88 protein-coding genes and 5 pseudogenes are annotated in these 100,711 nt (G+C 66.1%); 63 read left to right on the top strand and 30 right to left on the bottom strand.

Annotated elements, in window-relative coordinates; translation table 11 throughout:
* A partial coding sequence (locus AC1RWI_RS13980; RefSeq protein WP_492867000.1) for an isochorismatase family protein occupies positions 1-347 on the bottom strand: 347 nt, incomplete at its 3' end.
* 522 nt (positions 348-869) lie between these two features.
* Between AC1RWI_RS13980 and AC1RWI_RS13975 the strand changes: the two genes are divergently transcribed.
* Positions 870-1,472, top strand: coding sequence for a response regulator transcription factor (locus AC1RWI_RS13975; protein WP_492867010.1), 603 nt, complete (start codon positions 870-872; stop codon positions 1,470-1,472).
* Positions 1,473-1,506: 34 nt separating this feature from the next.
* Here AC1RWI_RS13975 and AC1RWI_RS13970 read toward each other — a convergent pair whose 3' ends face one another.
* Together AC1RWI_RS13970 and AC1RWI_RS13965 are read right to left on the bottom strand one after the other, a co-directional pair.
* The gene (locus AC1RWI_RS13970) at positions 1,507-7,005 is read right to left on the bottom strand and encodes a trifunctional serine/threonine-protein kinase/ATP-binding protein/sensor histidine kinase (protein ID WP_492867008.1); all 5,499 of its coding nucleotides are present in this window, start codon (positions 7,003-7,005) and stop codon (positions 1,507-1,509) included.
* A gap of 199 nt (positions 7,006-7,204) precedes the next feature.
* Positions 7,205-7,364 (bottom strand): annotated as a pseudogene (locus AC1RWI_RS13965) (integrase); the annotation flags it as partial.
* Between the two features lie 115 nt (positions 7,365-7,479).
* Here AC1RWI_RS13965 and AC1RWI_RS13960 point away from each other — a divergent pair.
* From AC1RWI_RS13960 to AC1RWI_RS13945, 4 genes and pseudogenes are all read left to right on the top strand, one after another.
* A complete protein-coding gene (locus AC1RWI_RS13960; protein WP_492866998.1) occupies positions 7,480-8,937 on the top strand; it encodes a patatin-like phospholipase family protein in 1,458 nt (485 codons plus the stop codon).
* A gap of 385 nt (positions 8,938-9,322) precedes the next feature.
* A pseudogene (locus AC1RWI_RS13955) lies at positions 9,323-9,508 on the top strand (IS5/IS1182 family transposase); the annotation flags it as partial.
* An 813-nt stretch (positions 9,509-10,321) separates the two neighbouring features.
* Entirely contained in the window at positions 10,322-10,507 is a 186-nt protein-coding gene (locus tag AC1RWI_RS13950) for a hypothetical protein (RefSeq protein ID WP_043355757.1), read from the top strand.
* Positions 10,508-10,894: 387 nt separating this feature from the next.
* Positions 10,895-11,774 (top strand): annotated as a pseudogene (locus tag AC1RWI_RS13945) (EamA family transporter).
* A gap of 56 nt (positions 11,775-11,830) precedes the next feature.
* Here AC1RWI_RS13945 and AC1RWI_RS13940 read toward each other — a convergent pair.
* Positions 11,831-12,523 carry a GntR family transcriptional regulator gene (locus AC1RWI_RS13940; RefSeq protein WP_043355756.1) on the bottom strand — a complete coding sequence of 231 codons (693 nt, stop codon included), beginning with the start codon at positions 12,521-12,523 and terminating at the stop codon, positions 11,831-11,833.
* A gap of 371 nt (positions 12,524-12,894) precedes the next feature.
* Between AC1RWI_RS13940 and AC1RWI_RS13935 the strand changes: the two genes are divergently transcribed.
* The gene (locus tag AC1RWI_RS13935; protein ID WP_043355755.1) at positions 12,895-13,869 is read left to right on the top strand and encodes a 2-dehydropantoate 2-reductase; all 975 of its coding nucleotides are present in this window, start codon (positions 12,895-12,897) and stop codon (positions 13,867-13,869) included.
* Positions 13,870-14,097: 228 nt separating this feature from the next.
* Positions 14,098-14,817 (top strand): GntR family transcriptional regulator, encoded by a 720-nt coding sequence (locus AC1RWI_RS13930; protein WP_183034614.1) that lies wholly within the window; start codon positions 14,098-14,100, stop codon positions 14,815-14,817.
* A gap of 80 nt (positions 14,818-14,897) precedes the next feature.
* Here the strand turns inward: AC1RWI_RS13930 and sucD are convergent, their stop codons facing one another.
* Together sucD and sucC are read right to left on the bottom strand one after the other, a co-directional pair.
* On the bottom strand, positions 14,898-15,782 hold the full coding sequence (gene sucD, locus AC1RWI_RS13925; RefSeq protein ID WP_043355751.1) for a succinate--CoA ligase subunit alpha: 885 nt from the start codon (positions 15,780-15,782) through the stop codon (positions 14,898-14,900).
* 1 nt (position 15,783) lies between these two features.
* A complete protein-coding gene (sucC, locus tag AC1RWI_RS13920) occupies positions 15,784-17,016 on the bottom strand; it encodes an ADP-forming succinate--CoA ligase subunit beta (RefSeq protein ID WP_492866995.1) in 1,233 nt (410 codons plus the stop codon).
* A gap of 466 nt (positions 17,017-17,482) precedes the next feature.
* Between sucC and AC1RWI_RS13915 the strand changes: the two genes are divergently transcribed.
* From AC1RWI_RS13915 to AC1RWI_RS13900, 4 genes are all read left to right on the top strand, one after another.
* Positions 17,483-19,237 (top strand): thiamine pyrophosphate-binding protein, encoded by a 1,755-nt coding sequence (locus tag AC1RWI_RS13915; protein ID WP_492866993.1) that lies wholly within the window; start codon positions 17,483-17,485, stop codon positions 19,235-19,237.
* Between the two features lie 23 nt (positions 19,238-19,260).
* The gene (gene frc / locus AC1RWI_RS13910) at positions 19,261-20,490 is read left to right on the top strand and encodes a formyl-CoA transferase (RefSeq protein ID WP_043355749.1); all 1,230 of its coding nucleotides are present in this window, start codon (positions 19,261-19,263) and stop codon (positions 20,488-20,490) included.
* Positions 20,491-20,620: 130 nt separating this feature from the next.
* On the top strand, positions 20,621-22,750 hold the full coding sequence (locus AC1RWI_RS13905) for an acetate--CoA ligase family protein (protein WP_492866991.1): 2,130 nt from the start codon (positions 20,621-20,623) through the stop codon (positions 22,748-22,750).
* 118 nt (positions 22,751-22,868) lie between these two features.
* The gene (locus AC1RWI_RS13900; protein ID WP_043358268.1) at positions 22,869-23,642 is read left to right on the top strand and encodes a fumarylacetoacetate hydrolase family protein; all 774 of its coding nucleotides are present in this window, start codon (positions 22,869-22,871) and stop codon (positions 23,640-23,642) included.
* 76 nt (positions 23,643-23,718) lie between these two features.
* Here the strand turns inward: AC1RWI_RS13900 and AC1RWI_RS13895 are convergent, their stop codons facing one another.
* From AC1RWI_RS13895 to AC1RWI_RS13885, 3 genes are all read right to left on the bottom strand, one after another.
* A complete protein-coding gene (locus AC1RWI_RS13895; protein ID WP_492866989.1) occupies positions 23,719-24,288 on the bottom strand; it encodes a cupin domain-containing protein in 570 nt (189 codons plus the stop codon).
* A 129-nt stretch (positions 24,289-24,417) separates the two neighbouring features.
* A complete protein-coding gene (locus tag AC1RWI_RS13890) occupies positions 24,418-24,729 on the bottom strand; it encodes a hypothetical protein (protein WP_043355743.1) in 312 nt (103 codons plus the stop codon).
* 115 nt (positions 24,730-24,844) lie between these two features.
* Positions 24,845-25,786: a LysR family transcriptional regulator gene (locus tag AC1RWI_RS13885; RefSeq protein WP_043355742.1), complete on the bottom strand. Its 942-nt coding sequence runs from the start codon at positions 25,784-25,786 to the stop codon at positions 24,845-24,847.
* A 211-nt stretch (positions 25,787-25,997) separates the two neighbouring features.
* Between AC1RWI_RS13885 and oxlT (AC1RWI_RS13880) the strand changes: the two genes are divergently transcribed.
* The 7 genes from oxlT (AC1RWI_RS13880) to AC1RWI_RS13850 all read left to right on the top strand — a co-directional run bounded on the left by oxlT (AC1RWI_RS13880) (position 25,998) and on the right by AC1RWI_RS13850 (position 36,628).
* Entirely contained in the window at positions 25,998-27,338 is a 1,341-nt protein-coding gene (oxlT, locus tag AC1RWI_RS13880; RefSeq protein ID WP_043355741.1) for an oxalate/formate MFS antiporter, read from the top strand.
* A gap of 126 nt (positions 27,339-27,464) precedes the next feature.
* A complete protein-coding gene (locus AC1RWI_RS13875) occupies positions 27,465-28,376 on the top strand; it encodes a LysR family transcriptional regulator (protein ID WP_043355739.1) in 912 nt (303 codons plus the stop codon).
* Positions 28,377-28,514: 138 nt separating this feature from the next.
* Positions 28,515-28,736: a hypothetical protein gene (locus tag AC1RWI_RS13870; protein ID WP_492866986.1), complete on the top strand. Its 222-nt coding sequence runs from the start codon at positions 28,515-28,517 to the stop codon at positions 28,734-28,736.
* A 658-nt stretch (positions 28,737-29,394) separates the two neighbouring features.
* Positions 29,395-30,711: an oxalate/formate MFS antiporter gene (oxlT, locus tag AC1RWI_RS13865; RefSeq protein WP_043355736.1), complete on the top strand. Its 1,317-nt coding sequence runs from the start codon at positions 29,395-29,397 to the stop codon at positions 30,709-30,711.
* 208 nt (positions 30,712-30,919) lie between these two features.
* Positions 30,920-32,629: an NADH-ubiquinone oxidoreductase-F iron-sulfur binding region domain-containing protein gene (locus AC1RWI_RS13860; RefSeq protein ID WP_492866984.1), complete on the top strand. Its 1,710-nt coding sequence runs from the start codon at positions 30,920-30,922 to the stop codon at positions 32,627-32,629.
* 14 nt (positions 32,630-32,643) lie between these two features.
* Positions 32,644-35,481 (top strand): formate dehydrogenase subunit alpha, encoded by a 2,838-nt coding sequence (gene fdhF / locus AC1RWI_RS13855; RefSeq protein ID WP_492866982.1) that lies wholly within the window; start codon positions 32,644-32,646, stop codon positions 35,479-35,481.
* Positions 35,482-35,611: 130 nt separating this feature from the next.
* Positions 35,612-36,628 (top strand): zinc-binding alcohol dehydrogenase family protein, encoded by a 1,017-nt coding sequence (locus tag AC1RWI_RS13850; protein ID WP_492866980.1) that lies wholly within the window; start codon positions 35,612-35,614, stop codon positions 36,626-36,628.
* A gap of 168 nt (positions 36,629-36,796) precedes the next feature.
* Here the strand turns inward: AC1RWI_RS13850 and AC1RWI_RS13845 are convergent, their stop codons facing one another.
* A complete protein-coding gene (locus AC1RWI_RS13845) occupies positions 36,797-37,768 on the bottom strand; it encodes an alpha/beta fold hydrolase (RefSeq protein ID WP_492866978.1) in 972 nt (323 codons plus the stop codon).
* Positions 37,769-37,956: 188 nt separating this feature from the next.
* Entirely contained in the window at positions 37,957-38,565 is a 609-nt protein-coding gene (locus AC1RWI_RS13840) for a TetR/AcrR family transcriptional regulator (RefSeq protein WP_043355730.1), read from the bottom strand.
* 265 nt (positions 38,566-38,830) lie between these two features.
* On the opposite strand from AC1RWI_RS13840, the gene AC1RWI_RS13835 reads away from it, so the two are divergent.
* From AC1RWI_RS13835 to AC1RWI_RS13720, 24 genes are all read left to right on the top strand, one after another.
* Complete coding sequence (locus AC1RWI_RS13835; RefSeq protein ID WP_082055166.1) at positions 38,831-39,223, top strand: helix-turn-helix domain-containing protein; 393 nt, start codon at positions 38,831-38,833, stop codon at positions 39,221-39,223.
* Positions 39,224-39,751: 528 nt separating this feature from the next.
* Positions 39,752-39,979, top strand: a complete 228-nt coding sequence (locus tag AC1RWI_RS13830) for a DUF2783 domain-containing protein (RefSeq protein ID WP_043355728.1) — start codon at positions 39,752-39,754, stop codon at positions 39,977-39,979.
* 16 nt (positions 39,980-39,995) lie between these two features.
* Positions 39,996-41,345 carry a homogentisate 1,2-dioxygenase gene (gene hmgA / locus AC1RWI_RS13825; protein ID WP_492866975.1) on the top strand — a complete coding sequence of 450 codons (1,350 nt, stop codon included), beginning with the start codon at positions 39,996-39,998 and terminating at the stop codon, positions 41,343-41,345.
* A 105-nt stretch (positions 41,346-41,450) separates the two neighbouring features.
* Positions 41,451-42,713, top strand: coding sequence for a fumarylacetoacetase (gene fahA, locus AC1RWI_RS13820; RefSeq protein ID WP_043355724.1), 1,263 nt, complete (start codon positions 41,451-41,453; stop codon positions 42,711-42,713).
* Positions 42,714-43,336: 623 nt separating this feature from the next.
* Positions 43,337-44,065: a beta-ketoacyl synthase chain length factor gene (locus tag AC1RWI_RS13815; RefSeq protein ID WP_043355723.1), complete on the top strand. Its 729-nt coding sequence runs from the start codon at positions 43,337-43,339 to the stop codon at positions 44,063-44,065.
* On the top strand, positions 44,058-44,834 hold the full coding sequence (locus AC1RWI_RS13810) for a lysophospholipid acyltransferase family protein (protein ID WP_492866972.1): 777 nt from the start codon (positions 44,058-44,060) through the stop codon (positions 44,832-44,834). Before AC1RWI_RS13815 ends, AC1RWI_RS13810 begins: the two co-directional genes overlap by 8 nt.
* The gene (locus AC1RWI_RS13805) at positions 44,821-45,096 is read left to right on the top strand and encodes a phosphopantetheine-binding protein (protein WP_043355720.1); all 276 of its coding nucleotides are present in this window, start codon (positions 44,821-44,823) and stop codon (positions 45,094-45,096) included. The genes AC1RWI_RS13810 and AC1RWI_RS13805 overlap by 14 nt, the downstream gene beginning before the upstream one ends.
* 87 nt (positions 45,097-45,183) lie before the next feature.
* Positions 45,184-45,441, top strand: coding sequence for an acyl carrier protein (locus AC1RWI_RS13800; protein WP_043355719.1), 258 nt, complete (start codon positions 45,184-45,186; stop codon positions 45,439-45,441).
* A gap of 6 nt (positions 45,442-45,447) precedes the next feature.
* The gene (locus tag AC1RWI_RS13795; RefSeq protein ID WP_492866969.1) at positions 45,448-45,996 is read left to right on the top strand and encodes a COG4648 family protein; all 549 of its coding nucleotides are present in this window, start codon (positions 45,448-45,450) and stop codon (positions 45,994-45,996) included.
* A complete protein-coding gene (locus AC1RWI_RS13790; protein ID WP_043355717.1) occupies positions 45,989-47,707 on the top strand; it encodes an ApeI family dehydratase in 1,719 nt (572 codons plus the stop codon). Before AC1RWI_RS13795 ends, AC1RWI_RS13790 begins: the two co-directional genes overlap by 8 nt.
* Positions 47,700-48,443 carry a glycosyltransferase family 2 protein gene (locus AC1RWI_RS13785; RefSeq protein ID WP_043355715.1) on the top strand — a complete coding sequence of 248 codons (744 nt, stop codon included), beginning with the start codon at positions 47,700-47,702 and terminating at the stop codon, positions 48,441-48,443. Before AC1RWI_RS13790 ends, AC1RWI_RS13785 begins: the two co-directional genes overlap by 8 nt.
* Positions 48,440-49,456 carry a lysophospholipid acyltransferase family protein gene (locus AC1RWI_RS13780; RefSeq protein ID WP_492866967.1) on the top strand — a complete coding sequence of 339 codons (1,017 nt, stop codon included), beginning with the start codon at positions 48,440-48,442 and terminating at the stop codon, positions 49,454-49,456. The genes AC1RWI_RS13785 and AC1RWI_RS13780 overlap by 4 nt, the downstream gene beginning before the upstream one ends.
* A 31-nt stretch (positions 49,457-49,487) precedes the next feature.
* Positions 49,488-49,937, top strand: a complete 450-nt coding sequence (locus tag AC1RWI_RS13775; protein WP_043355712.1) for an acyl-CoA thioesterase — start codon at positions 49,488-49,490, stop codon at positions 49,935-49,937.
* Positions 49,934-50,560 (top strand): LolA family protein, encoded by a 627-nt coding sequence (locus AC1RWI_RS13770; protein WP_043355709.1) that lies wholly within the window; start codon positions 49,934-49,936, stop codon positions 50,558-50,560. The genes AC1RWI_RS13775 and AC1RWI_RS13770 overlap by 4 nt, the downstream gene beginning before the upstream one ends.
* Positions 50,553-52,952, top strand: a complete 2,400-nt coding sequence (locus AC1RWI_RS13765) for an MMPL family transporter (RefSeq protein WP_492866964.1) — start codon at positions 50,553-50,555, stop codon at positions 52,950-52,952. Before AC1RWI_RS13770 ends, AC1RWI_RS13765 begins: the two co-directional genes overlap by 8 nt.
* 90 nt (positions 52,953-53,042) lie before the next feature.
* The gene (locus AC1RWI_RS13760; RefSeq protein ID WP_492866962.1) at positions 53,043-54,272 is read left to right on the top strand and encodes an NAD(P)/FAD-dependent oxidoreductase; all 1,230 of its coding nucleotides are present in this window, start codon (positions 53,043-53,045) and stop codon (positions 54,270-54,272) included.
* Positions 54,260-54,919, top strand: a complete 660-nt coding sequence (locus tag AC1RWI_RS13755) for a DUF3261 domain-containing protein (RefSeq protein ID WP_236702084.1) — start codon at positions 54,260-54,262, stop codon at positions 54,917-54,919. The genes AC1RWI_RS13760 and AC1RWI_RS13755 overlap by 13 nt, the downstream gene beginning before the upstream one ends.
* Positions 54,916-56,097: a beta-ketoacyl-ACP synthase gene (locus tag AC1RWI_RS13750; RefSeq protein WP_043355703.1), complete on the top strand. Its 1,182-nt coding sequence runs from the start codon at positions 54,916-54,918 to the stop codon at positions 56,095-56,097. The genes AC1RWI_RS13755 and AC1RWI_RS13750 overlap by 4 nt, the downstream gene beginning before the upstream one ends.
* 2 nt (positions 56,098-56,099) lie before the next feature.
* Positions 56,100-56,570: a hotdog family protein gene (locus AC1RWI_RS13745; protein ID WP_043355700.1), complete on the top strand. Its 471-nt coding sequence runs from the start codon at positions 56,100-56,102 to the stop codon at positions 56,568-56,570.
* A complete protein-coding gene (fabG, locus tag AC1RWI_RS13740) occupies positions 56,567-57,298 on the top strand; it encodes a 3-oxoacyl-ACP reductase FabG (RefSeq protein WP_492866959.1) in 732 nt (243 codons plus the stop codon). Before AC1RWI_RS13745 ends, fabG begins: the two co-directional genes overlap by 4 nt.
* The gene (locus AC1RWI_RS13735) at positions 57,295-58,521 is read left to right on the top strand and encodes a beta-ketoacyl-ACP synthase (RefSeq protein ID WP_043355695.1); all 1,227 of its coding nucleotides are present in this window, start codon (positions 57,295-57,297) and stop codon (positions 58,519-58,521) included. Before fabG ends, AC1RWI_RS13735 begins: the two co-directional genes overlap by 4 nt.
* A gap of 91 nt (positions 58,522-58,612) precedes the next feature.
* Entirely contained in the window at positions 58,613-59,065 is a 453-nt protein-coding gene (locus AC1RWI_RS13730; protein ID WP_043355692.1) for a hypothetical protein, read from the top strand.
* Between the two features lie 19 nt (positions 59,066-59,084).
* The gene (locus AC1RWI_RS13725; protein ID WP_052495098.1) at positions 59,085-59,783 is read left to right on the top strand and encodes a 4'-phosphopantetheinyl transferase family protein; all 699 of its coding nucleotides are present in this window, start codon (positions 59,085-59,087) and stop codon (positions 59,781-59,783) included.
* Between the two features lie 201 nt (positions 59,784-59,984).
* Positions 59,985-61,094, top strand: coding sequence for a Rieske 2Fe-2S domain-containing protein (locus tag AC1RWI_RS13720; RefSeq protein WP_043355690.1), 1,110 nt, complete (start codon positions 59,985-59,987; stop codon positions 61,092-61,094).
* A gap of 40 nt (positions 61,095-61,134) precedes the next feature.
* Here the strand turns inward: AC1RWI_RS13720 and AC1RWI_RS13715 are convergent, their stop codons facing one another.
* The 8 genes from AC1RWI_RS13715 to AC1RWI_RS13680 all read right to left on the bottom strand — a co-directional run bounded on the left by AC1RWI_RS13715 (position 61,135) and on the right by AC1RWI_RS13680 (position 70,383).
* Positions 61,135-61,890, bottom strand: a complete 756-nt coding sequence (locus AC1RWI_RS13715) for an IclR family transcriptional regulator (RefSeq protein ID WP_043358260.1) — start codon at positions 61,888-61,890, stop codon at positions 61,135-61,137.
* Between the two features lie 130 nt (positions 61,891-62,020).
* On the bottom strand, positions 62,021-64,507 hold the full coding sequence (locus AC1RWI_RS13710) for a TonB-dependent siderophore receptor (RefSeq protein ID WP_492866955.1): 2,487 nt from the start codon (positions 64,505-64,507) through the stop codon (positions 62,021-62,023).
* A gap of 214 nt (positions 64,508-64,721) precedes the next feature.
* Positions 64,722-65,777: a FecR domain-containing protein gene (locus tag AC1RWI_RS13705; RefSeq protein ID WP_043355689.1), complete on the bottom strand. Its 1,056-nt coding sequence runs from the start codon at positions 65,775-65,777 to the stop codon at positions 64,722-64,724.
* Positions 65,774-66,283: a sigma-70 family RNA polymerase sigma factor gene (locus AC1RWI_RS13700; protein ID WP_043355688.1), complete on the bottom strand. Its 510-nt coding sequence runs from the start codon at positions 66,281-66,283 to the stop codon at positions 65,774-65,776. Before AC1RWI_RS13700 ends, AC1RWI_RS13705 begins: the two co-directional genes overlap by 4 nt.
* A gap of 146 nt (positions 66,284-66,429) precedes the next feature.
* Positions 66,430-67,830: an efflux transporter outer membrane subunit gene (locus tag AC1RWI_RS13695; RefSeq protein WP_043355686.1), complete on the bottom strand. Its 1,401-nt coding sequence runs from the start codon at positions 67,828-67,830 to the stop codon at positions 66,430-66,432.
* Between the two features lie 221 nt (positions 67,831-68,051).
* Positions 68,052-68,405, bottom strand: a complete 354-nt coding sequence (locus AC1RWI_RS13690) for a DUF3325 domain-containing protein (RefSeq protein ID WP_492866952.1) — start codon at positions 68,403-68,405, stop codon at positions 68,052-68,054.
* Between the two features lie 14 nt (positions 68,406-68,419).
* Positions 68,420-70,072, bottom strand: coding sequence for a PepSY-associated TM helix domain-containing protein (locus tag AC1RWI_RS13685; protein ID WP_492866950.1), 1,653 nt, complete (start codon positions 70,070-70,072; stop codon positions 68,420-68,422).
* Complete coding sequence (locus AC1RWI_RS13680; RefSeq protein ID WP_492866948.1) at positions 70,069-70,383, bottom strand: DUF3649 domain-containing protein; 315 nt, start codon at positions 70,381-70,383, stop codon at positions 70,069-70,071. Before AC1RWI_RS13680 ends, AC1RWI_RS13685 begins: the two co-directional genes overlap by 4 nt.
* 369 nt (positions 70,384-70,752) lie before the next feature.
* Here AC1RWI_RS13680 and AC1RWI_RS13675 point away from each other — a divergent pair, with 369 nt between their 5' ends.
* The 4 genes from AC1RWI_RS13675 (at position 70,753) to AC1RWI_RS13660 (ending at position 74,479) form a co-directional block, all read left to right on the top strand.
* Positions 70,753-71,151, top strand: a complete 399-nt coding sequence (locus AC1RWI_RS13675) for a cupin domain-containing protein (RefSeq protein ID WP_043355682.1) — start codon at positions 70,753-70,755, stop codon at positions 71,149-71,151.
* Positions 71,152-71,244: 93 nt separating this feature from the next.
* Entirely contained in the window at positions 71,245-72,222 is a 978-nt protein-coding gene (locus tag AC1RWI_RS13670) for a Bug family tripartite tricarboxylate transporter substrate binding protein (RefSeq protein WP_043355681.1), read from the top strand.
* Positions 72,223-72,324: 102 nt separating this feature from the next.
* Positions 72,325-73,299: a tripartite tricarboxylate transporter substrate binding protein gene (locus AC1RWI_RS13665; protein WP_492866946.1), complete on the top strand. Its 975-nt coding sequence runs from the start codon at positions 72,325-72,327 to the stop codon at positions 73,297-73,299.
* Positions 73,300-73,306: 7 nt separating this feature from the next.
* Entirely contained in the window at positions 73,307-74,479 is a 1,173-nt protein-coding gene (locus AC1RWI_RS13660; protein WP_492866944.1) for an acyl-CoA dehydrogenase family protein, read from the top strand.
* Between the two features lie 137 nt (positions 74,480-74,616).
* Here the strand turns inward: AC1RWI_RS13660 and AC1RWI_RS13655 are convergent, their stop codons facing one another.
* From AC1RWI_RS13655 to AC1RWI_RS13640, 4 genes are all read right to left on the bottom strand, one after another.
* A complete protein-coding gene (locus AC1RWI_RS13655; protein WP_492867006.1) occupies positions 74,617-75,528 on the bottom strand; it encodes an NAD(P)-dependent oxidoreductase in 912 nt (303 codons plus the stop codon).
* Positions 75,529-75,720: 192 nt separating this feature from the next.
* Positions 75,721-76,473 carry a head GIN domain-containing protein gene (locus tag AC1RWI_RS13650; RefSeq protein WP_052495096.1) on the bottom strand — a complete coding sequence of 251 codons (753 nt, stop codon included), beginning with the start codon at positions 76,471-76,473 and terminating at the stop codon, positions 75,721-75,723.
* Positions 76,470-76,625, bottom strand: coding sequence for a hypothetical protein (locus tag AC1RWI_RS13645; protein WP_158408326.1), 156 nt, complete (start codon positions 76,623-76,625; stop codon positions 76,470-76,472). The genes AC1RWI_RS13650 and AC1RWI_RS13645 overlap by 4 nt, the downstream gene beginning before the upstream one ends.
* Positions 76,622-77,215: a GGDEF domain-containing protein gene (locus AC1RWI_RS13640; protein ID WP_144409996.1), complete on the bottom strand. Its 594-nt coding sequence runs from the start codon at positions 77,213-77,215 to the stop codon at positions 76,622-76,624. The genes AC1RWI_RS13645 and AC1RWI_RS13640 overlap by 4 nt, the downstream gene beginning before the upstream one ends.
* Before the next feature lie 413 nt (positions 77,216-77,628).
* Here AC1RWI_RS13640 and AC1RWI_RS13635 point away from each other — a divergent pair, with 413 nt between their 5' ends.
* Entirely contained in the window at positions 77,629-78,045 is a 417-nt protein-coding gene (locus tag AC1RWI_RS13635; RefSeq protein ID WP_043355674.1) for a hypothetical protein, read from the top strand.
* A 162-nt stretch (positions 78,046-78,207) separates the two neighbouring features.
* Here the strand turns inward: AC1RWI_RS13635 and AC1RWI_RS13630 are convergent, their stop codons facing one another.
* Positions 78,208-78,798: a phasin family protein gene (locus AC1RWI_RS13630; protein WP_063778470.1), complete on the bottom strand. Its 591-nt coding sequence runs from the start codon at positions 78,796-78,798 to the stop codon at positions 78,208-78,210.
* 200 nt (positions 78,799-78,998) lie between these two features.
* Entirely contained in the window at positions 78,999-80,027 is a 1,029-nt protein-coding gene (locus tag AC1RWI_RS13625) for a Bug family tripartite tricarboxylate transporter substrate binding protein (protein ID WP_043355672.1), read from the bottom strand.
* A gap of 254 nt (positions 80,028-80,281) precedes the next feature.
* On the opposite strand from AC1RWI_RS13625, the gene AC1RWI_RS13620 reads away from it, so the two are divergent.
* The 3 genes from AC1RWI_RS13620 (at position 80,282) to AC1RWI_RS13610 (ending at position 84,636) form a co-directional block, all read left to right on the top strand.
* Positions 80,282-82,081, top strand: a complete 1,800-nt coding sequence (locus AC1RWI_RS13620) for an IlvD/Edd family dehydratase (RefSeq protein WP_492866940.1) — start codon at positions 80,282-80,284, stop codon at positions 82,079-82,081.
* A gap of 91 nt (positions 82,082-82,172) precedes the next feature.
* Positions 82,173-82,814, top strand: coding sequence for a GntR family transcriptional regulator (locus AC1RWI_RS13615; protein WP_052495292.1), 642 nt, complete (start codon positions 82,173-82,175; stop codon positions 82,812-82,814).
* Between the two features lie 250 nt (positions 82,815-83,064).
* The gene (locus AC1RWI_RS13610) at positions 83,065-84,636 is read left to right on the top strand and encodes a sensor domain-containing diguanylate cyclase (protein ID WP_492867004.1); all 1,572 of its coding nucleotides are present in this window, start codon (positions 83,065-83,067) and stop codon (positions 84,634-84,636) included.
* Positions 84,637-84,726: 90 nt separating this feature from the next.
* Here AC1RWI_RS13610 and AC1RWI_RS13605 read toward each other — a convergent pair whose 3' ends face one another.
* The gene (locus AC1RWI_RS13605) at positions 84,727-85,653 is read right to left on the bottom strand and encodes a LysR family transcriptional regulator (protein WP_043358251.1); all 927 of its coding nucleotides are present in this window, start codon (positions 85,651-85,653) and stop codon (positions 84,727-84,729) included.
* A gap of 203 nt (positions 85,654-85,856) precedes the next feature.
* Between AC1RWI_RS13605 and AC1RWI_RS13600 the strand changes: the two genes are divergently transcribed.
* A complete protein-coding gene (locus tag AC1RWI_RS13600; RefSeq protein WP_043355670.1) occupies positions 85,857-86,828 on the top strand; it encodes a 3-hydroxyacyl-CoA dehydrogenase family protein in 972 nt (323 codons plus the stop codon).
* Between the two features lie 81 nt (positions 86,829-86,909).
* Positions 86,910-87,752, top strand: a complete 843-nt coding sequence (locus tag AC1RWI_RS13595; RefSeq protein ID WP_043355668.1) for a beta-keto acid cleavage family enzyme — start codon at positions 86,910-86,912, stop codon at positions 87,750-87,752.
* Between the two features lie 23 nt (positions 87,753-87,775).
* On the opposite strand, the gene AC1RWI_RS13590 is transcribed toward AC1RWI_RS13595, so the two are convergent.
* Positions 87,776-88,042, bottom strand: a complete 267-nt coding sequence (locus tag AC1RWI_RS13590) for a hypothetical protein (protein WP_492866937.1) — start codon at positions 88,040-88,042, stop codon at positions 87,776-87,778.
* A 502-nt stretch (positions 88,043-88,544) separates the two neighbouring features.
* Here AC1RWI_RS13590 and AC1RWI_RS13585 point away from each other — a divergent pair.
* The 11 genes and pseudogenes from AC1RWI_RS13585 (at position 88,545) to AC1RWI_RS13535 (ending at position 98,955) form a co-directional block, all read left to right on the top strand.
* Positions 88,545-89,210: a CDP-alcohol phosphatidyltransferase family protein gene (locus AC1RWI_RS13585; protein WP_043355666.1), complete on the top strand. Its 666-nt coding sequence runs from the start codon at positions 88,545-88,547 to the stop codon at positions 89,208-89,210.
* A gap of 6 nt (positions 89,211-89,216) precedes the next feature.
* Positions 89,217-90,987: pseudogene (locus tag AC1RWI_RS13580) on the top strand (bifunctional alpha/beta hydrolase/class I SAM-dependent methyltransferase).
* Between the two features lie 59 nt (positions 90,988-91,046).
* Positions 91,047-92,432, top strand: a complete 1,386-nt coding sequence (locus AC1RWI_RS13575) for a phosphatase PAP2/dual specificity phosphatase family protein (RefSeq protein WP_492867002.1) — start codon at positions 91,047-91,049, stop codon at positions 92,430-92,432.
* Entirely contained in the window at positions 92,413-92,883 is a 471-nt protein-coding gene (locus tag AC1RWI_RS13570) for a hypothetical protein (protein ID WP_492866935.1), read from the top strand. Before AC1RWI_RS13575 ends, AC1RWI_RS13570 begins: the two co-directional genes overlap by 20 nt.
* A gap of 6 nt (positions 92,884-92,889) precedes the next feature.
* Positions 92,890-93,516 carry a lysophospholipid acyltransferase family protein gene (locus AC1RWI_RS13565; protein WP_043358249.1) on the top strand — a complete coding sequence of 209 codons (627 nt, stop codon included), beginning with the start codon at positions 92,890-92,892 and terminating at the stop codon, positions 93,514-93,516.
* Positions 93,517-93,522: 6 nt separating this feature from the next.
* Positions 93,523-94,485, top strand: coding sequence for a phosphatidate cytidylyltransferase (locus AC1RWI_RS13560; RefSeq protein ID WP_082055164.1), 963 nt, complete (start codon positions 93,523-93,525; stop codon positions 94,483-94,485).
* Between the two features lie 79 nt (positions 94,486-94,564).
* Positions 94,565-95,974, top strand: a complete 1,410-nt coding sequence (locus tag AC1RWI_RS13555) for a saccharopine dehydrogenase NADP-binding domain-containing protein (RefSeq protein WP_492866932.1) — start codon at positions 94,565-94,567, stop codon at positions 95,972-95,974.
* Positions 95,971-97,143, top strand: a complete 1,173-nt coding sequence (locus tag AC1RWI_RS13550) for a glutathionylspermidine synthase family protein (RefSeq protein WP_043355661.1) — start codon at positions 95,971-95,973, stop codon at positions 97,141-97,143. Before AC1RWI_RS13555 ends, AC1RWI_RS13550 begins: the two co-directional genes overlap by 4 nt.
* A 26-nt stretch (positions 97,144-97,169) precedes the next feature.
* Entirely contained in the window at positions 97,170-97,913 is a 744-nt protein-coding gene (locus AC1RWI_RS13545) for a hypothetical protein (protein WP_043355660.1), read from the top strand.
* Positions 97,914-97,973: 60 nt separating this feature from the next.
* Positions 97,974-98,372: a DUF350 domain-containing protein gene (locus AC1RWI_RS13540; protein ID WP_043355657.1), complete on the top strand. Its 399-nt coding sequence runs from the start codon at positions 97,974-97,976 to the stop codon at positions 98,370-98,372.
* A gap of 250 nt (positions 98,373-98,622) precedes the next feature.
* The gene (locus tag AC1RWI_RS13535) at positions 98,623-98,955 is read left to right on the top strand and encodes an H-NS family nucleoid-associated regulatory protein (RefSeq protein ID WP_043355655.1); all 333 of its coding nucleotides are present in this window, start codon (positions 98,623-98,625) and stop codon (positions 98,953-98,955) included.
* A gap of 19 nt (positions 98,956-98,974) precedes the next feature.
* Here AC1RWI_RS13535 and AC1RWI_RS13530 read toward each other — a convergent pair whose 3' ends face one another.
* From AC1RWI_RS13530 to AC1RWI_RS13520, 3 genes and pseudogenes are all read right to left on the bottom strand, one after another.
* A complete protein-coding gene (locus tag AC1RWI_RS13530) occupies positions 98,975-99,334 on the bottom strand; it encodes a copper-binding protein (RefSeq protein WP_043355654.1) in 360 nt (119 codons plus the stop codon).
* Positions 99,335-99,399: 65 nt separating this feature from the next.
* Entirely contained in the window at positions 99,400-99,909 is a 510-nt protein-coding gene (locus tag AC1RWI_RS13525; RefSeq protein ID WP_492866928.1) for a cupredoxin domain-containing protein, read from the bottom strand.
* A gap of 29 nt (positions 99,910-99,938) precedes the next feature.
* Positions 99,939-100,451 (bottom strand): annotated as a pseudogene (locus AC1RWI_RS13520) (multicopper oxidase domain-containing protein); the annotation flags it as partial.
* Positions 100,452-100,711 lie beyond the last annotated feature (260 nt).

Below are 100,711 nucleotides of genomic sequence, written 5' to 3'. Positions count from 1 at the left end.
TCCGTCCACAGGCCGGCGACGATGACCTTCTTGCGGCCGTTGGCGGCCAGCGCGTCGCGCACCTTCTGGTCGTCCCACGAGTTCATCGAGGTGCGCTCCAGCGTCTTCTGGTCCGGGAACACGTCGAGCAGTTCCGGATAGGTGAAGCCCGAGAACGACTCGCTCTCGACGGTGGTGATCGTCGTCGGGATATTGAAGATCTTGGCCGCCTTGGCCAGGCCGACGACGTTGTTCTTCATCGCCTGGCGGTCCATCGACTGGACGCCGAACGCCATTTGCGGTTGGTGGTCGATGAAGATCAGCTGGCTGTTCTGCGGGGTGAGGACTTCAAGCTTGGGATTGGACATTGCGTTGCTCCTGTTGGGGGCGAGAGTAGGGCTGCGGCGGCACCAGCCGCCTCGACAGTGCCGCGTCGGGGCGGCTAAGCATAAGGGCCGCGACTGGCGTTCGTATCCGGATCGCAACCTGACGCAAGGATAGTCGGCGCTGTCGGCCATGGCCATTGGCGAATCGTATTAGTCGTGCGCGGCCTTGGTTTCACCGCGACGCCGCTAGGCCGTGCCACACCAAGCGGGAGTGGCTTCGCCGGCCCTTGCGGCGTGGGGTGACATAGGGCTGTGTGCGACTCTGATGTGTCGCATTCTGCATGCCGGCTGGCTGGGGCTGGCTCCAGGATCCACGCCGAACTAACCCCAAGGTATAGGTACTCAGGACCCCGGCAATGTGCTGTAATGCAATGTTTTGCGGGGGGCATGCCAAATTGGCGTGAGTGGGCCTGCCCAGACCCCGCGCACCGATGAGTGCACTGGAGATTGACTGTGACAATCAACAGCTTCGTAACCGCGGACACCAGTGCGAGTGATGAAGCGATGGTGCTAATCGTTGATGACGACGCGATGCTTCGCGGCGCGTTGGAGAACCTCTTCCGATCAGTCGGGATGCGCGTCGCACTGTTCGCATCCGCTGCCGAACTGCTAGCATTCGCGTTCCCGGACGTGCCCACTTGCCTTCTGCTCGATGTCAGGCTCCGCGGGCAGAGTGGCCTGGACCTGCAGACTCAGCTGTCCCAAATGGGCGTCCAGGTCCCAATCATTTTTATGACTGGTTACGGCGACATCCCCATGACCGTTACCGCTATGAAGGCTGGTGCTGAGGATTTCTTGGCGAAGCCATTCCGCGAGCAGGACCTGCTCGATGCCGTGGCGGCCGCCTTGCAAAAGGATCAGCATCGTCGCCATGGCATGCGTAAGCTGGATGAACTGCGATCCGGCTACCAGAGCCTGACGCCGCGCGAGGCCGAGGTCATGCGCATGGTGGTGGCCGGTCTGCTGAACAAGCGGATCGCCAGCGAGCTAAGTATCAGCGAGGTCACCGTGAAAATTCATCGCGGCCAGGCCATGCGCAAGATGAAGGCGCGCACCTTTGCCGGGTTTGTATTGATGGCACAGCAACTCGGCATTTGTCCGCATTGAGTCCCCGTAGCCTCCCGCGGTCGGCGGGAGGCATCTAGTCCTGAGGCGGCAGGGTGAACTGAAACACGGCCCCGCAAGGCACATTGGGGTACGCCCACAGCCGTCCTCCGTGTGCCTCGACGATCAACCGGCAGATCGCCAGGCCCATGCCCAGCCCCTCCGCCTTGGTAGTGAAGAAGGTCTGGAAAACTCGCTCCAGATCTTGCGGCTCCAGCCCGACGCCAGCATCCTGAACGGCAACCAGCACAGTCCCTGATGCGTCGAGGTGCGACCGAATCAGCAGTCCCCGCGGCCGCTCTGCCACCTCTTTCATTGCCTCGATGCTATTCATCATCAGGTTCAGGAGCACCTGCTGCAACTGCACCCGGTCACCCGCAACCGGCGGCAGGTCAGGCTCGAGTTCCGTCCGGAGCAGGACTTGATGGCGGCTTATCTCTCCCTGGATGAGGGCAATCGCGTCTTCGATAAGGGCGTTCATGTCAAGGCGCGCCGTGACTGCGGCCGTCTTCTTAAGCAGCGCACGCATGCCTTCAATCACTGCGCCAGCCCGATGGCCATCCTGAACGATGCACCCCAACGTATCTCGCACCTCGGCCAGATCGGGCGGCTGGCGAGCGAGCCAGCGCAGGGCCGCATTGGCGTTGGTGACGATGGCGGCCAGCGGCTGGTTGACCTCGTGGGCGATCGAGGCTGTCAGCGCGTTCAACGTCGTCACGCGGGTAACGTGTGCGAGTTCGGCCTGTGCCTGGTGCAGCGCCTCCTCGGCGCGCTTGCGCTCGGTTAGATCAAGTATGTAGGAGACACCTTGTTCCCCACCCTCTTCGAATGTCGCGCACCCTAGCAGGACGAGCACGCGGCTTCCATCCTTGCGGAAGAACTCTTTTTCGAACGGCGGCAAGGTCCCGCTGATCCGAAGGTCCTGGACCAACCTTGCGTCACGCTCGCGCCAGTCCGGGGGCGTCAGGTCCGTCCAGCGCAAAGGGACTGAGGCGAGGTCCTCGCGGTCGTAGCCCAGCATGCGGAGGAACGCGTCATTGGCCTCGAGGATTCGGCCGTCCATGTGCCAGAGGCAGATCCCGATGATGTTGGCCTCGACCAAGCGCTGAATCTTCGCTTCGCGTTGTGCGAGATCCCGGTACAAACAAGTAATCTCCAGCGCGGTCGCCGCCTGCGAGGCGAGCATCTTCAGCACGGTGGTGCGGGTTGGCACGAAGACGCGCGGCGCGAGGTTGTTCTCCAGGTAGAGCACACCGACGAGCTTGGCCTGCGTAAGCAGTGGGAGGCAGAGAATGGATCGGGCATGATGCTGCAGAATGTACGGATCGTCGGAAAACGGCATCTGTGTCGCCGCATTGTCGAGAATGATGTTCTCGCGGGTGCGCAGGACATAGTGGAGCATTGATACCGGCAGCGCAGTCGCAGTCACGCTCTCGTCGCGGAGTTGCACCGTGACAATATCGCCACCGGTCGTAGCCTCTGCTGCGATGCGCTGCTCGGACCCTCGGGGCAGGATCAGCAGTCCCCGTTCCGCGCCGGCCTGTTCAATCGCGGTGCGCATGAGTGTGTCGAGTAATTTGTCCAGGACGATCTCGCCGGACACAGCTTGCGACACGGCAATCACGGTGGCAAGGTCCAGGTGTTCGACCGGCGCCCCAATGGTCGTCGTTGGTGCGGGTGCTCGCTCTTCCCCCCAGAGGTGCGGATACAACGCATCGAGTTGCCGCACCTTGCCGCCGGCGCCCCAGCGAAGATAGCCATGGCGGGCATCCTGCAAATACACGCGGGCAACCTTTTCAAAGCCACGCGCAGCATAGAATCGCGCGGCCAACTCGTTGGCGAGTGCCTGGTTATGGATGAAATCATTGTCCTGCGCGGAGCGGATGGCCTGCTCGTAGAGGCCCATTGCATCAACTTCGCGCCCATCGAGGCGGGCGATTTCCGCGCCAACCAATGCGGCTCTGTTCTCGAAATTCTCCGGACAATGCTCGGACCAGACAAGGAGCTGGCGATGATGTGCGGCCAATGGCGCCAGGTGCTGGGTCCGTTCTGGCGCGGCGGCTGTGCCGCAGCATGCGGCTCGCGCCAACGCTGTGTAGAAGTGGTATTCCGCCTGCTCGAAGAACGATGGTGATGTCCAGAGGAGACTTTCTGCCCTGTCCGCCGCCGCTATGGCGGCTGCGTGGTCGTCGGCGAGGAAGCGTGCCTGCAGTTTTCGGATCCAGTACCAGCAGGTGGCGAGGGCGGGGCCCGGAGCCTCATCCAGATACCGCTCGAACTCCTCCTCGTTGAAATCATCATCATCGAAGACGCCGAACACCGGGGTCAGTCCGCGCAGAGTTCGCGCTAGCTGGAGCTGGGGGGTAACCCGGTCGACGGCGAGACCGAAGCTCGCACGGCGCGCGAAGCCGATCGTGGCTTCAGCTTCGTTCTGCACCTCGGCAAGCGGATCGCCGCAGGCGAGCAACTGCGTAATGAGGTTGTTGCGCGCGAAGGACGCGTAGGTAAGGTCACCAAGCTTGCTGGCCACGTCGAAAGCGCGCCGGACCAGGCTGCGCGCGGCACGGATGGGTTGCGTCCATTGCATCACGTGGCCGCCGAAAGCCTGGTAGACGCGCGCCCTGAAGCGGTCCAGCCCGCGCTGCTCGACCAGGCTCAGGCCAAGCTGGCCGAAGCGGAATGCCGCCTTGTAGTCGCCGGACCGAGGCCCCAGGATCATGCCGAGCCAGGTATAGGCGAGGCACGACGCGTCGCTGTTGCCCTGCTCGAGGCTGAGGTTTGCCATCCGCCCGATGATGAGGGAGCCCAGGTTCACGTCGGTGTACCAGGCCGGCAGCATCAGCGCGGTCAGAACATCCATGGTCTCGCACGCGACCGCATTGGTCATCATCGGCAGGTCGAGCAGCGCCTCGATCGGACGGTCGCCAAGTTGCCGCCACATCCGGTCGTATTCCTGCAGAACCTCCTCATCTGTCGGGTGTGCCGAACACTGGACGCCGGCGCGGTACAGGTAGTCGAGGCCCACCTCGACGGCGCGCTCGCGCTGGCCGAGGGCCAGAAACAGCTCCAGCCGCAGCTGGGTGACGGAGGCCAGATCGGGGAGGCTGGCGGCACGGCACGCAAGCTCGGCCAGGCGCGCGTCCGCCGCGGCCGGCGCGCCGGTCAGAAATTCGCATTCGGCGAGGTGGAACTCGAGCGCGAAAGCAAACTTGGGCCGGCGCTTCCAGGCGTCCCCCTGCATGAGCGCTGCGCCGGCGGTGAGATAGGTCAGCGCCGAGGCGTAGGCCGTGGACGCCTTGGCGCGCTGGCCGGCAAGCAGATTCAGCTCGGCCACTTGCTCCCGTTCCTCGGCGGCGGTGATAAGGTCGGTGCCACGGTTGAGCTGACCGACGATCTCGAAGACACGCTCCGCTATTGCTTCAGGCGGCGTGCCCATAGCGAGCCGCCTGCCAATCGCGAGGTGCGCTGCCGGCCGCGCGCCTTCAGGAATCAGCGCGTAGGCCGCCTCCTGGATACGATCGTGCAGGAATCGGTAGGTATTTCCCAAACGCAACACAAGTCCGGCGCGTACCGCCGGCCGCAGAGCCGCGTCCAGCTCCGCCTCGCTGGCATCCTGGACCATGGCCAGGCTAGCGATCGCCGCGTCATTGCCGAGACACGCCAACTGCTTCAGGGCGTTACGGGTCGCCGCGGGAAGGCGCCTCAGCTTGGCGAGCATGAGATCGACCACATTGTCGGTGAAACCCTTGGCCCGAATCTGCTCAAGGTCCCAAGACCAGCGCGCGCCACGATGATCGAAAACGAGCAGCCCCTCTTCGGTCAGGGCGGTGAGAAACTGGATGGCGAAAAATGGGTTACCGCCAGTCTTCTCCTGCACCAGTCGGGCCAGAGGTGCGGCGTCCCCAGGTGCGCAATGCAAGGCATCGACGATGAGTCTGATTACATCGTCGAACCCAAGGGGGGAAAGCGTGATGTCATTTACCCGCCCCCCGGCCTGGCGGATTGCCGGCAATCGCAGTAGCAACGGATGTCCGGGCTTGACGTCGTCATTCCGATAGGCTCCGATAAGCAGCACGTGGCGTACCTCTGGCTGGGTCGCCAGATACTCGAGCAGATCGAGTGTTGCCGCGTCCAGCCACTGCAGGTCGTCGAGAAAGAGTGCCAGCGGATGCGTGGGTTGGGCAAAGACGGCAAGCAGGCGCTGGAAAACCATCTGGAATCGGTGCTGCTCGTCGCACGGGGGCAGTTCCGGCACCGGCGACTGCGGCCCCAGAATCAGCCCGAGCTCGGGTATGAGCGGCACCATGAGGCCGCCATTCGGGCCCAGCGCCTCCGCCAGTGCGGTGCGCCAGGGCGCCAAGTCGGCCTCGCTCTTGCCCAGTAGTGGGCGGACCAGATTCTGGAAAGCCTGAGCCAACGTCGCATACGGGACGTCTCGCTTGTACTGATCGAACTTGCCCGAGGCAAAGAGGCCATTCCTGAGCGCCAGTGCGCTGCGCAACGCAAGCACGGCCGAGGTCTTCCCGATACCGGCGTAGCCGGAGACCAGCACAAGCTCCGGCGTGCCCTGGGTCACCACCCTATCGAAGGCAGCGAGCAAGGTTTCAATCTCGCGCTCCCGTCCATAGAGCCGCTCCGGAATCAATGGGCGATCAGGCAGGTCGTGCTCGCCGAGCGGGAAGGTGGCAATGCTTCCCCGGCTTTCCCATGCGACCGAACTGCGCCGTAGATCGGCCTCCAGCCCCGCTGCGGTCTGGTAGCGCTCCTCCGCTGTCTTGGAGAGCAGCTTCATCACCATGGCGGAAAGCAAGGCCGGGATCGACGGTACCCGTTCCGCCGGCGGCACTGGCTGTCGTGCGAGATGGCTGTGCAACAGTTCCATCGGGTCGTCGGTGGCGAACGGTAGCACGCCCGTGAGCATTTGATAGAGCGTGACGCCGAGCGAATAGAGGTCGCTCCGCGCGTCGATTGACCGGTTCATGCGTCCGGTCTGCTCGGGGGCCATGTAGGCCAGCGTGCCGGCGATCTCTTCCGGTGGCGCCGGTGCCTGGCGCTCGCGCGACTGGCGCGAGGCAATGCCGAAGCCCGTGAGCCGGGCCTCGATTGGGGCATCGTTCACCAGGATATGGGCCGGCTTGATGTCCTTGTGTATAAGACCCCGCTGGTGGAACTGGTCCAAGGCCGCGGCGATGCTGATGGCCAGGCGCAAGAAACGGCCGACCTCCATGGGGGTGCCCAGCAGCTTGGCAAGCGGCTCGCCACCTGGGTCGTCAAGCAGTAAAACAGTCCGGCCACGCTCGCGCACAAGCTCCAGCGGTCTTACCGCCCAACTGCCGTCCAGTTCGTCCTTCAAGCCGTATTCGTGCGCGAGGCTAGTGGGGCGCGGGTGCTCGGCTGCGTGCCACACAGCCAGTACAGCCTTTGGCATGCCATCTCGGCCGGGGAGCCAACCTCTACCGACAACGCGATCGTCATCTTCCCATACGACCGGGAAGCTGACACCGCTCTCATGGCCGAAGTAAAATAATGGGTTCATCTGCCGTGTTCCGCTCTCAAGTCGATAGCTGTATTTGATGTTTCGGGGCGCCTGGTGGGGCAGGTGAATTGCCGTACCGGTGATCCGGTCAAGGGGACCGAACGGCGAAATTTTGCCACGGGGATGCCAATCAATGACGGGCTTCATTTGTCTGCCTTGAATCACATTTTGGCATGACTGCCTTGTGCAAATGCGCCAGCAACTGAGTCAGGTCACATAACGAAGTTTGCTATCAATCATAAGAACATTGCCAGCTCACGGATGTTCGCAGACATCTGTAGCTTGGTTAAAATCGCCCAGATTTCCTGGAGTTTCAATGGCGGCTTTTGTCCGGTCAGCTTGCCGTTGTTCCACGTCACGCGGGAGCCCGCGGAGCAATTGTGCGTTTGCGCGGCAGCAAAACCCGAACTTTTCTTCCTGTGGGCCGCCACCACGCCGACACGTTCCTGACCTAGTCCAAATGTGGAAATCCAAATGTGGAAATTTCGACATGATCATGCTCTTCGCCGCAAGAGTAGCCTGCGTTGGCGTATAGCCTGCGGCAGGGCAGACCTCATTCTGATGCTGCTTCTACTTGCGGGACTTAGTGCCTGCGGGTCGCTTCCTCACAATGTTCCGCGCAACCTGCCTCAGGCCGCGGCTGCTGGTAGCGCTTCCACGGCCCTGCGCGAACCCACCGATGTCGCCGGCCAGACAACCGTCGCCATGTCGTTCTCTGGCGGCGGCACGCGAGCCGCAGCCTTCGCCTTTGGAGCGCTGCAGGGGCTCGACGCCGTGAGAGGTCCTGGCGGCGCGTCACTGCTCGACGACGTCGCATTGATTAGCAGCGTGTCCGGAGGCTCCATCACCGCTGCGTACTACGGTCTGCACGGCAAGGCCAGCCTGGCGAACTTTCGATCAGTGCTCTTGAAAGACGGAGAAGCGGGACTTCGCTTCAGTCTCCTGAATCCGCTTAACCTTGCGCGTCTCTTCGCGGGTGGGCTCAACGATCGGGAAGATCTCCGGACATGGCTCGACGAAGACGTGTTCAAGGGCGCGACGTACGCCGACATGTTCCGGCGCGGCAAGCCAATCGTTTGGATCAACGCCACGAACGTCTACTACCGGGTCGCGTTTCCGTTCAACCAGTTGGCATTCGATGCGCTATGCAGTGATCTCGCGAGCTTTCCCGTTTCCGAGGCTGTCGCAGCATCCATGGCGGTCCCGCTCTTTTTTGCACCGATCGTCCTTCAAAAGCATCCCGAGGCTTGTAGTGCACCGCTGCCGAACCTTGACTACGCCCAGGCGCCTGGGCAATCGCTGCTGTTTGGCGCGTTGGCAAACGCCGTTCGCGGTCACCGGGATATTTCGAAGGGAAAGTACATCAAGCTGGTCGATGGCGGGGTGACAGACAACTACGGCCTGGCTACGATTTTCCAATCACGACTGCTGCTGGGCACGGCTTACGGTCCCATGAGCGAAAAAGATGCGATCAATGTGCGGCGGCAACTTTTTATCGTTGTTGACGCGGGTCAGGGCCCGCGCGGCGATTGGAACCAAAGCCAAGCCGGCCCATCGGGAATCGAAGTCGCAAGCGCGGCCATCGACGCGGCAATGGCGACCAACGTTCGAATGAGCTATGACGCCTTCGTTCCCATGATGCAGCAGTGGCGAGACGACCTCGTGGCGTATCGGTGTGGGATGCCGCATTCTCGGCAGCAGGAGATCGCTGCACAACACCCAGGCTGGCGATGCGAAGACGTCGAATTCTTCGTGACGCGGATCTCGTTTGATGCCCTCGACAAGGAGCGTGCTGCAAGTCTGAACGATGTGCCGACCCGACTTCGTCTGCCCGAGAGGGACGTCGATCGCCTGATTGAAGCGGGAAGGGATGCCATCCTTGGCAACCCGGTGATCCGCGAGTTCCAGCGGAAATCGACCGTGGCGCGATAGTCTCGCGGCACGCGGCGGGGGTGAGGCCGGCGTTCTTGTTGCTCGGCCGCAGCGCTCTGGCGGACGCAAGCTCCACACGGCTCACCTCAACTCTTTTGAGCGCAACGGCCACTTGAATGACAGACTGAGCCAGAATGCGAACGGCAGAAGCCGGTTGCCGACGCTGGCGGCAGTCAGGCAGGCTCGACCGTCAGGTCCTAGCTCAGCGTCACGGGATTTCACGCCAGTCCGGCCAATTCCGGGTTCCTGCAGCACACGGCGTTGTTGCGCAAATCCGTAAGCACGCCTGACGTTTACGCGCAACGGCTGGAACGCTGACCCTGTTAGTCAGTCTTTTGACGAAGCGGCGTAGTGTCTCGGATTTTTTCCGGGACGATGCGAATGAAAAGCCACTGGCGGCAATCACCGGCGCTCGCTGGCCGAGACCCTGATGCACTACCTCAAGACACTGACGGGACACAGTCTATGGGCACGCGAAATCGGTGCTCAGGCCACTGAGGTGGCCATCCGTGCAGGCGTGCTCAACCGCATGGTGGAGCTTGCACGCCCGCAGTCCGTCCGCATCGCCTGAGTTTTGCAGCACGTGGGAACTCATGTTTTCAGACTCGATTTATGCAACAAAGCCCTTGAGAGGCGAGATTTTCGAGCCAACACAGTACCGAGGCCCGAGTTTGGGGTTACTTGTCGCCATGGGGTCCGAACTGGGCATCTCGATTTCCAGCATTTTTCAAGGAGCGCCAGCCCCTGCGGCTGCTTGGCCAAACCGCGTCGGTATGCCGAAAAAGGCGGGCGATGTGCTGCGAGCTGTACCTGGCCTACATGACAGATCTGTGCTCTTCAAGCGGAGTGTGGCTCCATCCTGAGCAGTCCTCAGTCTGGCCTGGCTGTCGCCGCGTCCCTCGGTGTCACGCAAGGCTATCTGCGATATCGATATCCCGGGCTGTGGGCTACCGCAGCTGCGGCACACAAACGTTATCAGAGCGAGATGAAGGCTGAGCGGATCGAGCTCATACGGATCCGCATCCAAGAGATTATTGCGACACTCAGGCGAGACAGGGCGGTGCTCACTTATAGCGCCGTCGCAAATAAGCTACGTATTTTCTCAGCCAAAAATCCTCTGGCTCCATGAATGCAAGAAGAGCTTAATAAATCGCAATAGATGGCAATAAGTGCTTAATAAATAATAATATTGGCAGTTGCAACCAATAGGTGTCCGTATTTTGTGGCAACCAAAAAGCGTGCAATCGGCCAGGAATGGATGTACTTCCCACTCGGCATCCGCCGTGGTGCCCGTACGTACTATCACCTAATGCTGCTGTGCGTCATTTCTTTTGCTACAATTAGGGAAAACCCGATGAGGGTTATCACTGAGAGAAAGAAAGCCATGAACACCCAATCCGACATCAAGATGACCGACCAACTCGAACGCGAACTGATCGAACGCGAACTTGGTCCCCGCAGCCCGGCCTTCGTCGACGACGTGAAGAGCGCCATCGCCACCATGCAATCCGTGCTGGGCCGCCTGCAGAACCAGGCACGCAAGGCAAAGATCGTTTTCGCGAACGGCTGATCGCCCGAGCACCGACATCAAGAATCAAGAGTGAATGCTGCCGTAGTGCGTTGTAGTTAACTGTTGTTTGTTGTTGATGTATGTAGTTTTGGTTTGACGGCTTTGATGCTGCTCGTCGCGGCGATGCGCTAACGCATCTGTCCTGGCGAGGGACAGCCGATACCATGTCAAACCGGCGCGGATCTCTTTCGCGCGGCAAAACCGGCCAACGCGTCGCTCCGAGGAGCGCAGCGCCTTTTGGCCGGTTTTTTTATTGGTGCCAGCTCCGCTGCGCACCTTTGTGAGATCGCCTCACAAGCCTTGCGAGTCATTTTCCTTTTGCGGGCGCACCGGATCGCGCTATCTTGAAGGCCCCCTGTGCCTTCTCCCGGTCTTCCCGTGCCCACCATCTCGCTCCGCTTGCTGCTCTGCCTGCTGATTACCTACTTGGTCTGGGGCACGACCTATCTTGCCATCCGTTTCACCCTGGAGAGCTTTGCGCCGTTCCTGATGATGGGCTCGCGTTTTCTCTGCGCGGGTTTGTTGCTGGCGCTATGGCTGCGCTATCGCGGCGCCGCCATGCCGAGCTTGCGCCAGCTGCGCAATTGCGCCGTGCTGGCTGGTTTCCTGCTGGTCGGCGGGATGGGGCTGACGGCGGTGGCGGAGCAGACCATCTCGTCCGGGGCGACTACCGTGATGATTGGTGCGATGCCGATTTTTGGCCTGTTCTGGGGGATTTGCTTCGGTGCGCGGCCGCGCTGGTACGAAGTGCTGGCCATTGCGCTGGGCAGCGCGGGCATCCTGGTGCTGACCGGCGGCGCGGAGTTTCGCGCGAGTGCCACGGGCGTGATGGCTTTGCTGGTGGCTATCGGCAGTTGGTCGTTCGGCTCGCAGATCGCCAGGCGCCTGGATTTGCCGCAGGGCGCGGCGGCGTTTGCCGCGGAGATGTTGCTGGGCGGGGCGATCTTGCTGGTCCTGTCCGTTGCGTTCGGCGAGCCCTGGCCGCGCACGGTCAGCAGCCAGGCGTTGTGGGCGTGGGCCTACCTGGTGGTGGCTGGGTCGCTGGTGGCGTTTTCCGCCTATATGTACCTGGTGGCAAACGTCTCGCCGACGGTTTCGTCAAGCTATGTCTACGTGAACCCGCCAGTGGCGCTGGCAGTGGGTGCGTGGCTGGGCAGCGAGGCAGATCGCGCCGCAGACGTTTGGTGCGGTAGCGTTGATCCTGGGGGCGCTGGCGGTGCTTAGCCTGGGGACGTGGCGCGGGGCGCGGGCGATTGCGGCGACCTGAGTGAAGATGGCCGCCCGCATGCCAGAACTCAGGACTCGGGATTCAGTGCTCGGGATTCAGGGCTCGGATTGTTCCTCGATCCACATCGATAGCCGCGCCTTGTACGCCTGCTGGATGTGCCGGCGCGTGATTTGCTCGGCTAGGGCGGGGTCGCGTTGCTCCAGGGCTTCCACTAGTGCAATGTGCTCTTCGTAGGAGACCCGGGCGCGTCCCGGCAGCGCCAGCGTGGTGCGTCCCAGCAGCGCCATCGACTCGTGCAGCGAGCGCAAGGTCTTGAGCAGGTAGCGATTGTGCGCGCAGCGGTGCAGCGTTTCGTGGAAGAGCCGGTTGTTGGCGGCGAGCTTGTCGGGCTGGTCGGTTATAGCCAGGTCACGCTGGACGATGTCGCGCAGCAGCGAGATTTCCACATCGGTAGCGTGGCGCGCAGCGAGCGCGGCGGCGGTGCCTTCCAGCACCTCGCGCATGACATAGAGCTCGCTCACCATGCTGGCGTCGAGCTGGGTCACCATCATGCCCCGGTTGGGCTCGTTGACGACCAGGCCTTCTGACTCCAGCCGCGACAGCGCTTCGCGCACCGGCGTGCGCGACAGCCCCAGCGAGGCGGCTAGCTCCACTTCGCGCAGGCGGGTACCGGACGGCAGCTGTCCGGCCTGGATCGCATTGCGCAGGTGCTGGTAGGCCCGCTCAGCACGGGGCAGCGAGGCGTCGGGGCCGGCGCCGGCCGCGCCGGCTGGATCTGCGGAATTCATTAGGCGGGTGGGATCCCGTGGTGATTGTTCGTTGTTTTGCATTGTTGTGCGTTGACCTGCGTCGCACATGATACCCGCTCCAGGCTCGGCAACATCACGCTTGCGCTATGTCGGTCACCGGCAGCGCGGGCGGCAATCGAGGTGGCGTCCGCCGCCTGCCGGGCATCCGGTTCCGCTCGGCATTAGTGCTCGGGGAGTTCGTAACACGGATGATAAAAGTGCCTGACGTGCCATTTTGCGATCGGTGTGTGCAGACTTGGGCGTGAGGAAGGTCCATGGCGGTGGCAGATTGAGGTTGTGTTCGGTCTTTGTGGAATATAGTATGTGATATATCAAAACGTACACCCATAAAACCACCGGGAGACGACATCATGAAAGTGTGTATCTATGGCGCCGGTGCAATCGGCGGCTATCTCGGCGTCCAGCTGGCATTGGCGGGCGCCGAGGTCAGCCTGGTCGCACGTGGCCCCCATCTTGCCGCCATGCGCGCCAACGGCCTGCGGCTGCTGAGCGAGGGCGAGGAGAGGGTGGCCAAGGTCAATTGCACAGACGACCCGGCCACGCTGGGGCCGCAGGACTATGTCTTCATCACCCTGAAAGCGCATTCCGTGCCGGGCGTGGTGGACCTGATGCAGCCGTTGCTTGGGCCCAGGACGGCGGTGGTGACGGGTGTCAACGGCATCCCTTATTGGTATTTCCATCAGCACGGCGGCCCGCTCGCGGGCACCAGGCTGGAAAGCGTCGACCCGGGCGGGCGCCAGTGGCGCGGCCTGGGCCCGGAGCGGGCGATCGGCTGCGTGCTCTATCCCGCCGCCGAGATCGCCGCGCCCGGCGTGATCCGCCATGTCTACGGCAAGAAGTTCCCGCTGGGCGAACCCGACGGCAGCAAGTCGGCGCGGGTGAGCCACCTGAGCGAAATGATGGTAGCCGGCGGACTGGAAGCGCCCATCCGCGACAATATCCGCGACGAGATCTGGCTCAAGCTGTGGGGCAACCTGTGCTTCAACCCGATCAGCGCGCTCACGCATGCCACGCTGGATATCATCACCGCCGATCCGGCCACCCGTGGACTATCGCGCGCAATGATGCTGGAAGCGCAAGCGATTGCGGAACGATTTGGCGTGCGGTTCCGGGTCGATGTGGAGCGCCGCATCGACGGTGCCGGTGCGGTCGGGGCACACAAGACATCGATGCTGCAGGACCTGGAGGCAGGGCGGGCCATGGAGATCGACCCCCTGCTGACAGTGGTGCAGGAAATGGGCCGATTGGTGGAGCAGCCCACGCCGATGGTGGACGCGGTGCTGGGCCTGATCAAGCAGCGTGAACGGATGGCGCGGGCGGCTTGAGCGCGGGTGCCGGGCCGGCCGGGACGAAATGGTGGCGCCGGCCGGTTTCGGCGGCGCACCATGTGATATACCATATACGAAAAACCGCCGCCCTGGCAGCCGATTTATATCAATTGTGCATTTTCCTATGCATTCAGCTCATGCAATGGCTGCTTTTGGTAAGCTAAGCGGGAAGCCGCAGGCGACTGTCCCGTCCGCCGCGGTGCTGGTTTCAACAAGAGCCCATTCATGTCTGCGCAAACTCAATCCGCGGTCCAGCCTGCTGCACTGACCCTGTCCCTCCAACCCATCAACGCCGGGGCCAGCCTGCGCGACCAGGCGTACGCCATGCTGCGCCAGGCCATTGCCGACGCCGACATCTATCAGTCGACCGAGGAAATCCGGCTGGACGAGCGAGTCCTGAGCGAGGCGCTGGGCGTGAGCCGCACCCCGATCCGCGAGGCCATGACGCTGCTGGAGCAGGAAGGGTTCCTGCGCACGGTGCCGCGCCGCGGCATCTACATCATGCGCAAGACCAAGCGCGAAATCGTCGAGATGATCCAGGTATGGGCCGCGCTCGAGAGCATGGCCGCGCGCCTGGCCACGCTGAACGCCAGCGACCAGGAGATTGCGCAACTGCGCCATATGTTCGACAGTTTCCGCGATGCCACGCCAGCCGAGCATATCGAGGAATACTCCGACGCGAACATCGCCTTCCACCAGGCGATCGTGCAGTTGTCGAAGTCGCAGATCATCATGGATTCGATCAAGAACATCTTTATCCATGTGCGCGCCATCCGGAAGATGACGATCTCGCAAAGCGATCGCGCTTCGCGTTCCATCGTCGATCACCTGCGCATCATCGAGGCGCTGGAAAAGCGCGACACCGAACTGGCCGAGAAGCTGGTGCGCCAGCATTCGCTGGATCTGGCGGATTATGTCGAGAAGAACTGCGACTTCCTGGATTGAAGGCTGAAACGCGAGGCGGCTGCCTCGGGCAATAAAGAACGGTGGACATAGTCCGCCGTTCTTTATCAGGCAGCCACCCGCTACGCTCCCATCGCCTCCACCATCGTCTTGCCCAGTTCTGCCGGCGAGCGCGCGATGCGGATCCCGGCAGCGCGCATGGCGTCGATCTTGGCCTCGGCTGTACCCATGCCACCCGAGATGATCGCGCCAGCATGTCCCATGCGCCGTCCTGGCGGGGCCGTCGTGCCGGCAATAAAGCCCACCACGGGCTTGACGCGCCCGCCGCTGCGCGCGTCCTGCAGGAACTGAGCCGCTTCTTCTTCCGCCGAGCCGCCGATCTCGCCGATCATGATGATGCCTTCGGTGTCGTCATCGGCCAGGAACATGTCCAGGCAATCGATGAAGCTGGTGCCATTGACGGGATCGCCGCCAATGCCGATGCAGGTGCTTTGCCCGAGTCCCGCGGCGGTGGTTTGCGCCACGGCCTCGTAGGTGAGGGTGCCGGAGCGGGACACCACGCCGATCTTGCCGGGGCGGTGGATATGGCCTGGCATGATGCCGATCTTGCACTGGCCCGGCGTGATCACGCCCGGGCAGTTGGGCCCGACCAGGCGGCTGCCCGAACCATAGAGCGCGCGCTTGACCCGCACCATGTCGATCACCGGGATGCCCTCGGTAATGCACACGATCAGGCCGATACCGGCGTCCACGGCTTCCAGGATGGCGTCGGCGGCGAAGGGTGGCGGCACATAGATGACCGAAGCGTCGGCGCCGGTGCGCGCTACCGCTGCGGCCACGGTGTCGAACACCGGCAGCCCCAGGTGCGTCTCGCCACCCTTGCCGGGCGTCACCCCGCCGACCATGCATGTGCCATAGGCCACCGCTTGCTCGGAGTGAAAGGTGCCTTGCACGCCGGTAAAGCCCTGGCAGATCACCTTGGTGTCGTGATGGATCAGTACGGCCATGTCAATGCTCTCCCTGTATTTGAACGTGACCTTGCGCGGCCTTTATCGCCTTTACCTCCTTGACCACTTTTTCGGCAGCGTCGGCAAGATGATCGGCCGACAGGATCGGCAGGCCCGAGTCGCGCAGGATGGCCTTGCCGAGTTCCACGTTGGTGCCTTCTAGCCGGACCACCAGCGGCACCGTGAGGTCGATCTCGCGCGCGGCGGCCACCACGCCTTCGGCGATCACGTCGCAGCGCATGATGCCGCCGAAGATGTTCACCAGGATGCCGTTGACCTTGGGGTCGTCCAGGATCAGGCGGAAGGCCGCCGTCACGCGCTCCTTGGTGGCGCCGCCACCCACGTCGAGGAAGTTGGCCGGCTCGCCGCCATAGAGCTTGATGATGTCCATGGTGGCCATTGCCAGCCCGGCACCGTTGACCATGCAGCCGATGCTGCCGTCGAGCTTGACGTAGTTCAGCCCGTGGCGTCCGGCTGCCGCCTCGGCGGGATCTTCCTCGGTTTCGTCGCGCAGGGATTCGATATCCGGATGGCGGTACAGCGCGTTGTCGTCAAAATTGAACTTGGCGTCGAGCGCGATCACGTCGCCCGCGCGCGTGACGACCAGCGGGTTGATTTCCACGACCGAGGCGTCCAGTTCGGCAAAGGCGCGATAGGCGGACAAGATGAAGCGCGAAGCCGCGCTTACCTGCTTGCCGGTGAGCCCCAGCCCAAAGGCCAGGCGGCGCGCATGGAAGGGCTGGATGCCGCTGGCCGGGTCGATTGCAACCTTCAGGATCTTCTCCGGCGTGCGGGCGGCCACTTCCTCGATCTCCATGCCGCCTTCGGTCGAGGCCATCAGCGTGATGCGGGAGGTGGCGCGGTCGATCAGCATGCCCAGGTATAGCTCGCGGGCAATTTCGCAGCCTTCCTCCACATATAGGCGCTTTACCTCGCGCCCGGCCTCTCCGGTCTGCTTGGTGACGAGCACTTTGCCTAGCATCTGCTCGGCTTGCGCACGCACCGCGTCGACGGACTTCACCACGCGTACGCCGCCCTCGCCGTCGGGGTCGCCGGCAAAGCGGCCGGCACCGCGGCCACCGGCATGGATCTGGGACTTCACCACCCATGTTGATCCGCCGATCTTGCGCGCCGCGCTGGCGGCTTCCTCGGGGGTAAAGGCGACCGCGCCGCGTGGTACGGCGACGTCGAAGCGCCTGAGCAATTCCTTGGCCTGATATTCGTGAATGTTCACAGTCTCCTCGCTCTCGATAGTGCGCGTGCCGGCGAGCCGCGGAACCGGATGGTCCAGCAAGACGCACAGTGAAATATTGTATGTAATATATCAAAGATAAACAAGGCCATTTTCACCTGAAGGGGCGGTGTGAGGCGGTGAGCGGATTCAACCTGTGAGGAATCGGAATGAATGCGCACGAACTCAGCAATTTCGCTTATTCATCATCATTTTTTGGCTTAATTGCTGCATCGCGTCGTCGAAACACTTCCCTCAAGACCGAAATTTTCCTTGAGCTTCGTTGATATATCACATACCGTATGTCATCAAGATCCGGAGAAAAGGATCGATAGCGTCGCAGGGCCAGGTGACAAGCAGGGCAGGCATCGGCCAGGCAGCCAAGCGGCAAAGGGCGAAAGGATGTCGTGACAACGGACCAGGTCCGGGTCACAGCCTGTCGCAACCCAGTCAACGAGGAGACCAAGACATGTCTGCAGTCGCACCCACGCGGCCTGAATCCACCACGGCCGAAGACACCCTGAAGCAGAAAACCCGCGATGCCGGTGTGATTTCCGGCGGCCACCTGGTAGCGCGGGCCCTGAAGAACGAAGGCGTCGATACCATCTTCACGCTGTGTGGCGGCCACATCATCGATATCTACGACGGCTGCGTGGACGAGGGCATCCGCATCATCGATGTGCGCCATGAGCAGGTTGCCGCGCACGCGGCGGACGGCTATGCCCGCCAGACCGGCAAGCTGGGCTGTGTGGTGACCACCGCCGGCCCGGGCTGCACCAATGCCGTGACCGGGGTGGCGACGGCTTTCCGCTCGGAGAGCCCGATCATCCATATTGGCGGACAAGGCGCGCTGTCGCAGCACAAGATGGGCTCGCTGCAAGACCTGCCACACGTGGACATGATGTCGGCCATCACCAAGTTTGCCGCCACCATCCCCAGCACCGAGCGGGTGGCGGACATGATCTCTATGGCGGCGCGAGAGTGCTTCAACGGTGCGCCCGGCCCGGCCTACCTGGAAATCCCGCGTGACGTGCTCGACCGCGAAGTCGATGTATCGCGTGCGGTGATTCCGCGCCCCGGCCACTATCGCGCCTCCACCCGATCCATCGGCGACCCGAGGGGTATCGAGCGCCTGGCCGACATCCTGGTCAATGCCGAGCGCCCGGCCATCCTCTACGGCCAGCAGGTCTGGACCGCGCGCGGTCATGAAGAGGCCATCGCGCTGCTCAAGGGCCTGGATATTCCCGGCTATTTCAACGGCGCCAGCCGCGGCCTGCTGCCGCCAGGCGATCCGCATCACTTCGACCGCACCCGTACGCAGGCTTTCGCCAACGCTGACGTGCTGATCATCGTGGGCACGCCGTTCGACTTCCGCATGGGCTACGGCAAGCGCATCAGCAAGGAGCTGACGCTGGTGCAGATCGACATGGACTACCGCACGGTCGGCAAGAACCGTGAGATCGATCTTGGCCTGGTGGGCGACCCCGGAGCCATCCTCGGCGCTGTGCTGCAGGCTGCCAGCGGGCGCATCAAGAACGACAAGCGCCAGGCACGCCAGAAATGGATGGGCCAGTTGACCGAAGCCGAGGCCGTGGCGGCCGAGAAGCTGATGCCGCTGTTCCGCTCGGAAAACACGCCGATCCATCCGTACCGCGTGGCGTATGAACTCAACGAGTTCCTCTCGGAGGACACCGTGTACATCGGCGACGGCGGTGACGTGGTGACCATCTCCGCGCAGGCGGTGCGTCCGCGCCGTCCCGGCCAGTGGATGGACCCGGGCGCGCTGGGCTCGCTGGGCGTCGGCACCGGCTTTGCCATCGCCGCCGGCCTTGCCAACCCGAACAAGGAGATCCTCTGTTACTACGGTGACGGCTCCTTCGGCATGACGGCCTTCGACATGGAAACCGCCAACCGTTTCGGCGTGCCCTACCTGGCGGTGATCGGCAACAACTCGGCAATGAACCAGATCCGCTACGGCCAGCTTGCCAAGTACGGCGAGGCGCGCGGCAACGTGGGCAACCTGCTGTCGGACGTGCCGTTCTCCAAATTCGCCGAAATGCTCGGCGGCTACGGCGAGGAAGTGCGCGACCCGGGCAAGATCGCCGGCGCGCTGCAGCGCGGGCGCGAGGCGGTCCAGCGTACCCGCAAATCGGCCGTGATCAATATCTGGGTGGATCCGCGCGAGTACGCGCCGGGCACCAAGAACCAGACCATGTACAAGTAACCCCGGTGCGAGGAGACAAGACCATGAACAAGGCTCTCGAAGGCGTGCGGATCCTGGACATGACCCATGTGCAGGCCGGCCCTTCGGCCACCCAGCTGATGGCATGGCTGGGGGCCGATGTGATCAAGGTGGAATTGCCGGGGCGCGGTGACATCACGCGCAGCCAGCTGCGCGACGTGCCCAACGCCGACAGCCTCTACTTCACGATGCTCAACTCCAACAAGCGCAGCCTGACGCTCAATATGAAGACGCCGGAAGGCAAAGCGCTGCTGGAGGATCTGGTGCAGCGCTGCGACGTGCTGGTGGAGAACTTCGGCCCCGGCGTGCTGGACCGCGCCGGCTTCGACTGGGACCGTCTGCGCACGCTCAACCCGCGCCTGATCTATGCATCGATCAAGGGCTTCGGCCCGGGACCGTACGCGGATTGCAAGGCGTATGAGAACGTAGCCCAGTGCATGGGCGGCTCGGCCAGCACCACGGGTTTCAGCGAGGGCCCACCCACCGTCACTGGTGCGCAGATCGGTGACTCCGGCACGGGCATCCACTGCGTGGTGGGCATCCTTGCCGCGCTGCTGCATCGCGAGCATTCCGGGCGCGGCCAACGGGTGGAAGTGGCGATGCAGGATTCGGTGCTGAACCTGTGCCGGGTCAAGCTGCGCGACCAGCAGCGCCTGGCCGCCGGCCCGATGCGCGAGTATCCCAGCCAGGCGTTCGACGATTTCGTGCCGCGCGCCGGCAATGCGTCGGGCGGTGGCCAGCCCGGCGCCGCGCTGCGCTGTGCCCCGGGCGGGGCCAACGACTACGTCTACGTGATCGTCCAGCCGCAAGGCTGGGAGCCGCTGATGCGCCTGTGCGGCAGGGAGGACCTGATCACGCATGCGCAGTTCGCGACGCCGGAAGCCCGCCTCAAATGCCTGGAAGAGTGCTTCTCCATCATCGAGAAATGGACGCGCACGCGCACCAAGTTCGAGGTGATGGAGGCGCTCAACGAGGTCGATGTGCCATGCGGCCCGATCCTGTCGATGAAAGACCTGATCGAGGATAAGTCGATGTACGAGCGCGGCTACCTGGTGGAGCTGGATCACCCGGAGCGCGGCCAGTACGTGCAGCTGGGATGCCCGATTACCCTGTCGGCGTCGCCGGTGGAGGTGGAGCGCTCGCCGCTGCTGGGCGAGCATACCGAGGAAATCCTCGACTGGCTGGGGCGCACGCCTTCGCAGATCGCAGCCTTGCGCGCCGCAGGGGCGGTCTGACGCCCCGGGCGTCCCTGCATTACTTCAAGCACCTCCCGAACTGAGTTCACGAGCCGCCCGCCCTCGCGTTTCACGCGAGGGCGCGGACCGGCTCATCCCTATGCAATCCATGAACAGATGGAGACCTGACATGGCACACAACAAGGACGCGGTGCGCAAGATCCTCGCCGCCGTGAAGGAAGAAGGCCGCAATGCACTGACGGCGCCCGAGGGCAAGCTGGTGTGCGACGCCTATGGCATCTCGGTGCCGGGCGAGGGCGTGGCGAAGTCACCCACCGGTGCGGTCGAGCTGGCGGACAAGATGGGCTACCCAGTGGTGCTCAAGATCGTGTCGCCCGACATCCTGCACAAGACCGAGGCGGGTGGGGTACTGGTGGGCCTGAAGAACGCGGCGGATGTGGAGAGCGGTTACCTGAGCATCATCGAGAACGCGAAGAAGTACGACGCCAAGGCCAACATCGTCGGCGTGCAGGTGCAGCAGATGATTGCCGGCGGGCAGGAGGTGATCATTGGCGCGGTCACCGATCCGTCGTTCGGCAAGCTGGTGGCCTTTGGCCTCGGCGGCGTGCTGGTGGAAGTGCTCAAAGACATCACATTCCGCATGGCTCCGGCCAGCCAGGAGGATGCGCTGTCGATGCTCGATGGCATTGCCGCCGCCGATGTGCTCAAGGGCGTGCGCGGCGCCGATCCGGCCAATCGCGAGGCGCTGGCCGGCATGGTCCAGCGGGTCTCCGAGCTGGTGAGCGATTTCCCGGAAATCTCGGAGCTTGACCTCAACCCGGTGTTTGCCAGCAAGGACGGCGCCATCGCCGCGGACGTGCGCATCGTGGTGGATTTCGCGCCGCAGCCGGCGCGCTATCGCCCCAGCCAGGAGGACATCGTCCGACAGATGAACCGCATCATGCGTCCCGATTCGGTAGCCGTGATCGGCGCCTCGAACGAGGACGGCAAGATCGGCAACTCGGTGATGAAGAACCTGATCAACGGCGGCTACCAGGGCAAGATCTACCCGATCCACCCCAAGGGCGGCGAGATCATGGGCATGAGCGCCTACAAGAGCGTGCTCGATGTGCCGGGCGAGGTGGATGTGGCGGTCTTCGCCATTCCCGCCAAGCTGGTGGCCGGGGCGCTGGAAGAGGTGGGCAAGAAGCATATTCCGGGTGCGGTGCTGATTCCCTCCGGGTTTGCCGAGACGGGCAATGTGGACGGGCAGGAGGAGATCGTCGCCATCGCGCGCAAGCACGATATTCGCTTGATGGGGCCGAATATCTACGGCTTCTACTACACGCCCAAGAACCTGTGCGCGACCTTCTGCACGCCGTATGACGTCAAGGGAAAGGCCGCGCTGTCGTCGCAGTCCGGCGGCATCGGCATGGCCATCATCGGATTTTCGCGCTCGGCCAAGATGGGCGTGTCGGCCATCGTCGGGCTGGGCAACAAGTCGGATATCGATGAAGACGATCTGCTGACGTTCTTCGAGCAGGACGACAACACCGAGATCATCGCCCAGCACTGCGAGGATCTGAAGGACGGCCGCGCCTTTGCCGAAGCGGCGAAACGGGTCTCGAAGAAAAAGCCGGTGGTCGTGCTCAAGGCCGGGCGCACCAGCATGGGCGCACGCGCCGCCAGTTCGCACACGGGCGCGCTGGCCGGCAACGACAAGATCTACGATGACGTGTTCAAGCAGTGCGGCGTGATCCGCGCGCGCTCGCTGCGCGATCTGCTGGAGTTCGCACGCGGCATGCCCAAGCTGCCCACGCCCAAGGGTGAGAACGTGGTGATCATCACCGGCGCCGGCGGCTCGGGCGTGTTGCTGTCGGATGCTTGCGTGGACAACAACCTGTCGCTGATGACCATGCCGGATGATCTCGACGCGGCGTTCCGCAAGTTCATCCCGCCCTTTGGCGCGGCGGGCAATCCGGTCGATATTACCGGCGGCGAGCCGCCCACCACATACAAGAACACCCTGCGGCTGGGCATGGAGGATCCGCGTATCCACGCCATCATCCTGGGCTACTGGCACACTATCATCACGCCGCCGATGGTGTTTGCCAAGCTGGTGGTGGAGGTGAAGGAGGAGATGGCGGCACGCGGCATCGACAAGCCCATCGTGGCTTCGCTGGCGGGCGACGTGCAGGTGGAGGAGGCTGCCGAATACCTGTACGAGCACGGCGTGCCGTCCTACGCGTACTCGACCGAGATCCCGGTCGCGGTGCTGGGGGCCAAGTACAAGTGGGCCCGCGGCGCAGGCAAGATCTGACCTGAACGCCACGCGGTAAAACCGGGCCCGCCATGTACGCAGGCGCGGGTCCGTTTCTCGACAATGCGGCACAAGCGCGGAAACGGGCAGTTTGCCGTTCTCGCCCAAGGAGTTTGCGATGCAAACGTGGATTCGCTTCCAGACCGGTGACGGCGAGGTCGGCTTTGGCCGGATCGAGGGCGATCATGTCATCGAGTACGACGGACCGGGCCACGCGCGGCCGCAGCCCACCGGCGCGACCTTGCCGCGCGAGGGACTGCGGCTGCTGAGCCCGTGCGAGCCGGGCAAGATCGTGGCGCTGTGGAACAACTTTCATGCGCTGGCGCGCAAACTGGAAAAACCGGTGCCGGCGCATCCGCTATTCCTGATCAAGCCGGCGAGTTCGCTGGCGGGGCCGGGAGATGCCATCCTGCGGCCCCGCAGCTACAGCGGCAAGGTCGTCTACGAGGGCGAGCTGGGCATCGTGATCGGCCGCCGATGCCGCAACGTGGCGCCGGACGATGCCGCGGCGCATATCTTCGGCTACACCGTGGTCAACGATGTCACCGCCGGCGAGCTGATCGCGCAGGATCCGAGTTTCCCGCAGTGGTGCCGTGCCAAGGGCTTCGACACCTTCGGCTGCCTGGGCCCGGTGATCGTCACGGAGCTCGACTGGCGCGCCGCCAGCGTGGTGACGCGGCTGGACGGCGCGCAGCGGCAGAACTATCCGCTGTCCGACCTGATTTTCTCGCCCGAGCAGCAGGTCAGCCTGATCTCGCAGGATCTCACGCTGATGCCAGGCGATGTGATTGCCTGCGGCACGTCGGTCGGCGCTGGCTCAATGAAGGATGGCGCCGTGGTGGAGGTCACGATCGAGGGCATCGGATCGCTGGTCAACCACATGCGCGGATAGTCGATAGCCCGGGCGCTGGCATCCGGCAAGGAACAAGGCAAGCGCCGGTGCTCACCGGCGCTCGCCCTGTTCCGCGTCAGAGCGGCAGCGTCATCAGCAGGGTGAGGGCGGACGTATCGCGCAGGCCAATCCGCGCCATCGCGCGGCGCAGGGCAGCCGTGGCGGCACCGCAGGCCTCGCCAGCGCGGTTGGTGACGTTCAGCCGTGCCAGCACGCGGGTGGCGAAGCGCAACGTGACCGGGACCTGCTTGCGGCAGAACGCTACCTTGCGCACATAGCCATCGACCTCCCAGAGCCAGGTCGTGTTGGCAGGGAAATAGCCGATGTCGCCGGCCCGCAGCACATGCACGCGCCCGGTGGCGCTGGTTACCCTGACCTGGCCTTCCAGAATCAGCACGGTCTCCTCCCAGTCGTAGTACCACTCGAACGTGCCACCCGTGCACTCCCACACATTGGTGGACGCCAGGCCGTCAATCGCACGGGAATGCTGCGCGGCGCGTGATTGCGGGGCCCCGCTGCGGATCCAGGTGGGTTCGATCGGGCAATTCTGCATCGGCAAATCGCCGGTGCTGGCGAAAGCCCCTTCGCGCTGTTGCGCGAGCGTGCCGGCCGGCGCATCGGCGCCGAAATTCGTCTGTGACCCCATGGCTGCCTCCTTGTTTTTGATTGGTAGGCAGACATTAGCGAGCCTGGCATCCCTGAAATGTGCGGTGACGCACTTGCGGCGCGATTTTGGTGCATGGGGCAGGCTCGCCGGGGAAGGAGGCGCCGTTGCTCAGTTGGCCTTGAGCGCCTTGGCACGCAGGTAGTCGGCCTTCTTGTCGAGGATCAGCCGGCTGAGGAAGCCGGCATCGTAGGCCTTGAGCAGGTGCGCGTGATACTGCTCGATGTAGCGCGCGATGCGGCTGTGCTCGCATTCGATGCCGCATAGCCAGGCGTACATCTCGCTGTCCCAGCGAAAGCGCAGGCCAAGCTCGGTGAACGCGGCGTTGTAGGCGGCGAGTTGCGATTCGTCGACCCCGCGCGGTGCGCTGGCAGCGGTGTCGGCATGGGAACTGGTGCGGGTTTCGAACTGGACCTGGTTCATGATCGGACTCCTCGGGCGCTCAGTGAAAGGTTGGGCCTGAAAAGACTAGGCCTGAGACGAGGATAGGTTTTCCGATCAATTAACGATAATTAAAGTTAGACTAATAAACCATAAACTATCGTTTATGCTTTATCAGGTTGTCCACGCCGGTGATGCGCTGGATCAGGGTGGCGCCTTCTTCCCTCAGGAAATGCTTGAAGGCCAGCGCCACGGGTGGCAGGCGCTTGTTCTTGCGATGCACCACGTACCAGTTGAGCATGACCGGGAAGCCCTCGATATCGAGCACGGCGAGATTGCCCGTCTGCAGTTCCAGCCCGACGGTGTGTGCCGACAGGAACGCGATGCCCATGTTGGCGATGACGGCCTGCTTGATGGTCTCGGTGCTCTTGATCTCCATGGCAATGCGCAGGTTGGACAAGCGTCCGGCGAAGCCTTCCTGCATGGAGTTCCAGGTGTCGGAGCCTTTCTCGCGCGCAACGAAGGCTTCGTCGGCCAGCGCTGCCAGCGGGATGTTGCGCTCGCCCACCAGCCGGTGGTTGGGCGCGGCAACGATGACGTAAGGATGGGGCGCGAAGGATTCGCTGATGGTGTCCATGCCTTCGGGAGGGCGCACCATTACCGCCAGGTCGGTCAGATTGCCCGCGAGCTGGTGCAGCAATTCCTCGCGATTGTGCACTGCGAGGTTGAGCGTCACGCCGTCATGGCGCTGCATGAATTCCGCGAGCAGCCGTGGGAAGAAGTAGTCGCCGGCACTGATCACGGCCACATTGAGCCGTCCGCCGGAGATGCCCTTGAGCTGCGACATCGCGTCTTCCGCTTCGCGGAATTGCTGCATGATGCTGCGGCTGTAGTGCAGCATCTCGACGCCGGCCGGGGTCAGGTAGATCTTCTTGCCAAGCTGCTCGAATAGCGGCAGGCCAACATGGCCCTCGAGCTGGCGCACCTGCGTCGAGACGGCGGGCTGCGTCAGGTGCAGCTCCTCCGCCGCGCGGGAGAAGCTCAGGTGCCGGGCGACCGTCTCGAAAACCTTCAACTGGCGCAGCGTGGCGTTCTTCATGCACTCGTCCGTCCCATGTATAGAGGATCGTGAATGATCATAATAAAAAACTTTATGCCGTGCCGAACTTAGTTTGAACTAGCATCAGTCCACGGATGCACGTGCCGCAATGTCAGGCGCGCTCAATCAAGTAGTGACCAAGGGCTCCCCCTCCCGGAGAAGCCTACCCGTCGCGCCACAGAGCGCGCACGCACTATGCAGGAGACACGACATGGCGCACGACAAATCGGCGGCAATGGCCGCAAGCCGTCCGAGCTGGCTTCACAACCGCTGGTTCCAGCTGGCGATCGGTGTGGTCTGCATGGGGCTGGTAGCCAATCTGCAATATGGCTGGACATTATTCGTGACCCCGATGAATGCCAAGCACCACTGGGGCGAGTCGGCCATCCAGGTAGCTTTTTCCATTTTCATCGTGACCGAGACCTGGCTGGTGCCGCTTGAAGGCTGGTTGGTCGACAAGATCGGGCCGCGCCCGGTAGTGGCATGCGGCGCGGTGTGCGCGGGGCTGGCCTGGGTCATCAATGCGCACGCGACCAGCCTGCCGCAGCTCTACCTGGCGGCGGTGATCGCAGGCATCGGTGCCGGCGGTGTGTATGGCACCTGCGTTGGCAACGCGCTCAAGTGGTTTCCGGACAAGCGCGGCCTGGCGGCCGGACTGACCGCCGCTGGTTTCGGCGCTGGCTCGGCGCTGACCGTGATTCCTATTGCCAACATGATCCAGCGCTCGGGGTACGAGCAAGCCTTTATCACCTTCGGCATCCTGCAAGGCGCTTGCATCCTGCTGATGGCCTTGCTGCTGGTCAAGCCGCGTCCGCCTGTGGGCGCCGTGGCGGCCAAGGCGGTGCTGACCAATCCCATCGAGTTCACGCCGGGCCGGATGGTGAAGACGCCAGTCTTCTGGGTCATCTACGCCTCGTTCGTGGCGGTCGCGGCGGGCGGCATCATGGCCACTGCGCAACTGGGTCCCATTGCACGGGACTTCGGCTTCGCGTCGATGCCGGTGACGATGCTGGGGTTCACGCTGCCGCTGCTCACCATGACGCTGTCGATCGACAACTTGTGCAATGGCTTTACGCGACCGCTGTGCGGCTTTATCTCGGACCGCATCGGTCGGGAGAACACCATGTTCTTTATCTTCATTGGCGAGGGACTGTCGCTGCTCGGCCTGATGGAGTTCGGGCATAACCCTTATCTGTTCATGACGTTCGCGGCGCTGACGTTTCTGTTCTGGGGCGAGATTTTCTCGATCTTTCCCGCGCTGTGCGCCGATACCTTCGGCAGCAAGTTCGCCGCGGCCAATGCCGGCACGCTGTACACGGCCAAGGGCACGGCGGCGATGCTGGTGCCACTGGCCTCGATCCTGTCGGCGCGTGGCGGGTGGGATGCCGTCTTTACGGTGGCGGCGATCGTGACCATCGCGGCTGGTTTGTCCGCCAGGTTCGTGCTGGCCCCGATGCGACGACGGTTTATCACCGGGCATGCCGAGGCCCTGGTACCGGCGACCGATCCCGCGGCGTACCTGGCGGGACTCTCCGCCCGCAAGATCGACTGAATCACCAGCCGGGCCCGGACTCGCGTGACGCGAATCCGGGCCCGGCGTCTATCACGATGCGCAGCGCGGGGCATGGCAAAGCGCGCTCTGCGCGCCCAATGCTCAGTGCATACAGGAGGGGTGATCATGAATATTTCGCTTCCCCAGCTCAAGGCCTTCGCGGCTGTCGCGCGACAGAAGAGCTTTACCCGCGCCGCGGCTGAGCTCGGGCTGACGCAGTCCGCCATCAGCCGCAGCGTGCGCGAGCTGGAGGACGAGATCGACCAGCGGCTGTTTGACCGAACCACGCGCCAGGTCGAGCTTACCGACGCCGGCGAGCACCTGTCGCAGCGCATCTGCCACTTGATCGAGGAAGTCGAGCAGACGCTGCGCGAGAGCCAGGGCGCCGCCAGGCCGTGCCAGGGCGCGGTGCAGATCGCGTCCGATCCGGTGCTGTCGTCGATGTCGCTGCCGGGCTGGCTCGCGGGTTGCCGTGCGGCCTGGCCGGGCATCGGCATCAGCCTGAAGGACCGCTCGCATGAGGCCGTGCTGCAGTGCGTGCGCAGCGGCGAGGTGGACTTCGGCATCGCCACGAACCCGCAGGCCGGGGACGATCTCTACTGCGAGGGCCTGTGCGTCGATCCGTTCCATGCCGTGCTGCCATCGCAGCATCCGCTGGCTACGCGCGAGACGGTAGGGTGGGGCGACCTCAACGATGCCAACGTGCTGATGCTCGACCAATATTCGGGCATCCAGCCGGCCGTGGAACAGGCCTTTGGCGTGTATCACGTGCGCGCCGGCTCGCTGCAGGTGCTTGGCCACTTTGCTGCGATCTTCGGCATGGTGGCGCTGGGGCTGGGCATCGGCATCGTGCCATCGCGCGCCCAGGTGGCCGGGCTGGGCCCGGCTGCCGTCATGCGGCCATTGCGCCCACAGGTCACGTCCTCGGTGATGCTGGTACGGCGCAAGAGCCGGTCGCTCAAGCCCAATGCCGCTGCCGTCTGGGATGTGCTGCGAGGCATGGAACATGAGCAGACGTTACTGGCGCGCGTAGGGTAGGGCAGGGGAAGGGTGTTGCGAAAGGCTGTTGCGTTAGCGCCAAAAATCTTGTGATATATTACATACAGGATATTTACACATAGTGCGCCGCAGCATATAATGAAAACTCCTACTCACCATCCCTAGCGGAGTTTTCTGATGGACAGCGCTCTTCTTCTCGGTCTTGCCTTTGGTCTGATTGCCCTCGGCGTCGGCGTTACCTTCCTGATTGCTACCCGCGTGCCGACCCCTGTGCTGGCCCGCGCCCAGGAGCATGGACGCTTTGCTGGCCTTGGCGCTTCGCAGGAAACTGCCGGCATCGGCCGCGCCAGCCCGGCTCCGTCCGGCGTGAGCGCGCGACCCAAACTGGCCCGCGCCTGATGCTCGCGTGGTGCGATTGGCGGGCCACCTGGCCGCCAATCGCTGCCGCTGCGCTGGAGCGGGGGCCTTGTCCCGCCAGATTCCTCCGCCAGATTCCCTTGGTTTGATTGCAGGGGTCGCTTGCATAGAGCCTTCCAGGGCACCTTTTCGCCGTTGCGCGGATCGCAAGCTCCTTGTTCGCTCCCTCCGCTCTTCTGTCCTGAAGGGCCAGACATTCAGTACATTGATGCGCCGGTCTGCCTGACTTTATCTAGGGACTTTCCCGAGGATGGTCTTTGCGGCGCCGCGCCGGCCAGGTCCCCGCACCAACTTGTCGTGCCCCATAACCGCTTGTCCACGCGCGCCATTGATGCGGCGTAAAACCCCTAAGTCATTGATCCTTCAGCAAGCCGGCTTGCGCCGCTCGCCCACTTTGATGCGCGTGGCGCACGAGTAACCTTCATGCCGCTTTCCGGTGCATTGCCATCGCCATTTCCGGGTAGTTTCATGGTCCGCCAAGTGGGCTAAAAGCGTCTTGACTATATTGATATATCACATACTGTATAGCACTGAAACGACCGCAGTATCTGGGATGCAGCACAAGCGGTGCCGTCCCAAAAGAGGTGTCCGAAGACGCCCTTTCCACATAAGGCGGCCCCGCCCGCCATAAGGAGACACCATGGAGCATCAGCAAAACGCGCCCGAGTCACGCTTTGCCTCACCCTGGGTTCAACTCGTATTTGGCGTGATCTGCATGGCGATGATCGCCAACATGCAATACGGCTGGACACTGTTCGTCAACCCGATCGATGACAAGTACCACTGGGGCCGCACGGCGATCCAGGTGGCGTTCACCATCTTCGTTGTTACGGAAACCTGGCTGGTGCCGATCGAGGGCTACCTCGTGGACAAGTACGGCCCGCGTCCGGTCGTGGTGGGTGGCGGCCTGCTGTGTGCGATTGCCTGGGCCTTGAACTCCGTGGCCGCGTCGCTGCCGATGCTTTATTTCGCGGCAGCCGTGGGCGGGGTGGGGGCGGGCGCGGTGTATGGCACCTGCGTGGGCAATGCGTTGAAGTGGTTCCCCAACCGGCGCGGGCTGGCGGCAGGCATCACCGCCGCCGGCTTTGGCGCGGGCTCCGCGCTGACCGTGGTGCCGATTGCCAACATGATCAAGGCCAGCGGCTACGAGGCCACGTTCCTGTGGTTCGGCCTGGGCCAGGGCCTGATTGTCTTCTTCCTGGGCATGGCGCTCTATCCCCCTTCGGCCAAGGTGCTGAACCAGGTCACGTCCGCGGTCAAGACGGCTGCCTACAATGCCTCGCCGCGCCAGGTCCTGTCCTCGCCGATCTTCTGGGTGATGTACGCGATGTTCGTGATGATGGCGGCCGGCGGCCTGATGGCGACCGCCCAACTGGGCCCGATCGCCAAGGATTTCGGCCTCGATGGCGTGCCGGTTTCGCTGCTCGGCCTGACGTTGCCCGCACTGACTTTCGCCCTCACCATCGACCGCGTGCTCAATGGGCTGACGCGTCCCTTCTTTGGCTGGATCTCGGACAACATTGGCCGTGAGAACACGATGTTCCTGGCCTTTGCGATCGAGGCGGTGGGCATTCTGCTGCTGGCTAAGTACGGGCAGGATCCCATCGCTTTCGTGGTGCTGACCGGTATCGTGTTCTTCGCCTGGGGGGAGATCTACAGCCTGTTCCCGGCAACCTGCGGCGACACCTTCGGGCCCAGGTTTGCCGCCACCAATGCTGGCCTGTTGTACACCGCCAAGGGCACGGCTGCGCTGCTGGTGCCGTTCTCCAGCGTCATCACCGCCGCCACCGGCGACTGGCACGCGGTCTTCATGCTTGCCTCGGGCATGGCGGCGCTGTCCGCCTTCCTGGCCCTGTTCGTGCTCAAGCCAATGCGCGAAGCCCACGCCAAGAAATATGTGCATGCCAACACCAGCGCGCCGATGGGATATCGCGCGGTGCCGGAGGACCTGACCTGAGGGGGTTGCCGGCGTGGGTCGGTGCGGTCAATGCGCCGCGGGATTAGGGATATGATCGAAGGCGAAAGCGAAAACCCTCCCGCGGCTCCCGCTGCGGGTAGCGGGAGCCGCGTGCAGTGCAAGATAAAACCGGAGCGGCGGGCAAGCACGTGTAGCGCTTGCCCCGTTGCCATTCGGCACCCCCAAGAGACTGCTTTTCGAGATTGCCATGAACCAGGTCGTCATTCCCATCGCGGTCCAGGATATCGGCAAGGCGCGCAAGCGCCGCCAGCCCAAGGGGAGGCAGCCCGACCCGGCAGCCTTGGCCGAAGTCCAGGCAGCCCTGGGCGACGCACCGCGCCGGCGTGACCTGCTGATCGAGCACCTGCATGCCATCAATGATCGCTTCGGCCAGCTGGCGATCCCGCACCTGGTGGCGCTGGCGCAGGAGATGGGGCTGTCGATGGCGGAGGTCTATGAAGTCGCCACTTTCTATCATCATTTCGATGTAGTGCGCGAGGATGGAGATGGCGTCATCCGGCCGCCGGCCGCCGTGACGGTGCGCGTGTGTGAAGGCATCGCCTGCGAGCTGGGCGGGGGGCGCGACCTGCTCGCCCGGCTGCCGGCCCTGCTGGGCAGCGAAGTCAAGGTGGTGGCGGCGCCCTGCATCGGCCGCTGCGAGCGCGCGCCCGCCGCGCTGGTCGGGCAGAACCCGGTGGATTTTGCGAGTGCGCAGACCATTGCGGACACGGTGGCTGCACGCGCCGTGCATCACGCGCCCGAAGCCCATCTGGGCTATGACGACTATCGCACGCAAGGTGGGTATCAGTTGCTGCGCGCAGTGGCCTCGGGGGAGCATGATTCCGAATCATTGCTGCGCACAATGGAGGATTCCGGCTTGCGCGGGCTGGGTGGCGCGGGTTTCCCCACCGGGCGCAAATGGCGGATCGTGATGGCGGAGCCGGCCCCGCGCCTGATGGCGGTCAACCTGGATGAGGGCGAGCCCGGTACCTTCAAGGACCGCGTCTACCTTGAGCGCGACCCGCATCGCTTCCTGGAAGGCATGCTGATCGCCGCCGCGGTGACCCAGGTCAGCGCCATCTACATCTACCTGCGCGACGAATACGCAGGCTGCCGTGCCGTGCTTGGCCAAGCGCTGCGCCGGCTGCAGGCCGAGCCGCCGATCCCGGACATGCCGCAGATCCAGCTGCGGCGTGGCGCCGGCGCGTATATCTGCGGCGAAGAGTCTGCCATGATCGAATCGATCGAAGGCAAGCGCGGCATGCCCAGGCTGCGTCCGCCCTATGTGGCGCAGGTCGGCTTGTTCGGCCGGCCCACGCTGGAGCACAATTTCGAGACCCTTTACTGGGTCCGCGAGATCCTTGAAAAAGGCGCGGGCTGGTTCGCCGCGCAGGGACGCCATGGCCGGCACGGGCTGCGCTCGTTCTCGGTGTCGGGGCGCGTGAAACTGCCCGGCGTGCACGTGGCGCCAGCGGGGATCACCGTGAGTGAGCTGATCGAGGAATACTGCGGTGGCATGCAGGACGGCCATTGCTTTTATGGCTACCTGCCGGGCGGCGCCTCGGGCGGCATCCTGCCGGCGTCCCTGGGCGATATTCCGCTGGATTTCGATACGCTGCAGCCCTACGGTTGCTTTATCGGATCAGCCGCCATCGTGGTGTTTTCAGAGCAGGACAGTGCGGTGGCCGTGGCGCGCAACCTGATGCACTTCTTCAAGCATGAATCCTGCGGACAGTGCACACCATGCCGTGTGGGCACGGCCAAGGCGCTGGATGTGATCGCACAGCCGAAATGGGACCTGGCCGCGCTGGCGGACTTGTCTGCGGTGATGCGGGATGCGTCGATCTGCGGGTTGGGGCAGGCGGCGCCCAACCCGGTGGATTGCGTGATCAAGTATTTTCCCCAGGAACTGGCCTGATAAGCGAGGGCGAGATGAATGCACTGACCCGCGCCGAGCGCGCGCAAGTGGATGCCTCCTCGGGTACCACGGTGACGTTCCGCCTGAATGGCCGGGACGTGTGCGCAGGGCCTGGCGAGAGCTTGCTCAAGGTGGCGCAGCGCGAGGGGTTCGACATCCCGCACCTGTGCTACAAGGACGGCCTGGACACCGCCGGCAACTGCCGCGCCTGCATGGTGGAGATCAAGGGCGAGCGCGTGCTGGCGCCGTCGTGCTGCCGCTATCCTGCCCAGGGCATGGAGGTGCTGACCGCCTCCGAGCGCGCGCTGCACTCGCAGCGCATGGTGCTGGCGCTGCTTCAGTCCGATATGCGCGAGGCGCATTACACGCGCAACAATGCGCTGGATCATTGGTCGGCCCGGCTGGACGTCGGCAAGCCGCGCTTTGCGCCGCGCGCCGCCGTGCCGGCCGATTTGTCCCATCCAGCCATCGCCGTCAATCTCGATGCCTGCATCCAGTGCACCCGCTGCGTGCGCGCTTGCCGCGAGGAGCAGGTCAACGATGTGATCGGGCTGGCCTTTCGCGGCGACCAGGCGGCGATCGTGTTCGACATGGGCGACCCGATGGGCGCCTCCACCTGCGTGGCCTGCGGCGAGTGCGTGCAGGCCTGCCCGACCGGCGCGCTGATGCCGGCCCGCGACGCCGCGTTGCCGGTGCCGGATCGCCAGGTCGAATCGGTATGTCCGTACTGTGGGGTGGGCTGCCAGCTCACCTACAACGTCAAGGACAACCGCATCCTGTTTGTCGAAGGGCATCCTGGGCCGGCCAACCAGATGCGCCTGTGCGTGAAAGGCCGCTATGGCTTCGATTACGCCCAGCATCCGCACCGGCTCACGGTGCCGTTGGTGCGGCGCGAAGGCGCCCCCAAGCGGGGCGATTTCGTGATGGATCCTGCGCGCGTGATGGATGTGTTCCGCGAAGCCAGCTGGGATGAGGCCCTTGCCCTCGCTGGCACCAGCCTGATGGCCATCCGCGACACGTACGGCAAGCGCGCGCTGGCCGGCTTTGGCTCCGCCAAGGGGAGCAATGAAGAGGCCTACCTGTTTCAAAAGCTTGTGCGCACCGGCTTCGGCAGCAATAACGTGGACCATTGCACGCGGCTTTGCCACGCGTCGTCGGTGGCGGCGCTGCTCGAAGGCATCGGCTCGGGCGCGGTTTCCAACCCGGTGATGGATGTGGCGCGCGCGCAGGTGGTGATCGTGATCGGCGCCAATCCAACGGTGAACCATCCGGTGGCGGCAACCTGGATCAAGAACGCGGTAAAAAATGGCACCAGGCTGATCGTGGCAGATCCGCGCCGCGGCGACCTGGCGCGCTTCGCCCATCGCTTCCTGCAGTTCGAGCCCGATACCGATGTGGCACTGCTCAACGCCATGATGCATGTGATCGTGGCCGAAGGACTGGTCGATCAGGATTTCATCGCCAGCCGCACCATTGGCTATGAGGAACTGCAGCGCAATGTGGCGGCCTACAGCCCGGAGCTGATGGCGCCGGTTTGCGGCATCGACGCAGACACCATCCGCTATGTGGCACGGCTGTACGCCAGTTCCAAAGCCTCGATGATCCTTTGGGGCATGGGGATCTCCCAGCATATCCACGGCACAGACAATGCCCGTTGCCTGATCGCCCTGGCGCTGATGACGGGGCAGATCGGCCGGCCGGGCACGGGGCTGCACCCGCTGCGCGGCCAGAACAACGTGCAGGGCGCCTCCGACGCCGGACTGATCCCGATGATGTATCCGGACTACCATCGTGTCGACGATCCCGAGGCTGTTGCGCGCTTCGAGTCGTTGTGGGGCATGACGCTGGATCGCCAGCCGGGGCTGACCGTGGTCGAAGTGATGCGGGCCATCGAGCGGGGCGAAGTGCGCGGGATGTACATCATGGGCGAGAACCCGGCTATGTCGGATCCCGATGCCCAGCATGCGCGCGAGGCGCTGGCGGCGCTGGACCACCTGGTGGTGCAGGATATCTTCCTGACGGAGACCGCCTACCTCGCCGATGTGGTGCTGCCGGCTTCGGCGTTCCCCGAGAAGACGGGCACCTTTACCAACACCGACCGCACGGTGCAGCTTGGCCGCCAGGCGATCGATCCGCCCGGGCAAGCGCGGCAGGACCTGTGGATCATCCAGCAGATGGCCGCCAGGCTGGGGCTGGACTGGTCGTACGCGAGCGTGGCCGACGTGTTCGACGAGATGCGCCATGCCATGCCCAGCATCGGCGGCATTACCTGGGAACGCTTGCAGCGGGAGGGCGCGGTGACCTATCCCTGCCGCGCTGAAGGCGACCCGGGGGAGCCGGTCATCTTTACGGACGCGTTTCCGACGGCTTCGGGCCGGGCCCGATTCGTCCCTGCCGACATCATTCCCGCGGCCGAGCGGCCCGACCAGGAGTACCCGGTCGTGCTTATCACCGGCCGGCAGCTCGAGCACTGGCATACCGGCAGCATGACCCGGCGCGCGGGCGTGCTGGATGCCATCGAACCGGAACCGGTGGCGCTGGTGCATCCGCTCGACCTTGCCGCCATCGGTGGCCAGCCGGGCGACGTGGTAACGCTTGCATCGCGCCGGGGCCAGGTATCGCTGTTTGCCCGGGTGGACGACGGTACGCCGCGCGGCGCGGTGTTCGTGCCGTTCTGCTACTACGAGGCCGCCATCAACAAGCTGACGAATGCGGCGCTGGACCCCTTCGGCAAGATCCCGGAGTTCAAGTACTGCGCGATCCGCATCACGCTGGGTGGCGAGGTGCCACGGCAGTCCAGTTTTGGGGGCGGACAGATCCTTGCGGCGGGCAGCAAACAAGGAGATGGCTAGATTTTCCGGAAAATCGGGAAATTGATTGTTGGATTTTCCGGCTAATCAATGCGCGGCAAGGGGGATACGCTGTGGCCATGGCGCAATCCCGCGCCGCAGAACCTGCTTGATTGACCTGATGGAACCCGCAATGAAAGCCGTTGGCCTGACCCGTTACCTGCCGATCGACGACCCGCAATCCCTGGTCGACGTGGACATCGCCACCCCCGTGCCCGAAGGCCGCGACCTGCTGGTCAAGGTGGCGGCCATCTCGGTCAATCCCGTGGATGCCAAGGTCCGCGCGCCCAAGGACAAGGTCGAGCCCGCCACGCGCGTGCTCGGATGGGATGCGGCAGGCACAGTGGCCGCGGTGGGCCCGGATGTCACCCTGCTCAAGGTGGGCGACCCGGTCTTCTACGCTGGCAGCATTACCCGGCCTGGCGCCAATAGCGAGTTTCACCTGGTGGATGAGCGCATCGTCGGCCATAAGCCTGCATTGCTCGACTTTGCCCAGGCCGCAGCGTTGCCGCTGACCGCTATTACGGCGTGGGAAGCCTTGTTTGATCGCCTGGGCGTCTCGCCGCAGGGCGAGCATGCCGGGCGCAGCGTGCTGGTCATCGGCGGGGCAGGGGGCGTGGGCTCCATCGGCATTCAACTAGCCAAGACGCTGGCGGGGTTGACGGTCATCGCCACCGCGTCGCGGCCGGAGTCGGCTGCCTGGTGCCGCGATCTGGGCGCTGACCACACCATCGATCACCGTGGCGACATGCCGGCCCAGTTGCGCAAGCTCGGGTTTGCCGAGGTCGACTACATCCTGTGCTTTAACGACACGGACCGCCACTTTGCTGCCATGGCGACCGTGATTGCGCCGCAAGGCAAGATCTGCTCGATCGTGGAGAACAGCGGCCCGCTGGCCGTGGGCGACCTGAAGAGCAAGAGCGCCACCTTTGTGTGGGAGTTCATGTTCACCCGCTCGATGTTTGGCACGCCGGACATGATCGAGCAGTATCTCTTGCTCAACGAGGTGGCACGGCTGGTCGATGCCGGCCGGCTGCGGACCACGCTGGGCGAGAACCTCGGGCGGATCGACGCGGCCAACCTGCGCCGCGCCCATGCCATGCTGGAGAGCGGGCGGACCATCGGCAAGCTGGTGCTGGAAGGGTTCTGACGTAGGAGTATGACGCGCCGCCAGGGAGGAGGCCGGTGGGTGAGGTGCCTGCCGGCCTTCCTTTTTTGTTTGAATCGGCAATTAACCGCCAAGACCGGACCCAAACCGCCAGCGGCGATTTTGGGGCATGCCCCAAAATCGCTGCCGCAAGCAGGGTTTGGGAGTCAGTCAGGCATCGGCCTGGGCTTGCATCCTGCGAGTTGCCTCGGCAAGCCCGGGCGCGTTCGCGGCGCCGTGGATGAACGATACCGCCCGCGCGATGACCTGCGCGTCGTGCAGGACACGGCGATGGCCCAGTCCGTCCGTGGCCATCAACTGCGCGCCAGGCCATGCACCGGCAATGGCCGCGCCGCTTTCCCAGCCCACTTCCTTGTCCTGCCGGTCGTGGATCACCAGCGTGGGCGGCACCGGGCGGGCGCGCCCGATGGCCGGGACGTTGAACGCAGACCACGGCATGCCCAACCAGCGCTCGCTGTTGCGCTGCATGCGGGCCAGTACGCCGGGGCCAATGCCGAGCCGCCAGGCCAATGCCGCGGCGGCAGTGTGCATGTCGGCCGGCGGGCCGATCATTACGGCAGCCTGCAGGTGCAAGCCTTCGCGCACGGCCAGCGCCAGCGCGGCGCTGCCGAGCGAATGCGCTATCACTGCGTGGATCGGGCCGGCGTGCCACGCCGTGGCCAACAGCGAATGTGACATTTCCACAACAGAAGTCTGGCCCGCGCCGCGCGCACCCGCGTCGGAGCCGCCGTGCGATAGCGCGTCAAAGGCGACCACGCGCATGCCAGCCGCCAGCAGCGGCGCAACCAGCGGCTGCCACTGGGCGGCATGGCCACCCCAGCCGTGGGCCAGCAAGACGGTCGGCCCGGTGTTGCCCCATCGATAAACGCGCACACGCCGGCTCGCTCCCTGGCCGGTCACGAGCGCCCAGTCTGCGCGCGCACGGTCAAGCAGTTCGCGGCCTGCGCCATTCGGGCCATTGCCATGGGGAGGGCGGAACCATGCGTGCTCGAGCGCGCGCGCTACGCCGGCCGGATAAAGCAGCTCGGCCAATTGCCAGCCAAGGCGCCCCAAGCGTACTGGCGCCTTGGTTCTTGGCGCTGCCTGGCGGTTCTTGGTCGATGAGTAAATCGCTTGCGTCACGGTGGTCACCTCCAGCGAAGCCTTCTGGCATTCCGGGCCGGGTCATTGGAGTGGGGTGATACCCCTCCGTAAGACCGACCAGTCGTGCTATTTTTTTATTTCAAAAAAAGACGACATCCTGCCGTCTCGAATTTCATCCCGGTCTGTCTCGCGCAAGGCGTCTCGCGCAAGTGTCTGCGCGCCCTTGGCTACTTGCGCGCGGGTTGCGCAAGCTCGGCGCGGCGGAGCAGCGACTCGAACGCCCGGCGGGCCATGGTCTCGGTGTCTTCACGGCCCAGTAGCTTGTAAGACTGTTGAAAGGACATGCCGATGCCGACCATCTCGAAGGCGAACTGCCGCGCGTCCTGTGCCGGAGAAAGATCGCCTTCCTCGATCGCGTCGGTCACGGCCCTGGCGATGAGGCTGTGCCAGTCTTTCAGCGACTCCACTACCTGATCCCTGACGGCACCGGGGCGGTCGCGGTATTCCTGGCCTAGCGCCATGAACAGGCAGCGTCCCTTGTTGACCGATCCACCGAGCCAGAGCATGTACCCTTCGAAGAGGGCTTGCACCCGGCGCGTGCCGCGCGGCAGGCGCATGGCCGGCCTGATGACGATGTCCGAAAAGCGCTCCAGGGCGAGCGCCAGAACTGCCTGCTGCAAGGCTTCCTTGGACTTGAAATGCGCGTAAAGCCCGCTCTTGGACATGCTGGTGTCGGCGGCCAATGTGGCTAGCGACAATTGCTCGAACCCGACCTGGGCGGCCGTGTCCAGGGCCTGCTCGATGATGGCTGCGCGGGTAAGTTGTCCTTTCTGCATCGCGAAAGAATAGCACGACCGGTCGTATTGTCAATCTCGCGCTTGTGCAGTTTCGTCAACCTATTTCACCGCCGCCCGTTATGTCACCACGGAGGCAGATAATTGTGCTGTATCGGACCTATTGACAGACTAGGATTAGCCTGTGCAGGGTGCCAACAAGAAATCTGCACAAAGTGTTGCCCTGATTACATACGGAACGCTTTGCGTGCTCTATACTCGAATGCACGTCCGCGCACTTTTTTTTCACTGGTGACTGGAGACCGACATGAACAGTACAGCCGTGCCTAGAGGCGCTAGCGAACCGTTCCGGCAACTGCGGGCGTTGCGCCGAGCGCGAAAGCTCAAGCAGGAAGACGTCGCCCGTAAGGCCGGGATCTCCCGGGAAGCTTACTTGCGGGCAGAATCGGGTCAGGCCGACCCCCGCATGTCGACTTTCCTAGCGGCTTGCGAGGCGCTTGGCCTGGAAGTGGTGCTGGCACCCCAGCATCTTGCTGCCGACGTCAACGCGTTTATTGCCAGCCGCAATGGCGGCGTCACGGCCGCTTCGATGGCCGGGCAGGCGCCTGCCGCAACGCCCACTGCCGTAAGCCCTGCACCGGCCACCCCGGTCAGCACAGGCTTCGCGTCGAGCCCGGGCGAAGGTCACAAGCCAGCCTGAGCACTCGCGCTGGTTCCGGCCGGGTCTGCGGCCGGACTGGCGTGCGCTTGCCATGCCAGCAGCGGGCACGCCCCCACGTGCCTGCTGTTGGGGTTTTGCCTGCTTTGCATGGATGGCCGGATGCCGCGCCTGGCGGCGTCCGTCTGTCTTTGACGGCCTCGCACCCGCGTCGAGGCCGGGTCATGCGTTTGCCTGTCGAGCCTGTCGCTTTCTCCCTGCACTTCGTGATTCTCTTCTCCGCCTGACATTGCTCGGGCTGCCCGCGCTTGTTCGCCGTCTGGCGTCATGTCTTTGTCTCCCCCCGTCCTTCGCGCCTAACCTACAAACGTAGTGCCCACCGTTTTTTGCCGTCCGCAGCGAAATAAGGGCAGATACCGGTTTGACACGTCCGGAGCGTAAGATTACGATATGGTAAATCGATTACGGATTGTGAAATTCAAGATCCAAAGTTCGAAAGACACCGCCAGTGTGATCACTCGGCCACCATGCCCGCCGCGGCAGTGGCCTGAGGCGTAGGGAGACAAGCCAATGCCGCTGAGTACCGAACCCAACCTTGCCCGTCCGGACGACTTCTACGAGGCGCTGATCGACATGCATCGCGATCTCACCGACGCGCAGAGCCAGTCCGCCAACGCGCAACTGATCCTGCTGCTGGCCAACCACATCGGCGATCTTGCTGTTCTGCAGGAAGCCATGGAGCTAGCCCGCGCGGGCGTGCTCGATTCATCGAAAGCGCAATCGCAAGCGCAAGCGTAAGAGGAAGACCCAAGACATGACGCAGACGCAATTGAATGTTGTGAACGTGACAGGGCAGGCGCCCGATCACGGCACGCCCGGCTACCAATCCGGTTTTGCCAATGAGTTCGCCACCGAGGCATTGCCTGGTGCGCTGCCGGTGGGGCAGAACTCGCCCCAGCGCGCGCCGTATGGCCTGTATGCCGAGCAGATTTCCGGTACGGCGTTTACCGCGCCGCGCGCGCACAACCGGCGCAGTTGGTGCTATCGCATCCGTGCGGCGGCGATGCATGAGCCGTTCACGCGGGTCGAGCAGTCGCGCATCGTCAGTCATTTCGATGCAGTGCCGCCATCGCCTAACCAGATGCGCTGGAGCCCGCCGGCGATGCCCAAGGAGCCCACCGACTTTGTCGACGGCATCATCACCATGGCCGGCAACGGTGGCCCGGAGGCCATGTCGGGTTGCGGGATCCATCTGTACCTGGCCAACCGGTCGATGACGGATCGCTTCTTCTACAACGCCGATGGCGAGATGCTGATCGTGCCGCAGCAGGGCAGGCTGCGCCTGGCGACCGAGATGGGCCTGCTGGACGTCGAGCCGCGGGAGATTGTGGTGATCCCGCGCGGCGTGCGTTTTCGCGTGGAGTTGCCGGATGGCGAGGCGCGCGGCTATATCTGCGAAAACTACGGCGCCTTGTTCCGCCTGCCCGACCTGGGCGTCATCGGCTCCAATGGACTGGCCAATCCGCGCGACTTCCTCACGCCGCATGCATGGTATGAGGATCGTGAGGGCGATTTCGAGCTGGTGGCGAAGTTCCAGGGCAACCTGTGGCGCGCCGCGATCGGGCACTCGCCGCTGGATGTGGTGGCCTGGCATGGCAATTACGCGCCGTACAAGTACGACCTGCGCCGCTTCAATACCATTGGCTCGATCAGCTTCGATCACCCGGACCCCTCGATTTTCCTGGTGCTGCAAAGCCCGTCCGACACCCCGGGCGTGGACAGCATCGATTTCGTCATCTTTGGCCCGCGCTGGCTGGCGATGCAGAACACCTTCCGCCCGCCCTGGTTCCACCGCAACATCGCCAGTGAGTTCATGGGCCTGATCGAAGGTGTCTACGACGCCAAGGCCGATGGCTTCTCGCCGGGCGGCGCCAGCCTGCACAATTGCATGAGCGGCCACGGCCCGGATGCCGAGACGTTCGCCAAGGCCACCGCCGCGGATACCTCGCAGCCGCATCACATCGGCGATACCATGGCGTTCATGTTCGAGACACCGGCCGTGATCCGGCCGACGCCGTATGCAGCGGAGTCGGCGCAGTTGCAGGACGACTACTACAGGTGCTGGCAGGGCCTGAAGAAGCATTTCAACCCCAACGAGCGCTGATCCTCAAGTCCCAAGGCCGGCTTCACCCGGCCAACCATCATGAATCCAGGGTGCCCGCGCGGCGCGTGTCGCCGGCACCCTTGTCATTGCCCTCCGGAGCCCCCGATGACCACTGTCCAGCAAAGTTGGATCGAATCCGCCAATGATGGCGTTACGCATTTCCCGCTGCAGAACCTGCCCTACGGCATCTTTTCCCCGAACGGGCAGGGCCCGCGCGTAGGCGTCGCCATCGGCGACTTCATTCTCGACCTGTCGGTGCTGGACGAGGCTGGCCTGCTGCCTGCCTGCGTCAAAGGCGTGTTTGGCGGCGCCACGCTCAACGCCTTCATCGCGCTCGGCAAGCCGGCATGGACTGAAACCCGCCAGCGCCTGACGTCCATGCTGGCGGCGGACGACACCACCTTGCATCCCAAGTCGGCCCTGCATGAGCAGGCCCTGGTGCCGATGGCCTGGGCGACCTTGCACCTGCCGGTGGACATCCCCGGCTACACCGATTTCTACTCCTCGCGCGAGCACGCCACCAACGTCGGCCGCATGTTCCGCGATCCGGACAATGCGCTGCTGCCCAACTGGCTGGAGATTCCCATCGGCTACAACGGCCGCGCCAGCTCGGTGGTGGTGAGCGGCACGGAGCTGCGCCGCCCGAAGGGGCAGATCAAGCCGCCGAACGCGCCGCGCCCGGTCTTTACGGCTTGCCAGAAGCTCGACTACGAACTGGAAATGGCCTTCATCGTCGGCAAGCCGTCGACCCTGGGCGAGCCGGTCAGCACCGCTGCGGCCGCCGGGCACATGTTCGGCATGGTGATCCTCAACGACTGGAGCGCGCGCGATATCCAGCAGTGGGAGTATGTGCCGCTGGGCCCGTTCAACAGCAAGGGCTTCGGCACCTCGATCTCCCCATGGGTGGTCACCATGGACGCGCTCGAGCCATTCCGCCGCGACAATCCGGTGCAATCGCCCGAGCCGCTGGCGTATCTGCAGCAGCCCGAGCGCAACGCCTATGACATCGCGCTGGAAGTCTCGCTGCGCCCTGAAGGCGCCGCGCAGGCCACCACCGTTTGCCGCACCAACTTCAAGGCCATGTACTGGACCATGGTCCAGCAACTGGCGCACCACACCGTGTCCGGCTGCAATGTCCGTGTGGGCGACCTGATGGGCTCCGGCACCATCAGCGGCACCACGCCGGATTCCTACGGCAGCTTGCTGGAACTGACCCGTAACGGTGCCGAGCCCTTGACGCTGGCCGACGGCAGCAAGCGCGGTTTCCTGGAAGACGGCGACGAAGTGGTCATGGCCGGCTGGTGCCAGGGCGATGGCTACCGCGTCGGCTTCGGCGAGGTGGCAGGGAAGATCCTGCCCGCGCTGTAAGCCGCATCACGCTCGTTTTGCCATGGGCCCCCGCCGCGCTACGCCGGGCGGGGGATACACCCGGTCACGTTCCCCCTCGCTCTCATCCCCCATTTCCCTCCTGGCCTTGACAGGCATGGCTACGCCACCGCATGGCCGGCAGGCGCGCGCCGTTACAATTGACAACCTTCTTAACCTTCTTGCATCCCCTGTTGCCGCGCCTTTGTGCGAGAATTCGGCCCTGACAAAAAGGACAGGCCAAAGTTCGGCATTCCTGGCAAATATGATGTTTTGATGTCCCACGGCTTCCGCCGGCGGGTCGCCGGGGGTCAGTTTCGCGGGTTTCCGGTCGTAAACACCGAATTAATGCCGATTTAACACCGGATTACCGGCTGGCAGCCTTGTCCGTCACGGCAGCGGCCCCGGGGTCAATGCAAAAATGGTAATCAAGCAGCAATCAAGCGGTAAACCCGGGCAAGCAGGCGGCATCAGCCCATAAAATGCGGCAACGGGCGCGTTCGTGATGTGCGCGAAATCGCCTGCCTGTCTGCTGGCTTCGGTGCGCATCACCCGGCATCAACCGGCATCACCCGCGGGCCGGCAGCGACCCGCCTTTTCATCCACCCTACGCGAACGGCACGGCAATGGAATTTGGTATTCGCGCATGGGCGGCATGTGCAGCACAACTAGAAACGCAGCAAGCCTGGCAGGCCTGGAGCCGCGCGCCCTGGCTGCCCAAAGGCGACGCATTGCCCACGCTGGCCGCCATGGCCCCGATGCTGCGCCGCAGGATCACCGCGCTGGGCCGCGCGGCCTTGCACCCCGCCTATGCCTGCCAGCCGGGCGTGGACGGCATTCCCGTCATCTTCGCATCGCGCCACGGCGACACCCTGCGCCCGCTGCAGATGCTCGGGGACCTTGCCGACGGCGAGCCCTTGTCGCCCACGGCCTTCGGCCTGTCCGTGCATAACGCCATCGGCGCGCTGTATTCGATCGACCGGGGCGACCCGGGCAACCTGCAAGCCCTGGCCGCGGGCCGCGATACGGTGGAAGCGGGGGTGGTGGAAGCGTGCAGCCTGCTGGCAGACGGCGCCCCGGAAGTCTTGCTGGTGCACTACGAGGCGCCGCTGCCCGAGGCCTATGCCGTCTTTGCGGACGAACCGGAGTGCCTGTTCGGGTGGGCGTGGCGGGTCGGCATGCCGCAGGCGGGGCATCCGGTGTTCAGTCTTGACGTGGTGGGGGAGGCCCTGCCGGCCGCCGCCGGCGCGACACTGCCGCACGGGCTGGAGGTGCTGCGCTTCATGCTGTCCGGCGACACCGAGTTGCGCCACGCCGGGGAGCGCGCCGGCTGGAGGTGGCTGCGACATGGTTGAGCGCCTGGACCGGGCCTGGCGCGTCTGCGCGACCGGGCTGTGCTTCTCCAGCTTCGGCGTTGGCGGGCTTGTGCTGCGGGTGATCGTGTTTCCGTTGCTTGCGGTCTTGCTGTGGTCTTCGGCGCGCCGGCAGCGGGTCTGCAAGAACGTGGTGCATTACGCATTCCGGCTTTTCCTGTGGCTGATGCGCTCGGTCGGGGTGATCCGCTACGAGGTGCTGCATCCCGAGCGGCTGCGCCGCCAGGGCTTGCTGATCGTGGCCAACCATCCGTCGCTGATCGATGTCGTCTTTCTGATCGCGCTGACGCGCCAGGCCGATTGCGTGGTGCGCTCCGGCCTGGCCCACAACCCGTTTACCCGTGGCCCGGTGCGCGCCACCGGTTACGTCTGCAATGACTCCGGCGCGGGCATGGTGGATGACTGCATTGCCTCGCTGCGCGCGGGCAATAATCTCGTTATCTTCCCCGAGGGCACGCGCACGCCATTGCATGGCCCGCTGCGCCTGCAACGGGGTGCGGCCAATGTCGCGGTGCGCGGCGGCTTTGCGCTGACGCCTGTGGTGATCCGGTGCGAGCCGCCCACGCTCACCAAGGGTGAGAAGTGGTACCGCGTGCCGGCCCGCAGGCCCCGTTACATCATTGACGTGCGAGAGGATGTCAGTGTCGCCCAGATGGTGCCGTCCGGACTGGACGACGCGCTGGCGGTGCGGCACCTGACCCAATCGCTATCCGAGTTTTTTTCCAGGGAGGTCCGCCGTGAAGGCGCTTGAGCAAGAAATCAAGGAACTGATCATTTCATCGTTGTCGCTGGAGGATATCGGCGTGGACGATATCGACGCCGACGCGCCGCTGTTCATCGAAGGGCTGGGCCTGGATTCGATCGATGCGCTCGAACTCGGGCTGGCGCTGCAAAAGCGCTACGGCGTGACCATGAACGGCGACAAGGAAGACATGCGCGCGCGCTTTGCCAGCGTGACAGCGCTGGCCACGTTCGTCGCATCTCAGCAGCGCGCTGGTCAGGCTTCTGCCTGAACCTGCCCGCGACACGCCAAGGATCCACATACCACTTGCCAGGCCGGCAACCATGGCCGGTCATAGCCGAACAGGGGGAAGCCCATCATGACCCATGACGAAATCTTTGCGCGGGTGGCCGCGGTGCTCGAGGAAACCTTCGAGATCGATCCGGCCCGCATTCGTCCCGAAGCCCGTCTCTACGACGACCTGGACATCGACAGCATCGACGCGGTCGACCTGCTGGTGAAGCTCAAGCCAATGCTGAACAAGCCGATCAAGCCGGAGCAGTTCAAGGCCGTGCGCACCGTGCAGGACGTGGTGCAGGCGCTGGCCTTGCTGATCGACTCGCCCGCCACGGCCTGAGCGCGCATGCCCGTGCGCAAATTGCTGCTCGGCGTGCTGACGCTGTGCTATCCGGTGGCGATCTACTTCGGCCTGCAGCATTGGTCGCCGCGCGTGATGGCGCTGGCGCTGGTGGCACTGGCGCTGCTGCGCGCCCTGACCAGCCGCCAGGCCGGCTGGCGCCTGCTTGCCGTGGCCGCCGCCGTGCTGGCCGCGATCGTGGCCGCGTCCAACCACGCGCTGCCCCTCAAGCTGTACCCCGTGCTGGTCAATGCCGCGATGCTGGGCTTGTTTGGCTGGAGCCTGCGGCACCCGCCCAGCCTGGTGGAGCGGCTGGCGCGGCTGCGCGAGCCGGACCTGCCGCCCTCGGGCGTGGCGTACACGCGCCGCGTGACGCAAGCCTGGTGCGTGTTCTTCGTGTGCAACGGCACGATAGCCGCGCTGACCGCCGTGCTGGCCAGCGACCGCATCTGGGCGCTTTACAACGGCGGCATCGCCTACGGCTTGATCGGCGCCATGTTCGCCGGCGAATGGCTTGTGCGCCAGCGTGTAATGGCAAGGGGGCGGCATGGCTGAGTGGCTGGGCGTAAGCGGGTTGATGGCAGCGCTGGCCCGGCGCTCGCACGTGGTCGCGCATGGCGCGGCCGGCGTGACCACCGCACCGGAGTTCGTGCGGCGCGTGGCCGCCTGGCGGCAAGCGTTTACCGCGGCACCGGGCAAGTCCTGGGCGCTCTACATCGAATCGACCACCGAGTTCGCGGCGGCGCTGTTTGGCGCGTGGCACGCGGGCAAGCACGTGGTGCTGCCCGGCGACACGCGCGCCGAAACGCTGGCGGCATTGCGCGAGCGCGCCGACGGCTGCGCCGGGGAGTTGCCCGATGGCCTCTGGCCGCAAGCATGGGTCGAGCCGGCCGACAGCATGGACTGGCCTGCGCTGGCCTCACGCGACACGCTGGTGACGATGTTTACCTCGGGTTCCACCGGCGCGCCCGGCGCCATCGTCAAGCACCTGTCGCAGCTCGACGCGGAAGTGCAGGCGCTGCAAGAAGCGTTCGGCGCGGCGCTGCCGGCGCAGGTGAGGGTGCTGGCAACGGTGTCGCACCAGCACATCTACGGCCTGCTGTTTTGCGTGTTGTGGCCGCTTGCCGCGGCGCGTGCCATGCCGGCGGACCGTCTCTCTTTCCATGAGGAAATCGTGCGCGCGTGCGGCGATGCACCCGCGCTGCTGGTCACCAGCCCGGCACACCTGCGGCGCATGCCGCAGGCGCTCGACTGGTCTGCCGCCCGCGGCGTGCTGCGCACCGTGTTCTCGTCGGGCGGGCCCTTGCCGCCGGAGGCCGCGGCCGATGCGCTGCGCCATCTGGGACAAGCGCCCATCGAAGTGTTTGGCAGTTCGGAAACCGGCGGCATCGCCTGGCGGCAGCGTGCCCGCCACGAAGACCGCTGGACTCCGCTGCCGGGCGTGCAATGGCGCTTGCAGGACGGCTTCCTGGCGGTGTGCTCCGCGCACCTTCCGGACGACGGCTGGTTTCAGTGCGCGGACCATGTGCTGCCCGCCGCGGATGGCGGCTTCACCCTGGCGGGCCGCGCCGACCGCATCGTCAAGATCGAGGAAAAGCGCGTATCGCTGACCCAGGTCGAGCAGGCGCTGGCCGCGTCGCCGCTGGTGCGCGAGGCGCGCGTTGTGCTGCTGGAGCTGGATGTCGGCACGCGCCTTGGCGCCGTGGTGGTGCCCAGCGAGAGCGGCGCGGCCATGCTGGCCGGGCAAGGCCGCGCGGCCCTGCTTGCCGCGCTGCGCGCCCGCCTTGGTGATGCCGTGGACGCGGTGGCGTTGCCGCGGCGCTGGAGCTTTGCCGAGGCGCTGCCCTGCAACGCGCAGGGCAAGACTACGCAAGCCATGCTGCGCGACGTGTTCCGCCGCGTGCTGCCGGCCGTGCGCTGGCAGGCCGCACACGCCGCACAGGACGCGCTGTCCGCCGCCGCCGAGCTGGAGGTCTGCGAGGACCTGGCCGTGTTCGACGGGCATTTCCCGGGCAGCCCCATCGTGCCGGGCGTGGCCCAGGTCGATTGGGTGATGGCGCTGGCGCCAGAGCGCCTGCCGGTGCCGCCGCGCGCGCGCTTTCGCCGCATCGAGATACTCAAGTTCCAGGCTGTGATCACGCCCGGCACCCTGGTGCACATGACGCTGGCCTGGCAGCCCGAGCGCAGCGCGCTGGCCTTTCGCCTGAGTTCGGCGCGCGGCCCGCACGCCAGCGGGCGCATCATTTTTGGAGAGGCGGATGTTTAAGCCCGTGGCGCTCGTCCCGGTCTACGACCACGAACGTGCCATCGGCGCGATGGTGCAAGCCATTCTCGCGCACCCGTTGCCGTGCCTGCTGGTGGACGACGGCAGCAACCCGGCCTGCGAGCGTGTGCTGCGCGAGCTTGCCGCAAGCCATGCCGACCGGGTCCACCTGATCCGCCTGCCGCAGAACCAGGGCAAGGGCGGGGCCATCATGGCGGGCTTCGAGCAGGCCGCGCGCATGGGATTTACCCATGCGCTGCAGATCGACGCCGACGGGCAGCATGATGCCGGCTGCATCCCCCAGTTCCTGGCCCTGGCGCAAGCCAGCCCACACGCCATGATCTGCGGCTGCCCGGTCTACGACGAGTCGGTGCCGCGCGTGCGGCTGCTGGCGCGCTACCTGACCCACGTCTGGGTCTGGATCAACACGTTGTCGTTCGCCGTGCGCGATTCGATGTGCGGCCTGCGCGTCTATCCTCTCGGGCACGTGCTTCCGCTGGTGCGCCAGGTGAAGCTGGGCCGGCGCATGCAGTTCGATACCGAGGTGCTGGTGCATCTGGTCTGGCGCGGCGTGCGCATCGTCAACGTACCCACGCGCGTGACGTATCCCACCGACGGCGTCTCCCATTTCCAGGTCTGGCGCGACAATGTGCTGATCTCGTCCATGCATACGCGGCTCTTCTTCGGCATGCTCAAGCGCTTGCCGGTACTGCTGTGGCGCAAGGTGCGGCCGGCATGAGCGCACCCCAAGCCACCCAAGCGGCGCAACCCGGGCGCATGGCCCGTCACTGGAGCCAGATCCGCGAATCCACTTGCGTATGGGGCGTGTGGAGCCTGTACTGGCTGTATCGCCTGTGCGGCCGCGTGCTGTTCCGCGTGGTGCTGTACCCGGTGGTGACCTACTACTGGCTTGCCAAGCCGCTGGCGCGCCGTGCGTCGCTTGACTATCTGCGCCGCATCCAGGCCGCCACGGGCGCGGTTGGCCCGGCGGGCATGGTGCCGGGGCTGCGCCATAGCCTGCGCCACCTGTTCTCGTTTGCCGACACGTTGCTAGACAAGCTGCTGGCCATCGGCGGCGGCTACCGCTACGGCGCGGTGCGGCGCGAAGGCGCCGAGGTGATGCTGGCGCAGATCGCCAGCGGGCAGGGCGGCATCATCGTGACCGCCCACATGGGCTGCCTGGAGCTGTGCCGGGTGCTGGCCAACCAGCGCGCCGGCCTGCGCCTGACGGTGCTGGTGCATACCGCGCACGCGGCGCAGTTCAACCGCATCCTGTCGCGGCTGGACCCGCGCTCGGGACTGCAGCTGTTCCAGGTCGACGATATCTCGCCGGCCACCGCCTTGCAGCTGGCCGAGAAGGTCCGCGCGGGCGAGTTCGTGGCCATTGCCGGCGACCGCGTCCCGGTGCATGGCGGCCGCGCCGTGACGGTGCCGTTCCTGGGCGCGCCCGCGCGCTTTCCCGTGGGGCCCTATGTGCTAGCGGCGCTGCTGGAATGCCCGCTGTTCGCCATGGGCTGCGTGCGTTCGGGCGACGGCCATCTGCTGCGCTTTACCGAGCTGGCCCGTGAAGTGCGCCTGCCGCGCGCGCGGCGCGACGCGATCCTGACCGAGCATGCGGCCGGCTATGCGCAATGGCTGTCGCAACTGCTGGTGGAGTCGCCCTACGACTGGTTCAACTTCTACGATTTCTGGGGGCAGGGCGGCGCCGTGCCGGACGCAGCGCGCGCCAGCGCCGCGCCCATCGAGAGCTGACCTCAATCCGGATATCGCGATACCCAATCTTATGCCCCAAGCCTCCCTGGACTTCAGCTTTGAGATCACGCTCAGCGCGGCCTTCCACGACCTCGACCCGATGAACGTGGTCTGGCATGGCAACTACGTGCGCTATTTCGAGCAGGCGCGCTGCGCGCTGCTGGCGCGCTACCACTACGACTACCCCGCCATGCGGGACTCGGGCTATGCGTGGCCGGTGGTGGACATGCGCGTCAAGTATGTCGGGCCGCTTACCTACGGCCAGTCATTCATCGTGCGCGCCACCATCGTCGAGTGGGAGAACCGGCTCAAGATCGAGTATGTGGTCCGCGATGCCGCCAGCGGCCGGCGCCTGACCAAGGGCTACACCATCCAGGTGGCGGTGGACATGGCCAGTGGCGAGATGCAGTACGTCTGCCCGCCGGTCCTGCTGGCGTGCCTTGGCTTGCAAGACGGGGCGCAGCCGGAGCGCCAGGCATGATGCGCCGCCGCCTGTTGCTGGTGCTGTGCTGCGCCGTGCTGGCTGGCCCTGGCCTTGCCGTCGCGGCCGCGCCGGATTTGCTGGCCTCGGTGGCTGCGCGCCTGTCCGATGCCCCGGTCATCCACGGACGCTTCGAGCAGACGCGCCGCCTGTCCGGCTTTGCCAATCCGCTGGTCTCGCGCGGTGACTTCGTGCTCGCGCGCGAGCGCGGCGTGGTGTGGAGCACCCGTGAGCCGTTTGCGTCCAGCCTGCTGGTCACGCCGGACCGGCTGGTCATGCGCGGTGCCGATGGCCGCGTGCAGCAACAGTTGCAGGCAGACGCCCAGCCCGCCATGCGGGTCGTGGGCGAATCGGTGATTGCCGTGCTGCGCGGCGACCTGCGCGCGTTGTCCACACGTTTCGAGGTGGCCGGCCAGCTGGTTGGCAAGAGCGGCTGGACCCTGACGCTGACGCCGACCGACGCCGGCATGCGGCGCGTATTCAGCCGCATCGAGCTGGCCGGGGACCGCTTTGTGCGCAACGTGCGCCTGGAAGAAGGCAGCGGCGACAGCACCACCGTCAAGCTGATCGACCCGAGTGCGGCCGGCAAGCTTGGCGCGGACGAGGAGAAGCGCTTTGAGTAAGGCGGCAAAGGTGGCGAAGGCCGCAAAGGCCGCCCCGGCCACCGGCAAGCCCGCGCACGGGCTCAGCACCCTGGAGCGGGTGCTGGCCGTGGCGTGGCTGCTGCTGGTGATCGCGCTGACGGTGCATCAGTTGCAGTTCTGGCGCGCCTCGCGGCTCGACACCGATGTGATGGCCTTGTTGCCCACCAGCCAGCGCACCGCCACCGCCGACCGCGTGCTGCGCCGGCTGGCCGATGGCGTCTCGCGCGAGATCGTGGTGCTGGTCGGCGCGCCCGACTGGGCCCGCGCCCGCGCCGCCGCCGACCGCTTCAGCGCGGCTGCGAAACCGAAAGCAAGCTTGCTGCAGCCGGTGGACCGCATCGCCAGTTTCGACCTCGACGCGGCGCTAGCCTTCTACCGGCCTTACCGCGACCGCCTGCTTACCGACAGCCAGCGCGCCATGCTGCGCCAGGCGGATCCCGATGCACTGTCCCAACAGGCGCTGACCCGGCTCTACCAGCTTTCCACTGGCCCGCGCCTGACCGACTGGGCAGCCGACCCGATCGGGCTCTGGCAGGACTGGTGGCTGTCGCGCGCGGCGATTACGCGCGTGCATGAGCGTGATGGCCGCGCAGCGCTCAGCGCCGAGGGCAAGGAGTGGGTGCTGCTGACGTATCGCATCACCAAGCCTGCGTTCTCGGTGAGCGGCAATACGGACTACGGCGACGTGCTGCAGCTGGGCGAGCGCGCCGCCGCGCAGGGCGATGACGGCGTCCACGTGGTGGCCGCCGGCATTCCCTTGCACGCGGAAGCCGCCGCATCCCAGGCCAACCTGGAGATGAACGTGATCGGCTGGGGCTCGCTGGCGGCGGTCTTGCTGCTGGTCTGGCTGGCCTTCCGTTCGCTGCGCCCGATCATCCTGGTGGGGCTGTCGCTGCTGATCGGCACGGCTGCCGCGGTGTCGGCCACCGCGCTGGTCTTTGACCGCGTCCACCTGATCACGCTGGTGTTCGGGGCCAGCCTGGTGGGCGTGGCCGAGGACTTCGGCATTCACTATTTCGTGTCGCGCCAGGCCAGCCCTGGCATGTCGCCGCCGCAGGTGATGCGCCGGCTGCTGCCGGGCATGGCGCTGGCGCTGTCGACCAGCGTGGTGGCCTACCTGGCGCTGGGCATCGCGCCGTTCCCGGGGCTGCGGCAAATGGCGCTGTTCTCGGCCGTGGGACTGGTGGCGGCTTTCCTGACCGTGGTGTTCTGGTTCCCGCTGCTCGACCGCGGCCAGCTGCGCCAGACGCGCCTGTCGAGCTGGCTGACCGCCAGCCTGGCGCGCTGGCCGCGCGTGGGCATGGATCGCGCTTCGATGCTGCTGCTGGGCGCCCTGGCCTTGTTCATCGCACCGGGGCTGTGGCAGGTCAGGGTGGCGGATGACGTGCGCCAGCTGCAAAGCTCGCCGCCGGCGCTGATCGAGGCGCAGCGCACCGCCGGGCGCTTGCTGGGCACGCCGAGCCCCGCCCAGTTCCTGCTGGTGCGCGGCGACTCGCCGGACCAGGTGCTGGCGCGCGAGGAAGCGGTCAAGGCGGCGCTGGCGGGCGTGGTGGCGCGCGGCGAGCTGGAGGGCTTCCTGGCCATCTCCGATTGGGTGCCATCGGCGTCCCGCCAGCATGCCGATGCCACGCTGACGCACGGCCTGGAGGCCGCCGTGCGCGAGCGCGTGGCGCGCGCGGTGGGCGGCGCCGTGGGTGCGCCCAATGCCGCCGCGCCGGACCGTGTGCTGACGTTGCCGGCGTGGCTGGCGAACCCGGTTTCCGAGACGTTGCGCCACCTTTGGCTGGATCGCGAGGGTCAGGGCTACGCCAGCGTCATGCTGCTGCGCGGGCTGGACAAGCCCGCCACCATTGCGCTGATCGAGGCGGCGGCGGCCAAGGTGCAGGGCGTCGAGTGGGTGGACCGCGTGGCCGACCTGTCCTCGCTGCTCAAGCATTACCGCGTGCTGATGACCTGGCTGCTGGGTGCCGGCGCGCTGGGCGTGGCGCTGTTGCTGGCATGGCGCTATGGCAGGGCCTCGTGGCGGGCGCTGGTGCCGACCTTGCTGGCGGCGGTATTCAGCGTGGCGCTGCTGGGCTGGCTGCATGTGCCGCTGCAGCTGTTCTCCGTGCTTGCGCTGGCGTTGCTGCTTGGCGTGGGCGTGGACTACGGCATCTTCCTGCTGGAGCATCCCGGCGACGGCGAGTCATGGACGGCGATCGTGCTTGGCGCGGCCAGTACGCTGCTGGCCTTTGGCCTGCTGGCGTTGTCGTCCACGCCTGCGCTGCATGCCTTTGGCATGACCATGCTGTCGGGCGTGGGGGCGGTATGGGTGCTGTCGCCATGGTTCCGGCCGCACGCGCCGCACGTGCCGCATGGGCATACGCACTAGTTGCATGTTGAAGTAGCAGCAAGACAGGTAGCAAGACAGATAGCAAGACAAATAAAACCAACAAGATAAACGAGTCAAACAGGGTTGCAAATGAATACCGAACAGGTGGATGTCCTTATCATCGGCGCCGGCCCGGCGGGCTCCGTGGCGGCGGGCCTTTTGCGCAAGCGCGGCATTGATGTGCTGGTGCTCGAGAAAGAGACCTTCCCGCGCTTCTCGATCGGGGAAAGCCTGCTGCCGCAGAGCATGGCCTACATCGAAGAGGCGGGCATGCTGCAGGCGGTGGTCGAAGCCGGCTTCCAGTACAAGAACGGCGCTGCCTTCGTGCGTGGCGACCGCTATACGGATTTCGATTTCCGCGACAAATTCTCCGCCGGCTGGGGCACCACCTACCAGGTCCAGCGCGCGCGCTTTGACGACGTGCTGATCCGCGAGGCGCAGAAGCAGGGCGCCGAGGTCCGTTTCAAGCACCAGGTGAGCGCGGTCGACCTGGAGGGCGAGCAGCCTTGCGTCACCGTGCGCGACCCGGATGGCAAGGTGTACCAGGTGTGCGCGCGCTTCTTGCTGGATGCCTCGGGTTTCGGTCGCGTGCTGCCGCGCCTGCTGGACCTGGAGTCGCCGTCGAACTTCCCCGTGCGCAGCGCCATCTTCACCCACGTGGAAGACCGCATCCCGCTGGGCACCTTCGATCGCAACAAGATCCGCGTCAGCGTGCATCCGGAGCATGTCGATGTCTGGTACTGGACCATTCCGTTCTCGGATGGCCGCTGCTCGCAGGGCGTGGTGGCGGAAAAGCGCTTCCTCGACCAGTACACAGGGACCGAGACCGAGCGGCTGCGGGCGCTGGTGGGCGAGGAGCCCGGCCTTGCCAAGCTGCTGGCCAACGCCGACTGGGACACCCCGGCCCGGCAGATCGCCGGTTACTCGGCCAACGTGAAATCGCTGTGGGGCAAGGGCTATGCGTTGCTGGGCAATGCGGGCGAATTCCTCGACCCGGTGTTCTCGTCCGGCGTCACCATTGCCTTCAAGTCCGCCAGCCTGGCCACGGCCTGCCTGGCGCGCCAGTTGAATGGCGAGACGGTGGACTGGCAGGCCGACTACGGCCGCCCGCTCAAGGACGGCGTGGATTGCTTCCGCACCTTTGTGCAAGCGTGGTACGAAGGCAGCTTCCAGAAGCTGATTTTCCATCCCAATGCCACGCCGGAAATCCGCCGCATGATCTCGGCCATCCTGGCGGGCTATGCCTGGGACCGCACCAACCCGTTCGTCACCGAGTCGCGGCGCCGCCTTGGCGTGCTGGAGCAGCTTTGCGAAGCCTGATCGCCAGGCATCACTGCATTGGCGCCGCGCTGGCGCGGATGCTGCTGGGTGTTGCCGCGTGTGCGTTGCTGCTGGCGGGCTGTGCCGGCCCGGGCGCGGGGCCGGCGGCGGGTTCCGCTGCGCCGCCTGCCGCGCCCGCCTTGCCTGCCGAGCAGCAGCCCGTGCCGTTGCTGCGCCTGCCGCCGGCATCGCTGGGCCGCGAGCTGGCGCTGCAGCAGCAGATCACCGTGGTGTACCGCACCCCGCGCGGGGAGGAGCGCCGCGAGATCCAGGCCCTGCTGGAAGCCGACGCCACCCACACGCGGCTGGCCGCGCTGGCTGGCGGGCAGGTGCTGGCGCGGCTGGACTGGGATGGGCAGGACCTGCGCGTGGTGCGCTCGCCCTGGGCGCCGGCCGAGCTGGTGCCGGAGCGTATCCTGAGTGAAATGCAGTTGTCGTTGTGGCCGGTCGGGGCGATTGCCGCGGCCTTGCCGGCGGGCTGGCGCCTGGAGGTCGAGGCCGGCCTGCGCGTGCTGCGCGAGGGTGGCGAGGTGGTGGCGCAGGTGCGCTATCCGGACCCGCAAACGATCGAGTTCGAGCAATACCGCGATGGCTATCGGCTGACCATCCGCACCCTGCCGCCGGCAGGGCAAGGAGGGACGAAATGAATGTATTTATTAACGCACTGGGCGTGACCTGCGCGCTGGGCGACGGCGCCGATGCCGTGCGCGCGGCGCTCTGGCGCGGCGACGCCCCGCAGGGCGGCGAGGTGACCGAGCTGTACAGCCCGGGCCGCCCGCTGCAGCTCGGCACGGTCAACACCGCGCTCAGCCTGCCGGACGACACGCCACGGGTGCACCGTACCCGCAACAATGCGCTGCTGTATCACGCGGCGCTCCAGTTCATGCCGCAGGCGCAGGCCGCCATCGCCCGGGTTGGCCCGGCGCGGGTGGCCGTGGTGCTGGGCACCAGTACCTCCGGCATTGCCGAGGGCGGCGTGGCCGTGCGCGCGCGCGCAGCCACCGGCGCGTGGCCGGAGGGTTTCCACTACGGGCAGCAGGAGCTGGGCTCGCCGGCGCAGTTCCTGGCTGGCGTGCTGGGCGTGACCGGCGTGGCCTACACGCTGTCCACCGCCTGCTCGTCGAGCGCCAAGGCGCTGGCGGCTGCCGCGCGCCTGCTGCGCAGCGGCATGGCGGACGTGGTGATCGCGGGTGGCGCGGACACCCTGTGCTCCTTTACCGTCGCCGGCTTCAGCGCGCTGGATTCCGTCTCGGCGTCGCGCTGCAACCCGCTGTCGGCCAACCGTTGCGGCATCAACCTGGGTGAAGGCGCTGGCTTGTTCCTGCTGTCCGCGGAACCGGGACCGGTGCGCCTGGCCGGCTGTGGCGAGACCTCCGACGCGCATCACATGTCGGCGCCGGACCCCAGCGGCGCCGGTGCGCGGGCCGCCATGCTGCAGGCGCTGGAGCGCGCCGGGCTTGCGCCCGCGGACATCGATTACCTCAACCTGCACGGCACCGCCACGCCGCAGAACGACGCCATGGAAGCGCTGGCATGCGCCGCGGTGTTCGGCGCCGACCTGCCGCTTAGCTCGACCAAGCCGATGACCGGGCACGCGCTCGGCGCGGCCGGTGCCATTGAGGCCGCGCTGATGTGGCTGACGCTGGTCGACAACCCGCACGGCCGCCTGCCCCCGCACTGGTGGGACGGCGTGCCCGATCCGGCCTTGCCGGCGCTGCGCGTGGTGGCCCCCGGCGAAACGCTGGGCCGCGCGCCGCGCTACGTGATGAGCAATTCCTTCGCATTTGGCGGCAGCAATAGCGCCGTGATACTGGGAGCCGGCTGACCATGACCACGACGTCCCTTGCCGCGTTGCCGGCAATCGCCGAGGTGCTGCCGCACGCCGGCGGGATGCGCTTGCTGGATGAGCTCTTGCGCGCCGATGAGGAACACGCGGTGGCGCGCACCACGGTGCGCGCCACCCAGCTGTTTGTGGATGAGTCCGGCATGCCGGGCTGGGTCGGCATCGAGTACATGGCGCAGACCATTGCCGCCTGGGCCGGCGCGCAGGACTGGCGCGCCGGCCGGGCGCCTGGCATCGGCTTTCTGCTTGGCTCGCGGCGCTATGAATGCGATGTGCCCGCGTTCCCGGTGGGCAGCGTGCTGACCATACAAGTGCGCGCCGAGCTGGTCGGCGACAACGGGCTCGGCATGTTTGCCTGCTCGCTGTCGCTGGGCGAGCGCGAAGTGGCGCGCGCCAACGTTTCCGTTTTCCAGCCTGCCGACGCGCAGGCTTTCTTGCAAGGACAACAACCATGACGAACCGAACCGTGCTCGTCACAGGGTCTTCGCGCGGCATCGGCCGTGCCATCGCGCTGCGCATGGCGCGCGAGGGCTACGACGTGGTGGTGCATTGCCGCGCCCGGCGCGATGAAGCCGAATCGGTGGCCGGCGCGATCCGCGCCCTGGGCCGCACCGCGCGCGTGCTTTGTTTCGACGTCAGCCAGCGGGAGCTGGCCGCGGCCGCGCTGCTGGCCGATATCGAAGCTCATGGCTGCTACTACGGCGTGGTCTGCAACGCGGGCATCGCGCGCGATGCGGCGTTCCCGGCCATGACCGGGGCAGAGTGGGATGAGGTGATCCACACCAACCTGGACGCCTTCTACAACGTGCTCAACCCGGTGGTGATGCCCATGGTGCAGCGGCGCAAGCCGGGCCGTATCGTCACGCTGTCCTCGGTGTCGGGGCTGGTGGGCAACCGGGGCCAGACCAACTACAGCGCGGCCAAGGCCGGCGTGATCGGTGCGACCAAGGCGCTGGCCATCGAGCTGGCCAAGCGCGCCATTACCGTCAACTGCGTGGCGCCCGGCCTGATCGATACGGAAATGGTCGAGGAACACGTGCTGGAGGAAGCCTTGCGCATGATCCCGGCACGCCGCATGGGCACGCCGGACGAGGTGGCTGCGACCGTGGCGTTCCTGATGTCCGCCGATGCGGGCTATATCACCCGGCAGGTGATTTCGGTCAACGGGGGGATGTTCGGATGAAGCGAGTCGTCATTACCGGAGCCGGCGCAGTCTGCTCCCTGGGCAACGACTGGGCGAGCGTGCGCGAGCGCCTGGCCAGCGGCCGCAACGCGGTCGTGCAGATGCCGGAGTGGGCCGTCTACAAGGGCCTCAACACGCAGCTTGCAGCACCTGTGCCGCCGTTCACGCTGCCGGCGCATTACACCCGCAAGGTCACGCGCGCCATGGGCCGCGTGGCGGTGATGTCGGTGCTGGCCAGCGAGGCCGCCTTGCGCGATGCGGGGCTGCTTGGCGATCCGCTGGTCACCAGCGGCAAGCTTGGCATTGCCTACGGCTCGTCCACCGGCACGCCGTCGGCTGTGGCCGATTTTGGCCGCATGATGATAGATCGCACCACCGAGGACGTCAGCGCTACCACCTACATCCGCATGATGCCGCACACCACGGCGGTGAACATCGGCGTGTTCTTCGGCATTACCGGGCGCATCCTCACTACCTCCAGTGCCTGCACCTCGGGCAGCCAGGGCATCGGCTACGCTTACGAAACCATCCGCAGTGGCCGGCAGGTGGCCATGCTGGCGGGCGGCGCCGAGGAACTGGATCCCACCGAGGCCGCTGTGTTCGATACGCTGTTCGCCACCAGCACCTGCAACGATGCGCCGCATGGCACGCCGCGCCCGTTCGACAGCGAGCGCGACGGCTTGGTGCTGGGCGAGGGCGCTGGCACGCTGGTGCTGGAGGAACTGGAGCACGCGCTGGCGCGCGGCGCGCGCATCCTGGCCGAGATCGTCGGCTTTGGCACCAACAGCGATGGCGCCCACGTGACCCAGCCCAAGGCGGACACCATGGCGCAGGCCATGCGCCTGGCGCTGGAGGATGCCGGCCTGCCGGCCTCGGCGATTGGCTACGTCAATGCCCATGGCACTGCCACCGACCAGGGCGATATCGCCGAGTCACATGCCACCCGCGAGGTGCTGGGCGACGCGGTGCCGGTAAGTTCGCTGAAGAGTTATATGGGTCATACGCTAGGCGCCTGCGGCGCGCTCGAGGCGTGGATGACGGTCGAGATGATGCGCGACGGCTGGTTTGCGCCCACCATCAACCTGGCCAACCCCGACCCGCGCTGTGCGTCGCTCGACTACATCATGGGCGAGGGCAGGCGGCTCGACATCGATCATGCGATGAGCAACAATTTTGCCTTTGGCGGCATCAACACGTCGCTGGTGTTCCGCCGCTGGCGTTGATCTGCCGGTACTACCGTGCATTTTCCTCATCAACAAAATAAACAACACCAACAACACCAACAACACCAACAACACCAAGAAAGGAAGGTCAATGAAGCACGCTCTCTCCATCCTGGCCGCAACCGCCTCGGCCGCCATGCTGTTGTCCACACCCGCAGCGGCGCGCGATACCAAGTACATGCTGCCGTTCCAGGAAGTGCTGGACATGTCGGAAGCACAGGAAAAGCTCGATGGCTCGGTCAAGTTCTTCCTGGCGGGGCAGAAGACGCCCAAGGTCCTGGAGACCAAGGAGAGCGATGTGTCCAACCGCAAGACCAACAGCTTCGGCAAGAGCGATGAAGAAGCCTGCCGCTGGGCCGCGCTGTCCGCGCTGATCGCGCTCCAGGACAAGGCCAAGACCTTCGGCGCCAATGCCGTGGTCGATGTGGTGAGCTATTACAAGAAAGACTCGGTCGCCAGCCCGACCGAGTACGAATGCCACGCCGGCGCCGTGGTGGCCGGTGTTGCGCTCAAGGGCACGTACGCCAAGGTGGCGGGCAAGTAAGGCCGCGCGCCCCCCCGCCATGCCGGCCGCCCGGATCCACGTTCGCGTTGCGTCGGTAGCTGGCCTGGCGGGACAGGTTCCGCCTGCCAGGCAATGGCTGGGCGCGGACGAAGCGCGGCGCCTGGACGCCCTGCAGGCCGGCCAGCGCGCCGCGCAGTTCGTGGCTGGCCGCTGGATTGCGCGCCAATTGCTGGCGCAAGCTTACGGCGGCGGCTGGCGGGACTGGACGCTGAGCGCCGCGCCGGACAGCCCGCCACAGGCCATTGGGCCTGCATCCGCTTTTCTCTCCCTCTCCCATTGCGGCGACCACGTCGCCTGTGCCGTCGGGCTGGAGCCGCTCGGCCTGGACATCGAGCGCGTGCTGCCGCGCAAGGGGCTGGATGCACTGGTGCTCGCGGTCAGCAGCGATGCCGAGCGCGCCGCCTTGCCGGCATTGCGCCCGGGCGGCGATCCGGCGGCGCAGCGCGAGGCCTTCTTCCAGCTCTGGACCCTGAAGGAAGCCTGGCTCAAGCGCGGCGGCGGGAGCCTGTTCCAGACCATGCTCGGACAAGCGGTAGCGGTGTCGCCGGCGGCAACCCCGGCCAGCGCCAATGCTTGCACCTGGCGCCACGGCGATGCCGTCCTGGCGATCCACGCCACGCCCCCCCTGTCGTTGCCGGATACCGCCCCCGCGAGCCTGCGCTACTGGTGCCTGGCGCCAGCGTCGGATGCGTCCTGAGTATCACGTCATCGCGGGCGCGATCCACGCCACTGCCGGTACGTTCGGCCTGTGTCGGGGTAAGCCCGGGTGCCCGCCATTACCCTGCGGCGCGTAACACATCGCTCGGCACGCCTTCGGTTAGACTTAGTCCTTGGTTTCGCCCCTCCCGCCCATGCAGTCGGCTAATCGAGATACCAGTCTTGCAAGGAGAAGTCCCCCATGCATGCAGTTCCGTTGCTGGATAGCAGTGCCAACGATAGCGATACCCCCGCTCCTGCCGAAGTCCCGCTGCGCGACCTGCGCCGCGTCACCATTCACCCCGATCACTGGTATCCGCTGGCCTGGTCGCGCGAAGTCAAGCGCGGCAAGGCGCATGGCGTGCGCTTTGCCGGCGAGCCGATCGTGCTGGTGCGCACGGCGTCCGGCGCGGTGTTCGCGCTCGAGGATCGGTGCGCGCACCGGCAGGTGCCGTTGCATGCGGGCGTGGTCGATGGCGAGTCGATCCGTTGCTGCTATCACGGCTGGACCTATGACTGCACCGGCCGCTGCATCGACGTGCCCTACCTGGGCCGCGAGCGCCTGCCCAACGGCGTGCGCTCCTACCCTTGCCGCGAGGTGGAAGGGCTGATCTTCGTGTTTCCCGGCAGCGCGGTGCTGGCCGACGAAACCCCGTTGCCCAGCCTGGGCTCGGTGGCCAACAAGGCCTACAAGACGCGGCGTTTTGGCCGCGAGGTGAAATGCCATTACTCGTTCATGCACGAGAACCTGATGGACATGAACCATCAGTTCCTGCACCGGCGGCAGATGGGGCAGATGCGCGCCCGCTCGCTGGGCCGCCGGCGCGGCGATGGCTGGGTCGAGGTCGATTACACCTTCGCTCGCGAGCAAGGCAAGCAGCCGGTGGGCGAAGCGCTGGTGTTCGGCGGTGGCAACAAGGGCAGCAAGGGTGGGCAAGGCGGCAAGGACGTGATGACGGTCCGTACCCTGTATCCCTACCAGACCCTGCAGATTCGTACTTCGGACGGCACGCTGGTGATGGACCTGTGGATCGTCTACGTGCCGCTCGACGCCGAGCAGCGCACCAACCGCACGTTCGGGCTGCTCTCGATCAAGAAGCCCGGCATTCCCGGCATACTGGATCTGGCCTGGCCGCTGCTGGTGTGGTTTACCGAGCGGATCTTCAAGGAGGACCGCTGGATCGTCGAGAGCGAGCAGGCGGCGCATGATGAGCAGGGCGCCGACTGGAACCAGGAGGTGTTCCCGGTCATCAACGAACTGCGCGACCTGCTGCGCGAGTGCGGCGTGCCGGAAGCACCCGCCGCGAATTGACGGCGAATTGATGGCGAATTGACGACGGCCATGCCGGTGGCTATTGCGAGAACCGGCTGCGCTCGTCGCGCTCGAGCGCGGAGCAGGCCGTCCTGAGGATGGCCGAGAAACGCGTCAGCGCGGGCTCGATGCGGTACGCCGGCCCGGCAATGGAAATCCCGTAGCACTCGCCCGACAGCCGCACCGGCCAGGCCAGCGCGCCAACATCGGGCAGCGACTCGCCCAGGTTGATGAAGCAGCCTTGCTCGGCGGACTTCTTCAGCTCGGCTTCGAGCTGCGCCGCGTTGGCTACCGTGCGTGGCGTGAAGCGCTCGAAGCTGAGCTGCGCGATCAGTGCGCTGCGCTCGTCCTCGGGCATGACGGACAGCAAGGCCTTGCCGATCGAGTTCGCATGGAGCTCGCGCCGCTCGCCTGCGGTGGCGATATAGCGGATCGCATGCGGGGATTCGAGTACGTCCAGGTACACGACCCACCGGCCTTCATGCAGCTTGCCGATCACCACGGTCTCGCCGGTGGCCGCGCGCAGCTCGTTCATGGTGCCGTGCACCCGGTCCAGCACCGGGTCGTGCCGCGCAATCTGCTGCGCCATGGCCAGCAGGCGGCCCGTAGGGTAATAGCCCTGGCGGCGGCCGGTCTCATACAGGTAACCCAGCGAGGTCAGGGTGCGGATCAGCGCCAGGCAGCTCGATGCCGGCACCGCCAGCAACCGGGCCAGCTCCGATAGCGACAGCGCACGCCGCTCGCGCGCGAAGGTTTCGATGATCTCGAGCACGCGCAACGCCGTCTTCACGTTCATCGGCGGCGCTTTGTTGTCGTTGGCGGTCATGAGTGGGTCAGGCCCGGATTGGCCGGAAGAGAAGCACTTATCATAGTCGATCGTCCCATGGCCCCCATGGCCGACCGCGCTGCCCTTCCGGCGCCGCGGCTCAATAGCTCACGTTCAGCCCGAGCCGGAAGCTGCGCGGCGTGCCGTAGAAGGCCGTGTTGGAAGTGGTGTGGTAGCGCTTGTCGAACAGGTTGTAGACGTTGAGCGTGGCCGAGATCTTCCTGGTGATGGGGTAGCGTGCCATCAGGTCCGCCACCGAGTAGCTGCCCTGCGTGGACCGCACACTCAGGGGGCCCGTGTTGTCGCTGTAGATCTGGCTCTGCCAGCGCAGGCCGCCGCCCACTGTCAGGCCGTTGCCAACGGCGGCAATGCGGTAGGTGGTAAACAGCTTGAACGTGTTCTGCGGGATATTGGTGTTGAGCGTAATGCCGTCCTTGTCCTGGGACAGGCTACGGGTGAAACTGACGGTGGCCTGCCAGTCGCGCGCCAGCTGGCCGGCGGCTTCCAGCTCGAAGCCGCGTGTCTTGGCGCCCGAGGCGCCGTAGTAGGCCTGCGAGCCGTCGGGCGCGAACGCGCCGGGAATCGCCACTGCCAGGTTGTCCTGCTTGACCCAGAAGAGCGCGCCGCTCACGTTGAGCTGGTTGTTGAAGAACGCGCCCTTGCCACCCACTTCATAGCCATTGCCGACCACCGGGTCGATGAAGCTGCCGCTCAGGGTGCGGTTGTTCTGCGGCTTGAAGATACTCGTATAGCTGGCGTAGGCAGACCAGTGCCTGGAGAGGTCATAGACCACGCCCACGTAGGGAGTGACCTTGCCATTCGCGGAGCGGTTGTCGACGGTGGTCGCGCCAGTGCTGTTGACCGAGTCGCGGGTGTCGGTGCTCCAGTTGGTGATGCGCGCGCCAAGCAGCACGGACAAGGCATCCGTCGGGCGCAGCCGGGCCGTGGCATACGCGGCCGTGGTTTGCTCGGCGTAGTTGTACCTGCCGACAGGCGGGTTCGGTGCGATGCCCGGCGTGCGGCCGTCCCAGGTGTAGATGTTGGCAATGCTGCCGTCCCAGCCATCGGGGCGCCAGAGCTGGTAGGTGGCGCTGTCGTAGGAGGTGCGCGCGAAGGTGGCGCCGAACACCATCTCATGCTCGCGGCCTAGCAGGCTGAAGGGCCCGGTGGCATAGAGGTCGACGCTGGTCTGCTCCGGCTTGCCGCCCCAGCGGCCGCCCCAGAGGGCCAGCCCGGCACCCGTGCTGCGGTCGGGAAAGCCGTTGCCCGCGTAGCCGAAGACCTCGTCGTAGCCGTAGGTGTCCTGGCTGACCGTGCCCTTGACGCGCCACGCGTTGTCGAAACGGTGCTCGAGCGATGCGAACAGGCTCTGGTTGCGCCGGTACGAGTAAGCCCAGTCGGCGGCGGACGATTTCGAGCGCGCCCAGTCCGTGCGTGTGCCGTCCGCGAAGTACAGGGGCAGGCCGGAGCGGGCGTGCCCTTGCAGATCGAAGCTCTGCAGCGAGAAGCCCAGGGCCGCCAGCGTGGAGGGGGTCAGGTCGGCCTCGACCACGCCGTAGACGATCTCGCGGCGCTCGTGCAGGCGTTCCACGCTGCTATTGTTTTCCTGGTAAGCGGCGACCACGCGGCCGCGCAGGGTGCCGGCCTCGTTGAACGGGGAGGAAACATCGACCCCGAAACGCCGATAGTCCCACGAGCCGCCTTCGACGCTGGCCGACGCCTGGAAGTCCCGCGTGGGTCGCTTGCGCACCAGGTTGATGGTGGCCCCGGGCGAGCCGATGCCGTTCATCAGGCCGGTGGCGCCGCGCACCACTTCCACGCGGTCGTAGATGGCCATGTCGCTGGTCTGGAACAAGTCGCCAAAGCCGCTGTTGAGCTGCAGCACGCCATCGAGCTGGTAGTTCTCCACGGCAAAGCCGCGCGCGTACGCGCTGCTGCTGTCGGAGCCCAGGTTGCCGCTCTGGTTGATGGTGAGGCCGGGGGTCCGGGTGATGACGTCGGTCAGCGCGTTCAAGCCCTGGTCGTCCATTTGCTGGCGGGTCATGACGCTGACCGACTGCGGCGTTTCGCGCAGGCTGATGCCCAGGCGGGTGGCGGTGCTGCTGGCATCGCTGGTGTAGGAGCCGCTGCCTTGCGTGATGCCGTCGCCCGGGCCGCTGGCCGTGACTTTGACCTCCGCCAGCATGGGGGCGCCATCCGGCGCAGGCGCGGCGGATGGCGCGCTGCGTTTGCGCAGGCGATAGCCGCCGCTGGGGCCGCTGACCGCCTCGAGTTGCTGGCCGGACAGCAGCTTGGCGAGCGCTTCGGCAACGGTGTAGATGCCGCGCAGGCCTTCGCTGCGCAGGCCTTGGGTGAGCTCCGGATCGATGGCGACCAGCACCCCCGCTTCGCGCCCAAAGCGCCCGAGCACCTGGTCCAGCGAGCCCGCGCCGATGTCGTATGCCTTGCTGCCGGCCGGGGCGGCCTGCGCCTGGGCGATGGCCGGCATCATCACTGTCGCGCCCAGCGCGCAGCCGAGCAGGGCGGCGCGTAGCGCCAGCACCAGCGGCGTGTGCCGGTAGCGGTCGCGAGGCTGTGACGAGGGCATGTTCCCTTGCCGGTTGGGGCAAGCGTTGGGGCGGTGCGCCATGGTGCGGATTCCTCCTGGTTCTCGTGTCATCGAATTGCTTTTGGCTGCATGGCGGCATGGCTGCTGCAGCGTTGCTAATTCACTTGATGCGCGAGAAACGGAAAGCTGCCGCCCGCGGCAAAAATAGTGTCGGGAGAGAGCGGACGAACAAGGCGCATGCGCTGCGCCGTGCTTACCTGGGGGCCACGCGGACCCAGTAGCGGGTGAGGTAACGCACCTGCACGGGCAGCGTTTGTTCTAGGATGGCGAGCACCGCATCGGTGTTGTCGAGCGGGAAGGCGCCCGACACGCGCAGGGCGGCGAGCGCCGGATCGCACCGCAGGCTGCCGGCGCGGTAGCGCGCCAGCTCCGCGATGAACTGGCCCAGCGGCATTTGCTCCGCCACGAGCATGCCGTCCAGCCATGCGCTGGCTTGCGGGTGCATGGCTGATGGCGTATCGACGGCGGTGGACGTAAACGCGGTTTCCTGGCCTGCATCAAGGCGAAACGGCTCGCCGCCCTGGCGCGTGCGGATCTGCACCGCGCCCTCCAGCACCGAGACGTTGATCGGGTCGCGCTTGTAGGTGGTGCCGTCGGGCGAGAGCTGTCCTTCGCGGAGGATGAAGCGCGTGCCCAGCGGCGTGATGCCGCCGTTGCGGGTCGTGACGGTGAAGGGCCTGGCGGCCGGGTCGTGACCTGTGGTGACCTGGATTTCGCCGGCCAGCAAGACCAACTCGCGCAGCGCCGGCGCGAAGCGCACGTCGATGGCCGTGCCGGTGTTGAGCACCACGCGGGTGCCGTCGGCCAGTGCGATGGTGCGGCGCTCGCCGCTGCCGGTGCGGTAGTCCGCGGCAAGGGCGCTCAGGGCGCTCCACCTGTGCCAGGAGAGCTGCTCGCGCGCCAGCCATGCGCCGCTTGCCGCGATGCCTACGCCAGCAATGGATTTCAGCGCGCTGCGGCGGGAGACGCTGCTGGCCCGGCGCACGCGCCCGGCGGTGCCGCCAGGGTTGGCCACATGGAGCGCCTTGCGGGCGACGGACGGCGGCATCTGGTCCAGGCCGGCGCGCAGGTCCTGTCCGAGCAGGGCCATGCGCCGCCAGGCGAGCTCGTGAGCCGGGTCGGCCTGGCGCCATTGCTCGCAAGCCGCAAGGTCGGCAGCGGTGGCCTCACCGGATTGCAGGCGCGACATCCATTGCGCCGCCGCTTCGACGATCTGCATGTCGATGCGCGCCTTGGCGGGCTGCGTCATCCGTACACCGCGGTATAGCAATGCAGGAAGGCCTTGCTCATCCATTTCTGGACCACGTTGACGGTGACGCCGAGCCGCTGCGCGATGTCCTTGTAGGCCAGGCCGTCCAGTTGCGACAGCAGGAAGGCCTCGCACACGCGCGGGGGAAGCTGCTCGAGCACCGTGCTGACGGCGGTGAGCGCCTCCACCACCAGCGCGCGGGTCTCGGGCGACGGGGCGGCGGCTTCGGGCTGCAGGGCGAGCGCTTCCAGGTAGGCGCGTTCCAGCGCCAGGCGCCGGAAATATTGCGCGGTCAGGCGGCTTGCTACGGTGGTCAGGTAGGCGCGCGGCTCGCGTAGCGAGCTAGCGTCGCAAGCCACCAGCAGCCGTGCAAACGTGTCCTGGGCCAGGTCGGCTGCGTTGTCCGCATTGCCCAGCTTGCGCCATAGCAGGTTGACGAGCCAGCCGTGGTGATTGCGGTAAAGCGCGTGGAGTTCCGACTGGGGAAGGGTGTCTGCCGTGACCATGGCGCCTGTGTGATGCGGGCGCCCGGCGCCAAACACTATTGAGAATGATTCGCATTGTATGTGAGATCGTGACTCAAAGACAAGGCATGCATCGCTGCCGGCACGGATTGGTACATCCCCTTTCCCTCTGCCTCTCGCTGGCGCCGCTACGCATCCGGTTGCCATCCGCCTCCCAACGCCTTGTACAAGAGCACCGCGCCTTGCAGGCCCGCCAGGCGCAACTGGGCGGCGTCGTCTTCGGCGCTGTACAGGGTGCGTTGCGTGTCCAGCACGCTCAGCAGCGTCTGCGCGCCGGCGCGATAGCGCCGCTGCGCCAGCGCGAAGGCGTGCCGGGCCTGTGCCAGTTCCTCATCCTGGGCAATGCGCTGGGCGTTCACGCCGGCCATGGTGTTGAGTGCGACTTCGACATCGCCCGAGGCCGCGACGATAGCGCGGCGGTAATCCGCCAGCAGTTCCTGCTTTTGTGCAATGGCCAGGTCGTGCCCGGCGGCCAGCTTGCCGGCGTTGAAGATCGGCGCCAGCACGCCGGCGGCAAGCGAGTAGACCGGGTTCTCGAACAACGTGCGCAGGTGGTCGCTCTCCACGGTGGCGTTGGCCGTCAGCGCAAGGCGCGGCAGCATCAGCGCGCGGGCCAGGGCGATGTTGCCGTCGGCGGCGGCGAGCCGGGCTTCGGCCGCGGCCAGGTCGGGGCGGCGCGTCAGCAGCGCGGCCGGCAGGCCGCTGTCGATGGCGGGCTGGCGCAGGCTGGCAAGGCTGGCCGTCTCGACCTCCAGGCCGCTGGCGGACTGCCCGAGCAGGATCGCCAGCGCGACCAGGCTATCGTTGGCGCGCTGCGCCAGCAGCCGCAAGGTGCGCTCGCGGCTGGCCACCAGGCCGCGCTGCTGGGCCAGTTCAAGCGCGGTGGCGCTGCCGGCGCGCTGGCGCGCATCGACCACGGCCAGCACGCTGCGCGCGTTCTCCAGCATGCGCGTGGCAATGCCGATGCGCTCGCGCAGGCTGACGGTCTGCAGCCAGGCCAGCGCGACTTCTGCGGTGACCGAAAGTGTTGCCGCATCTTGCGCGAAGCCCGCGGCGCGCAGCGATGCGGCGGCGCTGCCGGCGGCGCCGCGGTTGCCGCCCCACAGGTCGAACTCGTAGCTGGCCGCCAGCCCCAGCCGCAAGTTCGCGGTGCTGTCGCTGCTGCTGACGCCTGAGCTGCCATCGTGCTGCGCGTCGGCCGAGCCGGTAAGCGCCGGCAGCAGCGGTGCGCGCGCAATGACGACGCTGGCGCGGGCCTGCTGCACGCGCGCATAGGCTGCGGCGATGCTGGGGTTGTCCGCGCGGGCCCGCCGCACCAGCGCGTCCAGTTCGGCATTGCCGATGGACTCCCACCACGCCGCGCTGACGGGATCGGCACCGGCGCGGTCCTGCGGCGCGAAGCGCCATTGCGCTGGCGCGGTGGGCAGGGCGGCATCGGGCGCGGCCGGCGCGGCGCAGCCCGCGGCGGCCATGACGGCGGCCAGCGTGACCAGGAGGGTCAGTGAATGCAGGGTGTTTATCTTGTTCATTCGCTTGCCACTGCTTGTGAAAGGTCCACCCGCGCCGCGTGGCGCCCGTGTTCGACCGGGCCAATGGCCAGGATGGCGATGCCGGTGAGAGGAAGGCGTTGGTGAGCCAGCGCCATGGGTCAGGGGTCTTCGGTCGAGAAAGTGGCGATACGGGCTGGACTGGCCGTATCGCGGGAGGTTGGCATCGAGAAGCGGGAGAGTGGGCGCGGCCCCCGTGCCGGCTAAGGCGGCAGCGCCAGGCTTGCCGCGGCGAACGCCGTGGCCGGCAGCGCCAGGGCCGCGGCCGTGCGCGGGAAATAGGCCAGCAGCAGCACGAAGGCCAGCGCCCCGGCACTGACCGAGCCTGCCCACACTACCGCGCCTATGCTGGCGCCCCAGCCGCGCAGGCAGGGCAGCGCGGCCAGGGCCAGCAGCAGCCAGCCGCAGCTGCGCAGCAGCCAGCGCGCGGGGGCGGCCGGCGGCGCGGCATTGCGCCCCCGGACCTGGCCGTGGTGCCGATCCATCGCCAGGCTGATGCTGGCCATGCCGGCATAGCTGAACGCCAGGCTGGCCAGGGCGGCTAGCGTTTGGGGCATCGAACTCAGCGCCATCATGCGTCCCCCAGCCCGGCCGCAGCGCGGCCGCGCTTGGCCGGTGAACGGGTCATGGCCTGGCGGCCGGCCCGGCGGACCCCGGCGGCGGCCCACAGCAGCAGGGCGCCGAGGGCCAGAGCGCCGAGTTCCAGCCCCGCGCTTTGCCCGTCTCCGTGTGCCAGGTAGCGCAGGACGTGCCAGCCGGTGGTGAGCGCATTGAGCAGCGGCAAGGCCAGGCAGAGCAGGCCAGCCAGCGCCAGTTGCCGGGGCCAGGCGCTAGCCGGCGGGCTGGCCAGTGCGTGGGCCGCGGCGGCCAGCCACACGGCGAAGAAGACCGCGATCTCCCACTCGTGGCGCTCTGGCAGCGCCACGGGCAGCAGCCGGTTGCCCCACAGGTACCCCGCGCACGCGATCGCCAGCCCGCCGATCGCCGCCACGTTCAGGCGGTCGATGGTGCCGTAGACGCGCGCGCTGGCTGCGCCGAACTCCTGGGCCTTGCGGTTGCCGCGCTTGGCCGAAAACAGCAGCAGGCCGGTGGCCATCATGGCGGCGCCCGCCAGTCCGCAGGCAAAGTAGAGCCATTTCACCGCATAACCGCCGAAGCGCGCCATGTGCAGCGTGCGCATGACCGAGCCGGCAACCAGCGGCGCGGCGCCGCCGGTGCCAACCATTTCATCCTCGGCCTTAGTCGACAGGTAGGCGCCGCTCACGCCGTCATAGTGCATTTCGCGCTGGGCGGCAAAGGCCAGGCCGTCGTACCGATAGGGGCCTGCGATGGCGACGCTGGCCGTGCTGGTGCCTGGCCGCGTCACGGCGACCGATCTGATCGTGCGGTCTGCGCAGTCTGCGCCGGCCCCGGCGGCCAGGCGTTCGCGTGCATCAGCCAGCAGCGTGGGCAGCGCCACCAGCGCGGCCGGCGCGCCCGCTGGCGGCAGGGCCTTGGATTCGAGCCAGCCAGCCTGGCCGAGCGCCCGGAACAGCTTGGCCTCGCTGCCTTCGTAGTAGGTTCGGATGCCCGCTGGCATGGTGTCCGGCCACCAGATGACCAGCCCGGTGTAGGCGATCATCAGCAGGAAAGGCAACGTCAGCACGCCCAGGGCATTGTGCGCATCCAGCCAGGAGCGCTGGCCCTTGCCCGGGCGGAAGGTGAAGAAGTCCTTGAAGAAGCGCTTGTGCGTGACGATGCCCGACACCATTGCCACCAGCATGACCATGGTGGCGGCAGCGATGATCCACACGCCCGTCATGCCCGCATGCAACGCATAGTGAAAGAGCACGAAATGCTGCCCGCCCAGCGTGTCCCGGGCGGGCGGGAGCACGGTGCCGGTGATGGGGTCGAGGCGAACCTCCCGGGCTTGGCCATCGCCGCCGCTGGCCTGCCCATCCCAGTGCAGATGCATGGCGGCATCGTCGCTGGCGGGAAACGCGATCTCCCAATGGGCGGATTGCGGCGCATGGCGCTCCAGGTAGTGCTGGGCATGGGCAAGGGCGCGTTCGTTGTCCACCGCGCCAGCGGCGACCATCAGCCGTTCCGGCTGCATCCAGCGTGTGACGGCGGCGTGGAACACACCCAGGCTACCGGTCAGGAACACCGCGAACAGCAGCCAGCCCAGCCACAGGCCGCACCAGGTATGCAGCCACGCCATCGATTGGCGCAAAGAGGTCTTCATGGCCGGCCCTGCATCCAGTGGCCAGCGCCGGCCGCGATCAGAAGCACCGCGGACGGCGCCAGCAGGCCCAGCCAGGCGCGGCCGGGCGTGCGTGCGGCGAAGGCCCAGAGCGCGGCGCCGGTGTAGATGGCGTAGCTGAACAGGCTGGCCGTCATGACGGCCTCGGCCCGCAAGGCCGGCAGCAAGGCGGCGGGAGCCACGATGCTGGCCGAGGCGAGCAGGTAGCCACCCAGGATCGCCGCGCCTGCGCGCGAGGCGATCCGCATGGCCAGCGAAGGGGCGGGCGAGCGCGGCGATGGGCAGGCGCGCAAGGAACGGGGAGAACGTCCAGCGTCCGGGGGCAGGCGGGAAGCCAAGGTGCAGTTTACCTTTCCGAGGGCGGGCTAAGTTGGGAAGACAGCGCTATGAGAGATGCGTCAGGACCGATGCCGCAAAGGCTGCAGCGTCTCTGTATCCCTGATGCGCGAGATCGCGGAATCTGCCGGGGTTGCCGGTAAATTTCTGCTTTGTGCCTAAATGGGCATTTAAATCTGCTGCGGAGGCGGTTGAGGCGCCGTAGGCTGGCTGAAACAGTTGACTAGTTTTTTCATGGGGATAAAATAACTTTCACAAACATGAAAAACAGCCGGGCATCACAGCCGCCCTCATGGGGTCGCGGCGTAGCCGGCATGGAGACTGCAATGACCCCCTCGTCGTCCTCACCGATCTACTTTGTCCGTGCCGAAGACGTGCCCGGCTACCACCCGGCCAATCATGTCGGCACGCTGAACCGACGCATCATCGGCCGCGAGAACGTCGGCGCCACCCAGCTGGAAGTCATCCACGGCACCATCGAACGCGGCAAAGGTGCCTTGCCGCACGCGCATCCCGGCATCGAGCAGGTCTGCTATGTGCTGGAGGGCAGGGCGCGCGCCGAGGTGAACGGGCAATCGCGCGAGCTCGGCCCCGGCGACTGCTGCTTCTTCCCGGCCGAGGCCATGCATGTGTTCACGGTGATCAGCGACGAGCCCGTGAAGCTGCTGGTGATCTACGCCCCGCCTTACGAGGAATCCCCGGAGCGCGTGATCCGTCCCGCCTGAGGAGCGCTGCCGAACGCTGCAGTTTGCTGCCATTTCGCCTGGGTGCCCGCACCCGATACGACGTTTGTTGTTCAAGCCTGGTAGGAGATTCCAATGACACTGTCTTCGCGACGCCGTTTGCTCGTTTGCGCCGCCATCTGGGGCGCCATGCCCGCATTGGCGTGGAGCAGCACCTATCCCGCCAAGCCGATCCGCATGGTGGTGCCTTTCGCGCCGGGCGGCGCCTCCGACGTGGTGGCGCGGCTGGTGTCGCAGAGGCTGGCTGAGGCCTTGAAGCAGCCGGTGGTGGTGGAGAACCGCCCCGGCGCCAATGGCATCATCGGCACCGATATGGTCGCGCGTGCCGCCCCCGATGGCTATACGCTGCTGCTCAACACCGCGGGCGCGCAGACGCTCAGCCCCGTGCTGTACAAGGCCGGTTACGAGCCGCTGAAGAGCTTTGCGCCGATCAGCCTGATCAGCAGCATCGGCTTTGTGATGGTGGTCCACCCGTCGGTGCCCGCCAAGACCGTGCAGGAGTTCGTCGGGCTGGCCCGCGCCAAGAGCCGTCCGCTGAGTCTGTCGGCCGGCAGCAGCATGATCGAGCTGATCGGGGAGACGTTCAAATCCACCGCCGGCACCCCGGACGTGGTCAGTGTGTCGTACCGGGGCACCGGCCCGCAGATGCAGGCCGTGGTGGCGGGCGAGGTCGACATGACCATAGATCCCTTCAACTCGATGGCGATGATCCGGGCTGGCAGGCTGCGCCCGCTGGCCGTGCTGTCGCCCAAGCGCTCGCCAGCGCTGCCCGATGTGCCGACCATGCAGGAGGCCGGGATCCAGGGCATGAACTTCAATTCCTGGGCCGGGCTGCTGGCGCCCGCGGGCACGCCGAAGGAAATCGTCACCCGGCTGAACCAGGAAATCGTGCGGATCGTCGCGATGCCGGATATCCGGGAGCGCCTTGCCGCCATCGACTATGAGGCCGTCGGCAGCACGCCCGAGCAGTTTGCCACCGTCATTGCCGACGACGCCGCGCGCTGGGCCAAGCTGGTCAAGGACACGAACTACAAAGAGAAGACCGCGCCATAAGGCGGCATGGTGCCCAGGGGCATCGCAAAGACAAAGCTGACAACGCTAACAAAGCTAGTCCACGACAACGAGATGGCTAGCCAAAAAACAGGAGACAACACGATGCCAAGCCTCACCACGCTGCTGCGCGCCGCGCTGCCATTGCTGAGCCTCGCCGCAGCGCCGTTCGCGGCGGCGGCCGACGCTTATCCCAGCAAGCCGATCCGCATGGTGGTGCCGTTCGCCGCCGGCAGCGGCACTGACGCGGTGGCCCGCATCACCGCCAAGGAACTCGGCGACGCACTCAAGGCCAATGTGGTGGTGGACAACCGCCCCGGGGCAAATGGCGCGATTGCCGCCGAGATCGTCGCGCAGGCCGCGCCGGACGGCTACACGCTGTTCATGACCACCAACACGACCCATTCGGCCAATCCTTCGCTGATGAAGAAGCTGCCGTATGACCCGATCCGCGACTTCACGCCGGTGGCGCGCATGGGCAACCTGCCGTTCATGCTGGTGGTCAACCCGAAGCTGCCGGTCAAGACCGTGGCGGACCTGATCGCCTACGCGCGCACGCATCCGGGCATGTCTTACGCCAGCGGCAACAGCACCGGCATCGTGTCGGGCGCCACGCTCGGGCGCATGGCCGGGCTGGACCTGTTGCATGTGCCGTACAAGAGCACGCCGCCGGCCATGACCGACGTGATCGCGGGGCAGGTGCCGATGATGTTTGTCGACGTGGCGGCCGGCATTGCCAACGTGAGGGCGGGCAAGCTGCGGGCGCTGGCGGTGACTACCGCGCAGCGCAGCCGGCTGCTGCCGGAGCTGCCGCCGCTGGCCGACACGCCTGAGCTGAAAGGCTTCGATATCACGTCCTGGAATGGCGTGTTCGCGCCAGCGAAGGCGCCTGCGGAGGTGGTCGAGCGGCTCAACCGCGAGCTGTCGCGCATCGCCGCGAGCAAGGAAGTCGCTCCGCGTTTCGAGGCGCTGGGCTTTGAGGCATTCGGGCAATCGCCCAAGCAGTTCTCCGGCTTCGTGGCTGGCGAACTGGTCAAGTGGACCAAGCTGGTCAAGGACGCTGGCATCCAGCCGGAATGAGGTAGGCATGAACTTTGAAAGAACCCCCGAGCAGCGCGCCATCGTCGAAGCGGTGACGCAGCTATGCAGCGACTTCGGCGCCGACTACTGGTCGGGGCTGGACGACGAAGGCAAGTTTCCCCATGCCTTCCACCAGGCCATGGCACAGGCGGGCTGGCTCGGCATCGCGATGCCGGAAGCGTACGGCGGCGCCGGGCTTGGCATTACCGAGGCGGCGCTGATCATGCAGACGGTGTCGGCCGGCGGCGCGGGTTTTTCCGGCGCGTCGGCCATCCATATGAATGTGTTTGGCCTCAATCCGGTTGTGGTGTTTGGCAACGACCGGCAGAAGGAGGCGGCGCTGGCGCCGCTGATCGCCGGGACCGAGAAGGCCTGCTTCGCCGTGACGGAGCCCGACGCCGGGCTGGACACTACCCATCTCAAGACCCAGGCCGTGCTGTCGGCGGATGGCGCCAGCTATCGCGTGGATGGCCGCAAGATCTGGATCTCCACCGCGCAGGTGGCCGACCGCATGCTGCTGCTGGCCCGTACCACGCCGCTGGACAAAGTGGCCAAGCCGACGCAGGGCCTGAGCCTGTTCTACACGGCGCTGGACCGCAGGCACATCGAGGTGCGCGAGATCCACAAGATGGGGCGCGCCGCGGTGGATTCGAACATGCTCTTTATCGACGGGCTGACGGTGCCGGTGGCCGACCGCATCGGTGAGGAAGGGCGCGGCTTCGAGTACATCCTGCACGGCCTCAATCCCGAGCGCATCCTGATTGCCGCCGAAGCCGTCGGCCTTGGCCGCGTCGCACTGGAAGCGGCAACGCGCTATGCCAAGGAGCGCACCGTGTTCGGGCGCCCGATCGGCCAGAACCAGGGCATCCAGCATCCGCTGGCGCAAGCGTGGATGGCGCTGGAGGCCGCCGATATGATGGTGTGGAAGGCGGCCTGGCTGTATGACAACGGGAAGCCCTGCGGGGCCGAAGCCAATACCGCCAAGTACCTCGCGGCGGAGGCCGCGCACCAGGCCTGCCAGACTGCGGTCCTGACGCTGGGCGGCATGGGCTATGCGCGTGAGTACCAGGTGGAGCGTTACCTGCGCGAGTCGTATATCCCGCGCATTGCCCCGGTCAGCGCACAGCTCATCATGTGCCATATCGCCGAGCGCGTGCTGGGTTTGCCTAAGTCGTATTGAACTCGCTCTTGCTGCATTGCCCGCCAATCCGTGCGGCGGCGCTGCCATTCTTTCAGCGATGAAAATAATAAAAAACGCGCCGCATCTTCATGCGGCGCGTTTTTTATCTGAGGAAGCCAACTCGCGTCAGCGCAGGATCAACGCAGGCGCTTGATCAGCGAGGAGGTATCGGCACGGCCGCAGCCGTCTTGCTGCAGGTCGGCGTAGAACTGGTCCACCACGGCGGTGACCGGCAGGCTGGCGCCGTTGCGGCGCGCCTCGTCCAGGCACAGGCCCAGATCCTTGCGCATCCAGTCCACCGCGAAGCCGAAATCGAACTTGTCTTCGATCATGGTGGGGCCGCGGTTTTCCAGCTGCCAGGAGCCGGCGGCGCCCTTGCTGATCACATCCAGCACTACCTTCATGTCCAGTCTCGCGCGCTCGCCAAAGGCGATGGCTTCGGACAGGCCCTGCAGCAGGCCGGCGATGCAGATCTGGTTGACCATCTTGGCCAGCTGGCCCGCGCCGGAGCCGCCAATGCGAGTGACGGCGCGCCCATAGGCCCCCAGCACTGCCTCGACGCGACCGAATACGGCCTCGTCGGCGCCGCACATGATGGTCAGGATGCCCTTTTGCGCGCCGACTTCGCCGCCCGAGACAGGCGCGTCGACAAAGTGCAGGCCCCGCTCGCTGGCCGCGGCATACAACTCGCGCGCCACATTGGCGCTGGCGGTGGTGTGGTCCACAAACACGCAGCCTGCCGGTGCGTTGCCGTAGGCACCGTCCTTGCCAGTGAGGACCGAGCGCAGGTCATCGTCGTTGCCCACGCAGGAACAGACCACTTCGGCGTCTTGCGCGGCCAGCGCCGGCGTGGCGGCCGACTTGCCGCCGAACGCGGCGACCCACTGCTCGGCCTTGGCAGCCGTGCGGTTGTAGACGGTGACCTGATGGCCCTTGGCGGCGAGATGGCCCGCCATGTGATAGCCCATGACACCCAGGCCGATAAATGCGACGCGCATGACTTGAATACTCCGAAGCCCGCGTTTGGCGGCGGGCGAGTGGTTGGCCAGGTGGGCAGCCCACCGACGCCGGGAATGCTGCCATTCTTGCACTACAACGTCAACAAGCGTTGCCGCGGGAAATTGTCGTGCGCGCGCGCATGTCGGCGGGGCGAGGCGGTCAACAAGGCTCAGCGCACGCTGCGCTCGCTTACCGCTGCGTTTGCCCGGCCCGCCGCCCGCCCGCCTGCCCGGCGCGGCTGGCTACTCGAAAGATACCTGGCCGGAACCGGTCCGGCTGACGGCGCGCTGGTGCGGCTTGCCGGCAACGATGATGTCGCCGGATCCCGTCAGCGCCACGCTGGCCGCATCCGACGCGTAGCCGAGGATGCGGCCCGAGCCGCTGAGCTGCGCGTCCAGCCGCTGCGCGCGCAAGGCGCTGGCATCCACCTCGCCAGAGCCGGAGATGGCGGCGCGCACGCTGCCCACGGTGCCCTCGGCCACGATCGAGCCGGAACCGGACAGGCGCAGGTCGATGGATGCCTCGTGCAAGCCGGACGCCCGCAGGGTGCCGGCGCCGGGAATGCTGACCGCCTGGAGCGAGGGCCCGGTAATGGCCACCCTGAGCGGCGCCGCGAGCACGACTGGCGCGCTCAGGCCGATCGTCAGCTTGCCGTCGTCCAGGCTGGTGAGCACCAGCGCCAGGATGTCCTCGGGGCCGGTGATGGAAACGGAGTAGGCGCGCGCAACCGAGAACACCACATCGGCCGGCGCATTGAGCTGCACGCCGGAGAACGCGCCGACCATGCGCTGCTCGGTCTTCTCGGGGCCGCCTCCCTTGGTGGCGTCATGGGACGTCACCACCTGGCCATTGACGACGACGACACTGCTCCCGGACGTGCCCGAGGCAGAAATGCCGCTCTGGTTGATAACCACGGTGCTTGGCTGAGCCAGCGCCGCGCCGGCAAAGCTGGCGGATGCCAGCCAGGCAGCGCATGGCAGGTTGATACGGGTCATGGCGATCCTTCGGGCTGGCAGGGGGCCTGGTGGAATGTGTACTTGTCCTTGCCGGTCCTCTTTGAATCATAGAGCGCTTCATCGGCTTTGATGAACGCCTTGGCGAGCGTGTCACCGCTGACCATGTGGGTGACGCCAATGCTGATGGTCACGGGGGGGCGATGGCGCATCCCGGATGTTGCGGCACAGCAGGCCGATGCGGACTTCCGCCTCGGCGCGCGTCATCCCCTTGAGATAAATGCCGAATTCCTCTCCCCCCCAGACGCGCATAGTGGCAGTCCCCCATCACCAGCTTGATCCCTGCGGCCACGTGCTTGAGCACTTCGTCGCCAATATCGTGGCCGTAGCGGTCATTGACCTTCTTGAAGTCGTCGATGTCCACCATCGCCAGGTAGTGATCTTGCTCCGCGGTGGCGCGCGGTACCAGGCTGCCTACGTTGAGCATGAAGGACCGGCGGTTGGGAATCTCAGCCAGCGCATCCACATATGCTTGCTGCAGCAAGGTCGTCGCCATGACAAAGTTCTGCAGCTTCGCGCGCCGCAGCGTGATGAATGTGCACACCGTGATGCCGGTGAAATAGAGCGCGTAGCAGACGACCAGGATGCCTTTGAGTTCCAGCAGGTCCTGCGCCGCCATCATGGGAAAGAGCAGGACCCAGGCCAGCGCGATGACGCCGAAAAACGCCCTGGTGCTCAGCGGCAGCAGGGAGGCGCAGAACAGCACGCTGGCCGCCACCAGCATCGACCAGATCGGACGGGTGTCGTCTGGCGTGCCGTCCAGCACCAGGCGGGCACCTACGCAGAAGGCCACCACAAAGGCAACGTTGAGAACCTGGAATTGTTGCGCGCGCCGGTCGCAAGCCGTTTCACACGGGCGTTTGGACGGCCTGGCCGGGCACGGCGCGCAGCGCTCTCTTGCCGTCGCCGCCCTTGGTGGCGCGGCACTCACACGCTTGCATGGCGGGGTTCCCTGTGGCGGGTCCCGATGCCTATGCTAGAGGTGGCGGTGGATCGCTTCGGCTGACGCGGCGGCCGACGCCGGAGTCGGGTATCCCGTGCGAAGCAGCACGATGCCCGGCGCTCGCCAGTGCCGGAATACAGGATCCGGTGCGGGCGGTTCGTACGATTCGCGCTGGCAGTCGAGTAGGGGGAAACATGAGAACGCTGGGCTTGCTGTTCGCCACCACGTTGGCGATAGCGTCGCCGCTGCACGCATACGCGGCGGGTTGCCAATATGACATGCAGTGCAAAGGGGAGCGGATCTGCCAGAAGGGCCAGTGCGTGTCTCCGGATGACGACGACCAGAGCGTCGACCAGCCCGCCAAGCCGCCAGCCTCTCGTATTGCTCCCGCGCCAACGCCTGCCGCCAGTCAGGTGCCTGCGTCCTCCCGCACGGTGAAGAGCGCGCCGCCGGCAACGCCCGTCCCGGGCGAGCCGCGCTTTTGCTGCACGGTGGCAGGCAGGCTCAAGCCATATAACAACGCCGCCTTCGACTCCGACACCGTCGTTGGCGACGCCTGCCAGGGCATGACCAACTCGGGCAAGCCTGTGCCCGGCACCGCCTGCCAATGACGTAGCCAAGAGCGCTGTGCAAGCGCTGATTCAGACGCATCGGATCAGCGTTTTTTTGCTACGCGAGCAGGATGGCGCAGCCGGGGAACCCCACTTCAGGCCGGTTGCCATTGAGACTTCGCCACGCCCGTTCGCGCCACCCGCTCAAGGCGGGCGCCGGGTTTATTCGGCCGGCCTGGCCGGCTCCACAACCGGTTCCACAACCGGCTCCACAACCGGCTCCACAACCGGCTCCACAACGTCGGCCGGTGCCACCAGCCGCGCAGTCTTGCGCGGCGCGGTTTCGACGGTTGCTTCCGGCAGCAGCTTGCCGCCTGGCAGGTAGGCCGCGACCCATCCCGTCATCGCCGCGCCCATGGCGGGCAGCCCGTTGCCGTACTCCGGCAGGAAATCCCGGCCCATCAGGCACCATTGAAACGGATCCTGGCCGCCGATCGTGGCGAAATGGCGTTGGACGTTGTCGGAAAAGTCAGCGTTCGCGCCGAACACGATCTCGATCAGGCTGTGGGTGTAGGCGGCAATGTGCTGCGCCATCACGTCGGCCAGCTCGGGCCGGAACGTGGTGAAGCTGAACGGTTGCGCGGCCGCCTCGCGCAAGTAGTCGGTGCCTTCGGCAATGAGCGTCTTTGCCGTTTGCAGGTTCAGCGCGCCGATCTTCTGCGCCACCTGCGCCCAGGGGTTTGCCAGGCCAAAATCGATGACAGGGTAAGGCAGAGGCGCCTCGACGTGTTCAGCGTAAGAGAGGGTAGCCATGAGCGTCTCCGATAGTTCATGACGAGGCAACGCGTCCGAGGGATTTCGCCGGTGGCAATCGTCACTTGCTGCGCCGCAGCATTGCGCTAGTCATCATAGGCGCAATCGTCAGGGTGTCAAGGCGCACGACGGCAGGCGCCCACTTCGTCACATCGGGGCGGCGCGGGCAACCTGCTTCCGGGATCGGGCTGCGGCGCCGCTTACTCTGGCTTGACGCCCGCTTCCCGGATCACCGCGGTCCACTTGGCCAGCTCGGACTGGATGCGGGCCTGGGTCTGCGCCGGCGTGGTCCAGGTGGCGATGGCGCCTTGCTTGAGCAGGGAGGCCTTCACATCGGGCTCGGCCAGGATCTTCTTGAGCTCGGCGTTGAGCCGGTCCACCACCGGCGCCGGGGTGCCGGCCGGGGCCACGATGCCGAACATGGAGTTGACCTCGAAGTCCTTCAGGCCCGCTTCATTCGCCGTCGGCACGTCGGGCAGTGCCGCCACGCGCTCGCTGGTGGTGACGGCCAGCGCGCGGATCTTGCCGCCTTTTACGTAGGACTGCGCCGCCGGCACGGTCTCGACCATGCTGAGCACCTGCCCGCCGATGAGGTCGGTCATGGCGGGGCCGCTGCCTTTGTAAGGCACATGCAGCATGTCCACGCCGGCCATGCGCTTGAACATCTCGCCGGCCAGGTGCTGGGGCGAGCCGTTGCCGGCGGAAGCAAAGGTGATCGCGCCAGGGGTGGTTTTTGCCAGCGCGATCAATTGCGGCAGGCTGTTGGCCTTGACGCTGGGATTGACCACGAACACAAGCGGCACGGTACCCACGATGGCCACTGGCGCAAAGCTCTTCTCGATGTCGTAGGAGACGCGGTTCTTGTACAGCGCCGCGTTGATCGCGTGGCTGGTCAGGGCACCCATCAGCAGGGTATAGCCGTCGGCGGGCGACTTGGCGACCAGCTCCGCGCCGATATTGCCGGCGGCGCCGGCCCGGTTGTCGACCACCACCTGCTGGCCCAGCGCGGTGGACAGGTGCTGCGCCAGGGTGCGGCCGATGACGTCGGTGGCGCCGCCCGGGGGGTAGGGCACGACCAGGCGGATCGGCTTGGTGGGATAGTCGGCGGCAGCGGCCAGGCCAGGCAAGGCGGCTGTGCCTGCCAGCATGGCGCCGGCCAGCGCGCAGCGGATCAGTTGGCGCCTGGGCGCGGAAACGCGCGTTCGCGCGTGGCGTCGAATGCCGGTCATAGGGGAATCTCCTGCGCCGGGTTGGTATGGTTGGTATGGATGGAAAGGCACAGCAAGGCTGTGCGGCGCGGGACGCCCGGCTCGTCGCCATGGCAGAGTGTAGGGGGCGTCTCTTGATAGAAGAATCAAAATTTTTCTATCGACTGATCTGAATCTTCAATTAAAGATGCAGGGCTAAATTCTCCATTGCACCTGCGCGGCAAGGCCAGCTATGATGCTTGCCTAAATTATCAATAATATTATTGGAGATGTGCATGGCCGGCTCCCACGATTCCCCCAAGGACCCTTCCGCCTCGGCACAGGCCGGCCAGGACCCCTTCGAGCCGGCGCAAGACGCCGAGAACGGCTTGGGCAAGGGACTGACGAACTATGGCGACAAAGGCTTCTCGCTGTTCCTGCGCAAGGCCTTTATCAAGGGCGCGGGCTATACCGACGACGCGTTGTCGCGTCCGGTGATCGGCATCGTCAACACCAACAGCAGCTACAACCCCTGTCACGGCAACGCGCCGCAACTGGTGGAAGCCGTCAAGCGCGGCGTCATGCTGGCGGGCGGCCTGCCGGTGGACTTTCCCACCATCTCCGTGCATGAGAGCTTCTCCGCGCCCACCAGCATGTACCTGCGCAACCTCATGTCGATGGACACCGAGGAAATGATCCGCGCGCAGCCCATGGACGCCGTGGTGCTGATCGGAGGCTGCGACAAGACCGTGCCCGCGCAGTTGATGGGCGCGGCCTCGGCCGGCGTGCCGGCGATCCAGCTGGTCACCGGCTCCATGCTCACCGGCTCGCATCGCGGCGAGCGCGTGGGCGCCTGCACCGATTGCCGCCGCTACTGGGGCCGCTACCGCGCCGAAGAGATCGATGCGCCCGAGATTGCCGACGTGAACAACCAACTGGTTGCCAGCGTGGGCACCTGCTCGGTGATGGGCACGGCCAGCACCATGGCCTGCCTGACCGAAGCGCTCGGCATGATGGTGGCCGGCGGTGCATCGGCGCCGGCGGTCACCGCCGACCGCGTGCGGGTGGCCGAGCGCACCGGCACCACTGCCGTGGCCATGGCCCGCTCCGGCCTGACGCCGGAGCGCATCCTCACCGGCCGCGCGATCGAGAACGCCATCCGCGTGCTGCTGGCCATCGGCGGCTCCACCAACGGCATCGTGCACCTGACCGCCATCGCCGGGCGCCTGGGCATCGGCATCGACCTGGCCGGGCTGGACCGCATGAGCCGCGAGACCCCCGTGCTGGTGGACCTGAAGCCCTCCGGCCAGCATTACATGGAAGACTTCCACGCGGCTGGCGGCATGCCCGCGCTGCTGCGCGAGCTGCGCCCGCTGCTGCACCTGGACACGCTGACGGTCTCAGGCCGCACGCTGGGCGAGGAGCTCGACGCCGCGCCCGCGCCGTTCGCGCAGGAGGTGATTCGCCCGTTCGATGCGCCGATCTATCCGGTGGGCGGCCTGGCCGTGCTGCGCGGCAACCTGGCTCCGGGCGGCGCCATTATCAAGCAATCCGCCGCCGATCCTGTGCTGATGGAGCATGAAGGACGCGCCGTGGTGTTCGAAGATGCCGAGGACATGGCGCTGCGCATCGACGACGACGCGCTGGACGTGAAAGCCGACGATATCCTGGTGCTCAAGCGCATCGGGCCGACCGGCGCGCCCGGCATGCCCGAGGCCGGCTACATGCCGATTCCCAGGAAGCTGGCGCGCGCTGGCGTGAAGGACATGGTGCGCATCTCGGACGGCCGGATGAGCGGGACCGCGGCCGGCACCATCGTGCTGCATGTGACACCGGAAGCCGCCATCGGCGGCCCGCTGGCGCACGTTCGCAACGGCGACCGCATCCGCCTGTCGGTGGCGCGGCGCGAAATTTCCCTGCTGATCGACGACGCGGAACTGGCCCGCCGCGCGGCCGAGCACAAAGTGGTGCGGCCTGCCGCCGAGCGCGGCTATCGCAAGTTGTTCCTGGCCACGGTAACGCAGGCCGACCAGGGCGTGGACTTCGATTTCCTGCGTGCCGCGCGGACCAGCGAAACCGTGCCGCGCAAGTCCTGAGCGCCCAGTCATGGATCGGCCCACCCGTGCAGGCACGCGCGCGCAAGCGGCGCGTAGCATTCAGGACGATACTGCCGGCAGCGCCCAAGCCATGCTGGCAGCCGCCGCGATCCTTGAGGAAGACATCGTCTTTGGCTTGCTGAGTCCGCGCGAGCGGCTGGTCGAAGACGACCTGATGGCGCGCTTCAACCTGAAGCGCCATGTGGTGCGCCAGCTGCTCGTCACGCTCGAAGGCATGGGCGTGGTCGAGCGCAAGCGCAACGTTGGCGCGGTGGTGCGCGCCTTTCCTGCACGCGAAGTCATGGAACTGTACGCGCTGCGCGAAGTGCTGGAAACGCATGCCGCCAGCCTGATCGCGTTGCCGGTGCCTGCGGCGCGGTTGCAGGCGCTGGTGGCCGTGCAGCAGGAGCATGACGTTGCGGTGGCCGCAGGCGATGCGCGTGCGGTGTTCCGCATCAACCAGCGCTTTCACCGGGAGTTGTTCGCCCTGGTCGACAATGCGGTGCTGCGGCAGGCCATCGAGGAATACGCGCGCCGAGCGCATCCGATCCGCTTTGGGTCGCTGGCTGCGGCGGGCTATCGCGAGCGTGCCAGGCAGGAACACTGGGCCATGATCGAGGCCTTGCGCGAGGGCCGGCGCGAGGATCTTGTCGCGCTATGCCGTAGCCATCTGCTGCCCTCGCGCGATGCTTACCTCGCGGCGGAACGGGAGCGTGCCGGAGGGCCTGCCTAGTACATTCCATTATTTGTCTCTCGGATACGGTTAATGGAAATATCGGAGGAAATCAATACGCCAGTCGAGGGGAAACTTGAAATCCCTTTCTCAATCTTTAACCGTGCGGGCTGACATTTGCGTGTTGTGGCAGGAATATTAGCCAGCGGACCGTGCTAAAATCGGCCCCTTCTGAAGTTCAGACGATTGTCGGCCTGCAAAAGAGATGTCAGCGCAACCGTGTAAGCCGCTTCCGGAGCGCTCGCCCAAAATAGGGTTAGGTGGTCTGATCCTGCTCCTGGCCCTGGGATCGGTCCTGCTGACCATGGCCAATGCGCTCTACTCCAGTTACCGCGTGCAGCGTGACCTGCTGATCCGCAATACGCTGGAAGCCAACCGTGTCTATGCGGCCAAGCTGGCGCAGTCCACGGGAGCCCATCTTGAAAGCACCATGCAGCAGTTGGCGTACAGTGCCGGTTTGCTAGCTGCGGCCATGGATAATCCGGCCCGTGTGGACGAGGAGGCCGAGCGCTTGCGCTTGCAGACCAGGAGCCTGAATTCGGTGGCCATCGTCCGCCAGGACGGCATGGTGCTATCCGTGTCGCCAGCGGCCTTGCGCCGGAGCGGACAGAGCGTGAAGACCGATTGGGGGCACACGCTCCTGACCACCCGCACCCCGGCGATCAGCGAGCCCTTTACAAGCGCCAGCGGGCGGCTGATTATCTTTATTTCCCATCCCATTATTAATGCGGAGGGGCGGCTGCTTGGTTATGTTGGGGGCACGATTTACCTGAATGCCAAGAACCTGCTGCATGAAATTCTCGATAACCATTATTATCGGGATAGCTCTTATGTCTATGTGGTGGACCGCAAAGGCACCGTGATTTTTCACCCGGACGACACCCATGTTGGCAAGTCGATCTTCAAGAATTCGGTCGTGCTGGCGGTAACCAGCGGCGCAGCGGGCGCGCAGCAGATACTGAACCAGTACGGTGTCGAGATGCTTGCAGGCTATGCGCCGGTCGCGTCCACCGGGTGGGGCATCGTGGCGCAAAGATCCACGCAAGCCACGCTAGCCGATCTGAATGACCTGGTGCTGGTGACATTCGGCAACAGCATTCCCATCCTGCTCCTGTCGCTGGTCTTTATCTTGTGGTTTTCCCGCTGGATCTCGCGGCCGTTGGGGCAGTTGGCCGATGATGCCCGGATGGGGACCACGCCCGACGGGATGGCGCGGATCGAGCGGATCCAGGCCAGGTATGTCGAAGCCGATCGTCTCAAAAAAGCGCTGCTGCGGGGCATGAGCCTGACCAGCAGCAAGCTGGACCGGCTCAACCATGAATCCATCACCGACGCACTGACGGGGCTGCGCAATCGCCGCGGGCTGGACAATGCGCTCAGCCTGTACGAGCTTGGCGGGCAGTCCTTTGCCGTCATCACGCTCGACGTGGACCACTTCAAGTCGATCAATGACCGCTACGGGCACGATGTCGGTGACGAGGTGCTGACGCACATCGCTAGCCTGATGCGGGCCGGCTCCCGGGGCGGCGACATGACCTGCCGCAACGGCGGGGAGGAGTTCGTCATCTTGCTGCCCGGCACGACCGCGGACAACGCGTTCCTGATCGCGGAGCGCTTGCGCGAGGCCGTGGAAAAGACGCCCAACCCCACTGGTGGGGTCGTGACGGTTTCGCTTGGCGTCGCGCATTTTCCTTCGTCGGCGGAGGAGGTTGGCGAGGTGCTGAAAAAGTCGGATATCGCGCTCTATCAGGCCAAGCGCAATGGACGCAACAACACGGTCCGGTACCAGCCGGAACCGGCCGTCCAGGCGGATTCGCCCTGATCGCGCGGGCGCTGCCGCCTGGCGCGATAACTTGCGCGATGCATGGCGGCCCTCATTCGCGCGCCGATAGCGATGCCGATGGCCGCCCGCTCAGGCCGGATCGGCCACGCCGCCGCCGGCTTGGGCCAGGTGGGCGCGCAGCACGCCGACCAGCGCCACCGCCGCGGGCGACAGGCTGCGGTTGCGTGCCGTCACCAGTCCGATCGAGCGCTCCGTCACCGGCGCGGTGAGCAAGCGCTCGACAATACCGGCCTGGCGCACCGTGCCGGCTGCAATCTCAGGCAGCGCCGCCACGCCGAAGCCGCATTCGACCATGGCCGCGATGGTGGCCAGGTGCTCGGCCTCGAACACCGGCTGGAAGCGGATACGGTTCTGCAGGAAGGCCCATTCGGCGTACTGGCGCACGCTGCTGGGGTGCGTCATGGAAACATGGCCGGCGTCCACCGTATCGGCCCAGCGCACCGGCCCCTTGCCGTGGGCCAGCGGGTGCTCGCTGGGAATCAGCAGCACGAAGCGGTCGGACATCATGGGGTCGTAGTGCAGGTCCGCCTGCTGCGGGTCGGCCGCGGTCAGCGCGAAATCCACCTCGCCCGCGCGCACCAGGTCGAAGGCCGGGCCGGAAAGCGTGTCGCAGACCTTGAGCGTAACCTTGGGATGCTCCCGCCGGTAGGCCATCAGCACGCGCGGCAGCAGGCGTGCGGCCAGCGATGGCAGGGCGGCCACCGCAACATGGCCGCGCTCGGCGCTGGCAATGCCGCTCACTGCGTCGATGGCGTCCCGGAAGGCCGCCTGCAGGATCGCGGCCTGCTGCATGAAGACTTCGCCTGCCGCGGTCAGCCGCACGGTGCGGGTGGTGCGATCGAACAGCCGCACGCCGAGGGATTCCTCGATGCGCAGGATCTGGGTGGACAGCGCCGATTGAGACAGGTGCAACTGCCCCGCTGCCTGACGGAAGTTCAGGGTGCGGCCGAGCACCAGGGTGGTCTCGACATCGCGCATCGACAGGTTGATTTTCACGGCATGGATGGCGGATTGATCTTGATTATCGATCATTTTATCCAGAAAATCTGATTCATCAATCAAAGCGGCTTGTCTACACTCATGCCCAATCCCGCTGAACCCGGGCCATGACGCGGCGCAGGCGATGTTTGCGCCATATTTTCCTGGCCAACATGGGTTCAGCCGCCCGACGACAGCACCAGACAGTTCAAAGGAACGCCATGCCCGACGCCGCCCACTTTTCGCTAGCCGCTCCCGGCACCGCGCACGCCGTGGTGGTAGGTGGCGGCACCATGGGCGCCGACGTGGCCGTGGTGCTTACCCGCGCGCACTGCCGCACCACCGTGGTGGAGCCGGATACGCAGCGCGCGGAGGCGGTCGCCGCACGGGTCGCCGCCAATCTCGCCGCGATCGGCCCGGCGGCCGAGGTTGGCCTGGCGGGTTTGACGGTAGCCGCCGGGCTCGACGCGGTGGACTGGAGCACGGTCGACCTGGTGATCGAGTGCATCCCCGAGCGGCTCGACATCAAGCGCGCGCTGTTCGCCGACCTGGCCCAGCGTGCGCGCCCGGATGCCATCCTTGCCAGCAATAGCTCGAGTTTCCCGATCAGCGCCATCGGTGCGGGCCTGTCCACCCGCGAGCGCATGCTCGGCCTGCATTTCTTCATGCCCGCGCACCTGGTGCCGCTGGTGGAGGTGGTGCTGGGCGAGGGCAGCGCCGAGGCCGGCGCCGACGCCTTGATCGCTTTCATGCGCCGTTGCGGCATGGTGCCGGTCAAGGTGAAGAAGGACCTGCCGGGTTTCCTTGCCAACCGCCTGCAGCACGCACTGTCGCGCGAAGCCTTCGACCTGATCGACCGCGGCATCGCCTCGCCAGAGGACGTGGATGCGGCGGTGCGCTTTGGCTTCGGCTTTCGTTTCCTGGCCGCCGGGCCGGTCATGCAGCGCGACCACGCTGGCATCGACGTGCACGCGGCGGCCGGGGCTACCATGTACCCCACGTTCAACAACGCGGCGGAGCCGGCCCGGTGCCTGACCGAGCGCGCGTCGGACGGCCGCCACGGCATGAAGAGCGGCGAAGGCTTCTATCGGTGGACGCCGCAGACCATCGCCGTGGAACGCGAGCGCTATGATCGGCTGCTGCGCGCGGGGCTGGACCTGATCGCGCCGGAACTGCCCAAGATCGAACCCTGAACCTCACCAGATTCTCAAGATTCATTAAATCGAATAGATCGAATAGATCCATTAGGTCCATTAGGTCGAGCAGAGCGCACTATGAGTGAACACACCTTGCTGGCGGATTCGCCGCTGATCATTACCGTCGCGCCCAACGGCGCCTACAAGACCGCCAAGGACCACCAGGCCGTGCCGCTGACCGCGGCGGCACTGGCGGCCGACGCGCGGGCTTGCCTGGAAGCCGGCGCGGCCATGATGCACATGCACGTGCGCCAGCCCGACGGCCGCCATTCGCTGGATCCGCAGATTTATCGCGAAGCGCTCGCCGTGGTGAAGAAGGAAGTGGGCGACGCCTTGCTGGTCCAGGTGACCAGCGAAGCTGCCGGCATCTACCGCGCGGCCGAGCAGATCGCCATGGTGCGCGAGCTGCGGCCCGAGGCGGTTTCCATCGGGCTGCGCGAGATCGCCGTGCCGGACATTGCCGAAGCCGAGCTGGCCGATTTCCTGGCCTGGCTGGCGCGCGAGCGGGTGATGACGCAGATCATCCTGTATGACGCGGCCGACGTGGCGCGCTGGCAGGCGCTGCGCGCGCGCGGGCTGGTGCCGCCGGGCGCGTGGTCGGTGCTGTTTGTGCTGGGCCGGTATTCGGCGGGGCAGGTATCGTCGCCGCGCGACCTGCTGCCGTTCCTGCAGGTCTATGACGGGGCGCTGCCGTGGTCAATCTGCGCCTTCGGGCGCGAGGAGAATGCCTGCGTGACCACGGCCGCCGCGTTTGGCGGGCACGTGCGGGTGGGCTTCGAGAACAACCTGAAGCTGCGCGACGGCAGCACCGCACCAGGCAACGCGGCACTTGTCGGGCAGGCGGCCGAAGGCGCGCGCACGCTTGGGCGCCCGCTAGCTTCGGCCAACGAAGCCAGGCAAATCTACAGCGAGATACGCTGATCGGCGCGGCTCGGCGCCGATGCTTATGCGCCGTCGCTGAACGAGTCGCGGGTGCCGTTGCGCGCGCCGTCGGTGAACGGGTCCCGCGTGCCGCTGCGTGCGCCGTCGGTGAACGGGTCGCGCGGGCCGAGCTTGTTGGCGCCCTGGGTGTAGATGTCCCGCGCCTGGCTGGTGGCCGCGCCATCGAGATACGGGTCCACGCCGCGCGGGGCGGCGCTGGCGAGGCTGGCGACACCGCCAAGGGTGGCGGCCAGCGCAGTGGCGAGCAGGGCTTGCTTGAGTGTACGCATTGCTTTTCTCCGAGGATTCGAGGGGCGGGCGATCTCTTTCGATCGACCGTGCTGGCAGTCTAAGAAACAGGCACCCACGACAACATGACCGGCACATGACAATGCTGTCATGCAGCGGACGTTGCCTCGGCGGCATTCCTGGTCCGCTGCCGCGTGATTTCCACAAGTTCCAACGCCTTCGAAGTTCGCGCAATTTCCTCCCGCAGCACCCCAACTTTTGCCAACTGGCGTTACCCGCCAATCCTGGCGGGCAATTCGGCCAGGCACGCCCAAACTGTGTCGAAAATGTGCCAAAAATCTCATAAATTCTTAATGATTGGCGAAAACGCGCAATCAAGCTATGCTTGCCCGATTGTCGGGCGTGCAGCACACTATCCAGCCGTCAAAGGCGGCTGCGGGGAGGCTGGACAACGGGTCCGGCATGGCCGGTGGCCGCGGGCGCGGATGCCATGGCCGAAAATGACGACCGAAAATGACATAAGGCCTGAAAAGGTCGTGAAACATGACGCTGTACCAGATCAAACCGAAGTTCCAGGCCCTTCTGCGGCCATTGGTGAAGCGCCTCGCTGCGCGCGGCGTCACCGCTAACCAGGTCACGCTGGCGGCGGCTGGCGGGTCACTGGTGGTGGGGGCGCTGGTGGCCGCGCTGGCCTGGCTGCCGGGCGTCTTCCTGCTGATGCCGCTCTGGCTGTTCGCGCGCATGGCGCTCAACGCCATCGACGGCATGCTGGCCCGCGAGCACGGGCAGCAAAGCGTGCTGGGCGCGTATCTCAACGAACTTGGGGACATCGTCTCCGATATTGCGCTGATCCTGCCGTTCGCCCTTGTTGCGCCGTTTGGTGCCGGCGAGATCATGGTGTTTGCGCTGCTGGCCGTCATCGTCGAGTGCGCTGGCCTGATCGGGCCGCTGGCCGGTGCCAGCCGCCGCTACGACGGCCCCCTGGGCAAGAGCGACCGGGCCCTGGTGCTGGGCGCGCTGGGCTTATGGGCCGGCCTCGGGCTGAGCCTGGCGCATGCCGCTCACTGGCTGTGGGTGATGTTGTCGCTGCTGTCGTTGCTGACCATCGCCAACCGGGTGCGCCGCGGCGTGGCCGAGGGCGAGCAGGCACGCCAGGCCCGTGCCCAGGCAGCCCCGCACACCAAATCGTCTTCCCAACCCGTGGAGTGATGCTACGTGGATAGTCAAGCCGGCCGTACCGCTGTTGAGTCACAATTCGAAACCCACGATGGCCAGCGGCTGTTCTATCGCCACAGGCCAGGCGCCGCAGGGCGCCGTTGTGCTGTTTCACCGCGGGCACGAGCATTCGGGCCGCATCGCCCACCTGGTGGACGAACTGGGCTTGCCCGGCCACGCCTTCTTCGCCTGGGACGCGCGCGGCCATGGCCGTTCGCCGGGCGAGCGCGGCTATAGCCCCAGCCTGGCCACGTCGGTGCGCGATATCCAGACGTTCATCGACCACATCGCCACCGAGCACGGCATCCCGGTAGAGCGCATTGCCGTGGTCGCGCAGAGCGTTGGTGCTGTCCTGGCGTCAACGTGGGTGCACGACTACGCGCCGCGGATCCGCGCCCTTGTGCTGGCTTCGCCGGCGTTCAAGGTCAAGCTCTATGTGCCGCTGGCGCGGCCGGGCCTCAAGCTCATGCACAAGCTGCGGGGCAAGTTCTTCGTCAACAGCTACGTCAAGGCCAGGTTCCTCACGCACGATCCCGAGCGTATCGCCAGTTACCAGCAGGATCCGCTGATCACGCGCCCGATTGCCGTCAATATCCTGCTGGATCTCTACGAGACGGCTGACCGCATCGTGGCCGATGCGGCCGCCATCACCGTGCCCACGCAGTTGCTGATCTCCGGCGCGGACTGGGTGGTGCATCGCGGCCCGCAGGATGCGTTCTATGAGCGGCTGGGCTCCAGCGTCAAGGAGCGCATCGTGCTGGACGGCTTCTACCACGATACCTTGGGCGAGCGCGACCGCGCGCAGGCCGTGGCGGCGGCGCGGCGCTTTATCGCGCGCGAGTTCGACACGCCATCGGTGCCGGTCTCCTTGCTGAACGCCGATCGCGGCGGCGCCTTCAAGGATGAGTCCGACCGGCTGGCGCAGCCGCTGTCCCCGGCCAGCCCGGCAGGCATTTACTGGGGACTCACGCGCGCCGGCCTGAAGTTCGGCGGCCTGCTGTCCGACGGGGTGCGGCTCGGGCACAAGACCGGTTTCGATTCTGGCTCCACGCTCGACTACGTCTACTGCAACAAGGCGCAGGGGCGGTTTGGCGTCGGCCCGATGGTCGACCGCAACTACCTGGACGCGATCGGCTGGCGGGGCATCCGCCAGCGCAAGGTGAACATCGAGGAGCTGCTTGGCGTTGCCATCGGCAGCCTGCGCGCCGCCGGCGTGCCGGTGCGCATCGTCGATATCGCCGCGGGCCATGGCCGCTACGTGCTGGAGGCGCTGGCAGCCAAGGGCATCAACGGAGCGGCCGCGCAACAGGTGCAGAGTATCCTGCTGCGCGACTACAGCGATATCAACGTGCAACAGGGCCGCGCGCTGATCCGCAGCAAGGGCCTGTCCGACATTGCCCGCTTCGAGAAGGGCGACGCCTTCGATGGCGACGATCTCGCTGCGCTCGATCCGGCCCCCACGCTGGCCATCGTCTCGGGCCTGTATGAGCTGTTCGGCGACAACGGCATGGTGTCTCGTTCGCTTGGCGGCCTGTCGCGGGCGGTGACGCCGGGCGGCTACCTGGTCTATACCGGGCAGCCCTGGCACCCGCAGCTCGAGTTCATCGCGCGCGCGCTCACCAGTCATCGCGCAGGCTCGGCCTGGGTGATGCGGCGCCGCTCGCAAGCGGAGATGGATGAACTGGTCCGGCAAGCCGGCTTCGAGAAGATCGCGCAGCGCATCGACCCGTGGGGCATCTTCACGGTCAGCCTGGCGCGCAGGGTCGCGTGATGCTGCGCCAGCCGGCCGGAGACGGGGCCGAAGACGGGGCCGAAGACGAGGCCGCGGACATGGCCGCAGGGGAGCCGGGCGCTGCCGAGGCTCGCCCCTGGGGCCTTGCCCTGGTCCTGCTTGCCGGCATGGGCGCCTTGTTTTTCTCGTCCTATGGGCTGGCCAACTGGCTGGCGAGCCAGCGTGCCGAGGTCCCGTTCTTCTACTTTGAGTGGGAGCGGCACATTCCCTTTGTGCCCTGGAGCATCGTGCCGTACTGGTCGATCGACCTGCTCTACGGCCTGTCCTTTTTCCTTTGGCGCACGCGCGCCGATCTGCTCGTCCATGCCAAGCGCTTGCTGGCTGCGCAACTGATCTCGGTTGCCTGCTTCATTGCCTTTCCACTGCGTTTCGCCTTCGATCGCCCGCTGGCCGACGGCGTGCCCGGCCACCTCTTCACGCTGCTGGGCGGCTTCGACAAGCCGTTCAACCAGGCGCCGTCATTGCACATCAGCCTGCTGGTGATCCTGTGGGTGGCCTATGCCATGCATGCGCGCGGCGCCTGGCGCTGGCTGCTGCACGGCTGGTTCGCGCTGATCGGCGTGTCGGTGCTGACCACTTACCAGCACCATGTCATCGACGTGCCCACCGGCTGGCTGGTGGGCTGGTTCTGCGTTTTCCAGTTTCCCTTCGGGATGGGGCAGGGCAATGCAGAGCCCGCCACCCGCATGCGCACGCGGCAACTGGCCGGGCGCTACGCCATGGGCGCACTGGCCGCCGGGGCGGTAGCGCTGGCATTGTTGCCGGCCTCGGCCCTGGCCACCTTGCTGCTGGGCTGGCTGGCCCTGTCGCTGGCTTGCGTCTCGGCGATCTACCGGCAGGGCGTTCCGGCCATGTTCCAGAAGCGCCATGACGGCACCATGCCGATGGCCGCGCGCTGGGTGCTGGCGCCCTACCTGCTGGGCGCGCTGGCCAACTCACGCTGGTGGACGCGCCGCCAGCCCGGCGCCAGCCAGATCGTGCCCGGCCTCTGGGTCGGCCGCTTTCCCGGCGGTGCCGAACTGCGCCGCCTCGGGGCCGATGCCGTGCTCGACCTGACCGCCGAGCTGCCGCGGCTGGCGGATGCCGCCTGGTACCGCTGCGTGCCGGTGCTGGACCTGACCGTGCCCGCGCCAGCGCAGCTGGACGAAGCGGTGGCCGTGCTTGAAGCCTGGCATCGCGATGGCCGCAAGGTGCTTGTATGCTGTGCGCTTGGTTATTCGCGCAGCGCGCTGGTGGCCGCCGCCTGGCTCGCCGGCCACGCCGGCGCGCGCGATGCCGGGCAGGCGCTGGCCCTGCTGCGCAAGGGGCGTCCGGCCGTGGTGCTGGGCCCGGATAGCGTGGCGGCGCTGTCGCAATTCATCCGCCGCCGGCAGGCGGCCACACAGTCTTCCGGGGGAGCAGGCCATGTCCGTTCCGATGCATGACGACCATCGCCTGGATGCCGCTGCCGGGCACTGGATGGCGCAGGCCGCGGTGGGTGGCCTCGATGGCGCGTGCCGCGTGCTCTGGGCCGGGTTGGTGCTGGCACTCATCAACCTGCTGCTGGCCGGTACCTTGTCGCCGGCGGGGCAGGTCTATCTGGTGCTTGGCATCGTGGCGGCGCTGCTCGGCGCGGTCCAGCTGTGGCTGCTGATCCGCGTGACGATCGACCGCTGCTTGTTTGCGGCGCTTGCCGAGGCCTTGCGTATCGCCGATCCAGTCTCGACCCTGGCCTCGCTGGACCAGGCGCTGATGCTGGTCGGATGGGCGGGTCCCGAGGCCGGCGGGCGTTCCCTGGTGCAGCGCGTTCGCGGCGCTTTGCGCTTTCTCCACTGGGCCGCGGGACTCGCCGCCCTGCAATTGCTGGTGGCCTTGCTGCTACTGCTGCTGAGATAACACATGATGTGGATTTCCAGACTGGTGGCGCGCGCCATCATCCTGTTCGCACGCTTGCTGACCGGCATGCAGGCGCGCTGGAACGGCTGCCTGCCCGCCGCGGCGCAGCGTATCTATTTTGCCAACCACAGCAGTCATGGCGACTTCGTGCTGATCTGGGGCTGCCTGCCGCCGGAGCTGCGCTCGCTCACGCGGCCCGTGGCCGGCGCGGATTACTGGAACAAGTCGGCGTTGCGCCGCTTTATCGGCAAGGATGTATTCAACGCGCTGCTGATCGATCGCACCCGCAGCGAGCCGGGCAGCGATCCCGTGGCCCTGATGCAGCAGGCGGTGCGCAAAGGCGATTCGCTGATCCTGTTTCCCGAGGGCACGCGCAATACCACCGACGAGCGGCTCCTGCCCTTCAAGAGCGGCATCTACCACCTGGCGAAGGTTTGCACAGGGATCGAGTTCGTGCCCGTGTGGATCGACAACCTCAACCGCGTGATGCCCAAGGGCGAGATCGTGCCGGTGCCGCTGCTGTGCACCGTGACGTTCGGCAAGCCGCTGACCCTGGGCGCGGAAGAAGCCAAGGATGACTTCCTGGCGCGCTGCCGGGACGGCCTGCTGACGCTGGCGCCCGCGCTGGACTAAGAACCCATGACCTTTCCTCACCTGACCATGATGCATGAGACCTGGCTGCTGTTTGGCGGCGTGCTGGGCGTACTCGTGCTGGCTTCCACGGTGACCGCGCTGCTGCGCTGGCGCGTGGCCCGGGGCGGCCCGCACGCGGTCATCGACAACCTTGCCGCGCGCGTATCGGCATGGTGGTGGATGATCGGCGTGCTGGGGGTAGCGTTCGCGATGGGGCGCACCGCCATCATCGTGTTGTTCTACCTGCTGTCGTTCTTCGCCTTGCGCGAGTTCATCACCATCACCACCACGCGGCGGGGGGACCATCGCGCCATCGTCGCTGCCTTCTTCGTCTTCCTGCCGTTGCAATACGTGCTGGTGTACACCGGCTGGTATGGGCTGTTTTCCATCTTGATCCCGGTCTACGCTTTCCTGATCCTGCCCATACTTTCTGCGCTGTCCGCGCAGACCACGCGCTTTCTCGAGCGTTGCGCGGGGGTGCAGTGGGCGGTGATGATCTGCGTGTTCTGCGTGTCGCATGTGCCGGCGTTGCTGACCTTGCCGATTCCGGGCTTCGAGGATCGCAACCTGCTGCTGATCGCATTCCTGGTGATCGTGGTGCAGGGCAGCGACGTGCTGCAGTACGTGTGGGGCAAGCTGCTAGGCAAGACCAAGATCGCGCCGCTGCTGTCGCCGTCCAAGACCGTGGAAGGCTTTGTCGGCGGCGTGGGCAGCGCCACCGCGCTGGGCGCCTCGCTTTGGTGGATCACGCCGTACGGCTCGCCCTGGAAGGCAGGGCTGATCGCGCTGGTGATCGCCTTGATGGGCTTCCTGGGCGGGCTGGTGATGTCGGCGATCAAGCGCGACCGCAACATCAAGGATTGGGGCCAGATGATCCAGGGCCACGGCGGCATGCTGGACCGGCTGGATTCGGTGGTGTTCGCCGCGCCGATCTTCTTTCACATCACGCGGTACTGGTGGGTGCCCTGAGCGGGTCCATCGCCTCCGTCGTCATTTTTCCTTGATTTTTGCCGGTCCGGCCCGCGTGTTGGCCCGGCACGTTGTCATCATGTCTAGCAAGCGCATCGAGCATATCGTCATTGTCGGTTTTGGCTGCATCGGCCAGGCCATCCTGCCCTTGCTGGCGCAGGCTCACCCGGAAGCGGCGGTTACGGTTGTCGACCGGGCCATGGACGCCCACCGCCTGGCGCTGGCCCGGCAATACCGTGCCACGCCGCTGCATGCCACGGTGGCGCCGGATAACTTTGCGCGGGTGCTGAGTCCGTTGCTGGGGGCGCAAACCTGCCTGCTCAACCTGGCGCCCGCCGTGTGCAGCCGCGACCTGATCGCGCTGGCGCAGGCACACCATGCGCTCTACCTGGATAGCGGTATCGAGCCATGGGATTACGAGGACGGCGCACCTTCATCCCATCTGAGCAACTACGCCCTGCGCAGCGAGATGCTGGCATTTGCCCGCGGCCGCGAGCGGATGTCCACCGCGTTGGTTGCCCATGGCGCCAATCCCGGGCTGGTCTCGCTACTGGCCAAGGCCGCCTTGCTGAAACTCGCGCGGCACGCCGGCGCGCCAGACACCCCACCGCAGGACCAGGCTGGCTGGGCCAGGCTCGCGCGCCGGCTCGACGTGCGCGTGATCCAGGTGGCGGAGCACGACAGCCAGTGCGCTCCGGGCTATCCGGCGCACGGCGAATTCGCCAATACCTGGTCGGCCGACGGCTTCATCACGGAATGCCTGCAGGACGCCGAACTGGGCTGGGGCAGCAACGAGCCCGCGCTGCCTGCCGGTGGCCGGCGCCATGGCTATGGCAGCGATGCGGCGATCGTGCTGGACCGGCCCGGGCACCGCACCCGTGTGCGCTCCTGGTCCGCGCTGCACGGTCCGTTCGATGCTTACCTGATCACGCACAACGAATCGATCTCGATTGCCGAGTATTTCAGCTGTGCCACGCCCGGCGAGCCGCATTACCGGCCCACGGCCTACTACGCCTACCGCCCCACCCGCGCCACGATGGCATCGATGCAGTGGCTGGGCGAGCGCGACGCCAGCCGCATTGCCAGCCACCGCATCCTCAAGGACGAGATCGTCGATGGCGTGGATGAGCTTGGCGTGCTGCTGATGAGCGGGCGCCATGGCGCGGTGTGGCACGGCTCGCAGCTCGACATCCACCGGGCACGCGCGCTGGCGCCGCACAACTCCGCCACCAGCCTGCAGGTGGCCTCCAGCATCGTCGCCGCGATGCGATGGGCGCAGGCCAATCCGGCGCGCGGCGTGACCGAGTCCGATGCCATGGATCACCATGTGGTGCTGGAGCACGCAGCCGGCTGGTGGGCGCCTCTCGTCACGCGCTTCACCGACTGGACGCCCAGGCCGGGCCGTCGCTCGCTGGCCTTCGACGAATTCCTCATTACCGCATCCGCGCCAGCGCCAACGCTGAGCGCCGCGGAGATCGCCCTGCCATGAAACGCATTGCCCAGACCCCGCGTGCCGACTGGCCGCAGCAGCTTGAGCGCATCGGTTTTCACTTCCACTCGCTCGACGAGCAAAACCTGCCGCGCCAGGTGGATCGCAACACGTTCTTCTACTGGCGCGAAGACGTCGCCTACGAGTTCGAGGCGCAGGAGATCGAGGCGCTGTATGCCGCAGCGCTCGATCTGAACCAGCGCTGCCTGGAAGCCGTGCAGCACGTGATTGACCACGACCTGTTTGCGCGGCTCGCCATTGCCCCGGATTTTGCCGAGCTGATCCGTGCCTCCTGGGATCGCGACGAGCCAACGCTGTTCGGCCGCTTCGACATGACCATGGATGCGCTTGGCGTGCCGAAGATGTACGAGTTCAACGCCGATACGCCCACCTCGCTGATCGAATCGAGCCTGGCGCAATGGTTCTGGAAGGCGGCGGTGCGCCCGGATGCCGACCAGTTCAATAGCCTGCATGAAGCGCTGGTGTCGCGCTGGCAATGGCTGCGCCGCCACTATCGCGACGCCAGGGTCCTGCATTTCGCCTGCATGTTCGACAGCCAGGAGGATGTCTGCAATGTCGAGTACCTGATGGACACGGCGCTGCAGGCCGGGTGGTCGGTCAAGCTCACCGACCTGGAGCAGGTTGGCTCCGATGGGCGCGGCGGCTTCTACGACGGCGACGACCAGCCGATGGAGCTGGTCTTCAAGCTCTACCCGTGGGAATGGATGGCCACTTCCGACTATCGCACGGAGCTGGCGGGCTGCGCGGTGCGATGGGTGGAGCCACCCTGGAAGGCTGTGCTCTCGAACAAGGCCATCCTGCCGATCCTGTGGGACCTGTTCCCCGGCCATCCGAATCTGCTGGAGGCCTCGTTTCGCGAAGCCACCTTTGCCGGGCGCTCTTACGCCAGGAAGCCGTTCCTGTCGCGCGAAGGCGAGAGCGTGGCGCTGGTGACCCCGCAGGGGCGTTTCGAGAATCCCGGCGAGTACGGTGAGGAAGGCTTTATCTACCAGGCCTACTCGCCCGCGCAGCGCTTCGATGATCGCTACACCACGCTCGGCGTATGGCTGGTCGACGACGTGCCCAGTGGCCTGTGCGTGCGCGAGGAACTGGGACCGATCGCCAAGAACACCAGCTTCTTCGTCCCGCATTATTTTCAGCACGGCTAGTCCGAAGAAAGGAGAAACGCAGCGCAATGGCCAAGAAGAAGGGCAAGAAGGGCGGCCAGCCGTCAAAGTACGGCAGCCCCTACCAGCCGCGGGCAAGCGGCTCCAGCCAGTCCGCATGGTCCGGCCAGCCCGCGCTCCGGCGCAAGTCCCGCTCGCCGGCGCTGTGGCTGATCGGCGCTTGCGCGCTGGCGGCCGGCGTGGCGGCGATCGGCTCATGCCGCGACGATGGCGACGACGAAGCCGTGACCGTGCGGCGCGCCAGCTATGCCTCGCAAGCCGATTGCGTGGCCGACTGGAATGCGCCCGAGGATTGCGAAGGCGTGCCGGTCGACAACATCTACGCCTCCAGCCTGGCGGATACGGCTGGCAACGATGGCAGCAGCGCCAGCGCGAGCAGCGGTGGCCATGGCGGTGGCTACTACGGCGGGTATCACGGCAGCATGGCCCGCTGGTACGGGCCGTACTACACCGAGTCCGGCACCGTCTACCACCCGGACGGCACGCGGACCCGGCGCGACATGTCGAGCGGCAACTCGCGGCCCATGGGCGTCTATGACAGCAACGGCAACCTGACCCGCGTGAGCCAGGCGCCGGGCACGCCGCATGCGACGATGGTCGAGGAGGCCACGCTGAGCCGCGGCAGTCTCGGGCGTGGCGCGGGCGGCGGCATGTCGATGCGCGCGGCCGCTGTCAGCCGGGCGCCTGCCGTGTCCTCGCGCGGCGGCTTTACCAGCCGCTTTGGCGGGTCTGGGCGCTCCGGCGGCGGCTAAGGCCGCATCCCATGCTTTCAGATTCGCTCCTAATCCGGTCCAATCCAACCAGGAATCCACATGACAATGCCCCTACAGCCGGTCTACGCCTACCTGATCTACATTCTCTCCAGCTTCGCCATGCTGGGGCTGTTTCTGCTCGTATACACGCGAATCACGCCGCACCGCGAGTTCGAACTGATACGCCGGGGCAATGTGGCGGCGGCCTTGTCGCTGGGCGGCGCCGTGCTGGGTTTTTCGCTGACGCTCTCGGCCAGCATCCAACACAATGCCGCCTTCTCGATGTTCGTGCTGTGGGGCTTCGGCGCGTTCGTGGTGCAGGTGCTGGCCTATGTGCTGGTGGCGCGGGCGCTGCGCGGCGTCAGCGAGGAAATCACCGCGGATAATCGCGGCATGGGTGCGCTGATGGGGGTGGTATCGCTGGCGGCGGGCATCGTCAATGCCGCCTGCCTGGCCTAGTGTCGCCGCTGCTTTGGCATGCGGGCGGGCGCCGAGAGACGGAGTGCGCACCTTGCGGTGCGTTGGCGCGAGCTGAGGGAGTGCCAGGGGCCGCGCGGCAACTGGCATTAACGTTTAGGAAATGTCCGCGCCAGCAAAGACGCAAGACCCTGTAAAATCCTGCCTCACAGGCGGCTTGACCCGCTGGAATACCCCCCCTTCCTCCGCTTTGCCGGCCATCCGTCCGCCGGCAAGGTCAATTACGAAAGTCATGTCAGAGTCTGATGAAGCCAAACTAGCCGCGGCGACGTGGGTCCGTGAGCAGATGGATCGCCACGGCCTCACGCTCGACGATTTACTCGAAGCGGGCTGTTTCGCTGCCCCCCCGGCTCCACCGGCACCGGCTCAGGCAGTGCCAAGGGCTACGCTGGCCGTTACGCCCCCGGCTGCTGCGCCGGCGGCAGCCCCCGAGGCGGAGAAGCCCGCCCGGGCGCTTTACCGCAACGCCATGGGCCAGAGTTGGGACGGTACCGGCGAGCGTCCGGAGTGGCTGCAGCGGGCAGTCAACGCGGGGCAGACGGTCGATTTCTTCCGGGTTGGATGAACGTCGGATAAAAATCCTCTCACTTCCCCGGCGGCTGCACCACCAGCGTGGTTACCGTCAGCGCGCCGTTGGCCCGGATCACGCTGAACCTCACCTGGTCGCCTTCCTTGACCTGACCCAGCAGGGCTGGGTCTTGCACGCGGAAGATCATCGTCATGGCGCCCATATCCAGGTTGGCAATAGGGCCATGCTTGATGGTCAGCTTGCCAGCCGCGGCATCTACCTTGCGGATTTCTCCATCGGTCATTGGCACAGCCTCGGCTTGCGCCGCGCTGGCCGGGGCGAGCGCATTGCCGGCATCGGTGGCGGCCTGGGCCTGCAAGGTGGCGAAGGCTGCCAGCAGCGGCAGCAGCGCGAGCAGGTTCTTGCTGGGGTTCATTTGCATTCCTTCCTGGTTGGCTGGTATTGCATACAGGGCGCGGCGTCGCCGCGCCGCGAAATCGCTTAGCGCACGCTGACGTTGCCGCGCATGCCGGCGTCATAGTGGCCGGGCTGCAGGCAGGCAAAGTCCACTCGGCCACTGCGCGTAAAGCGCCACACCATTTCGCCGTGCTGGCTGGCTTCGAGCGTGACGGCGTTCGGGTCGGTGTGTTCCATCTCGGGCATCTTCAGCATCTCGGCGTAGTGCGCCTTCAGGTCGGCCTCGGTGCCGAGCACCATCTCATGCCGGAGCTTGCCAGCGTTGCGCACCACGAAGCGCACGGTCTCGCCTGCCTTGACCTGGATATCGGCCGGGCTGAAGCGCATGTTGTCGGTCATGTTCACCTGGATGGTGCGGCTCACGCTGGCCGCGTCGCCAGGCTCGCCAATAGCGCTGGCGGCGCTGGTGGCCTCGCTGGCATGATGGCCGCCGTGGTTGCCGGCGGCGAAGGCGCCGGCGCACGGGAGGGCGAGCGCAACGGCACTGGCCACCGCCATCCAGGCGGTAGCGGCGCGGGATTTCCTGTTTCGCATGTTGTCTTTCCTTTTTCTGGCTGGTGTGGTCATTGGCTGGCGCCCGGCGTGCCGGTGTATTCGAAGGCAACCGTGCCTTTGGGATGGCGATACCAGCCGGGGTCGCGGTAATCATTGCGGCCAAGGCCGGCGCGCACCTTGAGCACCGTGAACATGCCGCCCATCTCGATCGGCCCGAATGGCCCCTGTCCTGTCATCATCGGCAAGGTGTTGTCCGGCAACGGCATCTCCATGCCGCCGATGTCCGCCATGCCTGCCTCGCCCATCGCCATGTACTCCGGCACCAGCGCGTTCATCCGCTTGGCCAGGTCCTTTTGCTTGACGCCGATCATGGTCGGCAACTGGTGGCCCATCGCGTTCATGGTGTGGTGGGACTTGTGGCAGTGGAAGGCCCAGTCGCCAGGGTTGTCGGCGATGAATTCAATGGCGCGCATCTGCATTGGCGCATTGGCGAGCGTCGCGTCCTTGCCCGCCATCGGCGTGACCTGCGCGTTGGACTCGCGCCACGGGGCGATGGCTTGCGCCTGGAGCGGTACGTAGCCTGCCAGCACGTTCGATGCCGGCGGCGGCTGCACGGATGCGCGCGGATCGAGTGGATCGGCGGCTGGCGCGCTGGACTGGGCCGACGACGCGGTCGAGCCGAGCACCAGGCAAGCTGCTGCAAGAATGCGGACGAAATGCATGACAGCCTCAGTGTTCGTGGGGTGCGCGAATGACGGCGCGGGGTACGACGAACCGGGGGCGAGCGTGCGCTGGACGCACCTCGGGTGTCAGCAGCGTGCGGCGGGCGGGCGGTCGGAGG

Source organism: Cupriavidus sp. MPR-AND1C (genome assembly GCF_058809705.1).
The sequence above is the reverse complement of the archived record's forward strand: the minus strand, read 5'-3'. Positions and strand labels throughout refer to the sequence as shown.

Excerpts from the sequence above, each read along its gene's own strand:
- AC1RWI_RS13975 (WP_492867010.1), top strand. The coding sequence starts at position 870 with ATGGTGCTAATCGTTGATGACGACGCGATGCTTCGCGGCGCGTTGGAG.
- AC1RWI_RS13970 (WP_492867008.1), bottom strand. The coding sequence starts at position 7,005 with ATGAACCCATTATTTTACTTCGGCCATGAGAGCGGTGTCAGCTTCCCG.
- AC1RWI_RS13960 (WP_492866998.1), top strand. The coding sequence starts at position 7,480 with ATGTGGAAATTTCGACATGATCATGCTCTTCGCCGCAAGAGTAGCCTG.
- AC1RWI_RS13950 (WP_043355757.1), top strand. The coding sequence starts at position 10,322 with ATGAACACCCAATCCGACATCAAGATGACCGACCAACTCGAACGCGAA.
- AC1RWI_RS13940 (WP_043355756.1), bottom strand. The coding sequence starts at position 12,523 with ATGAATTCCGCAGATCCAGCCGGCGCGGCCGGCGCCGGCCCCGACGCC.
- AC1RWI_RS13935 (WP_043355755.1), top strand. The coding sequence starts at position 12,895 with ATGAAAGTGTGTATCTATGGCGCCGGTGCAATCGGCGGCTATCTCGGC.
- AC1RWI_RS13930 (WP_183034614.1), top strand. The coding sequence starts at position 14,098 with ATGTCTGCGCAAACTCAATCCGCGGTCCAGCCTGCTGCACTGACCCTG.
- sucD (WP_043355751.1), bottom strand. The coding sequence starts at position 15,782 with ATGGCCGTACTGATCCATCACGACACCAAGGTGATCTGCCAGGGCTTT.
- AC1RWI_RS13915 (WP_492866993.1), top strand. The coding sequence starts at position 17,483 with ATGTCTGCAGTCGCACCCACGCGGCCTGAATCCACCACGGCCGAAGAC.
- frc (WP_043355749.1), top strand. The coding sequence starts at position 19,261 with ATGAACAAGGCTCTCGAAGGCGTGCGGATCCTGGACATGACCCATGTG.
- AC1RWI_RS13905 (WP_492866991.1), top strand. The coding sequence starts at position 20,621 with ATGGCACACAACAAGGACGCGGTGCGCAAGATCCTCGCCGCCGTGAAG.
- AC1RWI_RS13900 (WP_043358268.1), top strand. The coding sequence starts at position 22,869 with ATGCAAACGTGGATTCGCTTCCAGACCGGTGACGGCGAGGTCGGCTTT.
- AC1RWI_RS13895 (WP_492866989.1), bottom strand. The coding sequence starts at position 24,288 with ATGGGGTCACAGACGAATTTCGGCGCCGATGCGCCGGCCGGCACGCTC.
- AC1RWI_RS13890 (WP_043355743.1), bottom strand. The coding sequence starts at position 24,729 with ATGAACCAGGTCCAGTTCGAAACCCGCACCAGTTCCCATGCCGACACC.
- AC1RWI_RS13885 (WP_043355742.1), bottom strand. The coding sequence starts at position 25,786 with ATGAAGAACGCCACGCTGCGCCAGTTGAAGGTTTTCGAGACGGTCGCC.
- oxlT (WP_043355741.1), top strand. The coding sequence starts at position 25,998 with ATGGCGCACGACAAATCGGCGGCAATGGCCGCAAGCCGTCCGAGCTGG.
- AC1RWI_RS13875 (WP_043355739.1), top strand. The coding sequence starts at position 27,465 with ATGAATATTTCGCTTCCCCAGCTCAAGGCCTTCGCGGCTGTCGCGCGA.
- AC1RWI_RS13870 (WP_492866986.1), top strand. The coding sequence starts at position 28,515 with ATGGACAGCGCTCTTCTTCTCGGTCTTGCCTTTGGTCTGATTGCCCTC.
- oxlT (WP_043355736.1), top strand. The coding sequence starts at position 29,395 with ATGGAGCATCAGCAAAACGCGCCCGAGTCACGCTTTGCCTCACCCTGG.
- AC1RWI_RS13860 (WP_492866984.1), top strand. The coding sequence starts at position 30,920 with ATGAACCAGGTCGTCATTCCCATCGCGGTCCAGGATATCGGCAAGGCG.
- fdhF (WP_492866982.1), top strand. The coding sequence starts at position 32,644 with ATGAATGCACTGACCCGCGCCGAGCGCGCGCAAGTGGATGCCTCCTCG.
- AC1RWI_RS13850 (WP_492866980.1), top strand. The coding sequence starts at position 35,612 with ATGAAAGCCGTTGGCCTGACCCGTTACCTGCCGATCGACGACCCGCAA.
- AC1RWI_RS13840 (WP_043355730.1), bottom strand. The coding sequence starts at position 38,565 with ATGCAGAAAGGACAACTTACCCGCGCAGCCATCATCGAGCAGGCCCTG.
- AC1RWI_RS13835 (WP_082055166.1), top strand. The coding sequence starts at position 38,831 with ATGAACAGTACAGCCGTGCCTAGAGGCGCTAGCGAACCGTTCCGGCAA.
- AC1RWI_RS13830 (WP_043355728.1), top strand. The coding sequence starts at position 39,752 with ATGCCGCTGAGTACCGAACCCAACCTTGCCCGTCCGGACGACTTCTAC.
- hmgA (WP_492866975.1), top strand. The coding sequence starts at position 39,996 with ATGACGCAGACGCAATTGAATGTTGTGAACGTGACAGGGCAGGCGCCC.
- fahA (WP_043355724.1), top strand. The coding sequence starts at position 41,451 with ATGACCACTGTCCAGCAAAGTTGGATCGAATCCGCCAATGATGGCGTT.
- AC1RWI_RS13815 (WP_043355723.1), top strand. The coding sequence starts at position 43,337 with ATGGAATTTGGTATTCGCGCATGGGCGGCATGTGCAGCACAACTAGAA.
- AC1RWI_RS13810 (WP_492866972.1), top strand. The coding sequence starts at position 44,058 with ATGGTTGAGCGCCTGGACCGGGCCTGGCGCGTCTGCGCGACCGGGCTG.
- AC1RWI_RS13800 (WP_043355719.1), top strand. The coding sequence starts at position 45,184 with ATGACCCATGACGAAATCTTTGCGCGGGTGGCCGCGGTGCTCGAGGAA.
- AC1RWI_RS13795 (WP_492866969.1), top strand. The coding sequence starts at position 45,448 with ATGCCCGTGCGCAAATTGCTGCTCGGCGTGCTGACGCTGTGCTATCCG.
- AC1RWI_RS13790 (WP_043355717.1), top strand. The coding sequence starts at position 45,989 with ATGGCTGAGTGGCTGGGCGTAAGCGGGTTGATGGCAGCGCTGGCCCGG.
- AC1RWI_RS13785 (WP_043355715.1), top strand. The coding sequence starts at position 47,700 with ATGTTTAAGCCCGTGGCGCTCGTCCCGGTCTACGACCACGAACGTGCC.
- AC1RWI_RS13780 (WP_492866967.1), top strand. The coding sequence starts at position 48,440 with ATGAGCGCACCCCAAGCCACCCAAGCGGCGCAACCCGGGCGCATGGCC.
- AC1RWI_RS13775 (WP_043355712.1), top strand. The coding sequence starts at position 49,488 with ATGCCCCAAGCCTCCCTGGACTTCAGCTTTGAGATCACGCTCAGCGCG.
- AC1RWI_RS13770 (WP_043355709.1), top strand. The coding sequence starts at position 49,934 with ATGATGCGCCGCCGCCTGTTGCTGGTGCTGTGCTGCGCCGTGCTGGCT.
- AC1RWI_RS13760 (WP_492866962.1), top strand. The coding sequence starts at position 53,043 with ATGAATACCGAACAGGTGGATGTCCTTATCATCGGCGCCGGCCCGGCG.
- AC1RWI_RS13750 (WP_043355703.1), top strand. The coding sequence starts at position 54,916 with ATGAATGTATTTATTAACGCACTGGGCGTGACCTGCGCGCTGGGCGAC.
- AC1RWI_RS13745 (WP_043355700.1), top strand. The coding sequence starts at position 56,100 with ATGACCACGACGTCCCTTGCCGCGTTGCCGGCAATCGCCGAGGTGCTG.
- fabG (WP_492866959.1), top strand. The coding sequence starts at position 56,567 with ATGACGAACCGAACCGTGCTCGTCACAGGGTCTTCGCGCGGCATCGGC.
- AC1RWI_RS13735 (WP_043355695.1), top strand. The coding sequence starts at position 57,295 with ATGAAGCGAGTCGTCATTACCGGAGCCGGCGCAGTCTGCTCCCTGGGC.
- AC1RWI_RS13730 (WP_043355692.1), top strand. The coding sequence starts at position 58,613 with ATGAAGCACGCTCTCTCCATCCTGGCCGCAACCGCCTCGGCCGCCATG.
- AC1RWI_RS13725 (WP_052495098.1), top strand. The coding sequence starts at position 59,085 with ATGCCGGCCGCCCGGATCCACGTTCGCGTTGCGTCGGTAGCTGGCCTG.
- AC1RWI_RS13720 (WP_043355690.1), top strand. The coding sequence starts at position 59,985 with ATGCATGCAGTTCCGTTGCTGGATAGCAGTGCCAACGATAGCGATACC.
- AC1RWI_RS13715 (WP_043358260.1), bottom strand. The coding sequence starts at position 61,890 with ATGAACGTGAAGACGGCGTTGCGCGTGCTCGAGATCATCGAAACCTTC.
- AC1RWI_RS13710 (WP_492866955.1), bottom strand. The coding sequence starts at position 64,507 with ATGCCCTCGTCACAGCCTCGCGACCGCTACCGGCACACGCCGCTGGTG.
- AC1RWI_RS13705 (WP_043355689.1), bottom strand. The coding sequence starts at position 65,777 with ATGACGCAGCCCGCCAAGGCGCGCATCGACATGCAGATCGTCGAAGCG.
- AC1RWI_RS13700 (WP_043355688.1), bottom strand. The coding sequence starts at position 66,283 with ATGGTCACGGCAGACACCCTTCCCCAGTCGGAACTCCACGCGCTTTAC.
- AC1RWI_RS13695 (WP_043355686.1), bottom strand. The coding sequence starts at position 67,830 with ATGAACAAGATAAACACCCTGCATTCACTGACCCTCCTGGTCACGCTG.
- AC1RWI_RS13690 (WP_492866952.1), bottom strand. The coding sequence starts at position 68,405 with ATGCCCCAAACGCTAGCCGCCCTGGCCAGCCTGGCGTTCAGCTATGCC.
- AC1RWI_RS13685 (WP_492866950.1), bottom strand. The coding sequence starts at position 70,072 with ATGAAGACCTCTTTGCGCCAATCGATGGCGTGGCTGCATACCTGGTGC.
- AC1RWI_RS13675 (WP_043355682.1), top strand. The coding sequence starts at position 70,753 with ATGACCCCCTCGTCGTCCTCACCGATCTACTTTGTCCGTGCCGAAGAC.
- AC1RWI_RS13670 (WP_043355681.1), top strand. The coding sequence starts at position 71,245 with ATGACACTGTCTTCGCGACGCCGTTTGCTCGTTTGCGCCGCCATCTGG.
- AC1RWI_RS13665 (WP_492866946.1), top strand. The coding sequence starts at position 72,325 with ATGCCAAGCCTCACCACGCTGCTGCGCGCCGCGCTGCCATTGCTGAGC.
- AC1RWI_RS13660 (WP_492866944.1), top strand. The coding sequence starts at position 73,307 with ATGAACTTTGAAAGAACCCCCGAGCAGCGCGCCATCGTCGAAGCGGTG.
- AC1RWI_RS13650 (WP_052495096.1), bottom strand. The coding sequence starts at position 76,473 with ATGACCCGTATCAACCTGCCATGCGCTGCCTGGCTGGCATCCGCCAGC.
- AC1RWI_RS13640 (WP_144409996.1), bottom strand. The coding sequence starts at position 77,215 with ATGCTGGTGGCGGCCAGCGTGCTGTTCTGCGCCTCCCTGCTGCCGCTG.
- AC1RWI_RS13635 (WP_043355674.1), top strand. The coding sequence starts at position 77,629 with ATGAGAACGCTGGGCTTGCTGTTCGCCACCACGTTGGCGATAGCGTCG.
- AC1RWI_RS13630 (WP_063778470.1), bottom strand. The coding sequence starts at position 78,798 with ATGGCTACCCTCTCTTACGCTGAACACGTCGAGGCGCCTCTGCCTTAC.
- AC1RWI_RS13625 (WP_043355672.1), bottom strand. The coding sequence starts at position 80,027 with ATGACCGGCATTCGACGCCACGCGCGAACGCGCGTTTCCGCGCCCAGG.
- AC1RWI_RS13620 (WP_492866940.1), top strand. The coding sequence starts at position 80,282 with ATGGCCGGCTCCCACGATTCCCCCAAGGACCCTTCCGCCTCGGCACAG.
- AC1RWI_RS13615 (WP_052495292.1), top strand. The coding sequence starts at position 82,173 with ATGCTGGCAGCCGCCGCGATCCTTGAGGAAGACATCGTCTTTGGCTTG.
- AC1RWI_RS13600 (WP_043355670.1), top strand. The coding sequence starts at position 85,857 with ATGCCCGACGCCGCCCACTTTTCGCTAGCCGCTCCCGGCACCGCGCAC.
- AC1RWI_RS13595 (WP_043355668.1), top strand. The coding sequence starts at position 86,910 with ATGAGTGAACACACCTTGCTGGCGGATTCGCCGCTGATCATTACCGTC.
- AC1RWI_RS13590 (WP_492866937.1), bottom strand. The coding sequence starts at position 88,042 with ATGCGTACACTCAAGCAAGCCCTGCTCGCCACTGCGCTGGCCGCCACC.
- AC1RWI_RS13585 (WP_043355666.1), top strand. The coding sequence starts at position 88,545 with ATGACGCTGTACCAGATCAAACCGAAGTTCCAGGCCCTTCTGCGGCCA.
- AC1RWI_RS13575 (WP_492867002.1), top strand. The coding sequence starts at position 91,047 with ATGGCCGCAGGGGAGCCGGGCGCTGCCGAGGCTCGCCCCTGGGGCCTT.
- AC1RWI_RS13570 (WP_492866935.1), top strand. The coding sequence starts at position 92,413 with ATGTCCGTTCCGATGCATGACGACCATCGCCTGGATGCCGCTGCCGGG.
- AC1RWI_RS13565 (WP_043358249.1), top strand. The coding sequence starts at position 92,890 with ATGTGGATTTCCAGACTGGTGGCGCGCGCCATCATCCTGTTCGCACGC.
- AC1RWI_RS13560 (WP_082055164.1), top strand. The coding sequence starts at position 93,523 with ATGACCTTTCCTCACCTGACCATGATGCATGAGACCTGGCTGCTGTTT.
- AC1RWI_RS13555 (WP_492866932.1), top strand. The coding sequence starts at position 94,565 with ATGTCTAGCAAGCGCATCGAGCATATCGTCATTGTCGGTTTTGGCTGC.
- AC1RWI_RS13550 (WP_043355661.1), top strand. The coding sequence starts at position 95,971 with ATGAAACGCATTGCCCAGACCCCGCGTGCCGACTGGCCGCAGCAGCTT.
- AC1RWI_RS13545 (WP_043355660.1), top strand. The coding sequence starts at position 97,170 with ATGGCCAAGAAGAAGGGCAAGAAGGGCGGCCAGCCGTCAAAGTACGGC.
- AC1RWI_RS13540 (WP_043355657.1), top strand. The coding sequence starts at position 97,974 with ATGACAATGCCCCTACAGCCGGTCTACGCCTACCTGATCTACATTCTC.
- AC1RWI_RS13535 (WP_043355655.1), top strand. The coding sequence starts at position 98,623 with ATGTCAGAGTCTGATGAAGCCAAACTAGCCGCGGCGACGTGGGTCCGT.
- AC1RWI_RS13530 (WP_043355654.1), bottom strand. The coding sequence starts at position 99,334 with ATGAACCCCAGCAAGAACCTGCTCGCGCTGCTGCCGCTGCTGGCAGCC.
- AC1RWI_RS13525 (WP_492866928.1), bottom strand. The coding sequence starts at position 99,909 with ATGCGAAACAGGAAATCCCGCGCCGCTACCGCCTGGATGGCGGTGGCC.